The 115343-nt window shown below is 71.6% G+C and carries 96 protein-coding genes and 1 pseudogene (1 of these 97 running past the window's edge); 50 read left to right on the top strand and 47 right to left on the bottom strand.

The genetic code is table 11. The features are described from left to right. The 3 genes from ACZ63F_RS21955 to ACZ63F_RS21945 form a co-directional block, all read left to right on the top strand. Nucleotides 1-362, top strand: the 3' portion of a protein-coding gene (locus ACZ63F_RS21955) for a hypothetical protein (protein WP_469713061.1). Its footprint begins 361 nt before the window's first position; 362 of the gene's 723 nt are visible here — the last part of the coding sequence; its start codon lies beyond the left edge, outside the window; its stop codon occupies nt 360-362. 178 nt (nt 363-540) lie between these two features. Then, on the top strand, nt 541-1233 hold the full coding sequence (locus ACZ63F_RS21950; RefSeq protein ID WP_469713059.1) for a hypothetical protein: 693 nt from the start codon (nt 541-543) through the stop codon (nt 1231-1233). A gap of 111 nt (nt 1234-1344) precedes the next feature. Further along, nucleotides 1345-1920: a sigma-70 family RNA polymerase sigma factor gene (locus ACZ63F_RS21945; RefSeq protein WP_469713058.1), complete on the top strand. Its 576-nt coding sequence runs from the start codon at nt 1345-1347 to the stop codon at nt 1918-1920. Here the strand turns inward: ACZ63F_RS21945 and meaB are convergent. The 4 genes from meaB to ACZ63F_RS21925 all read right to left on the bottom strand — a co-directional run bounded on the left by meaB (nt 1908) and on the right by ACZ63F_RS21925 (nt 7478). Continuing rightward, nucleotides 1908-2906, bottom strand: coding sequence for a methylmalonyl Co-A mutase-associated GTPase MeaB (gene meaB, locus ACZ63F_RS21940; protein ID WP_469713056.1), 999 nt, complete (start codon nt 2904-2906; stop codon nt 1908-1910). The two genes, ACZ63F_RS21945 and meaB, sit on opposite strands and share 13 nt — an antisense overlap. Then, nucleotides 2903-5062 carry a methylmalonyl-CoA mutase gene (scpA, locus tag ACZ63F_RS21935; protein WP_469713054.1) on the bottom strand — a complete coding sequence of 720 codons (2160 nt, stop codon included), beginning with the start codon at nt 5060-5062 and terminating at the stop codon, nt 2903-2905. Before scpA ends, meaB begins: the two co-directional genes overlap by 4 nt. Next, nucleotides 5062-6867, bottom strand: coding sequence for a methylmalonyl-CoA mutase family protein (locus ACZ63F_RS21930; protein ID WP_469713052.1), 1806 nt, complete (start codon nt 6865-6867; stop codon nt 5062-5064). Before ACZ63F_RS21930 ends, scpA begins: the two co-directional genes overlap by 1 nt. 113 nt (nt 6868-6980) lie before the next feature. After that, on the bottom strand, nt 6981-7478 hold the full coding sequence (locus tag ACZ63F_RS21925) for a MarR family winged helix-turn-helix transcriptional regulator (protein WP_457701978.1): 498 nt from the start codon (nt 7476-7478) through the stop codon (nt 6981-6983). Between the two features lie 101 nt (nt 7479-7579). Between ACZ63F_RS21925 and ACZ63F_RS21920 the strand changes: the two genes are divergently transcribed. Further along, complete coding sequence (locus ACZ63F_RS21920; RefSeq protein ID WP_469713049.1) at nt 7580-8092, top strand: YceI family protein; 513 nt, start codon at nt 7580-7582, stop codon at nt 8090-8092. A 232-nt stretch (nt 8093-8324) separates the two neighbouring features. Here the strand turns inward: ACZ63F_RS21920 and ACZ63F_RS21915 are convergent, their stop codons facing one another. Then, nucleotides 8325-10022, bottom strand: coding sequence for a hypothetical protein (locus ACZ63F_RS21915; RefSeq protein ID WP_469713048.1), 1698 nt, complete (start codon nt 10020-10022; stop codon nt 8325-8327). Nucleotides 10023-10314: 292 nt separating this feature from the next. Here ACZ63F_RS21915 and ACZ63F_RS21910 point away from each other — a divergent pair, with 292 nt between their 5' ends. The 4 genes from ACZ63F_RS21910 to ACZ63F_RS21895 all read left to right on the top strand — a co-directional run bounded on the left by ACZ63F_RS21910 (nt 10315) and on the right by ACZ63F_RS21895 (nt 13222). Then, nucleotides 10315-10704: a cell division protein SepF gene (locus ACZ63F_RS21910; RefSeq protein WP_093498570.1), complete on the top strand. Its 390-nt coding sequence runs from the start codon at nt 10315-10317 to the stop codon at nt 10702-10704. A 117-nt stretch (nt 10705-10821) separates the two neighbouring features. Beyond that, the gene (locus tag ACZ63F_RS21905) at nt 10822-12243 is read left to right on the top strand and encodes an AAA family ATPase (protein ID WP_469713046.1); all 1422 of its coding nucleotides are present in this window, start codon (nt 10822-10824) and stop codon (nt 12241-12243) included. After that, the gene (locus ACZ63F_RS21900; protein ID WP_469713045.1) at nt 12240-12569 is read left to right on the top strand and encodes a nucleotide pyrophosphohydrolase; all 330 of its coding nucleotides are present in this window, start codon (nt 12240-12242) and stop codon (nt 12567-12569) included. The genes ACZ63F_RS21905 and ACZ63F_RS21900 overlap by 4 nt, the downstream gene beginning before the upstream one ends. A gap of 194 nt (nt 12570-12763) precedes the next feature. Further along, the gene (locus tag ACZ63F_RS21895; RefSeq protein WP_351501272.1) at nt 12764-13222 is read left to right on the top strand and encodes a DUF6099 family protein; all 459 of its coding nucleotides are present in this window, start codon (nt 12764-12766) and stop codon (nt 13220-13222) included. A 196-nt stretch (nt 13223-13418) separates the two neighbouring features. On the opposite strand, the gene ACZ63F_RS21890 is transcribed toward ACZ63F_RS21895, so the two are convergent. Then, nucleotides 13419-13601: a hypothetical protein gene (locus ACZ63F_RS21890; RefSeq protein ID WP_469713044.1), complete on the bottom strand. Its 183-nt coding sequence runs from the start codon at nt 13599-13601 to the stop codon at nt 13419-13421. 233 nt (nt 13602-13834) lie between these two features. On the opposite strand from ACZ63F_RS21890, the gene ACZ63F_RS21885 reads away from it, so the two are divergent. The 4 genes from ACZ63F_RS21885 to ACZ63F_RS21870 all read left to right on the top strand — a co-directional run bounded on the left by ACZ63F_RS21885 (nt 13835) and on the right by ACZ63F_RS21870 (nt 19980). After that, nucleotides 13835-14758, top strand: coding sequence for an LLM class F420-dependent oxidoreductase (locus ACZ63F_RS21885; protein ID WP_352367178.1), 924 nt, complete (start codon nt 13835-13837; stop codon nt 14756-14758). 97 nt (nt 14759-14855) lie between these two features. Beyond that, on the top strand, nt 14856-15773 hold the full coding sequence (locus ACZ63F_RS21880) for a DUF4232 domain-containing protein (RefSeq protein ID WP_469713042.1): 918 nt from the start codon (nt 14856-14858) through the stop codon (nt 15771-15773). A 203-nt stretch (nt 15774-15976) separates the two neighbouring features. Continuing rightward, on the top strand, nt 15977-17437 hold the full coding sequence (locus ACZ63F_RS21875) for a 3' terminal RNA ribose 2'-O-methyltransferase Hen1 (protein WP_469713041.1): 1461 nt from the start codon (nt 15977-15979) through the stop codon (nt 17435-17437). Next, nucleotides 17434-19980 (top strand): polynucleotide kinase-phosphatase, encoded by a 2547-nt coding sequence (locus ACZ63F_RS21870; RefSeq protein WP_469713039.1) that lies wholly within the window; start codon nt 17434-17436, stop codon nt 19978-19980. Before ACZ63F_RS21875 ends, ACZ63F_RS21870 begins: the two co-directional genes overlap by 4 nt. Before the next feature lie 37 nt (nt 19981-20017). Here the strand turns inward: ACZ63F_RS21870 and ACZ63F_RS21865 are convergent, their stop codons facing one another. Together ACZ63F_RS21865 and ACZ63F_RS21860 are read right to left on the bottom strand one after the other, a co-directional pair. After that, on the bottom strand, nt 20018-20917 hold the full coding sequence (locus tag ACZ63F_RS21865; RefSeq protein ID WP_469713038.1) for a hypothetical protein: 900 nt from the start codon (nt 20915-20917) through the stop codon (nt 20018-20020). Next, on the bottom strand, nt 20914-22047 hold the full coding sequence (locus ACZ63F_RS21860) for an SPFH domain-containing protein (protein ID WP_469713036.1): 1134 nt from the start codon (nt 22045-22047) through the stop codon (nt 20914-20916). The genes ACZ63F_RS21865 and ACZ63F_RS21860 overlap by 4 nt, the downstream gene beginning before the upstream one ends. 129 nt (nt 22048-22176) lie before the next feature. On the opposite strand from ACZ63F_RS21860, the gene ACZ63F_RS21855 reads away from it, so the two are divergent. The 3 genes from ACZ63F_RS21855 to ACZ63F_RS21845 all read left to right on the top strand — a co-directional run bounded on the left by ACZ63F_RS21855 (nt 22177) and on the right by ACZ63F_RS21845 (nt 26071). Then, a complete protein-coding gene (locus ACZ63F_RS21855) occupies nt 22177-23400 on the top strand; it encodes an arginine deiminase (protein WP_352367603.1) in 1224 nt (407 codons plus the stop codon). Nucleotides 23401-23511: 111 nt separating this feature from the next. Beyond that, nucleotides 23512-24519 (top strand): ornithine carbamoyltransferase, encoded by a 1008-nt coding sequence (gene argF, locus ACZ63F_RS21850; RefSeq protein WP_352367604.1) that lies wholly within the window; start codon nt 23512-23514, stop codon nt 24517-24519. A gap of 115 nt (nt 24520-24634) precedes the next feature. Next, nucleotides 24635-26071 (top strand): amino acid permease, encoded by a 1437-nt coding sequence (locus tag ACZ63F_RS21845; protein ID WP_469713035.1) that lies wholly within the window; start codon nt 24635-24637, stop codon nt 26069-26071. Here ACZ63F_RS21845 and ACZ63F_RS21840 read toward each other — a convergent pair. The 6 genes and pseudogenes from ACZ63F_RS21840 to ACZ63F_RS21815 all read right to left on the bottom strand — a co-directional run bounded on the left by ACZ63F_RS21840 (nt 26031) and on the right by ACZ63F_RS21815 (nt 30701). Continuing rightward, nucleotides 26031-26480, bottom strand: a complete 450-nt coding sequence (locus ACZ63F_RS21840; protein WP_352367606.1) for an ATP-binding protein — start codon at nt 26478-26480, stop codon at nt 26031-26033. The genes ACZ63F_RS21845 and ACZ63F_RS21840 overlap by 41 nt on opposite strands. A gap of 244 nt (nt 26481-26724) precedes the next feature. Then, nucleotides 26725-27933 (bottom strand): sulfate adenylyltransferase subunit 1, encoded by a 1209-nt coding sequence (locus ACZ63F_RS21835; RefSeq protein WP_469713033.1) that lies wholly within the window; start codon nt 27931-27933, stop codon nt 26725-26727. 2 nt (nt 27934-27935) lie between these two features. Then, nucleotides 27936-28836, bottom strand: a pseudogene (gene cysD / locus ACZ63F_RS21830) (sulfate adenylyltransferase subunit CysD). Next, a complete protein-coding gene (gene cysC, locus ACZ63F_RS21825) occupies nt 28833-29384 on the bottom strand; it encodes an adenylyl-sulfate kinase (protein WP_382732119.1) in 552 nt (183 codons plus the stop codon). Before cysC ends, cysD begins: the two are co-directional and overlap by 4 nt. Before the next feature lie 204 nt (nt 29385-29588). Beyond that, nucleotides 29589-30401, bottom strand: coding sequence for a PaaX family transcriptional regulator (locus ACZ63F_RS21820; RefSeq protein WP_469713031.1), 813 nt, complete (start codon nt 30399-30401; stop codon nt 29589-29591). Between the two features lie 105 nt (nt 30402-30506). After that, nucleotides 30507-30701 (bottom strand): DUF5999 family protein, encoded by a 195-nt coding sequence (locus ACZ63F_RS21815; protein ID WP_352359909.1) that lies wholly within the window; start codon nt 30699-30701, stop codon nt 30507-30509. A gap of 272 nt (nt 30702-30973) precedes the next feature. Between ACZ63F_RS21815 and ACZ63F_RS21810 the strand changes: the two genes are divergently transcribed. After that, nucleotides 30974-31411: a DUF6299 family protein gene (locus tag ACZ63F_RS21810; RefSeq protein WP_469713029.1), complete on the top strand. Its 438-nt coding sequence runs from the start codon at nt 30974-30976 to the stop codon at nt 31409-31411. Between the two features lie 88 nt (nt 31412-31499). Here the strand turns inward: ACZ63F_RS21810 and ACZ63F_RS21805 are convergent, their stop codons facing one another. Then, a complete protein-coding gene (locus ACZ63F_RS21805) occupies nt 31500-32372 on the bottom strand; it encodes an alpha/beta fold hydrolase (RefSeq protein WP_469713028.1) in 873 nt (290 codons plus the stop codon). A gap of 63 nt (nt 32373-32435) precedes the next feature. Between ACZ63F_RS21805 and ACZ63F_RS21800 the strand changes: the two genes are divergently transcribed. Continuing rightward, complete coding sequence (locus tag ACZ63F_RS21800; RefSeq protein WP_469713095.1) at nt 32436-34418, top strand: AfsR/SARP family transcriptional regulator; 1983 nt, start codon at nt 32436-32438, stop codon at nt 34416-34418. Nucleotides 34419-34629: 211 nt separating this feature from the next. On the opposite strand, the gene ACZ63F_RS21795 is transcribed toward ACZ63F_RS21800, so the two are convergent. Then, the gene (locus ACZ63F_RS21795) at nt 34630-36600 is read right to left on the bottom strand and encodes a carbohydrate-binding protein (protein WP_469713026.1); all 1971 of its coding nucleotides are present in this window, start codon (nt 36598-36600) and stop codon (nt 34630-34632) included. A gap of 282 nt (nt 36601-36882) precedes the next feature. Here ACZ63F_RS21795 and ACZ63F_RS21790 point away from each other — a divergent pair, with 282 nt between their 5' ends. The 4 genes from ACZ63F_RS21790 to ACZ63F_RS21775 all read left to right on the top strand — a co-directional run bounded on the left by ACZ63F_RS21790 (nt 36883) and on the right by ACZ63F_RS21775 (nt 41171). Beyond that, entirely contained in the window at nt 36883-37881 is a 999-nt protein-coding gene (locus ACZ63F_RS21790; protein ID WP_469713025.1) for a LacI family DNA-binding transcriptional regulator, read from the top strand. Nucleotides 37882-38045: 164 nt separating this feature from the next. Beyond that, entirely contained in the window at nt 38046-39581 is a 1536-nt protein-coding gene (locus tag ACZ63F_RS21785) for an SDR family oxidoreductase (RefSeq protein ID WP_469713094.1), read from the top strand. Nucleotides 39582-39869: 288 nt separating this feature from the next. Continuing rightward, on the top strand, nt 39870-40394 hold the full coding sequence (locus ACZ63F_RS21780; RefSeq protein WP_469713024.1) for a DUF302 domain-containing protein: 525 nt from the start codon (nt 39870-39872) through the stop codon (nt 40392-40394). Nucleotides 40395-40409: 15 nt separating this feature from the next. After that, nucleotides 40410-41171 (top strand): hypothetical protein, encoded by a 762-nt coding sequence (locus ACZ63F_RS21775; protein WP_469713022.1) that lies wholly within the window; start codon nt 40410-40412, stop codon nt 41169-41171. A 52-nt stretch (nt 41172-41223) separates the two neighbouring features. On the opposite strand, the gene ACZ63F_RS21770 is transcribed toward ACZ63F_RS21775, so the two are convergent. Further along, a complete protein-coding gene (locus ACZ63F_RS21770; RefSeq protein WP_469713092.1) occupies nt 41224-42096 on the bottom strand; it encodes an alpha/beta hydrolase in 873 nt (290 codons plus the stop codon). On the opposite strand from ACZ63F_RS21770, the gene ACZ63F_RS21765 reads away from it, so the two are divergent. After that, nucleotides 42095-42433 carry an ATP-binding protein gene (locus tag ACZ63F_RS21765; RefSeq protein ID WP_469713021.1) on the top strand — a complete coding sequence of 113 codons (339 nt, stop codon included), beginning with the start codon at nt 42095-42097 and terminating at the stop codon, nt 42431-42433. The two genes, ACZ63F_RS21770 and ACZ63F_RS21765, sit on opposite strands and share 2 nt — an antisense overlap. A gap of 361 nt (nt 42434-42794) precedes the next feature. Here the strand turns inward: ACZ63F_RS21765 and ACZ63F_RS21760 are convergent, their stop codons facing one another. From ACZ63F_RS21760 to ACZ63F_RS21745, 4 genes are all read right to left on the bottom strand, one after another. After that, complete coding sequence (locus ACZ63F_RS21760; protein WP_469713020.1) at nt 42795-43061, bottom strand: DUF4235 domain-containing protein; 267 nt, start codon at nt 43059-43061, stop codon at nt 42795-42797. Nucleotides 43062-43065: 4 nt separating this feature from the next. Then, nucleotides 43066-43545 (bottom strand): DUF3618 domain-containing protein, encoded by a 480-nt coding sequence (locus ACZ63F_RS21755; RefSeq protein WP_469713018.1) that lies wholly within the window; start codon nt 43543-43545, stop codon nt 43066-43068. Beyond that, the gene (locus ACZ63F_RS21750) at nt 43542-43973 is read right to left on the bottom strand and encodes a phage holin family protein (RefSeq protein WP_469713091.1); all 432 of its coding nucleotides are present in this window, start codon (nt 43971-43973) and stop codon (nt 43542-43544) included. The genes ACZ63F_RS21755 and ACZ63F_RS21750 overlap by 4 nt, the downstream gene beginning before the upstream one ends. Before the next feature lie 155 nt (nt 43974-44128). Further along, nucleotides 44129-45193 (bottom strand): YihY/virulence factor BrkB family protein, encoded by a 1065-nt coding sequence (locus tag ACZ63F_RS21745; RefSeq protein WP_469713016.1) that lies wholly within the window; start codon nt 45191-45193, stop codon nt 44129-44131. Between the two features lie 154 nt (nt 45194-45347). On the opposite strand from ACZ63F_RS21745, the gene ACZ63F_RS21740 reads away from it, so the two are divergent. Beyond that, nucleotides 45348-45548, top strand: coding sequence for a hypothetical protein (locus tag ACZ63F_RS21740; protein WP_469713015.1), 201 nt, complete (start codon nt 45348-45350; stop codon nt 45546-45548). 181 nt (nt 45549-45729) lie between these two features. Here the strand turns inward: ACZ63F_RS21740 and ACZ63F_RS21735 are convergent, their stop codons facing one another. Both ACZ63F_RS21735 and ACZ63F_RS21730 read right to left on the bottom strand, forming a co-directional pair. Next, entirely contained in the window at nt 45730-47259 is a 1530-nt protein-coding gene (locus tag ACZ63F_RS21735; RefSeq protein ID WP_352359881.1) for a helix-turn-helix domain-containing protein, read from the bottom strand. Between the two features lie 1209 nt (nt 47260-48468). Next, nucleotides 48469-48666 carry a DUF4236 domain-containing protein gene (locus tag ACZ63F_RS21730; RefSeq protein ID WP_352359877.1) on the bottom strand — a complete coding sequence of 66 codons (198 nt, stop codon included), beginning with the start codon at nt 48664-48666 and terminating at the stop codon, nt 48469-48471. 387 nt (nt 48667-49053) lie between these two features. On the opposite strand from ACZ63F_RS21730, the gene acnA reads away from it, so the two are divergent. The 3 genes from acnA (at nt 49054) to ACZ63F_RS21715 (ending at nt 53706) form a co-directional block, all read left to right on the top strand. After that, a complete protein-coding gene (gene acnA / locus ACZ63F_RS21725) occupies nt 49054-51768 on the top strand; it encodes an aconitate hydratase AcnA (RefSeq protein ID WP_469713014.1) in 2715 nt (904 codons plus the stop codon). A 259-nt stretch (nt 51769-52027) separates the two neighbouring features. Then, nucleotides 52028-52861: a helix-turn-helix transcriptional regulator gene (locus ACZ63F_RS21720; RefSeq protein ID WP_469713013.1), complete on the top strand. Its 834-nt coding sequence runs from the start codon at nt 52028-52030 to the stop codon at nt 52859-52861. A gap of 152 nt (nt 52862-53013) precedes the next feature. Then, nucleotides 53014-53706, top strand: a complete 693-nt coding sequence (locus tag ACZ63F_RS21715; RefSeq protein WP_469713012.1) for an SDR family NAD(P)-dependent oxidoreductase — start codon at nt 53014-53016, stop codon at nt 53704-53706. A 220-nt stretch (nt 53707-53926) separates the two neighbouring features. Here the strand turns inward: ACZ63F_RS21715 and ACZ63F_RS21710 are convergent, their stop codons facing one another. Both ACZ63F_RS21710 and ACZ63F_RS21705 read right to left on the bottom strand, forming a co-directional pair. Beyond that, complete coding sequence (locus ACZ63F_RS21710; protein WP_469713011.1) at nt 53927-55930, bottom strand: ATP-binding protein; 2004 nt, start codon at nt 55928-55930, stop codon at nt 53927-53929. Between the two features lie 293 nt (nt 55931-56223). Next, on the bottom strand, nt 56224-56724 hold the full coding sequence (locus tag ACZ63F_RS21705) for a cupin domain-containing protein (RefSeq protein ID WP_469713010.1): 501 nt from the start codon (nt 56722-56724) through the stop codon (nt 56224-56226). Nucleotides 56725-56923: 199 nt separating this feature from the next. Here ACZ63F_RS21705 and ACZ63F_RS21700 point away from each other — a divergent pair, with 199 nt between their 5' ends. Then, nucleotides 56924-57907 carry a helix-turn-helix domain-containing protein gene (locus ACZ63F_RS21700; RefSeq protein WP_469713008.1) on the top strand — a complete coding sequence of 328 codons (984 nt, stop codon included), beginning with the start codon at nt 56924-56926 and terminating at the stop codon, nt 57905-57907. A gap of 114 nt (nt 57908-58021) precedes the next feature. On the opposite strand, the gene ACZ63F_RS21695 is transcribed toward ACZ63F_RS21700, so the two are convergent. Beyond that, nucleotides 58022-58525 carry a MarR family winged helix-turn-helix transcriptional regulator gene (locus ACZ63F_RS21695; RefSeq protein WP_469713007.1) on the bottom strand — a complete coding sequence of 168 codons (504 nt, stop codon included), beginning with the start codon at nt 58523-58525 and terminating at the stop codon, nt 58022-58024. Nucleotides 58526-58807: 282 nt separating this feature from the next. Between ACZ63F_RS21695 and ACZ63F_RS21690 the strand changes: the two genes are divergently transcribed. The 5 genes from ACZ63F_RS21690 (at nt 58808) to ACZ63F_RS21670 (ending at nt 63389) form a co-directional block, all read left to right on the top strand. Next, on the top strand, nt 58808-59149 hold the full coding sequence (locus tag ACZ63F_RS21690) for a cupin domain-containing protein (protein WP_469713006.1): 342 nt from the start codon (nt 58808-58810) through the stop codon (nt 59147-59149). Between the two features lie 32 nt (nt 59150-59181). Then, complete coding sequence (locus ACZ63F_RS21685) at nt 59182-59484, top strand: NADPH-dependent FMN reductase family protein (protein ID WP_469713005.1); 303 nt, start codon at nt 59182-59184, stop codon at nt 59482-59484. Nucleotides 59485-59579: 95 nt separating this feature from the next. After that, on the top strand, nt 59580-60524 hold the full coding sequence (locus tag ACZ63F_RS21680) for an NADP-dependent oxidoreductase (protein ID WP_469713003.1): 945 nt from the start codon (nt 59580-59582) through the stop codon (nt 60522-60524). Nucleotides 60525-61152: 628 nt separating this feature from the next. After that, entirely contained in the window at nt 61153-61878 is a 726-nt protein-coding gene (locus ACZ63F_RS21675; RefSeq protein ID WP_469713001.1) for a response regulator transcription factor, read from the top strand. Further along, nucleotides 61875-63389 (top strand): HAMP domain-containing sensor histidine kinase, encoded by a 1515-nt coding sequence (locus ACZ63F_RS21670; protein WP_469712999.1) that lies wholly within the window; start codon nt 61875-61877, stop codon nt 63387-63389. Before ACZ63F_RS21675 ends, ACZ63F_RS21670 begins: the two co-directional genes overlap by 4 nt. Nucleotides 63390-63420: 31 nt before the next feature. Here ACZ63F_RS21670 and ACZ63F_RS21665 read toward each other — a convergent pair whose 3' ends face one another. Continuing rightward, nucleotides 63421-65688 carry an NEW3 domain-containing protein gene (locus ACZ63F_RS21665; protein ID WP_469712998.1) on the bottom strand — a complete coding sequence of 756 codons (2268 nt, stop codon included), beginning with the start codon at nt 65686-65688 and terminating at the stop codon, nt 63421-63423. A gap of 760 nt (nt 65689-66448) precedes the next feature. Here ACZ63F_RS21665 and ACZ63F_RS21660 point away from each other — a divergent pair. After that, entirely contained in the window at nt 66449-69721 is a 3273-nt protein-coding gene (locus ACZ63F_RS21660) for a GH92 family glycosyl hydrolase (protein ID WP_469712997.1), read from the top strand. A gap of 65 nt (nt 69722-69786) precedes the next feature. Here the strand turns inward: ACZ63F_RS21660 and ACZ63F_RS21655 are convergent, their stop codons facing one another. Next, nucleotides 69787-73527, bottom strand: a complete 3741-nt coding sequence (locus ACZ63F_RS21655; protein WP_469713089.1) for a GH92 family glycosyl hydrolase — start codon at nt 73525-73527, stop codon at nt 69787-69789. 424 nt (nt 73528-73951) lie between these two features. Here ACZ63F_RS21655 and ngcE point away from each other — a divergent pair, with 424 nt between their 5' ends. The 10 genes from ngcE to ACZ63F_RS21605 all read left to right on the top strand — a co-directional run bounded on the left by ngcE (nt 73952) and on the right by ACZ63F_RS21605 (nt 87881). Then, on the top strand, nt 73952-75427 hold the full coding sequence (ngcE, locus tag ACZ63F_RS21650) for an N-acetylglucosamine/diacetylchitobiose ABC transporter substrate-binding protein (RefSeq protein WP_469712995.1): 1476 nt from the start codon (nt 73952-73954) through the stop codon (nt 75425-75427). A 29-nt stretch (nt 75428-75456) separates the two neighbouring features. Then, nucleotides 75457-76383 carry a carbohydrate ABC transporter permease gene (locus ACZ63F_RS21645; RefSeq protein WP_469712994.1) on the top strand — a complete coding sequence of 309 codons (927 nt, stop codon included), beginning with the start codon at nt 75457-75459 and terminating at the stop codon, nt 76381-76383. 4 nt (nt 76384-76387) lie between these two features. Then, nucleotides 76388-77287, top strand: a complete 900-nt coding sequence (locus ACZ63F_RS21640) for a carbohydrate ABC transporter permease (protein ID WP_469712993.1) — start codon at nt 76388-76390, stop codon at nt 77285-77287. A 349-nt stretch (nt 77288-77636) separates the two neighbouring features. Then, nucleotides 77637-78836 carry an ROK family transcriptional regulator gene (locus ACZ63F_RS21635; protein ID WP_351962568.1) on the top strand — a complete coding sequence of 400 codons (1200 nt, stop codon included), beginning with the start codon at nt 77637-77639 and terminating at the stop codon, nt 78834-78836. Between the two features lie 134 nt (nt 78837-78970). Next, the gene (locus tag ACZ63F_RS21630) at nt 78971-80062 is read left to right on the top strand and encodes a sugar ABC transporter substrate-binding protein (RefSeq protein WP_469712991.1); all 1092 of its coding nucleotides are present in this window, start codon (nt 78971-78973) and stop codon (nt 80060-80062) included. A gap of 325 nt (nt 80063-80387) precedes the next feature. Beyond that, nucleotides 80388-81179 (top strand): ATP-binding cassette domain-containing protein, encoded by a 792-nt coding sequence (locus tag ACZ63F_RS21625; protein ID WP_352359861.1) that lies wholly within the window; start codon nt 80388-80390, stop codon nt 81177-81179. Further along, nucleotides 81176-82528, top strand: a complete 1353-nt coding sequence (locus ACZ63F_RS21620; RefSeq protein ID WP_469712989.1) for a sugar ABC transporter permease — start codon at nt 81176-81178, stop codon at nt 82526-82528. Before ACZ63F_RS21625 ends, ACZ63F_RS21620 begins: the two co-directional genes overlap by 4 nt. A gap of 204 nt (nt 82529-82732) precedes the next feature. Further along, nucleotides 82733-84649: a 1-deoxy-D-xylulose-5-phosphate synthase gene (gene dxs / locus ACZ63F_RS21615; RefSeq protein ID WP_469712987.1), complete on the top strand. Its 1917-nt coding sequence runs from the start codon at nt 82733-82735 to the stop codon at nt 84647-84649. Between the two features lie 214 nt (nt 84650-84863). Then, nucleotides 84864-86360 carry an amino acid permease gene (locus ACZ63F_RS21610; RefSeq protein WP_469712986.1) on the top strand — a complete coding sequence of 499 codons (1497 nt, stop codon included), beginning with the start codon at nt 84864-84866 and terminating at the stop codon, nt 86358-86360. 72 nt (nt 86361-86432) lie between these two features. After that, nucleotides 86433-87881 carry an ArnT family glycosyltransferase gene (locus tag ACZ63F_RS21605; RefSeq protein ID WP_469712984.1) on the top strand — a complete coding sequence of 483 codons (1449 nt, stop codon included), beginning with the start codon at nt 86433-86435 and terminating at the stop codon, nt 87879-87881. Between the two features lie 118 nt (nt 87882-87999). Here ACZ63F_RS21605 and ACZ63F_RS21600 read toward each other — a convergent pair whose 3' ends face one another. Next, nucleotides 88000-88371: a PIN domain-containing protein gene (locus ACZ63F_RS21600; RefSeq protein WP_352359853.1), complete on the bottom strand. Its 372-nt coding sequence runs from the start codon at nt 88369-88371 to the stop codon at nt 88000-88002. A 64-nt stretch (nt 88372-88435) separates the two neighbouring features. Here ACZ63F_RS21600 and ACZ63F_RS21595 point away from each other — a divergent pair, with 64 nt between their 5' ends. Both ACZ63F_RS21595 and ACZ63F_RS21590 read left to right on the top strand, forming a co-directional pair. Further along, a complete protein-coding gene (locus tag ACZ63F_RS21595) occupies nt 88436-89452 on the top strand; it encodes a DUF8189 domain-containing protein (protein ID WP_469712981.1) in 1017 nt (338 codons plus the stop codon). 74 nt (nt 89453-89526) lie between these two features. Next, nucleotides 89527-89916, top strand: coding sequence for a hypothetical protein (locus tag ACZ63F_RS21590; protein ID WP_469712980.1), 390 nt, complete (start codon nt 89527-89529; stop codon nt 89914-89916). Nucleotides 89917-90003: 87 nt separating this feature from the next. Here the strand turns inward: ACZ63F_RS21590 and ACZ63F_RS21585 are convergent, their stop codons facing one another. From ACZ63F_RS21585 to ACZ63F_RS21575, 3 genes are all read right to left on the bottom strand, one after another. Next, a complete protein-coding gene (locus ACZ63F_RS21585) occupies nt 90004-92133 on the bottom strand; it encodes a 3-hydroxyacyl-CoA dehydrogenase NAD-binding domain-containing protein (RefSeq protein WP_469712977.1) in 2130 nt (709 codons plus the stop codon). Then, nucleotides 92130-93347, bottom strand: coding sequence for a thiolase family protein (locus ACZ63F_RS21580; RefSeq protein ID WP_352359847.1), 1218 nt, complete (start codon nt 93345-93347; stop codon nt 92130-92132). The genes ACZ63F_RS21585 and ACZ63F_RS21580 overlap by 4 nt, the downstream gene beginning before the upstream one ends. 358 nt (nt 93348-93705) lie before the next feature. Then, a complete protein-coding gene (locus ACZ63F_RS21575) occupies nt 93706-94644 on the bottom strand; it encodes a hypothetical protein (protein ID WP_469712976.1) in 939 nt (312 codons plus the stop codon). Between the two features lie 593 nt (nt 94645-95237). On the opposite strand from ACZ63F_RS21575, the gene ACZ63F_RS21570 reads away from it, so the two are divergent. Next, on the top strand, nt 95238-95963 hold the full coding sequence (locus ACZ63F_RS21570) for a TetR family transcriptional regulator (RefSeq protein WP_469712975.1): 726 nt from the start codon (nt 95238-95240) through the stop codon (nt 95961-95963). A 42-nt stretch (nt 95964-96005) separates the two neighbouring features. On the opposite strand, the gene ACZ63F_RS21565 is transcribed toward ACZ63F_RS21570, so the two are convergent. From ACZ63F_RS21565 to ACZ63F_RS21555, 3 genes are all read right to left on the bottom strand, one after another. Continuing rightward, nucleotides 96006-97286, bottom strand: a complete 1281-nt coding sequence (locus tag ACZ63F_RS21565; RefSeq protein ID WP_469712973.1) for an HRDC domain-containing protein — start codon at nt 97284-97286, stop codon at nt 96006-96008. Between the two features lie 231 nt (nt 97287-97517). After that, nucleotides 97518-98177 carry a helix-turn-helix transcriptional regulator gene (locus ACZ63F_RS21560; protein ID WP_093498522.1) on the bottom strand — a complete coding sequence of 220 codons (660 nt, stop codon included), beginning with the start codon at nt 98175-98177 and terminating at the stop codon, nt 97518-97520. A 321-nt stretch (nt 98178-98498) separates the two neighbouring features. Beyond that, nucleotides 98499-99185 (bottom strand): DUF3000 domain-containing protein, encoded by a 687-nt coding sequence (locus ACZ63F_RS21555; protein WP_469712971.1) that lies wholly within the window; start codon nt 99183-99185, stop codon nt 98499-98501. 108 nt (nt 99186-99293) lie between these two features. On the opposite strand from ACZ63F_RS21555, the gene hemE reads away from it, so the two are divergent. After that, nucleotides 99294-100361 carry a uroporphyrinogen decarboxylase gene (gene hemE / locus ACZ63F_RS21550; protein WP_469712970.1) on the top strand — a complete coding sequence of 356 codons (1068 nt, stop codon included), beginning with the start codon at nt 99294-99296 and terminating at the stop codon, nt 100359-100361. 9 nt (nt 100362-100370) lie between these two features. Here hemE and ACZ63F_RS21545 read toward each other — a convergent pair whose 3' ends face one another. Then, nucleotides 100371-101195 (bottom strand): rhomboid family intramembrane serine protease, encoded by an 825-nt coding sequence (locus ACZ63F_RS21545; protein ID WP_352359835.1) that lies wholly within the window; start codon nt 101193-101195, stop codon nt 100371-100373. 121 nt (nt 101196-101316) lie between these two features. On the opposite strand from ACZ63F_RS21545, the gene ACZ63F_RS21540 reads away from it, so the two are divergent. Further along, on the top strand, nt 101317-101619 hold the full coding sequence (locus tag ACZ63F_RS21540; RefSeq protein ID WP_352359833.1) for a hypothetical protein: 303 nt from the start codon (nt 101317-101319) through the stop codon (nt 101617-101619). Nucleotides 101620-101700: 81 nt separating this feature from the next. Here the strand turns inward: ACZ63F_RS21540 and ACZ63F_RS21535 are convergent, their stop codons facing one another. Beyond that, nucleotides 101701-103086, bottom strand: a complete 1386-nt coding sequence (locus ACZ63F_RS21535; RefSeq protein ID WP_469712967.1) for an FAD-dependent oxidoreductase — start codon at nt 103084-103086, stop codon at nt 101701-101703. Between the two features lie 37 nt (nt 103087-103123). Then, complete coding sequence (locus tag ACZ63F_RS21530) at nt 103124-104014, bottom strand: DUF4349 domain-containing protein (RefSeq protein WP_469712966.1); 891 nt, start codon at nt 104012-104014, stop codon at nt 103124-103126. 155 nt (nt 104015-104169) lie between these two features. Here ACZ63F_RS21530 and hemG point away from each other — a divergent pair, with 155 nt between their 5' ends. Together hemG and hemQ are read left to right on the top strand one after the other, a co-directional pair. Then, nucleotides 104170-105621: a protoporphyrinogen oxidase gene (gene hemG, locus ACZ63F_RS21525; protein WP_469712964.1), complete on the top strand. Its 1452-nt coding sequence runs from the start codon at nt 104170-104172 to the stop codon at nt 105619-105621. Between the two features lie 5 nt (nt 105622-105626). Next, nucleotides 105627-106358 (top strand): hydrogen peroxide-dependent heme synthase, encoded by a 732-nt coding sequence (gene hemQ / locus ACZ63F_RS21520; RefSeq protein ID WP_093498516.1) that lies wholly within the window; start codon nt 105627-105629, stop codon nt 106356-106358. A gap of 6 nt (nt 106359-106364) precedes the next feature. On the opposite strand, the gene ACZ63F_RS21515 is transcribed toward hemQ, so the two are convergent. The 9 genes from ACZ63F_RS21515 to ACZ63F_RS21475 form a co-directional block, all read right to left on the bottom strand. Then, nucleotides 106365-108011 (bottom strand): alpha/beta hydrolase, encoded by a 1647-nt coding sequence (locus tag ACZ63F_RS21515; RefSeq protein ID WP_469712962.1) that lies wholly within the window; start codon nt 108009-108011, stop codon nt 106365-106367. Between the two features lie 153 nt (nt 108012-108164). Further along, nucleotides 108165-108944 carry a TIGR04222 domain-containing membrane protein gene (locus ACZ63F_RS21510; protein WP_469712961.1) on the bottom strand — a complete coding sequence of 260 codons (780 nt, stop codon included), beginning with the start codon at nt 108942-108944 and terminating at the stop codon, nt 108165-108167. A 96-nt stretch (nt 108945-109040) separates the two neighbouring features. Next, a complete protein-coding gene (locus tag ACZ63F_RS21505; protein ID WP_469712960.1) occupies nt 109041-109832 on the bottom strand; it encodes a DUF4142 domain-containing protein in 792 nt (263 codons plus the stop codon). A gap of 260 nt (nt 109833-110092) precedes the next feature. After that, nucleotides 110093-111361, bottom strand: a complete 1269-nt coding sequence (locus tag ACZ63F_RS21500; RefSeq protein WP_469713088.1) for an MbnB/TglH/ChrH family RiPP precursor modification enzyme — start codon at nt 111359-111361, stop codon at nt 110093-110095. A 142-nt stretch (nt 111362-111503) separates the two neighbouring features. Further along, nucleotides 111504-112295 (bottom strand): DUF4142 domain-containing protein, encoded by a 792-nt coding sequence (locus ACZ63F_RS21495; RefSeq protein ID WP_469712958.1) that lies wholly within the window; start codon nt 112293-112295, stop codon nt 111504-111506. A 106-nt stretch (nt 112296-112401) separates the two neighbouring features. Then, nucleotides 112402-113094 carry a peptidyl-tRNA hydrolase gene (locus ACZ63F_RS21490; protein WP_469712957.1) on the bottom strand — a complete coding sequence of 231 codons (693 nt, stop codon included), beginning with the start codon at nt 113092-113094 and terminating at the stop codon, nt 112402-112404. A 98-nt stretch (nt 113095-113192) separates the two neighbouring features. Beyond that, nucleotides 113193-113375, bottom strand: a complete 183-nt coding sequence (locus tag ACZ63F_RS21485) for a hypothetical protein (RefSeq protein WP_469712955.1) — start codon at nt 113373-113375, stop codon at nt 113193-113195. An 18-nt stretch (nt 113376-113393) separates the two neighbouring features. Then, nucleotides 113394-114248, bottom strand: coding sequence for a polysaccharide deacetylase family protein (locus ACZ63F_RS21480; RefSeq protein WP_469712953.1), 855 nt, complete (start codon nt 114246-114248; stop codon nt 113394-113396). Nucleotides 114249-114312: 64 nt separating this feature from the next. Continuing rightward, nucleotides 114313-115149, bottom strand: coding sequence for a slipin family protein (locus tag ACZ63F_RS21475; RefSeq protein ID WP_390644544.1), 837 nt, complete (start codon nt 115147-115149; stop codon nt 114313-114315). Nucleotides 115150-115343: the final 194 nt, after the last annotated feature.

Genomic DNA, 115343 nt, shown 5'->3' with positions numbered 1-115343 from the left:
CGACGGCGGAGGCGGTACGGGACGCCGCGCGGCTGCGGCCGACGGCGTGGATCCGCCGCGGCTACGGGCCGGCCTCACTGGACACGGCCCTGCGGCTGACGCTGTCGCTGGCCGCCGCCCGCCCGGACGACGCGCACCGGATCGCCCGCTCGGGCCGCCGCCACCTGGGTACGGACCGGATCGACGGCCACCGCTACGACGTCTTCTCCGCCGGCGACGCCCCGCTGAGGTACTGGATCGACAGGGCGGGACGACTGCGCCGGGTCAGGGAGGACCTGGACGACGACCGCACGATCGTGGTCGACGTGACGCGGGCGCGGGTACGGACGGCGGTGCCGGAGGGCCCGTGGGCGAAGAGCTGAGCTGGGCCGGGGCCGGAAGCGGGGACGCCGGGGGAGGCAGGACTGCCCGCGGCCGATGCCTTCAGGGGCGCGGGCGAATCTGTGAACCGGCGCACACCGCCTGTGAGTTGAGCGCGCCGGCTGTGGATCGCCGTACCACTCCCCGACAGGTCGGCGCCGGCTGCGAGGATGATGCGCCATGACGGCAGGATGGTGCGCACGCACGACACGGTCCGCGGTGTTCGCGGCCGTCTGCGTGCTGCTCGCCGCCCTGGGCCACGTCCTGATGTCCGGCAGCCGGGTGCCCGCCTGGGCGCTGGCCGCCGCCCTGGCGCTCACCGGGGCCCTCGGCTGGGCCCTGTCGGGACGTGAACGCGGGCTGCCGCTGGTCGTGTGCGCCGCCGTCGGCACCCAGACGGCCCTGCACTCCGGCTTCTCCGCGGCCCAGGTGTGGACCACCCACACCGCCCCCCTGGGCTCCATGCACATGGACACCCCCATGGACATGGCCGCCATGCACATGGGGTCGATGCACATGGGGTCGATGCACATGGGGTCGATGCACATGGGCGCCGCCCACACCGACCCCGTCGCATACCTGGGCTTCGGCACCGGCGGCACCGCCTCCACCGGCATGTTCGCCGCCCACCTGCTCGCCGCGCTGCTGTGCGGGCTCTGGCTCGGCCACGGCGAACGCGCAGCGTTCCGGATCGTCCGGGCCGTCGCCGGCCTCCTCGTCGCCCCGCTACGCCTGCTGCTCGCCCTGCCCGCCACCCCCGAGCGGCCGCGCCCCCGGCTGCGCCGCCACCGTTCGGACCGGGCGCCGCGGCTCCTGCTCCTCGTCCACGCGATCACTTCCCGGGGTCCGCCCGCGCGGACGGCTGTCGCCTGACGACAGCTGGTGTTCCGGGGCCGTCCGCACGCGCCCCGGACGAACACGGCGGCCGTACGCCCGCTCGAGGACTCGGCCGTCTCCACCTCACCTTTCTCGCGAGGACACCGAGTGATCACTTCCGTCCTGCCCGCACGCACCGAGGCGACCGAGAAACGCGACGCGTCGATCACGGCCTGGGCTCTTGCCGCCCGGTCCGGGGACGCGGCCGCCGTGGACGCGTTCGTACGGGCCCTGCACCGCGACGTCCTCAGGTACGTCGCCCATCTCTGCGCCGACCCGCAGGCCGTCGACGACCTCGCGCAGGACACGTTCCTGCGCGCGCTGGGCAGCCTGCACCGTTTCGAAGGCCACGGCTCGGCCCGTTCCTGGCTGCTGTCGATCGCCCGCCGGGCCGTCGTGGACAGCCACCGGTACGCCGCCGCCAGGCCCCGCCCGGCGGACGTCGCCGACTGGCAGCAGGCCGTCGAGCGGGCCCAGCCGTCCGGGCTGCCGGGGTTCGACGACGGCGTCGCGCTGCTCGACCTCCTGGCGGCGCTGCCCGACGAACGGCGCGAGGCGTTCGTCCTCACCCAGCTCGTCGGGCTGCCGTACGCGGAGGCCGCCGAGGTCAGCGACTGCCCCGTCGGCACGGTCCGCTCCCGGGTGGCCAGGGCCCGCGAAGCGCTCCAGGATCAGCTGGCCTGAGGGCCCTCGGCCGGTTCGCCGAACGCCTGCAGGATGCGCTCGGCGGCCAGGGTCGCCGTCAACGTGCCGTCCCTGACCTGCTGTTCGAGGCCGGGGGCGGCCGCCCGCACCGCCGGGTGGGCGGCGAGCCGGCCGAGCAGGTCGTCCCGGACCATCGACCAGGTCCAGCCCACCTGCTGGTCACGGCGCTTCTCGGCGAGCCGCCCGGTGGAGTCCAGCAGCGCCCGGTGCTGCTCGAGCCGCTCCCAGACCAGCTCCAGACCGGTCGACTCCCGGGCGCTGCAACTGAGCACCGGGGGAGTCCAGAAGGCGTCCTTGCCGTGCATCAGGCGCAGCGCGCCCGCCAGTTCCCGGGCCGCGGACCGGGCGTCGCGCTCGTGCGGGCCGTCCGCCTTGTTGACGGCGATCACGTCGGCCAGCTCCAGGACGCCCTTCTTGATGCCCTGGAGCTGGTCACCGGTACGGGCCAGGCTGAGCAGCAGAAAGGAGTCGACCATGTCGGCGACCGCGGTCTCGGACTGGCCGACGCCCACGGTCTCGACCAGGATCACGTCGTATCCGGCGGCCTCCATGACCACCATCGACTCGCGGGTCGCCTTCGCGACCCCGCCGAGGGTGCCCGCGCTGGGGGAGGGGCGGACGAAGGCGTTCGGGTCGACGGCGAGGCGCTCCATGCGCGTCTTGTCGCCGAGGATCGAGCCGCCGGTGCGCGTGGACGACGGGTCCACGGCCAGGACCGCGACCCGGTGGCCCAGCCCCGTCAGCAGCGTGCCGAACGCGTCGATGAACGTCGACTTGCCCACGCCGGGCACCCCGCTGACGCCGATCCGCCGGGCCCGGCCGCTGTGCGGCAGCAGCTCGGTGAGCAACTCCTGCGCCGACGCCCGGTGTTGTGGCCGGGTGGACTCGACGAGGGTGATGGCGCGGGCGATCACCGCGCGCCGACCGTCGAGCACACCCTTCACATAGGCGTCGACATCGATCACAGCTCGTGCCCGAGTTCCGCCGACAGCCGCTTCACCAGGTCGTAGGCCGCGTCCGGAATCACCGTCCCGGGCGGGAACACGGCCGTGGCGCCCATCTCCAGGAGGGTCGGGACGTCCTGCGGCGGGATCACCCCGCCGACCACGATCATGATGTCCGCCCGGCCCTCCTCGGCGAGCTGCTCACGCAGCGCCGGTACGAGGGTGAGGTGGCCGGCCGCCAGCGAGGAGACGCCGACCACGTGGACGTCCGCCTCCACCGCCTGGCGGGCGACCTCCTGAGGGGTCTGGAACAGCGGGCCGACGTCGACGTCGAAGCCGAGGTCGGCGAAGGCGGTCGCGATCACCTTCTGGCCGCGGTCGTGACCGTCCTGGCCCATCTTGGCGACCAGGATGCGCGGGCGGCGCCCCTCGGCCTCGTCGAACGCGTCGACCAGGGCCCGGGTGCGGTCCACGTTCGGGGACTCGCCTGCTTCGTTGCGGTACACACCGGAGATCGTACGGATCTGGCTCGCGTGCCGGCCGTACACCTTCTCCAGGGCGTCCGAGATCTCCCCGACGGTCGCCTTGGCGCGGGCCGCGTGCACCGCCAGCTCCAGCAGGTTCCCGTCGCCGTCCGCGGCCCGGGTCAGCGCGTCGAGCGCGTCCCGGCAGGCCGTCTCGTCCCGCTCCGCGCGCAGCCGCCGCAGCTTCTCGATCTGCTGGGCCCGCACCGAGGAGTTGTCGACCTTGAGGACCTCGATCTGCTCGTCGCTGTCCGCCCGGTACTTGTTGACGCCGATCACCGGCTGCCGCCCCGAGTCGATCCGCGCCTGGGTGCGGGCCGCCGCCTCCTCGATGCGCAGCTTGGGAATGCCGGCGTCGATCGCCCTGGCCATGCCGCCCGCCGCCTCGACCTCCTGGATGTGCGCCCAGGCCTTGCGGGCGAGATCGTAGGTCAGCCGCTCCACGTAGGCGCTGCCGCCCCACGGGTCGATGACCCGGGTGGTGCCCGACTCCTGCTGGATGAGCAGCTGGGTGTTGCGGGCGATGCGCGCGGAGAAGTCGGTGGGCAGCGCGAGGGCCTCGTCGAGGGCGTTGGTGTGCAGCGACTGGGTGTGGCCCTGGGTCGCCGCCATCGCCTCCACGGCCGTACGCGTGACGTTGTTGAAGACGTCCTGCGCGGTCAGCGACCAGCCCGAGGTCTGCGAATGGGTGCGCAGGGACAGGGACTTGGTGTTCTGCGGCTCGAACTGCGCGACCAGCTTGGCCCACAGCAGCCGGGCCGCGCGCAGCTTGGCGATCTCCATGAAGAAGTTCATGCCGATCGCCCAGAAGAAGGAGAGCCGGGGCGCGAACGCGTCCACGTCCAGGCCGGCTTCGCGGCCCGCCCGGATGTACTCGACGCCGTCCGCGAGCGTGTACGCCAGCTCCAGGTCGGCCGTGGCACCGGCCTCCTGGATGTGGTAGCCCGAGATGGAGATCGAGTTGTAGCGCGGCATCCGCTGCGAGGTGTACGCGAAGATGTCGGAGATGATCCGCATCGACGGCTTCGGCGGATAGATGTAGGTGTTGCGGACCATGAACTCCTTGAGGATGTCGTTCTGGATGGTCCCGGCCAGCTTCTCGGGCGGTACGCCCTGCTCCTCCGCCGCCACGATGTAGAGGGCGAGGACGGGGAGCACCGCGCCGTTCATCGTCATCGACACGGTCATCCGGTCGAGGGGGATGCCGTCGAACAGCTGGCGCATGTCGTAGATCGAGTCGATGGCCACGCCCGCCATGCCGACGTCGCCGGTCACCCGCGGGTGGTCGCTGTCGTAACCCCGGTGCGTGGGCAGGTCGAAGGCGACCGACAGGCCCTTCTGGCCGGCCGCCAGGTTGCGCCGGTAGAACGCGTTGGACTCCTCGGCGGTGGAGAAGCCCGCGTACTGGCGGATGGTCCAGGGCTGGTTGACGTACATCGTCGGGTACGGGCCGCGCAGGTACGGCGCGATGCCCGGGTAGGTCCCGAGGAAGTCCAGGCCCTCCAGGTCACGGCCGGTGTAGAGCGGCTTGACCCCGATGCCCTCCGGGGTCTCCCACAGCGGCAGGTCACCGCAGGCCGCCCGCCACTCCTCGGGGCTGCCGTCGGTGACGGGGGTCCCCAGCTCGATGCCGGAGAAGTCGGGGATTCCCATCAGGACACTCCCATGCGGTCGAGGGTCTCGGACAGCACGGCCACGGCGTCGCAGCCCGCGAAGACGTAGGAGTCGACGCCGGCGAACTCGCCCCGGCCCGCGAGGACCACGTGCCGGGCACCGGCCGCCTTCAGCGATGCGGCGGTCTGCTCGGCCTGTTCTGCGTAGAGGGCGTCGCTGGAGCAGAGCACCGCCTCGGTGGCGCCGCTCTCCTCGAAACCGCCCTCGGTGACGGGTTCGATGCCGCCGGCCTGGAACAGGTTGGCGGCGAAGCCGGCGCGCGCGGTGTACGCGGCGGCCGGGCCGAGCGTGGCCAGGTAGATCCGCGGGCGGCTGCCGGTCGCCGCGAGATGGGCGTCCGAGCGGGCGCGCAGCTCCTCGTAGGCCTCGTCGCGGCGGACCCGCGGCAGGCCGCCCGACGGGGGCTCGGGCGCCGGTTCGCGCACGACCGGCTTCTCGGCGAGGAACGGGAACTCGCTGACACCGGTGACGGGTTCACGGCGCCTGGCGAGCTTCTTGGAGCGCTCGGCCCAGGTGGTCGCGAGGTCGGTGCGCAGGCGGCCGGAGCGCAGCACCGCCGCCTGGCCGCCGTCCCGCTCGATGCTCCGGAAGAACTCCCAGGCTGCGCGGGCGAGTTCGTCGGTGAGCTTCTCGACGTACCAGGAGCCGCCCGCCGGGTCGATGACCCGGGCCAGGTGGGACTCCTCGATGAGGATCGTCGAGGTGTTGCGGGCGATCCGGCGGGCGAACGCGTCGGGCAGGCCGATCGCGTGGTCGAACGGCAGCACGGTGACGGAGTCGGCGCCGCCCACCCCGGCGGCCAGCGTCGCGACCGTCGTACGGAGCATGTTCACCCACGGGTCGCGGCGGCTCATCATCACCGGCGAGGTGACCGCGTGCTGCACCTGCGCGCCCGCGCCGGCGGCCCCGCTGACCTCGGCGACCCGCGCCCACAGCCGGCGGGCCGCGCGCAGCTTGGCGATGGTCAGGAACTGGTCGGCGGTCGCCGCGTACCGGAACTCCAGCTGCCCGAGGGCCTGTTCGATACCGAGGCCGGCCTCGGTCAGCTCGCGCAGGCAGGCCACGCCGGTGGCCAGCGAGGCGCCCAGCTCCTGCGCGGCCGAGCCGCCCGCCTCGTGGTACGGCAGCGCGTCCACGGTCAGCGCGCGCAGGCCAGGGAACTCCGCGGCGCAGCGCTTCGCCAGTTCGGCGACGGGAGCGAAGGGAAGGGCGGTGCCGGTGCGCGCCTCGTACCCCAGCGGGTCGGCGCCCAGGTTGCCGCGCACCGCCTTCGGGTCGACGCCCTTCTCGTCGTACAGCCGGAACAGCTCGGCCGCCGCCGCCTCGGTGTCCTGGCCGGCGTCCAGGACCACCGGCGCGAGGTCCAGGTAGACGCCGTCGAGGGCGCGGGCGAGGCCGGACACGGGGATGCCGCCCCGGCCCGCGAGCAGCCAGAGCGAGGTGACGCCGTTCTCCAGGTCGGCCAGGAGCGCGCCGTCGGGAGCCGCGGTGTGCCGCTGCCGTACGTCCCAGCCGCCCGCGACGCCGCCCTCCGGACGGCCACCGCGCACGTACGGCGCGAAGCCGGGCAGACCGGGGTCGGGTGCGGAGTCGCGCGCGGTGTACAGGGGACGGGTGCGCAGCCCGTCCTCCAGCGTCGTGGACAGGGCGTCCTCGGCGGCCTCGCCCGAGACTTCCCTGCCGGACTTGCGCAGCACACCCTCGACCAGGCGGTGCCACTGCTCTTGCGTCGCGTCAGGGAACTCGGCGGCCAGTGAGAGCCCGTCGTCAGGCAGGACCGTCATGCTCGGATGCTAGGGCAGAGCACCAAAAGTGCACGGGTGGCAGGGCTGTGACCTTGCCCTCTCCGTGGTTGTGACCTGCGCCTCCCGGGGGTGGAGTGGCCGGATTCGTACGGTCAGGGCGTGTCTCCGGCGAGCTCCGGGATCAGCGCGCACAGCGCCTCGCGCTGCTCCGGACCGATGACGTGGCCGACCGCCTGGCCGACCGTCTCGGCGAGGGCGGCGGAGGCGTCCCGGATCTGGCGGCGGGCCTTGTCGGTGAGGGCGACCTCGATGCCCCGCTTGTCTCCGCAGGCGGCCTTGCGGGTGACCAGGCCGGCGTGCTGGAGGCAGGCGATCTGGTAGGTGAGGCGGGTCTTGGGGCGGCCCAGGAGCTCGGCGATCCGGGTCATCCGCAGCCCCTCGCGCTCCACTTCGGCCAGCAGGCACAGGATCAGGAACTCGTCATGCGAGACGTCCAGGGTCTCCTTCACGACCGACCGCAGCCGCTGCTCGACGGCCCCGGTCGCGGCCAGCAGCAGCATCCAGGCGCGCAGTTCGGCCGGGAGCAGCCCGCCGCCCGCGTGGGACGGGCATTCGGGCAGCTCTGCGGGGTGTTCCTGGGCGGCGGCCATGGCATCGAGTCTACCTGTTGTCCAAATTTGGATATTGAGCTAGCGTGCAGCCATCCCCATAGTCATCCAAATTTGAACCATCAACGAATCGGAGTACGGCCATGACCGTCACCGTGGAAACCGGCCTCTGGCAGCTCGACCCGACCGCCTCCACCGTCGCCGTCCGGCACAAGACCTTCTGGGGCCTGGTCACCGTCAAGGGCACCTTCGCGGGCGTCACCGGCCGGGGCGAGGTGGCCGCGGACGGCACTGCCAGCGGCACCCTGTCGATCGACGCGGCCTCGCTGGACACCAAGAACAAGAAGCGCGACGACCACCTGCGCTCGGCCGACTTCTTCGACGCCGACAACCACCCGGAGATCACCTTCGCGGTGCGCAGCGCCCGGCACACCGGCGACGAGGTCCAGGTCGACGGTCAGCTCACCGTCCGCGGCATCAGCAGGCCGCAGCAGGCCACCGCGAAGCTGGTCTCGGCGGACGCCGGCGGACTCACGCTGGAGGCCGAGTTCCAGGTGGTGCGCGAGGAGTTCGGCATCACCTTCAACCAGATGCGCATGATGGGCGGCCCGACGACGGTGACCGCCACCCTGCGCTTCACCCGCACGGCGGCCTGAAGCGCCCTGTAAGGGGCGCTGGGGGTACCCCCGGCCGAAGGCTGGAGGAGGAACCGCGCGACCAGCCACGCCACCGCGGTCGGCAGACGGCAGATCGCGGTACTTGGGCCGGACCGAGCGGGTTCGCCGATGCCGGCCGCGGTTGGGCAGCGCCCCGAAGGGGGCGCGGGGAACTGCGCGACCAGCCACGACGGTGCCGCGGTCGGCAGTCACGGCGATTCCAGCGGAGCGTCTAGCGGACCGTCCGGCTGATCTTCACGTCCCGGCTGGACAGGGTCTGCGGGTCCGCGGTGAACGCACGCAGCCGGATCCGGGTGCTCGGCTTGGCGGGGATGCCGAACCGGCCGTTCGACGGCTTGAGCTCGACACTCGCCGTGCCGTGCGCGGGGATCGTCGCCGGACCCCGCACCAGCAGCCAGTACTTGCTCATCCCCTGGCCGGTGGTGAGCGTGTAGTGCGGGGTGAGCGGGACGCTCCCCGTGTTGACCACCTTGAGCGTCATCGCCCGGACCACCTCGGCCTGGTGCCCGGTGCGCCGCAGAGCGGTGATCTCCATCCGCAGCGGCGGCCGCCCGGTCACCGCGAGCGTCGCGCTCACCAGCGCCGGGGTGAGCAGCAGGACGACCGCCCCGATCAGGGCGGGGCGGCGGCGGGGCCCGGTCAGCAGGGCCGGACGCGGCTGCCAGGCGTGCGCGAACTCCGGGAGCGGGGCGGTGACGGCCGCCGCCAGCCACAGCGGGGTCATCAGCAGGTAGTAGCCGTCCTGGGAGCGGGTCGCCAGGAAGAAGGCGAGCCACGGCAGCACGGTCGCCGCCGGGCCGAGACGCCGTACGAAGAGCACGAACAGGGCCAGCAGGGCCGCCGCGAGGAGCATGCTCGCGTGCGAGTACCAGTCGATGCGGTCGCTGCCGTTCGTGTAGTAGAGCGTGATGTCCACCAGGCCCTGGCCGTGGACCACGGCACCCTGGGTGAGCGGCAGCGCGATCCCGCCCAGCCAGCGGCCGGGCTCGGACGCGATGAAGTACGTGTTGATCAGAAGCCACACGGTGACGGCCACGCCGGTGACCCGCAGGACCAGCAGGGTGGCGGCCCGGCCGCCCAGTTCCCCGCGCCGCACCGCGTAGACGCCGGCCAGCAGGAACGGCGTGACGAACCACGGCAGCTGCTGCGCCGCGCAGGCGGCCCCCAGGCACGCGGCCCGCGCGATCCCGGCCCACCCCAGCCGGCCCCCCTGCCCGATCCGCGGCCAGCGCACCACCACCGGGATCAGCAGCGCCAGGGCGATGACCGCCGGGTAGCCGACCCGGGAGTACGTGGAGAGGAAACCGAAGCCCAGGCAGCTCAGCGTCGCCGCCGACCGCCACGGCACCGGGAGCATCCGCCAGAGCGCGACCGTGCCGGCGATCAGGGCGCCCGTGCACACCGCCGTCGCGGGGGCGCCCTGGTGGCCGAGCCACAGGAACGGGACGGTCAGCAGCGGGGCCAGCGGGGGATAGCCGTAGGTGTAGTCGTAACTCCCGCCTATCGTCGGCGTGAGGGCGACCCCCTTGCCGCCGAACAGCCAGGGCCAGGGCTGTCCGTACACCGGGTGGCCGGCGACGAGTTCCCTGGCGGCCTGGGTGGTGAGGACGCCCTCGTCGCCGCCGTTGTGGTTCAGCACCCAGGCGCACAGCGCCAGCGTCACCGCCGTGACCAGGACCACCAGGTCGAGGCGCGCCAGCGACCGGGTGCTGCGGACGGTCAGCGTCAGCACCCCGGTCACCAGGATCGAGACGTAGCAGAGGGAGATCAGGGCGGCCAGGACCTCGTGGTGCGTCACCGCCTGCGTCCACACCGACCGGGTGCCGATGAACAGGCCGATGTCGGCGAGGAGGGTCAGGACGCGGTGCCAGGGGGCGGGGGCTCCGGCGTCGCCCGGAGCGGCGGACACCGCCGACTGTGTCCGCCGGCCGGGTGTCACCTGTTGTGTTTCTGCCAAGTGCACGGACCGGACGGTAATCGCGGGCGGTGAGCGGGGCGTGTCTGGAGGAGAAGAGTCCGGTGTGAGGGCGGTAAGAGGCCCCTAATGCGCGGCAATCGCCTGAATAGTGACAAGATCACTTCTTTCCCGTCCGGGTGCCCGGAAACGCTCGCGCCTCGTGTCGCTGTTGGGCCGAACGGGTGACTTGGCGTAAGAATTGGCTGGTGCAGGCATCGAGTGCGAGTCAGGTCAGGGGGAGCCGGTGAGCCGTTACGACGTCACCGATGAACAGTGGGAGGGGCTCGCCCAGGTGGTGCCGCTACGGGGCCGCGACGCCTGGCCGTCGGCGGTGGACCACCGGGCGCTGCCGGACGCGGAGACCGAGACGCGCCGCCGTTTCGTCGTCCTGCGCGTCAACGTCTTCGCCGACGCCCGTGACGTCGCCGAGACGCTGATGGCCGGGATACCGGTCCTGCTCGACCTCACCGGCGCCGAGACGGAGGTCGCCAAGCGCGTCCTCGACTTCAGTACGGGCGTGGTCTTCGGCCTGGCCAGCGGAATGCACCGGGTCGACCGCAACGTCTTCCTCCTCACCCCGCCCGGCACGGAGGTCGGCGGGCTGATGGAGGGGGCCGGGGTCTCCGGGGGCTGACCGCCGCTCCGGCGAGGCGGCTGGGCCCATCCGCGGGACGGCCTGGCATCCCCCGATCGAAGGAAGGGCCGACGGGCGGAACGGTTCGCCGGACGGCCGGAGGCCTACGGTCCGCATATGGCCGTGCCCTCCGCCTCGCCCGCGTCCCGCCCTTCCCGCCGTTCCACTTCGGACGACACACCGTCGCTGTCGCCGCCGCCGGCCCCGTCATGGTCGCCGTCGCTGCCGCCGTCGTCCGAGGGCGGGGGGCCGGCGCCGAACGCGTCCGCGGAGGCCGGCGGTCCGGCTTCCGGGCGGCCCCGACCGGCACGCTCCGGCCCGCCCGCCGGCTCGTCGGAGACCGTCCCGCGCGCCCGTTCGGTCCACAGGGAGGCGCCACCGGCCGCCGCACCCGCCCCCCGCCCGGCGCCCGCCATCACCCCTCGTCGTGACCCGCGCCCCCGCGTCACCGAGCTCCGGCTCTCCGCCTTCGCCCGGCACCGTGGAGCGACCTTTCCCGTCGGGCAGGTAACCCTGTTCGCCGGGCCCAGCGGGAGCGGGAAGAGCACGGCGCTCGCCGCCTATGAGGCGCTCGCCCGGCTCGGTGGCGGTGCCGCGCTCGCGGAGGTCTTCCCGGATCCCGCCGCGCTGGTGCCGGAGGGCGCCCGGCCGGACGCGCAGCGGCGCCGGGGCTTTCGCATCGGCTGTACGGCCGAGGGTGCCGAGGGGCCGGTGCGGCTCGACCTCGCCGTCCAGGCCGAGCCCGAACTGCGCATCGTCGGCGAACGGCTGACCGCGGCCGGCCTGGTGCTCCTGGAGACCGCGCTGCGCGACCCGAGCCGCCCGGCCGTGCAGGCCGCCTGGCACACCGCCGGCTCCGCACCGGTGACCCAGGCCCCGCTCCCCGACGACCGCCTCGGCACCGCCCTGCTGCCGCTGCGGGTCGCCGGGAAGACGGACGGGCAGCGGCGGGTCCTCGCCGCCGCCGAGCAGATGGTCGTCGCCCTGCGGTCGGTGTTCCCCTGCGACCCGCGGCCCGACGGCATGCGCGCCCCCGTCCGCACCGGCTCCGGCCGGCTGCTGCGCGGCTGCGACAACCTCGCCGACGTCCTGTGGCGCACCCGCGCCGAATGCGGCCGCCGGCACGGCCTGCTCGTCGACGCGGTGCGCACCGGCTGCGCCGGCCCCGTCGTCGACCTGCTCGCCGAACCGCTCGGCGACGGCACGGTACGGGCGCTCCTCGACCGCGGCGACGGCCGGCGCACCGACCTGGACCGGCTCGGCGACGGCGAACTGCGCTACCTCGCCCTCGCCCTGGTCCTCTTCACCGGGCCCGGCGTTCTGGCGGTCGACGCACCGGGCGAGGTTCCCGACGCCATGCGCGGCCTCACCGTCCTCGCCGACGGCTTCGACCGCGCCCTCGACCCGGGCCAGCGCGCCGAACTCCTGCGTACGGCCGTCCTGATGGGCGAGCGCGGCCACATCCGGCTCGTCGGCGCGGTGAGCGACGCGTCCTGGGCCGAGACGGCGGCGATCACAGTGGTACACCTGGACGCGTGACCGAAGAACCCCTCGACGTGGCGGGACTCCAGCGCCGGCTGGCCGAGTTCGCCGCCGCCCGCGACTGGCGCCAGTACCACACCCCCAAGAACCTGGCCTCCGCCCTCAGCGTGGAGGCGTCCGAACTGGTCGAGATCTTCCAGTGGCTGACCCCGGAGGAGTCGTCCCGGGTGATGGCCGACCCCGGCACCGCCCACCGGGTCATGGACGAGGTCGCCGACGTCCTCGCCTATCTCCTCCAGCTCTGCGACGTCCTGGACGTCGATCCGCTGGCCGCGCTCGCCGCGAAGATCGACCGCAACGAGCGGCGCTTCCCACCCGCCTGACGGCCCATCAGCCTCCCGTGGCGAGGAGTCCCACACTCCGGTTTAACACTCAGTAGCCGCAACCCCGCCCGAATCCGAATTGTTGTCCACAGATTTCCGTCTTCCTCTGGCTATGCGTCTCGGGAACCCTCACTCTGGGTAGTGAACTACTGAGTGCGGCAAGGCAGTTCGGACCGACGGGGACGGGGCGACGGATGGACGCGATGCGGCTCATCGTGGCGAGCAGACAGGCGCTGGCGCACGGCGCGGGCGTTCCGGAGATGATGACCGAGGTGTGGCAGGCCCAGGCCCTGGCCCAGGCGATCGGCAGCCGGCTGGCCGTCTCCGGCCCGCCCGAGCTGCGCGGCGAGGCCCTCGGCCTGACCGAGCTGGCGGGCCGCGGCTGCGGCGTGCTGGGCACCCCCGACCTGGACCCCGGCACCCTGCGCGCCGCCCAGCTCACCGAACTGGACGACGCCCGCCAGACCCTGCTGAGCCTCGGCGGCCTCCTCGCCGAGGCCGGCATCGCCCTGGTCGGCATGGCCAGCGCCGCGGCCGACGAGGCGACGTACTGGCAGTGCATGGAGGCCATCGACGCGGCCGACGAGTCCCGGGACCGGGTCCTGGAGATGCTCCGCAAACTGGCGGCCCGGGAGGAGGTGCGGGACGGCTGAGCGTTCCGCTCGAAGAGCCGCGAGGCGTCGTCGTTCGTCCGCGGCGCCGCCGTGGCTGGTCGCGCAGTTCCCGCCCCTGAAGGCACCGGGGTGACCGCCCCCTTCAGGGGCGCGGGGAACTGCGCGATCAACCCCCACCGGCCGGCGGACGAACGACGCACCGGCCCCCGGCCCCTGTCCACCTCGCCCGGCAGCCCTAGGACCTGGGACGCGCCTCCCGGCCGAGATCGGCCTTTTCCCGCAGGGGCCGTTGCAGGTCCGCGTCCAGCGCGGAGAGGTCCGCGTTCAACGCCGCCATGAGTTCCTCCATCTGCTGGAGCAGCCCCTTCGGCTGACCGGACGAGGGGCCACCCTGCGGTGGAACGGACTCTTCGGACAAGACGGCCTCCTCGGCCCCCCGGCCCGCCGTCGACGGCGGGCCACGAACGACGCGCGGCGACGGCGGCCGTCCGGCGCGGGTGCCGGACGGCCCGGCTCCCCCCACCCAACGATCACCGCGGAGGCCGGTCACCGCTCCGCGGGCCCGCCGTCGACGACGTTCACCCAGGGGTGGACGCCCTGACGGGCGGTGCCGATGCGGTTGACGGGGCGCGGGCCGTGCAGGATGGGTGTATGGACCTTCGTATCTTCACCGAGCCCCAGCAGGGCGCGAGCTACGACACCCTCCTCACCGTCGCCAAGGCCACCGAAGACCTCGGTTTCGACGCCTTCTTCCGCTCCGACCACTATCTGAAGATGGGCGACGTGGACGGCCTGCCCGGCCCCACCGACGCCTGGATCACCCTCGCCGGGCTCGCCCGCGAGACGAAGCGGATCCGCCTCGGCACCCTGATGACCGCAGGAACCTTCCGGCTGCCCGGCGTGCTCGCCATCCAGGTCGCCCAGGTCGACCAGATGTCCGGCGGCCGGGTCGAACTGGGCCTCGGCGCGGGCTGGTTCGAGGAGGAGCACAAGGCGTACGGCATCCCCTTCCCGAAGGAGAAGTTCGGCCGCCTCGAGGAGCAGCTGGCGATCGTCACCGGGCTCTGGGAGACCAAGCTCGGCGACACCTTCGACTTCCACGGCACCTACTACGACCTCACCGGCTCGCCCGCGCTGCCCAAGCCCGCCCAGGCGCGGATCCCGGTGCTGATCGGCGGCCACGGTGCCACCCGCACCCCGAAGCTGACCGCGCGGTACGCCGACGAGTTCAACATGCCGTTCGCCTCCGTCGAGGACAGCGAGCGGCAGTTCGGCCGGGTGCGGGCCGCCGTCGAGGCGGCAGGGCGCGCGGCGGACGAGCTGACGTACTCCAACGCCCTCGTCGTCTGCGTCGGCAAGGACGACCAGGAGGTCGCCCGCCGTGCCGCCGCGATCGGCCGCGAGGTGGCCGAACTGAAGGAGAACGGCCTGGCCGGTACCCCCGCCGAGGTCGTCGAGAAGATCGGCCGCTACGCCGAGATCGGCTCCGGCCGCTTCTACCTCCAGATCCTCGACCTCTCCGACCTGGACCACCTGGAGCTGATCTCCGCCCAGGTCCAGTCGCAGCTGTCGTAGCCGCCGCGGGGTCCGCGCATCCGGCTGTGACAGGGCTGTGACCGGAGCTATGGCTTCCGTCACAGTCGTCCGGTGTCCGCCCTGATGAGGTGGCCGGATGCGCAGACCCCGCCGCCGTCTCCTCGTCCCCGCCGCCGTCCTGCTCCTGGCCACGGCCTGTGGCACGGAGCACCCGGACACCGGCGGTGGGGCCGTCCCGGCGCCCCGTGCCACCGTGACCGACCCCCCGGTGGACGGCGTCCGGATCACCTCGGTCACCATCCCCTCCGCCTCCCCGACCCCGTCCGCCGCCCCGGGCCTGGTGCACGCGGACCGGCTGCCCGGTGACTCCGGCATCTCCGCCGCCTACCAGGTCAGCAACGACGGCGACGAGGCCATGACCTACACCGTGCGCTTCGACTTCACGACGGACACCGGTGCGGTCATGGGCAACAAGAAGGTGACCGTGCCGGGGGTCCGGCCGGGCCACAGCACCGCAGGCACCGTCGAGCTCGGCGTGCTCGCCCCCGGCGCCTCCCCGGTGACCCGGGTGAAGGTGGCCGAGGTCACCCAGGTCCCCGCCGACGAGGCCCCGTCCGAGACGGGCGCCTGCCCCGCCTCCGGTGTGCGGCTGTGGGCCGACGACGGCGACGCCGCAATGGGCCTGCGGGTCGTCGGGCTCCACCTGGAGAACTGCGGCAAGCGGGACTACACGCTCGACGGCTACCCGGAGCTGAGCCTGCTGGACGACGACCGCGAGCCCGTCGGCGGCATCCGCATCCTGCACGGCGGTGACGCCGTCGCCATGGGCACCGGCTTCGACGAGCCGCCGAGTCCGCTCGTCCTGAAGCCCGGCGAAGCCGCCCTCTCGGGCCTGGTCTGGCGCAACACGACCCTGGCGGGCACGGCGGTGAACGTGCCCTACGTCCGGGTCCTGGCGAAGCCGGGCGCCGCGCCCGTCATGGTCACCCCGGGCCTCGATCTCGGGACCACGGGCAAGCTGGGCGTCGGGGCCTGGAAGCGTGCCGACGGCTGACGTTCCGGTGGGAGGCCGCGGTGTGCCGCCCGCGGCGCCGTCGTGGCTGGCCGCGCAGTTCCCCCCGCCCCTACGGGGCGCTGCCCCAGCGCGGGAGAAATTCCGCGCACCCGGCCCGCGCCCCCGGCTACGTTGGAACCGCGAACAAGTGCACGACCAGCGCGTTCGCCCCCCTTTTCGGACCCTTTTCGAGGCGACCCACCGTGTTCCTGACGATCACCACCACCGGCACCCCCGAACGCCCCGCGACCGACCTCGGGTTCCTGCTGCACAAGCACCCCGACAACGCGCAGTCCTTCACCACCTCGCACGGCGTCGCGCACGTCTTCTACCCCGAGGCGGATGCGGAGCGCTGCACGGCCGCGCTGCTGCTGGAGGTGGATGCGGTGGCCCTGGTCCGGCGCGGCAAGGGCAGGGGCCGCGGCGGTGCACCCGACGCGGCGCTCGCGCAGTACGTCAACGACCGCCCGTACGCGGCCTCCTCACTGCTCGCCGTGGCGATCGGCAACGTGTTCTCCAGCGCGATGCGTGGCGTCTGCAAGGCCCGGCCCGAAGCCCCGGCGCGGACACGGCCGTTGCGGATCGAGGTGCCCGCGCTGCCCGCCCGCGGCGGCGCCGACCTGGTACGGCACCTCTTCGAGCCGCTCGGCTGGACGGTGACCGCCGAACCGGTCGCCCTGGACGCCGAGTTCCCGGAGTGGGGCGCCTCGCGCTACGTCGGCCTGGTCCTGGAGTCCGAGGCGCTGACCCTCTCCGAGGCGCTGCGCCACCTCTACGTCCTGCTCCCCGTCCTCGACGACACCAAGCACTACTGGGTCTCCGCCGAGGAGGTCGACAAGCTGCTGCGCGCGGGCGAGGGCTGGCTGCCCGGCCACCCCGAGCAGAAGCTCATCACCAGCCGCTACCTGTCCCGCCGCTGGTCGCTGACCCGGCAGGCGATGGAGCGGCTGGAACTGGTGCGGCTCGCCGAGTCCGACGACAGCGAGGTCGAGGAGATCGACAACGCGGTCGAGGAGGAGGCCGAGACCGAGGAGAAGCCGGCCCCGCTCGCCGTGCAGCGCCGGGAGGCGATCCTCGACGCGCTCCGGCGCTCCGGCGCCGCCCGGGTCCTCGACCTCGGCTGCGGCCAGGGCCAGTTGGTGCAGGCGCTGCTGAAGGACCCGTCCTTCACCGAGATCGTCGGCGTCGACGTGTCGATGCGGGCGCTCACCATCGCCTCCCGGCGGCTCAAGCTGGACCGCATGGGGGAGCGGCAGGCGTCCCGCGTCACGCTCTTCCAGGGCTCGCTCGCCTACACCGACAAGCGGCTCAAGGGATACGACGCCGCCGTGCTCAGCGAGGTGATCGAACACCTCGACCTGCCGCGGCTGCCCGCCCTGGAGTACGCCGTGTTCGGCGCCGCCCGCCCGCGCACGGTCCTCGTCACCACCCCGAACGTCGAGTACAACGTCCGCTGGGAGACCCTCCCTGCCGGTCACACCCGGCACGGCGACCACCGCTTCGAGTGGACCCGCGAGGAGTTCCGCGCCTGGGCCCGCCGGGTCGCCGGACTCCACGGGTACGACGTCGAGTTCACCCCCGTGGGCCCGGACGACCCCGAGGTCGGCCCACCCACCCAGATGGCCACGTTCACGTTCGCTGCGAAGGAGGCGAAGGCGGCATGACCGAGACACAGCGCACCGGGCGGGTTCTGCCCGTCACCGACCTCTCCCTGGTCGTCCTCGTCGGCGCCTCCGGCTCCGGCAAGTCCACCTTCGCCCGGCGCCACTTCAAGCCGACCGAGGTCATCTCCTCAGACTTCTGCCGGGGCCTGGTCTCCGACGACGAGAACGACCAGGGCGCCACCAAGGACGCCTTCGACGTCCTGCACTACATCGCGGGCAAGCGGCTGGCCGCCGGCCGCCGCACGGTCGTCGACGCGACGAGCGTGCAGCAGGAGTCCCGGCGCCAGCTGGTCGACCTGGCCAAGCGGCACGACGTGCTGCCCATCGCCGTCGTCCTCGACGTGCCCGAGGAGGTGTGCGCCGAACGCAACAAGGCCCGCACCGACCGGGCCGACATGCCGCGCCGGGTCATCCAGCGCCACATCCGCGAACTCCGCCGCTCCCTCCGTCACCTGGAGCGCGAGGGCTTCCGCAAGGTGCACGTCCTGCGCGGTGTCGAGGAGATCGAGTCGGCGACCGTCGTCACCGAGAAGCGGTTCAACGACCTGACCCACCTCACCGGCCCCTTCGACATCGTCGGCGACATCCACGGCTGCGCGAGCGAACTGGAGTCCCTGCTCGCCAAGCTGGGCTACCAGGACGGTGTGCACCCCGAGGGCCGTACCGCCGTCTTCGTCGGAGACCTCGTCGACCGCGGCCCGGACAGCCCCGGCGTACTGCGCCGTGTGATGTCGATGGTCGGGTCGGGCAACGCGCTGTGCGTGCCCGGCAACCACGAGAACAAGTACGGCCGGTACCTCAAGGGCCGCAAGGTCCAGCACACCCACGGACTCGCCGAGACCATCGAGCAGATGGACGGCGAGAGCGAGGAGTTCAGGGCACAGGTACGGGAGTTCATCGACGGCCTGGTCAGCCACTACGTGCTCGACGGCGGGAAGCTTGTCGTCTGCCACGCCGGGCTGCCCGAGAAGTACCACGGCCGCACCTCCGGACGGGTCCGCTCGCACGCCCTGTACGGCGACACCACCGGCGAGACCGACGAGTTCGGCCTGCCGGTGCGCTACCCGTGGGCCGAGGACTACCGGGGCCGCGCGGCCGTCGTCTACGGCCACACCCCGGTCCCGGAGGCGACCTGGCTCAACAACACCATCTGCCTGGACACCGGCGCCGTCTTCGGCGGCAAGCTGACCGCGCTGCGCTGGCCGGAGCGGGAACTGGTCGAGGTACCGGCCGAGCGGGTCTGGTACGAGCCGGCCCGCCCGCTGCTCACCGAGGCACCCGGCGGCCAGGACGGACGCCCGCTGGACCTGGCGGACGTCCACGGGCGCCGTGTCGTCGAGACCCGGTACCAGGGCCGGATCGCGGTCCGCGAGGAGAACGCGGCGGCCGCCCTGGAGGTGATGAGCCGCTTCGCGATCGACCCGCGCCTGCTGCCGTACCTGCCGCCGACCATGGCCCCGACGGCCACGTCGCACGTCGAGGGCTATCTGGAGCACCCGGCGGAGGCCTTCGCCCAGTACGCCGCGGACGGGGTCGCCCGGGTGGTGTGCGAGGAGAAGCACATGGGCTCGCGGGCGGTGGCGCTGGTGTGCCGGGACGCGGAGGTCGCGCACAAGCGCTTCGGCGTCGCCCCCGGCCCGACCGGCTCCCTCTACACCCGTACCGGACGCCCGTTCTTCACCGACGAGTCGGTGACCGAGGAGATCCTCGGCCGCATCCGCGCCTCGGTCGACGCGGCCGGCCTCTGGGACGAACTCGCCACGGACTGGCTGCTGCTGGACGCCGAGCTGCTGCCGTGGTCGCTCAAGGCCTCCGGCCTGCTGCGCACCCAGTACGCCGCCGTGGGCGCCGCCTCCGGCGCGGTCTTCCCGGGTGCGCTGGCGGCTTTGGAGCGGGCGGCGGGACGCGGTGTCGACATCGGCGTGCTGCGCGACCGGCAGCGTGAACGCGCCGCCGAAGCCGCCGCGTTCACCGACGCCTACCGCCGCTACTGCTGGACCACCGACGGCCTGGACGGGGTGCGCCTCGCCCCCTTCCAGATCCTCGCGGTCCAGGGCCGCAGCCTCGCCGCGCTCCCGCACGACGAGCAGCTCGCCCTCCTGGACCGGCTGGTGGAGCACGACCCCACCGGCCTGCTGCAGACCACCCGCCGCCTGCACGTCGACACCGGCGAGCCGGAGTCGGTACAGGCGGGCGTCGACTGGTGGCTGGAGATGACCGGCCGGGGCGGCGAGGGCATGGTCGTCAAGCCGGCCGGCGCGGTGGTCCGCGACCCGCAGGGCCGCCTCGTCCAGCCCGGCATCAAGTGCCGTGGCCGGGAGTACCTGCGGATCATCTACGGCCCCGAGTACACCCGCCCCGACAACCTCACCCGCCTGCGGGGCCGCTTCCTCAACCACAAGCGGTCCCTGGCGATCCGCGAGTACGCCCTCGGCCTGGAGGCCCTGGACCGCCTCGCGGACGGCGAGCCGCTGTGGCGTGTGCACGAGGCGGTCTTCGGGGTGCTGGCACTGGAGTCGGAGCCGGTCGACCCGCGGCTGTGAAGCGCGGGGGTGTCCCGCGGCGGCCGCGGCCGGCCGGTCAGCCGACCAGCCGGAGCCGCCGCGTGCACGCCCCCACCCGGACCGTCTGCCCCCAGGTCAGCTCCAGGGCGTCGGTCTCGATGCCGTCGCCGAAGGCGATCAGGCGGTCCGACTCGACCGTGAGGGTCAGGGCCGCCGAGGCCGTCAGCTCGCCGGCGACCAGGGAGGTCCCGGTCGCCGGCGAGGGCCAGGCCTCCCGGACGAACCAGAGGAGGCGGTCCTCCGAGGGGGCGGGCAACGGCAGCCGGGCACCGCGCTCCTGCCACACCGAGCGCAGCCAGCCGGTGGCCCCCGTGCCGGTGCCCACCAGCACCCCGGAGGAGGCCTGGGCCTCGACGACACCCCCGTCGCCCTCCAGGCCCAGGCGGTATCGGGCGGTCTGATGACCGGCGGTACCGAGGTAGATCTCGTTGAGCGCCACGAGCCGCTGCGTGTCGTCGGCGACCGCCTCGACCATCGTCAGCTCGTCGGCACCGGTGGCGGTGGCGCCCACCGAGGCCAGCAGGACGGGCGCCTGCTCCGGGCGGTGCCGTACCAGCACCCCCGGGTTGCGGCCGGGGTCGGTGTCGATGCCGATCACCGGCTGGCCGTCCAGGTACTTGGCCACGTTCGCCACCAGCCCGTCCTGCCCGACCACCACGACCACGTCCTCGGGGGCGAACAGGAAGCGGTCCAGGTCGGACCGCTCGACCCGGGCCTGGCGCCAGGCCAGCGGTACCGCCGAGGTCACCTCGGCGAGCGCCCGCCGGGTACGCCGGTGACGTTCGGCGACCTCGGCCATGTCCCGGCCCCGGGAGGCGAGGAAGAAGGCGGCCTGGCCGTGCGTGCCGTGCCGGGCCACCAGCTCCTCGTACTCCGTGGTCCGGTGGACGAGCACCGCCCGCGGCGCGAGGCTCATTCCCGCTCCCCGCCCAGCCTGGCGAGCAGCCCGGTCAGCACGTCCGGCGACACGGTCACGCTGTCGATGCGCGGCAGGTTCTCGGCGAGCCGGGCGCCGGTGAGGGCGTGCAGCGTGGCCACGTCCGCCTCGCCGTGCACCCGCAGCCAGGCCGCCTGTGCCGCGGCCCGCGCCTCGCCGACCTCCCGGGCCCCCGCGGCCTCGGCCCGCGCCAGCGTGACCGCCCGCGCCGCCTCCGCCTCGCCCAGCTTCACCGACCGGGAGGCCTCCGCCTCGGCCAGCCGTACCGTGCGTGCCGCCTCCGCGTCCGCCAGCTTCACGGATCTGGCGGCCTCCGCCTCCGCCAGCTTCACCGTCCGGGCCGCCTCCGCATCCGCGAGGACCGCGTCGGCCGCCGCGTTCTCCTCCGCCTCGCGCCGGGCGTTGGTGCCCCGCTGGTCGACCAGCTGTTCCTCGCGGCGGGCCAGTTCGATCCGGCTCGCCAGCTCGTTCTCGGCGATCGCCCGCTCCCGCTCGACGGCCACCGCGCGCCGCTCGTAGGTCGCCCGGTCGGCCTCCTGCTGGATCTGCTCGCGGGCCGGGGTGCGCAGCGCCCGCTCCACCTCGGGCTCGGGCCGCAGCGCCATCACGCGGACGGCCACCACCTCGATGCCGGTGGCGGGCAGCCGCGGTTCCGCCACCAGGCCGGCCGCGACCCGCTCCCGGACCACCGCCACCCCGTCGACCAGTGCCTCCGCCAGCGGGGTCCGGGCCAGCGCGTCCAGCGCGTGCTGCTGGGCCGTCTCCGTGAGGAGGGTGCCGAGCTGTTCGAGCGGGGTGCCGCGCCAGACCCCGGTGTCCGGGTCGATGGAGAAGTCGAGACGGGCGGCCGCGGCGGCCGGGTCGCCGACGCGGTAGGTGACGGTCGCCTGGACCGACACGTCCTGGAAGTCGGCCGTACGGGCGTGGAAGGTCATCGCGAGTTCCCGGTCGTCGACCGGCACCTCGGAGATCGCCGCGGTCAGCGCGCGGAACCAGAAGCTGAGCCCGGGCCCGTCGTGCAGCAGTTGCTCGCCCCGGTGGTGTCTGACGTGCGCCGTCGGCGCGCCGCGCAGATGGCGCCAGCCCAGGCGCCGGGTGATGTCGGCCATCGGTTCCGCCCCCTCGCTTTAAGAGTCATGTTGACCATAATCTCGGAGCCTGTTTGTCGTCAAGAGGACGAGAAACAAGAAACGGCCGAGCAGGGGGTGAACGCGGTCGTCGATGGTCAGGATGGAGGCATGGGATTCCACGTCGACTCCGAGGCCGGGCGGCTGCGCCGCGTCATACTGCACCGGCCGGATCTGGAGCTCAAAAGGCTCACCCCGAGCAACAAGGACGCCCTCCTCTTCGACGACGTCCTCTGGGTGCGCCGGGCCAGGGCCGAGCACGACGGTTTCGCCGACGTGCTGCGCGACCGCGGGGTCGCCGTCCATCTCTTCGGCGACCTGCTCGAAGAGGCGCTGGCGATCGAGGCCGCCCGCACCCTCGTCCTGGACCGGGTCTTCGACGAGAAGGAGTACGGCCCGCTCGCCACCGACCACCTGCGCGCCGCCTTCGAGAAGCTGCCGGCGGCCGAGCTGGCCGAGGCGCTGGTCGGCGGCATGACCAAGCGGGAGTTCCTGGCCGCCCACGAGGAGCCGACCTCGGTCCGCTTCCACGCCATGGACCTCGACGACTTCCTCCTCGAACCGCTCCCCAACCACCTCTTCACCCGCGACACCTCCGCCTGGGTCTACGACGGCGTCTCCATCAACGCCATGCGCTGGCCCGCCCGGCAGCGCGAGACCGTGCACTTCGAGGCGATCTACCGGCACCACCCGCTCTTCCGTGGCGAAACGTTCCACGTCTGGTCGGAGGGGCAGGCCGCCTACCCCTCCACCATCGAGGGCGGCGACGTCCTGGTGATCGGCAACGGCGCGGTCCTGATCGGCATGAGCGAGCGCACCACCCCGCAGGCCGTCGAGATGCTCGCGCACAAACTCTTCGCGGCCGGCTCGGCGCAGACCATCGTCGCCCTGGACATGCCGAAGCGGCGCGCCTTCATGCACCTCGACACCGTGATGACGATGGTCGACGGCGACACCTTCACCCAGTACGCCGGGCTCGGCATGCTCCGCTCGTACACCATCGAACCGGGCGCCGGCGAGAAGGAGCTCAAGGTCACCGACCACCCGCCGGAGCACATGCACCGGGCGATCGCCGCCGCCCTCGGCCTCAGCGAGATCCGGGTCCTGACCGCCACCCAGGACGTGCACGCCGCCGAACGCGAACAGTGGGACGACGGCTGCAACGTCCTCGCCGTCGAGCCCGGCGTCGTGGTCGCCTACGAACGCAACTCCACCACCAACACCCACCTGCGCAAGCAGGGCATCGAGGTGATCGAGATCCCCGGGAGCGAACTGGGGCGGGGGAGGGGCGGCCCGCGGTGCATGAGCTGCCCGGTGCAGCGGGATGCCGTGTGACGCGTGATATGTGACATACCACAGAGCTCCGCCAGTCCGCCTGTATAGAAATGTGGAACATCGTATAGACTTCCAAGGTCCCGATGCCGACCCGACCGCTGGAGCGCCCCCATGGCGACTGTCCCGACCGCCCTCGCCGGCCGCCACTTCCTCAAGGAGCTGGACTTCACCCAGGAGGAGTTCCGCGGGCTGGTCGAGCTGGCCGCCGAGCTGAAGGCGGCCAAGAAGGCCGGGACCGAGACGCAGTACCTGCGCGGGAAGAACATCGCGCTGGTCTTCGCGAAGACCTCCACCCGTACCCGCTGCGCCTTCGAGGTCGCCGCCGCCGACCAGGGCGCCGCCACCACCTACCTCGACCCGGCCGGGTCGCAGCTCGGGCACAAGGAGTCGGTGAAGGACACCGCCCGGGTCCTCGGCCGGATGTACGACGCGATCGAGTACCGCGGGCACGGCCAGGGCGTCGTCGAGGAGCTCGCCGCGTTCGCGGGGGTGCCCGTCTACAACGGCCTCACCGACGAGTGGCATCCCACCCAGATGCTCGCCGACGTGCTCACCATGACCGAGCACAGCGACAAGCCGCTCACCGAGATCGCCTTCGCCTACCTCGGCGACGCCCGCTACAACATGGGCAACTCCTACCTCGTCACTGGCGCCCTGCTCGGCATGGACGTCCGGATCGTCGCACCCCGCCTGCTGTGGCCGGACGACACCATCGTCGAGCTGGCCCAGCAGCTCGCCGGCGCGTCCGGCGCCCGGATCACGCTCACCGAGAACGTGAAGGACGGGGTGCGCGACGCCGACTTCGTCGCCACCGACGTCTGGGTGTCGATGGGCGAGCCCAAGGAGGTCTGGGACGAGCGCATCGCGCTGCTCGGGCCGTACGCCGTCACCATGGACGTGCTGCGCGCCACCGGCAACGCCGACGTCAAGTTCCTGCACTGCCTGCCGGCCTTCCACGACCTCGGCACGGTCGTCGGCCGGGAGATCCACGAGCGGCACGGGCTGACCGAACTGGAAGTCACCGACGAGGTGTTCGAGTCCGAGCACTCGGTGGTCTTCGACGAGGCCGAGAACCGGATGCACACCATCAAGGCCGTGCTGGTGGCCACACTCGCCTGACCAGCACTGTTCATTGCCCTTATGCTGTGCGGCGGCCCGGCACCACCCCACGCCGGAGCCGCCGCCGCGACCGACCCCGATCGCACCCGCACCACCAGAAACGAGCACCACCCGCATGCCCCGCATCAAGTCCCCGCACCTCCTGGTGGCCGAATCCGGCGCCGACCGGGAGGGCCACGGCCTCCGCCGCACGATGGGCCTGTTCCAGCTGATCTGCTTCGGCATCGGCGCGATCGTCGGCACCGGCATCTTCGTCGGCCTCTCCGACTCGGTCGCCCAGGCCGGCCCGGCCGTCGTCGTCTCCTTCGTGCTCGCCGCGGTCACCTGCGTCTTCACCGCCCTCTCCTTCGCCGAGCTGGGCGGCGCGATCCCGGTCTCCGGATCGTCGTACTCCTTCGCCTACGCCGGACTCGGCGAGTCCACCGCATTCCTGGTCGGCTGGTGCCTGCTCCTGGAGTACGGCGTCTCCATCTCGGCCGTCGCGGTCGGCTGGAGCCAGTACGTCAACGAGCTGCTGCACAGCCTCACCGGCCTCCAGCTCCCGCACGCCCTGTCCGCGGGCCCCGGTGACGGCGGGATCGTGAACCTCCCCGCCGTGATCGTGATCGCGATGGCCGCCGTCCTGCTGGTGCGCGGGGTGCGGGAGAGCGCCCGGGCCACCGCCGCCATGGCCGCAGTGAAGCTGGTGATCCTGCTCGCGTTCTGCGCGATCGGCTTCAGTGCCTTCAAGCACGGCAACCTCGTCCCGTTCTCCCCGGCGGGCCTCGGCGGCATCGGCGCGGGCACCACCGCCGCGTTCTTCTCGTACATCGGCTTCGACGCGATCACCACGGCCGGCGAGGAGGCGAAGAACCCGCGCCGGGACATCCCGGTCGCCATCCTCGTCTGCATGGGCGTGGTGACCCTGCTGTACTGCGCGGTCGCGCTGGCCGCCATCGGCGCCATCGGCGGCGGCCAGGTCGCCGGCCGTCCCGCCGCCCTCTCCTACGTCGTCAACCAGGTCACGGGGTCCACGGTCGGCGGCGGTGTGATCGCCTTCGGCGCGGTCGTCGCCATCGCCTCGGTCGTCCTCGCGGTGATGTACGGCCAGACCCGCATCCTGATGTCCATGTCCCGGGACGGCCTGATCCCGCGCGTCTTCGAGAAGGTCTCCCCGAAGACCGCCACCCCGGTGGCCGGCACCCTGATCGTCGCGGCCGTCTTCGCACTGCCGGCGGCCTTCGCCTCGCTGGACGCGGTGATGAACCTGTGCACCATCGGCACCCTCGCGATCATGGCCGTGGTGAACATCGCCGTCATCGCCCTGCGCCGCCGCGAACCGGCCCTCGCCCGTTCCTTCCGGGTGCCGCTCTACCCCGTCGCCCCGCTGCTCGGCGTCGGCTTCTGCCTCTATCTGATGTACGAGACCGGGTGGACGACCTGGATCCAGTTCGCCGTCTTCCTGGCCGTGGGCCTGCTGGTCTACGCCGGCTACGGGCGCCGGAACTCCACGCTGGCCACCGCCGGGGCGGCTACGCCGGACGCCACTGACGCGGTACTGCAGGAAGCCTGAACCACACCGCCTTGCCGGACTCGGTGGGGCGGTGCCCGCAGGACGAGCTCAGGGCGCGGATCAGGAGCAGGCCGCGTCCGCCCTCCTGCATGGGGTCGGGCTCCTCGATCACCGGACGGGTCAGATGGCCGGGCGGCGCCGGGTCCGGGTCGTGCACCTCGACCCTGCAGCCCCCCGCCACCAGCTCGACGACCAGCTCTATCGGCCCCTTGCCGGCGGTGTGCTCCACAGCGTTGGCGACCAGTTCCGCCGTGAGCAGCTCGGCCGTGTCGGCGTCGGGCGCGTGCTCCGCCTCCTCCATCGCCGAGCGCACCAGGGCACGGGCGACCGGCACGGCCGCGACGGTGTGCGGCAGCGCAATACGCCAGGAGGCGGCGGAAGGTGGTTCGTACACGGCGATTCCGTTCATGGCGCAGGCGATCACTGCTTGTCCTGCTTTCAACTGTAGGAATGGTACGGGCCCCGTCCCGGACGCTGTCGGCGCCCCCCTGACGGAACCTTCGTCCCGGTAACGGGTGGCTTACCCCGCCCGTAGGTCCCTCTCGCACATCGGGCTCCGCTGTTACCGCGTTATTGACGCGCCGTGACCTTGTGACGCCGTGCATACGAAAAAGAGCCCCCGGAAGCCGGGGGCTCTTTCGCGGCCGGGCGGATCAGCCGAAGTCGACCATCCCCGCGGTCAGCGTGGCGCCGTCTGCCGGGTCGATCAGGATGAACGCGCCGGTACGGCGGGAGACCGCGTAGGCGTCCAGCGGCAGCGGCTCGGCGCTGCGCAGCGTGATCCGGCCCAGGTCGTTGGCGGTCAGTTCGGCCGCGCCGCCCAGATCCCGGACGATCGCCTTGACGGTCCGGGTGGCGTGCTTGAGCAGCACCCGGTCGCCGACCCGGAGCGGCCGGTCGGCCAGATGGCACACGGCCGCCGTCACGTTCTGGGTGAGCACCGGCGCCCCCGAACCCGTGGTGATCATGTCACCGCGGGAGACGTCCCGCTGGTCGGCCAGGCGTATCCCGACGGACTGCGGGGCGTGGGCCGCCTCGGCCTCGGTGCCGAGCACGTCGATCCCCGCGATCTCGGAGGTCTCGCCGGACGGGTGCACGGTGACCTGGTCGCCGACCCGCAGCGAGCCCGAGACCAGCTGGCCCGCGTAATGACGGACGTCACCGTGTCGGATGACGTACTGGACCGGGAAGCGGGCCGGGGCGTCGGCGGCGTCCGCGGCCACCGGGACGTTCTCCAGGAACTCCAGGAGCGCGGGGCCCTCGTACCAGTCCATGTGCGCGGAACGGTCGACGACGTTGTCACCCACCAGCGCCGATACCGGGATCGCGGTGACCTCGGGGAGCCCCAGCTCGGCGGTCTGGGCGGTGAAGTCGGCCACGATCCGCTCGAACGCGGCCCGCTCGTAGCCGGCCAGGTCCATCTTGTTGACGGCGAGGACGACGTGCGGGACGCGCAGCAGGGCGGCGATCGCGGCGTGCCGGCGGGTCTGCTCCACGACCCCGTTGCGGGCGTCGACGAGGATGACGGTCAGCTCGGCGGTGGAGGCACCCGTGACCATGTTGCGGGTGTACTGCACGTGGCCGGGTGTGTCGGCGAGGATGAAGCGGCGCTTCGGGGTGGCGAAGTAGCGGTAGGCGACGTCGATGGTGATGCCCTGTTCGCGTTCGGCGCGCAGGCCGTCGGTGAGGAGGGCGAGGTCGGGGCTGTCCTGGCCGCGGTTGGCGGAGGCGCGTTCGACGGCTTCCAGCTGGTCGGTGAGGACCGACTTGGAGTCGTGCAGCAGCCGCCCGACGAGGGTGGACTTGCCGTCGTCGACGGAACCGGCGGTGGCGAACCGCAGGGTGTCGATGGTGGTGCTCATGGTTAGAAGTACCCCTCGCGTTTGCGGTCTTCCATCGCGGCCTCGGAGAGTTTGTCGTCGGCGCGGGTGGCGCCGCGTTCGGTGAGGCGGGAGGCGGCGATCTCGGCGATGACCTTGTCGATGTCGTCGGCGTGGGAGTCGACCGCGCCGGTGCAGGACATGTCTCCGACGGTCCGGTAGCGCACCTGCCGTTTCTCGACGGTCTCGCCGTCCTTGGGGCCGCCCCATGCGCCGGCGGTCAGCCACATGCCGCCGCGCATGAACACCTCGCGTTCGTGGGCGAAGTAGATCTGGGGGAGTTCGATGTCCTCGTGGGCGATGTACTGCCAGACGTCGAGTTCGGTCCAGTTGGAGAGGGGGAAGACGCGGACGTGTTCGCCGGGGGCGTGGCGGCCGTTGTAGAGGTTCCACAGTTCGGGGCGCTGGCGGCGTGGGTCCCACTGGGAGAATTCGTCGCGCAGGGAGAAGACGCGTTCCTTGGCGCGGGCCTTTTCCTCGTCGCGGCGGCCGCCGCCGAAGACTGCGTCGAACTTCTCGCTCTGGATCTTCTCGGTGAGGGGCACGGTCTGCAGCGGGTTGCGGGTGCCGTCGGGTCGTTCGCGCAGCACGCCGCGGTCGATGTAGTCCTGTACGGAGGCCACGTGGAGGCGCAGTCCGTGCTGTTCGACGGTGCGGTCGCGGTATGCGAGGACTTCGGGGAAGTTGTGGCCGGTGTCCACGTGGAGCAGGGAGAAGGGGATCGCGGCGGGGGCGAACGCCTTCAGGGCGAGGTGGAGCATGACGATGGAGTCCTTGCCGCCGGAAGAGGATCACCGGCCGTTCGAACTCGCCGGCCACCTCGCGGAAGATGTGGACCGCCTCGGACTCCAGAGCGTCCAGATGGGACAGCGTGAAGGTGCTCATGCCAGCCCCCGCTCCACCAGCAGCGCGTGCACCGCGTCCGCCGACTCCTGCGGGGTCTGGTCCTGGGTGCGCAGCACGAGCGCCGGGTCGACGGGCGGCTCGTACGGGTCGTCGACACCGGTCAGCCCGGTCAGCTGACCCGCGGCCTGCCTCGCGTACAGGCCCTTCACGTCCCGCTCGCTGCACACCTCGACGGGGGTCGCCACATGCACCTCCAGGTACGGCGTCCCGCTCTTCTCATGCCGGTTGCGGACCGCCTCGCGGCTGTCGGCGTAGGGGGCGATGACCGGGACGACGGAGAGCACGCCGTTGCGCGCGAGGACCTCGGAGACCAGGCCGATGCGCTGCACGTTGGTGTTGCGGTCCGCCCGGGAGAAGCCGAGGCCGGCCGAGAGGAAGCGGCGGATCTCGTCGCCGTCGAGGACCTCCACGCGATGTCCCTCGGCCTTGAGCCGGTCGCCGAGGAGCCGGGCGATCGTCGTCTTGCCCGCGCTCGGCAGTCCCGTCAGCCAGACCGTGGCTCCTTGAGCCCTTGGCGTGGTGGTCATGCGCAACAGACCTCTTCCTTACCTTCTCGGCGAACTCGCGAACGACCCGTCGAAGAGTAGGTAAGAAGTCTGAGAGGAGTGGTTAAGGAAGCTGAGGTTTAACTGAGTGACTCCTGGTACGCAAGAGGTCACCGCCTCCTGCAATGAACATTTCACAGAAGGCGGCCCGTTCACGGAGGCCGGCCACCGGTGTCGCGGGGGCGTTCACAGGCTCGCGAAGACGCCCCCGGCGTCCCGCAGCCGTTCGTGCAGGGCGCGGAAGACGGCCGCCGAGCGGGTGCCCGGCCAGTCGGCGGGCAGCAGGTTCGTCGGCAGCCCGGGGTCGGTGTACGGCAGGTGGCGCCAGGTGTCGAGGGCGCGGAGATAGTCGCGGTAGGCGTCCTCGGGCGGGGTGTCGGCGCGGTGCTCCCAGTCGCGCAGCACCGGCTCGTGCGCGTCGAGGAACTGCTCGTGGGCCTTGGCGATCGCCGTCAGGTCCCACCAGCGGGCGACGGCCTCGGTGGTGGGCTGGAAGCCGAGGTGGTCACCGCGGAAGAAGTCCACGTACGGATCGAGGCCGAGCCTGCGCAGGGTGTGCCTGGTCTCCTCGAACAGCCGGGCCGGGGCGATCCACACGCCTGGCGCGGCCGTGCCGAAGCCGAGTCCGGCCAGCCGGGAGCGGAGCACGTGCCGTTTCTGCCGCTCCGACTCGGGCACCGAGAACACCGCGAGCACCCAGCCCTCGTCCTGCGGCGGTGCGGCGGCGTACACCCGGCGGTCGCCGTCGTCGAGCAGCTGCCGTGCCTGCGCGGAGAGCTCGTACCCGGCGGCGCCCTGCGCGGTCCGGGCCGGTGCCAGCAGGCCGCGGCGTTTCAGCCGGGACACCGACGAACGTACGGAGGGCGCGTCCACGCCCACGGCGGCCAGCAGCCGGATCAGCTCGGCGACGGGCACCGGGCCGGGCATGAAGCGGCCGTACGCGCCGTAGAGCGTGACGATGAGGGACCTCGGGGCGTGTTGCTCGGGCACGTTGATCATTTTAGGTCCCCGGCATCGCTGCTGGTCACCTTCGGTGCACGGCTGAATGAGAGTCAGGATTCCGGGGCCCGTCCCGGATGCCCCGTGAGGCCGGCGGGGGCCGGGTCAGGCGGCGACGGCGAGGCGCTCGGCCGGGCCGCGGTGCGGCGGGACCACGCTGCCGTCGGCGTGCAGCTCGCCGGTGTCGTCGAAGACGATCGCCCCGTCGCACAGCAGGGTCCAGCCCTGCTCGGGGTGGGCGGCGACGATGTGCGCCGGGCCGTGGCCGGCCGTCGCGCTCGGGGACTGGTGGGAACACATGGCGCACCTCCACGGGTCTGCCTCCGGCACGGTCGCCGACCGGCATGACCAGACCATGCTCCCGTCGTGAACGCCGGGGAACCACCTGCCGCGACCTGTGACAACACGCGGACAACTCCCGGACGCTCCCACGACGGCCGCGGCGGCTCCGGGACACGCCCCGCGGTTTTCCCGGTACGGCGGGACGCGCCACCGAAGGGGTGACGGTCACGCCTCCGGGCCCGGCCGCCCGGTATCCAGGGCATGCCCCCTCATGATCCGGGAAGGAAACCATGCCCCTACGCCCCGCCCTCGCCGCGGCCCTCGGTTCCGCCGCCCTGGTGTGCGCCGCCGTCGCCCCCGCGACCGCCGCTCCGGCCGCGGCCCCCGCCGAGTCCGTCACCGTCGACCACACCGGCCGGCTCGCCGCCGACGGCACCGTCACCCTGTCCGGGACCTACACCTGCACCGATGCCACCGGCCCTGTGTTCATCAGCGCCTCGCTCAGCCAGGACTCCCCCACCTTCCGGCACGGCATCGGCGGCACCCAGGCCGTCTGCGACGGCGCCGAGCACCACTGGGAGAACACCGGCGAGGTCGCCTCGGAGAAGCTGAAGCCCGGCGCGGCCAACGTCGAGGCCACGGTCCTGGAACTGCGCAACACGGGCGGCCTGCCGCTGCCGTTCTTCCACGCCTCCGGCCGGCAGGACATCACCCTCACCAAGGCCTGAGCCGCGGCTCCGGGCGGTCCGGCGCCGCAGGGGTGCCGGGCCGCTGGATCGCCGGGTCGCCGGACCGCCGGACGCCGGGCCGCATCCGTCAGCGGCTCAGCAGCTTGCGCAGCGCCGCGCCCACCTCGTCCGGCGCCTCCTCCGCCATGAAGTGCCCGCAGTCCACCGTGCGGTGCTCCAGATCCGGCGCCCAGGCCCGCCAGAGCGCGGCCGCGTCGTAGCCGAGGGCGGCGCCCCAGTCCTGCTGGAGGACGGTGACCGGCATGCGCAGCACGTTCCCGGCGGCCCGGTCGGCCCGGTCGTGCTCGGTGTCGACGCCCGCCGAGGCCCGGTAGTCGGCCACGATCGAGGGCACCGCCGCCCGGCAGGCCGCGAGATAGGCGGCGCGGACGTCGGCCGGGACCGCCCCGGGCTCGCGTGTCCACAGGTCGAGGAAGTGGCCGAAGAACAGGTCCGGCGCCGCGCCGATCAACTCCTCCGGCAGACCGGGGGGTTGCGCCATCAGGTACAGGTGGAAGGCGACCGCGGCCGTGGCGCCGTGCAGCACCTCCCACATGTCCAGGGTCGGCAGCACGTCCAGCAGCGCCAGGTGCGTGACCGCGTCCGGATGGTCGAGACCCGCCCGGAAGGCGACCAGCGCGCCCCGGTCGTGCCCGGCCAGCGCGAACCGCTCGTGACCGAGAGCCCGTGCCAGCGCGACGATGTCGGCGGCCATGGTCCGCTTCGCGTACGACGTCCCGTCCGCGCCGGCCGGCTTGTCGCTGGCGCCGTAGCCGCGCAGGTCGGGACAGATCACGGTGTGTTCGGCCGCGAGGCCGGCGGCCACGTGCCGCCACATCAGGTGGGTCTGGGGGAAACCGTGCAGCAGGACGACCGGGCTGCCGGTGCCGCCGACGGCCGTGTGCAGGGCGACGCCGTCGGCGACCGGGACGCGGTGCTGCTGAAATCCGGGAATGTTCATGCGCCGAGGCTCCCGTGCCCGGATCAGCAGCCGATCAGCAGCACGTACGGTGGGCGGGTGAGGATCGACCAGGTCGCCTTCGGGGTGCTCGGACCCGTGACGGCCGAGCGTGCCGGCCTCCCGCTCGCCCTGAAGGGCCCCCGGCACCGCGCCGTGCTGGCCCGGCTGCTCGTCGCCCGCGGGCGCGTGGTGCCCGTCGCCCGGCTGGTCGCCGACCTCTGGGAGGAGCCGCCGCCCGCCGCCGTCGGCGCGATCCGCACCTTCGTGGGCGACCTGCGGCGGGCTCTCGAACCCGACCGGCCGCCCCGCACCCCGGCCCGGCTGCTGGTCACCGACGGACCCGGCTACGCCCTGCGCGCGGAGAAGGTCGACGCCTGGCTCTTCGAGCAGGCCGTGGCGGCCGCCGCGCAGGAGGAGCCCGCACGGGCCGCGCACCGGCTGCGGGAGGCGCTGGAGCTGTGGCGGGGGCCCGCCTACGCCGAGTTCGCGGACGAGCAGTGGTGCGGGGGCGAGCGGGCGCGGCTGACCGAGCTGCGGCTGCGGGCCGTGGAGCAGCGGGCCGGAGCGCTGCTGGCGGCAAACCGGGCGGCCGAGGCGGTGCCCGACCTGGACGCCCACCTCACCGGGCACCCGTGGCGCGAGGAGGCCTGGCGGCTGCTGGCGCTGGCCCTGTACCGCACCGGCCGCCAGGGCGACGCCCTCGCGGTGCTGCGCCGGGCCCGCGCGACCCTCGCCGGCCGGCTGGGCCTCGACCCGGGCCGGGCGCTGCGCCGCCTGGAGGCCGGCATCCTCGCCCAGGACCCCGGCCTGGACGCCGAACCGCAGACCGCTGCGGCCCGCGTCTGGTCCCAGGCGGCCGAGGCGTACGACCGCAACGTCGCCGCCGGTGCCCGGGCCCGGCTCGAATCGACCGTCGGCCTGCTGCGTACCCTCGCGGTGACCGGCTCCGGCGGGCTGGCCGCCGCCCGCGAACACCGGCTCGCGGCGATCACCGCGGCCGAGGAGACCGGCGACCCGGAACTCACCGCCCGGGTCATCGGCGCCTACGACGTCCCCGCGATCTGGCCCCGCTCCGACGACGAGCCGGGCGCCGCCCGCATCGTCCGGGCCGCGGAACGGGCGCTCGTCCGCCTCCCCGCCACCCCGGCCCAGGACGCGGACCGCTGCCGGCTGCTCGCCACCATCGCCCTGGAGACCCGCGGCACCAGGTCCGGCCGTGCCGTGGCGGCCGCCGCCGAGGCCGAGCGTCTCGCCCGCCGCCTGGACGACCCGGCGCTGCTCGCCTTCGCCCTCAACGGCGTCTTCATGCAGTCCTGCACCCGGGCCGGCCTCGCCCCGCGCCGCGACACCGTCGGCACCGAACTGGTCGCCCTCGCCGCCCGCCACGGCCTGGCCACCTACGAGGTACTCGGCCACCTGATCCGGACGCAGGCCCGCGCCGCCCTCGCCGACTTCGCCACGGCCGACGCGCACGCGACGGCGGCCGACCGGCTGGCGGACCGTCATGAACTGCCGCTGGTGGGGGTGTTCACGCAGGGATACCGCGCGCTGCGGCTTGCGGCGACGGGCGGGACCGCGCACGGCGGCGGAGGGACCGATGCCGCCGAGGCCGCCTACCGCGAGGTCGGCAGGCTCCTCGACGGCCCCGGCATGCCGGGGGTGCGCGACGGCCTGCTGCCCCTCGCGCTGCTCTGCCTCCGCCTGGCGGGGCGGCCGCACGGCATCCGGGAGGCCGTCGACCCGGGCGCCGACTGGGGGCCGTACCTCTGCTGGATCCGCCCCGCACTCGCCCTCGCCGCCGACGACGAAAGGGCAGCCCGCGATGGGCTGCGCGAGCTGCCCGAGCCTCCTGCCGACCTCGTGCAGGAGGCACTGTGGTGCGTCGTGGCGGCCGTCGCCCTGGAACTCGGCGACCGCCCGGCCCTGCGCCGCTGCCTGACCGCGCTCCGCCCGGCCGCCGGTCAACTGGCGGGCGCGGGCAGCGGCTTGCTGACGGCGGGACCGGTCGACGCCTGGCTGACGGCGATCGAGAACGCCCTCAGCTGAGCAGCGTCCCAAAGGAGCGCTGGGGGTACCCCGGCCGAAGCCTGGGGGAGGAACTGTGCGACCAGCCACGACGGCGCCGCAGGCGTCCCGGAAGCGGTCCACCCAGTCCGTGAGGACCTCCGTGCTGTGCCGCCCGGCGGTACGGACCCCGACCGCGGCCGGGTCGGGCAGACGGACCAGGCCCTCCTCGCCCACGGCCTCGCAGGGTCGTTCAGCCCGACACCTGCACCACCGCGGTCGCTCCGGCGGGTACCGTCGGCGTCGCGTACGTGTACGTCACGCCGTTCACCGTCTTGGTGCGCGCCCGCTGCGGGACGCCATCGACCGTGATCCTCTTGTGGGCGCCGGGGAAACGGGCCTCCCAACGGTAGGCGCCGTGACGGGCGTTGTTCGTGAGCGTGGTCTTCGCGGTGCCGTCGTGCCGGACGGTGACCGTGCCCGTGCCGACGGGTACGTCCGCCACCTGGAGCCACTTCATCCCGGACGGCAGCCGCGACTGCGTGGTCACCTGGTGCGCGGCCGCGTCGGGGGCGATGCCCATCAGGCCCTCGACGGTCTGGCTGACCAGGGTGAACGACACCTCGGGGTAGTCGCCGTCGGGGCCCTGGCTGGAGTTGACGTGCTGGACGTCCCGCTCGCCGTAGATCTTCCTCATCCACCACCAGGCGGTGTCGGCGCGGTCGTTCCGGAAGAACATGTCGGGCAGGTACGTCGTCGACTCGATGTTGGGCGAGCCCTCGGGGCCGAGTTCCTGCGCCTGGACGTAGTCGAGGTAGGCGTCGTTGCGCGGGCCGGGGTCGATGATCTGCTTCATCGGCATGAACACGCTGTTCTCCTTGCCCCAGCCGGTGACCGGGGTGCCGGAGACGGTGTAGGCCCGGACCATGTCGGCGCCGCTTCCGGTCCCGCTCCACTCGTCGTTGAAGTACGCCTTCAGGTCGGCGGCCCGCCGGTCGTACGTCTTCGCCAGCTTCGTGTCGCCCTTGCCGCGCGCGAGCACGGCCATCGCCAGGTACGCCTGGTACTCCGAGGCGATGGTGTCCCCGGCCTCGGCGAGGTCGTCGCCGTCCTGCTCGTTGTAGCTGGCGGCGCCGGCGAAGATGCCCTGGCCCGTGCCCTCGGCGACCTTGACCCGACCGTTGTCCTTGGCACTGTTGTGGAGGTCGATGAACTGCCCGGTGGCGTGCCGGTAGAAGTTCCAGAGCACGGGGTCGTCCACGTACCTGCGGTCGCCGGTCCAGAGGTAGGCCTGTGCCGCCTTCTCCACGAGCTCGAAGACGGCCGGGACCTCGCGCACGAAGTCGTCCGGGTTCTTGTAGTCGATGCTCAGGTACGTCCTGGCGTCGAAGTTGAGGGACCACACCGGGAAGTACTTGTGCTCGGCGGTCGCCGAGGCCGCGTAGGAGCGGAGCATCGTCTCGTTCTCGGTGTCCAGGCCGAGGAGATGGGCGCCGTCGAGCTGGTGGGCCATGTCGCGCGAGTAGTACGCGCTGCGGTTGGCGTATCCGGCCCAGTAGGTGGGCCCGTACGTCGCGGTCCCGGTGCCGCTGGTGTGGTACTCGTCCGCGTTGACCGGGCCGACGGTGCCGGGCAGCTGCACCCAGCTGTTGGCCTTCCGCTTCGCCCAGTCGAACATCTCGACGACCTCGGGGTCGGACGAGGTGACCCGGGGATCGGCCGGAGCGGCGGGCGAGATCATCAGGTCGTCGGCGTTGACCCAGCTGCTGCCGGAGCCGAAGGCGATCTCCAGCCGGTCACCGGCCTTCAGCTCGACACGGCTGACCGTGTACCGGGCGTAGGTGGCGCGCTGCGGCAGCTCCACCGTGCCGACGGTTTCGCCGTTGCGCCGGACCGTGTACGTGCCGCCGGTGCCGGCGCTCGCCACCCACGCGGAGAAGTCGTAGCTGCCGTCCCGCGGCGCGACCAGGTCCAGCCGCGCCGACCTGCCGGTGCCGGCGTCCAGGTAGAGGAAGCGGCTGCCGCTGTGCACGTTGCCGGCCCCGACCCCGGTACCTGGGCCGAAGGTCCAGCCCGTGCCGCCGTTCTCGAACCCGGGGTCGGGCAGCGCGAGTTGGGGACGGGGATCGGTGGTCGCGCGCGGCGCCGCCGTGGCGGACGTGGCGGGGAGGAGCGGCGCGAGCAGGGCAACGGCGGTGAGCAGCATGAGCCGTGAGGGCTTCATCGGGTCTCCGGTCTTCAGCTACGGCGGGCGGGGCGGCCGAGTCGTGGCGGAAAGCTAACAGGGCCGGAGGAAGCCGTTCAATGGTCATGCACAGCAAAATTGCAAGCTGCCTGTCTGTACCGCACTTCTACTTACCGGACAGGACAGAAAACTTTCAGTGGAATCCTGCAAGCGAGTAGTGGCCAGGAAGAGCGACACCCGCGGGCCCGCGTATCATCGACGCCTGCGAAGGACGCACGACGGCCGCACGGCGGGGCACGGCGGGGGCACGGAGGGAACCGTATGAAGGTCGGTATCACCGAGGTCGCGGGCCGGGCGCGGGTGAGTGAGGCGACGGTGAGCCGGGTGATCAACCGGCGTCAGGGGGTGTCCCGCAAGACGCGGGAGGCGGTCGAGCAGGCGATGGCCGACCTGGGGTACGAGCGGCAGACGCAGGGGCAGCTGGTGGCGGTCGTCACGGAGCTGGTGTCCAATCCGTTCTTCGCCGACGTGTGTGAGCGGATCGAGTCGACGCTGGCGCCGCACGGGCTGAAGACGGTCGTGTGTCCGTGTTTCGCGGGCGGGGTGCAGGAGCTGGACTATCTGACGTCGCTGGCGGAGCGGGGGGTGGCGGCGGTGGTGTTCCTGTCGGCGAGCAACACGATCGAGGGTGCGGATCCGCAGGCGTACGAGCTGTTGCGGTCGCGGCGGATCCCGTTCGTGGGGGTGAACGGCCAGTTCGAGGGCGGTGGGGAGGCTCCGGTGTTCTCCACGGACGACCTGCTGGCCGCGGAGCTGGCGGTGGATCATCTGTTCCGGCTGGGTCACCGGCGGATCGGGATGGCGTCGGGGCCGGTCGGCAACCGGCCGGCCGACCGGCGGGTCAGGGGGTTCGTCGACGCGCTGGGCCGGCGGGGGATCGAGGAGGCGGGGCAGTGGGTGGTTCGGCAGTCCTACACGGTCGAGGGCGGTCAGTCCGCCGCCGTCGCGTTGCTGGCGCGTGGTGCCACGGCGATCGTGGCGGCCAGTGACTACATGGCGCTGGGGGCGATCCGCGGGGCGCGCCGGCAGGGCTGTGAGGTGCCCGGTGACGTGTCGGTCGTCGGCTACGACGGCTCCATGATCATGGATTTCGTCGATCCGCCGCTCACCACGGTCCGCCAGCCCGCCGACCGTCTCGCCGGCGAGGCCGCCCGCAGCGTCCTCGCCCTCCTCGCCCACCGCGACGTACCCGTCGGCGAACTCCTCTTCGACCCCGAACTCGTCATCCGCGCCAGCACCGCACCGCCGAGAGCCCGGTGAATTCCGGCGCCACCCGCGAGAGCCCAGGGTCACCCGGACGGCGCAGTCGCCCGGTGCATCCGCACGGGCCGGCGGCACCGTAGAGGTGGAGAGGGGGCAAGGGCGCACGGACGACGACTGAGGCGGTTCGCGTGGCGGACGAGACGGCCGGGACGACGAAGAACGTGAACGGAACCGCTGCCACGGCTCCGCGGACCTGTCTGGTGACCGGGGCCAGCGGCTACATCGGCGGGCGGCTGGTGCCAGAACTGCTGGACGCCGGGTACCGGGTGCGCTGCCTGGCGCGCACGCCCCGGAAGCTGCGCGACCAGCCGTGGGCCGGGCGGGTGGAGGTCGTACAGGGCGACGTCACCGACGCGGACTCGGTGGCGGCGGCGCTGGCGGGCGTCGACGTCGCCTACTACCTGGTGCACGCGCTCGGCGCCGGCCGCGACTTCGAGCGCACCGACCGGGAGGCGGCCCGTGTCTTCGGCGAGCAGACCCGCCGGGCCGGTGTCGGCCGCCTGGTCTACCTGGGCGGCCTGACCCCGGCAGGCGTGCCCGAGCAGGAGCTGTCGCCGCACCTGCGCTCGCGCGCCGAAGTGGGCCGTATCCTCCTCGACTCGGGTGTGCCGACGGCCGTCCTGCGGGCCGCCGTCATCATCGGGTCCGGGTCGGCCAGCTTCGAGATGCTGCGCTACCTGACCGAGCGGCTGCCGGTGATGGTCACCCCGCGCTGGGTGCACACCCGCATCCAGCCCATCGCCGTACGGGACGTGCTGCGCATCCTGGTGGGGTGCGCCGGCCTGCCGCCCGACGTCAGCCGCACCTTCGACATCGGCGGCCCCGAGGTGCTCACCTACCTGGAGATGATGCACCGGTACGCCGCCGTCGCCGGACTGCCCCGGCGGCTCATCGTGCCCGTGCCGGTGCTCACACCCGGCCTGTCCAGTCAGTGGGTCGGCCTGGTGACCCCCGTACCGGCCGCCATCGCCCGCCCGCTGACGGAGTCGCTGCGATACGAGGTGGTGTGCCGGGAGGAGGACATCGGGCGGTACGTGCCGAACCCCCCGGGCCACCCGGTCGGTTTCGACCAGGCCGTCGCCCTCGCGCTGCAGCGCGTGCGGGACGCCCAGGTCGTCACCCGCTGGTCGTCCGCCGCCGTGCCGGGCGCTCCCAGCGACCCGCTGCCCACCGACCCGGAGTGGGCGGGCGGCAGCCTCTACACCGACGTGCGCGAACGCCACGCCGAGGTGGCCCCCGGCGCGCTGTGGGAGGTGGTCGAGGGCATCGGCGGCGAGAACGGCTGGTACTCCTTCCCCCTGGCCTGGGCGGTACGCGGCTGGCTCGACCGCCTCGCCGGCGGGGTGGGCCTGCGCCGCGGCCGACGGGACGCGCGGCGGCTGCGGGTCGGCGACTCGCTGGACTTCTGGCGGGTGGAGGAGATCGAACGTGGCCGGCTGCTGCGGCTGCGCGCCGAGATGCGGCTGCCCGGCCTGGCCTGGCTGGAGATGTACGTCGACGACGAGGGCGCCGGCGGCGCGCGCTACCGGCAGCGGGCCCTGTTCCACCCGCACGGACTACTCGGCCAGCTCTACTGGTGGAGCGTCTCGCCCTTCCACGCGGTCGTCTTCGGCGGCATGGCCCGCAACATCGTCCGGGCCGCCGAACGCGGGCAGCAGCAGGGCGCCGGCCGCCGGCCGCCCCGCGCGGAACGCTGAGACCGGCGCACGCCGCGGCCCGCAGGCCGGCCGGCAGCCCGAGTCCGCGCGCAACGCCCGAACAGACCGCTCGGGCGACGTCAGGGGACGACGACAGTCCGCTGCCAAGGAGTGCCCATCCGGTTGCAGCGTCCCTCCCAACGTCCTTTACTGATGGGTACGAATCCACCCAGAACGTGCGGCCCGTGCGGTGTGACGGCGGAGGATTCCGCCGGCGGCCGGGACGTTGCGGCTCCCTGGCGACGCGCCGGCTCACGACGGTGTGCGTCCCGCGAGGAGGATCCGCCGATGACGCAGCAGACGCGGACGGTGCGCTACGGCACCACCCGGTTCACCATCGCATCAGGTGAGGACCCGAGAGCGCTGCGGGCCCGCTACGAGCAGGCCGTCCCGCCCGTCCCGACGGACCGGGTGGACGAACTCGTCCGGCGCCGGGCTCCCTGGTCCGACATGCTCGAACTGATCAGCGCCAGCGCGCCCTTCGACTTCCTGGTCTACTTCCGGAACCAGGCCGACCAGCTCTTCCCGCTCGCCGGCGACGGCGCGATGTGCACCAGCTACCTGATGGGCAACCACACGATCGCCGAGCGGATGTACCGGTACGAGCCCTCGATCATGCTCTACGCCCCGCTGCACACGGTCATCTGGGCCGAGCCGGACGGGCCCGCCCACTTCTCCGTCGACCGGCCGAGCGACCAGTTCGGCAGTTTCGGAGTCGACGAGATCACGCAGGTGGGCCGCGAACTGGACCGCAAGCTCGCCACCCTCCTCGACCACCTCGGCCTGCCGGTCCCGGCGGAACTCACCGACTGACGGGGGAGCGGGGCTGTGAACCGACCGATGCCCAGCCTGCTCGAGGACGTCCTCGAAGCGCACGGCGGCCTCGACCGGTGGAACCGGTTCACGAAGCTGACGGCGACGGTCGTCAGCGGCGGGGACCTGTTCGTGATCAAAGGCACTCCGCAGGACCCCGCGCCGAGGCAGCAGACGGTGTGGCTGCACGAGGAGCGCACCTCGCTCTTCCCGTTCGGCGCCGCGGACCGCAGGTCCGAGTTCACGCCGGACCACCTGAGGATCGTGACGGCCGACGGGAAGACGGTGGCCGAGCGCGACAACCCGCGCGAGTCGTTCGCCGGCCACGTCCTCGAAACTCCGTGGGACGCGCTGGACCGTGCCTACTTCAACGGGTACGCGATGTGGACGTACTTCACCACCCCGTTCCTGTTCACCCTGCCGGGGTTCGAGGTGGCGGAGATCGCGCCGTGGCACGAGGGCGACCAGGTCTGGCGCGGACTCGACGTGACCTTTCCGCCGTCCAACCCGAGCCACAGTGAGCACCAGCAGTTCTACTTCGGCCCCGACAACCTGCTGCGCAGGCACGACTACCACGTCGATGTCGCCGGCGGATTCGCTGCCGCGCAGTACGTCTACGACATCGTCGAAGCCGACGGGATCCGACTGCCCTCGGTACGAAGGGCGTTCCGCCGCGACAACTCCGGCCGCGCCTGGCCGGGCCTCCTGATGGTCGCCATCGACGTGAAGGACGTCCACTTCGGCGAGACGCCGCCGCATCCCTGCCCGCCCCGCTGAGCGGCGGTCGGGCAGGGGTGCGGGGGCACCCTGGCGGAGGCCGGAGATCCGGTCAACGGGCACCGGAGTGCCGTCCAGGATCACGAACCTCGTGGGGGCGCCACAGCCAGCGCAGCGCGTCCGGCAGCAGGACGCCGCCGTGGTTGGGGCTGTGTCCGCCGTCGCCCAGGACGAGGCGGAAGTCGTAGCCCGCTTCAGCGAGAGCGGCTGCCACGCGGAGGTTTTCGGCGAGCCAGTTCCGCTGTGGCTCATTCCAGTGCAGGTCGCGATGGCCGCCTTGCATGAAGATGCGCAGCGGCTTGCGGGGGACGCGGGAGACGAGGTCCGGGTAGGGGTTCCCGTCCGGCATCTGCGCGAAGCTGGACAGGTATCCGATGACGCGGCGGAACTTGTCCGGACGCAGCCACGCGGCGGTGAAGGCACAGTTGCCGCCGCTGCTTCCGCCGCAGATGCCCCAACTCCCGGGCGACCGGGCGATGGTGTAACGCTCCGCGACCTGCGGGATGATCTCGGTGAGGAGGAAGGTGGCGTACCGGTCGTCGAAGGCGTCGTACTCGTTGTTGCGGTTCTTCGGGTTCTCCGCACCGGGGAAGACCCCAGGATCGACGAACACGCCGATGGTGACCGGGATGTCGCCGCGGTGAACGAGGTTGTCCAGGACGATTGCGCCGCGTACCTCCCCAGCGGGGTCCAGGTACCACCATCCGTCCTGGAACACCATCAAGGAGGCCGGATCCGCCGGGTCGTACCGCGCGGGCACGTGTATCCAGAACTTCCGGACGGTTCCCGGGTAGACGCCGCTGTCCCGCCACTCGATCTCGACCGTCTCGCCGGCGGGCACGCCCGGCTGTGGAGCGGAATCGGGTCCGTGGAGGTAGCGCACGTCGGACTGGTCGATCGGAAGCGGCCGGTAGGGCATCTCCATGGTCACGGGGAGCAACGGTAGGGCGATCATCACCCCTGACCGCAAAGGATTTTCGTCCGAACCGGCCGGCGGCCCGGCGCCGCGACGCCCGTCGCGGCAAGTCGACCGCGATGCGGGCAGCGTGCGCGGGGAGATCAGCGACGACGGCCCCGGCATCCCGGCCGAGGAGTGCGAGCGCGTGTTCGACCGCTTCGTCAGGCTCGACGCCGGCCGGGGCCGCACCAGCGGGTCCACCGGACTCGGCCCGGCGATCGCCGAGGAGATCGCCACGGCACACGGAGCGACGATCGTGCTCACCGAGGCCGACACCGGCGGAGTACGCGCCGTCGTGACGTGACCCTGCCGCGCTGACGAAGTGCGTGACACGACGTCGGCCGACGGCCACGCCGTGATGTGCTCGGCCTGCCGGCGGGTGCGTGGCTGGAACGGCGGCGCAGTGGACCAGCAGCCGAAGACCACCACTGTCAGCGGGCCCCGGGACGTGTATCCGGGGCCCGCTGGTGTCTCGTGCCCTGTGGGAGGGGAGCAGCTCAGTTGGCTGTGCCACCGGCTTCCGTGGATGTGCAAGGGCGGGTAGTGGCCGCGGTTGCTCCACTCGTGTCCCCGGAACCGGTGTCACGGGTGGCTGGGTGGCCGGTGGCACAGCGGGTGCGGGCGTTCGGGCGCCGGGTCGGACCGGCCCCGCCTCCTAGAGCGGATCAGCCGGGCCAGGTACCGGTCAGGCTGCGTACGGCGGCTGCGCCGGCGCGGTCCACGATCGCCTTCGTGCCGGCGAAGATGGCGCCCTGCAGGGCCGCGGCCGTCACCACCTCTCCCCACCCGCGCTCCTCATCGGTGGCATCGGGGGCGTCGCGATCGTGCCCGATCATTTTCCACGCCTGTTTGAAGAGGACACCGGCGAACATGCCGCTGAGAGCGCCGAGGGCGAGACCGACCGGTTTGTAGGCGAGCTTGGACGCTGTCATGGGCTCAACCCTTCCGGCGGCGGCACACCAGCCAGGTGGCGACGGCCGCACCGGTGGCCGCCAGCATCAGACGGTTGTCCCGGGCCGCCTTGGCCGCTTGGGAGGTCTTCGCTCGCACCGGCTCGGGCGCCTTGTCCTGCCACATCCGACCGGCGCGAGCCGCTGCGGCGCGAGCCTGCCCGGCAGCCTGGGCTGCCCTGTCCTTGACCGGGTCCGGCAGCCTGTCCTCCAGCAGAGCCGCGGCCTCGGCCGCCTTGGCCCTCAACTGACCGGCCTGGAGGGCAGCCTGGTCCTTCAGCTCTCCGGCCTTGGCGGCGGCCTGGGTCTTGACCTCGGCGGCCTTCTCCTGGGCGTGGGCCTTGACGTCGGTCTTGGCCGCGAGCGCCTGTACCGTCTGGCCGAGCTCTTCGCGGGTCTGTTCCACCTGCTCGCGAAGCTGCTCGGTGTTCTCGGCTGTCGGCTCGTCGTGAGGCGGCTGGGTCATCGGTGCGCACTCTCCTTGATCTGGGCCACGTCGGCCTTCACGTTCTCGACCGTCTGCTCGGGTGTGACCGGGGCAGCCTGGTCGACCTGCTTCTTTCCGCGTATGGCCATCACCGCGGCGATCACACCCAGCACCGCCGTGACGATCAGCGCCGCCGCCCACACCGGCAACGGCACCGCCAGCGCTGCGATCACGGTGACGACCAGTGCCTGCAGCATCAGGAAGCCGACGACGCCGGCGCCGCCGAACAGTCCGCCGCCCTTGCCGTAGCGCTTGCCCTTCTGCTTCATCTCCGCCCGCGCCAGGCGCAGTTCGTCGCGCACGAGCTCGGTCGGCTGCTGCGAGGCGCGCTGTACCAGTTCTCCCACCGGCTCGGCCGCCGACGTCTGCTGGCCTGGGCCGTGGTGCGGCTGCGTACCGGACGACATGACGATCAGCTCCCTGTACTGGTTTTCCTCCGCCAAGGCGGACGCTGCAGCGCCCCTGGTCAACGCGCGAGTACCCCGAAAGGGCCGGTCCAGGACACCGATGTGGGGCGTGCTGGTGCGTCCGATGACCGCCTGGCTCACCGTGGCCCGGCTGGTCAGACGTCGTCCAGGCGGCGCACGTCCTCCTCCTCCCACTTCCGGGTGTCGCGTGGCTGGGTATAGGGCTCGGCCTCGGGCGGATGCCCGCCGGCCACGGCCCGCTGGCGCACGGTCTCAGCGTCGAACTCCAGGCCCAGCAGGACGGCGAGGTTCGTGATCCACAGCCAGACGAGGAAGACGATGACACCGGCCATCGCGCCGTAGGTCTTGTTGTAGGAGGCGAAGTTGGCGACGTAGAACGCAAAGCCCGCGGAGGCGGTCATCCAGATCACCAGCGCCAGGAAACTGCCCGGTGTCACCCAACGGAACCCCTTGACCTTCGCGTTCGGGCTCGCCCAGTACAGGATCGCAATCATGACGGTGACCAGCAGGACCAGTACCGGCCACTTCGCGATCGACCACACCGTCAGCACCGTCTGTCCGATCCCGAGCGTCTGCCCCGCTCTGCTCGCCAGGGAGCCGGTGAAGACCACGATCAGCGCGCTGGCCACGGCGAGCACCATCAGTACGACCGTGACGCCGAGGCGTACCGGCAGGATCTTCCACATCGGGCGGCCTTCGGGCATGTCGTAGACGGCGTTGGCGGCCCGGATGAAGGCGGCCACGTACCCGGACGCCGACCACACCGCCAGCAGAATGCCCACCAGCGCCATCACCGATCCGGCGCCGGCGCTGCCCTGCAGCTGTTCCACCGCCCGGGTGATGATGTCCCGGGCCGAGCCGGGAGCCAGCTGTCTGAGGTTGGCCAGCACCTTGTCGGTGGTCGATTTTCCGGTGATCCCCAGCAGGGAGACCAGCACCAGCAGGGCGGGGAACAGCGACAGCACCCCGTAGTAGGTCAGCGCCGCCGCCCGGTCGGTCAGCTCGTCGTCCTTGAACTCCTTCAGGCTCCCCCTCAGGACCGCGCCCCAGGCCCGTTTCGGTAGCTTCGTCGGCGCGTTCGGCGCCGCTTGCTCAACCTGCGGGTCCGGCCCTGCCTCCTCGGGTGTGGGCACCCGGGAAGCTGGAGGGCGGTCATCGCCGTGATCGTCTTGTCGTCCTGGAAGATGCGACTTCGCCATACCCGGGCGGGTAGCCGCCTGCCGCGTCCTCAAAGCCACGGTGCACGCCGTCTTCTCGCACGAACCTTCACCCCACCCTCACATCGCCTCGTTGAGGCGTTCTGGAAGGAGGGCACCCGGGGCCGTACCGTCATCGAGGAAGGGACGCCACGCTGTGGTCGTCGTAGCGGTACTGCTGCTCCCGGCGCTGGGGCTGTTGTTGCTGGTCATGGACCGTTTCGAGGATTGGCTGCCCGCCGATGCCGCCAGCCCGCGGAACGCGCGTGAGCGCCGCCGTCTGAAGCTGATCCCGGGCGAGGGAAGCGGCTTGCCCTCTCCGCCCGTGGCCGGGGCGTCCGAGCGCCCCGCCGCGTGACGTCAACGGCGCACAGCCGTGAACGACGCTGAGGCGGGTCGCCTCCTTTCGGTGCCCGACCCTGGGTTCACGCTGCGGAGGTGCTCCCACTTCACGCCCCGCACCGGCGCACGGGGCAGCGCCGCACCCCTCCCTGCCCCGCTGAACAGCAGGTCGGGTGGGATGCGGCGGCCACCGCACCTCAGATGTCGCGGAAGGTCTCGATCTGCGCCCCGATCGAGTTGAGGCGTTCGGCGAGATCCTCGTAGCCGCGGTTGATGACGTAGACGTTGCGCAGGACGGACGTGCCCTCGGCCGCCATCATGGCCAGCAGGACGACCACGGCGGGGCGCAGGGCCGGCGGGCACATCATCTCGGCGGCGCGCCAGCGGGTCGGGCCCTCCACCAGGACCCGGTGCGGGTCGAGGAGCTGGAGGCGGCCGCCGAGGCGGTTGAGGTCGGTCAAGTAGATCGCGCGGTTGTCGTAGACCCAGTCGTGGATGAGCGTCTTGCCCTGCGCGACCGCCGCGATGGCGGCGAAGAACGGCACGTTGTCGATGTTCAGGCCGGGGAACGGCATGGGGTGGATCTTGTCGATCGGCGCCTCCAGCTTGGAGGGGCGGACCGTGAGGTCGATCAGGCGGGTACGGCCGTTGTCCGCGCTGTACTCGGGGCTGCGGTCGTGGTCGAGGCCCATCTCCTCCAGGACGGCCAGCTCGATCTCCAGGAACTCGATGGGGACGCGCCGGACCGTCAGCTCCGACTCGGTGACGACGGCCGCCGCCAGCAGGCTCATCGCCTCCACCGGGTCCTCGGAGGGCGAGTAGTCCACGTCCACGTCGATGTTCGGGACGCCGTGCACGGTCAGCGTCGTGGTGCCGATGCCCTCGACCTTGACACCCAGCGCCTCCAGGAAGAAGCAGAGGTCCTGGACCATGTAGTTGGAGGACGCGTTGCGGATGACGGTGACGCCGTCGTGCCGGGCGGCGGCCAGCAGCGCGTTCTCGGTCACCGTGTCGCCGCGCTCGGTCAGGACGATCGGGCGGCCGGGGCGGACCGCGCGGTCGACCTGCGCGTGGTACTGCCCCTCGGTCGCCGCGATGTCCAGGCCGAACCGGCGCAGCGCGATCATGTGCGGCTCGATGGTCCGCGTGCCCAGGTCGCAGCCGCCGGCGTAGGGCAGCTTGAAGTGGTCCATGCGGTGCAGCAGCGGGCCGAAGAACATGATGATCGAGCGGGTGCGTACGGCGGCCTCCGCGTCGATGGACGCCATGTCGAGGTCGGCCGGGGGCACCAGCTCCAGGTCGACGCCGTCGTTGATCCAGCGGGTGCGCACGCCGATGGAGTTGAGCACCTCCAGCAGGCGGTACACCTCCTCGATCCGGGCGACCCGGCGCAGCACCGTGCGCCCCTTGTTGAGCAGCGAGGCGCACAGCAGGGCCACACACGCGTTCTTGCTGGTCTTCACGTCGATGGCGCCGGACAGCCGGCGGCCGCCCACCACCCGCAGATGCATCGGGCCCGCGTAGCCCAGTGAGACGATCTCGCTGTCCAGGGCCTCACCGATTCGAGCGATCATCTCAAGGCTGATGTTTTGGTTGCCGCGCTCGATGCGGTTGACAGCGCTCTGACTGGTGCCGAGCGCCTCCGCGAGCTGTGTCTGTGTCCAGCCGCGGTGTTGCCGGGCGTCACGGATGAGCTTGCCGATGCGTACGAGGTAGTCGTCTGCCATGAGGCCGAGGTTATCTCAGATATGAGATGGTGCCCGTTGGGGGGTCCGTTCGGGTGATGCCCTGTCAACGGGCCCGTCCGTTCGGCCCGTCGACCGTCGTTCAGAGTTGCGCCAGGGTGAGGCGGGAGCGAGTCAATGCGGCTCCCCACGCCTGGGCAGGAAATCCTGCCATCAGGCGCAATCGGGAGGTACGAGAAATTCCCCAATACCAAGCCGTCCCTCGCGATCATCCATAAAGGAATCTGATGCACAGTCAGTTGTGCCCGATGCGGCTGCCGGTGCCCTGTTCCGGCGGTTCCCGCGCAGCCTCCGGGAATTCCCGCAGGCATGGCAGGCGGCGGCATATGCGGCCGCCCCTGAAGATTCGCGTGACGGCACACGGGGTGCAGGCATCGACGCTCGAGGCCGTGCTGAGCGGCGGTCCGCCAGCGCCGCCGCGAGCGGTCGCGCCACCGTCGGACTACGGTCGACTGCCGTCCCGGCGGGCCCTGCACGACCTCTTTTCCAGGTCCGGTGTGCCGTGGATTCCACTGGACTCCCTCTCCGCTGATCCGCGGGTCGTCCGACATGGACTCGAAAGATTCTCGGAGACCGATATTCCGGACTGTATTGCGGCGAACCTGCGGATCGTTTTCCCAACTTCTCCTGGCCTGCGAAGAGGTGTGGACGGCCGGCCCCGGAACGGATCGCATCATTCGCCTCCCGACAAATCCGCAGCCCTCCGTCCGTACCCGTCCCGGACTTCTCCTGTTCAGGGCCGCCGCCGAAACAGCGGACGAGATGCGGAAATCCTGTCCGCCGCAGGCGAGGACCCCGCGCGACGGGTTCGCCGACGGCATCCACGCGACCAGCGGCCCGGAGTGCCGGGGCGCGGTCGCCGAGGACGCCACCGGCACCGGTGTGCTCTCCGCCGGCCGGGTGGGCTGGAGCCTGAACTGCCTGCTCAACGAGGGTGCCGTGGGCGTCCGTCCGGGCGTGGGCAACGGGCTGGTCGGCATGCGCTCCGACCAGCCCTCTCCCGCGAGGCCCGACGTGACACGCTCTGACCCGTTTTCCGACACGCCCGACGATCCGCCGTCCGGGTTCCCCGCACCGCCGCGCGGAGCCGGACGGCGGCGCCCAGGTGAGCGACGACACCACCTTCACTGCCCGGCCGACCTCAGCGCCTACCGCTGGCTCGAGAGCTCCTGGGCCCGAACCCCGCGGGCGTCACCCGCGCCGGGCCCTGCTGGTGCGCCGCCACCCGAACGGGCCCGGCAGGTCCATCGACGTCGTACGCCGTCCCGTACTGCTGTGCGTGTGGCGCGGCCCGTGCCGGCCGCCGGTGGTGATGGACCAGGAGTGCCGGTTGATGTTCAGGCGCACACCCGGCAGGATCCGGAAACTCTTGCGGAACGTGAGGGGCACGGTGTCTCCTTCCACCTCGCTGTGAGGCTTGCCGATGGCTTGCGGCTACCCCGGCGCGGCGCCCTCAGCCCAGCCCGCCGGCGTCTTTCCCGTCGCCACGGCCCCTCGCCCGCTGGGCGAGGGCACCTTTTTCGTGGGCTCGCCCGAGCTCCGCTACACGACGGAACGGGCCCGTCCCGGGCTCGCCGGGATCCCGCGCAGCGGGTCCGGGCATGACCAACCCGCGACCGTGTACTAGAGTTATCTCGACATCGAGATATCTGCCCAGGCGCACCGTGATCGCCACCTGGTAAGGCATGCCTAACTTAGCCTGACCTTACTGGATCGGCCAAGTCGGCGTGGCGGCACGATGACGGTGGTACGCGCACATCAATGAAGGAGACTGTCGTGTCGGCGAACAGCTTCGACGCCCGTAGCACGCTGCAGGTGGGCGACGAGTCGTACGAGATCTTCCGGCTGGACAAGGTGGAAGGCTCGGCTCGCCTTCCGTACAGCCTGAAGGTGCTGCTGGAGAACCTGCTCCGCACGGAGGACGGCGCGAACATCACCGCCGACCACATCCGCGCCCTCGGCGGGTGGGACTCGCAGGCCCAGCCCAGCCAGGAGATCCAGTTCACGCCGGCCCGCGTGATCATGCAGGACTTCACCGGTGTGCCGTGTGTCGTGGACCTCGCGACCATGCGTGAGGCCGTGAAGGAGCTGGGCGGCGACCCGGCGAAGATCAACCCGCTGGCCCCGGCCGAGCTGGTCATCGACCACTCCGTCATCGCCGACAAGTTCGGCACCAACGACGCCTTCAAGCAGAACGTCGAGCTGGAGTACGGCCGCAACAAGGAGCGCTACCAGTTCCTGCGCTGGGGCCAGACCGCCTTCGACGAGTTCAAGGTCGTCCCCCCGGGCACCGGCATCGTCCACCAGGTGAACATCGAGCACCTGGCCCGCACGGTCATGGTCCGTAACGGTCAGGCCTACCCCGACACCCTGGTCGGCACCGACTCGCACACCACCATGGTCAACGGCCTCGGCGTCCTCGGCTGGGGCGTCGGCGGCATCGAGGCCGAGGCCGCCATGCTCGGCCAGCCGGTCTCCATGCTCATCCCGCGCGTCGTCGGCTTCAAGCTGACCGGTGAGCTCAAGCCCGGCACCACCGCCACGGACCTCGTCCTCACCATCACCGAGATGCTGCGCAAGCACGGTGTGGTCGGCAAGTTCGTCGAGTTCTACGGCGAGGGCGTGGCCGCCACCTCCCTCGCCAACCGCGCCACCATCGGCAACATGTCACCGGAGTTCGGCTCCACCGCCGCGATCTTCCCGATCGACGGCGAGACCCTGAACTACCTCAAGCTCACCGGCCGCTCCGAGCAGCAGGTCGCGCTCGTCGAGGCGTACGCCAAGGAGCAGGGCCTCTGGCTGGACCCGAAGGCCGAGCCCGACTTCTCCGAGAAGCTGGAGCTGGACCTCGCCACGGTCGTCCCCTCCATCGCCGGCCCGAAGCGCCCGCAGGACCGCATCGTCCTCGCCAACGCCGCCGAGCAGTTCAAGACCGACGTCCGCAACTACGTCGACACCGCCGACGAGGCGGGCAAGGAGTCCTTCCCGGCCTCCGACGCCCCGGCCACCACCAACGGCGTCCCGTCCAACCCGGTCACCGTGACCGCCCCCGACGGCACCTCGTACGAGATCGACCACGGCGCGGTCACCGTCGCGGCCATCACCTCCTGCACCAACACCTCGAACCCGTACGTCATGGTCGCCGCCGCCCTGGTGGCCAAGAAGGCGGTCGAGAAGGGCCTGACCCGCAAGCCCTGGGTCAAGACCACCCTCGCCCCGGGCTCCAAGGTCGTCACCGACTACTTCGAGAAGGCGGGCCTGACCCCGTACCTCGACAAGGTCGGCTTCAACCTGGTCGGTTACGGCTGCACCACCTGCATCGGCAACTCCGGCCCGCTGCCGGAGGAGGTCTCCAAGGCCGTCAACGACCACGACCTCGCCGTCACCTCGGTCCTCTCCGGCAACCGCAACTTCGAGGGCCGTATCAACCCCGACGTCAAGATGAACTACCTGGCCTCCCCGCCGCTGGTGGTCGCCTACGCGCTCGCGGGCTCCATGAAGGTGGACATCACCAAGGACGCCCTCGGCACCGACCAGGACGGCAAGCCGGTCTACCTGTCCGACATCTGGCCGACCGAGGCCGAGGTCAACGACGTCGTCGCCAACGCGATCGGCGAGGACATGTTCAACAAGTCCTACGCCGACGTCTTCGCCGGTGACGCCCAGTGGCAGTCGCTGCCGATCCCGACCGGCAACACCTTCGAATGGGACCCGGAGTCCACCTACGTCCGCAAGCCCCCGTACTTCGAGGGCATGCAGCACGAGCCGGCCCCGGTCACCGACATCGTCGGCGCCCGCGTCCTCGCCAAGCTCGGCGACTCGGTGACCACCGACCACATCTCGCCCGCCGGTGCCATCAAGGCCGACACCCCGGCCGGCAAGTACCTCACCGAGCACGGTGTGGAGCGCCGCGACTTCAACTCCTACGGCTCCCGCCGAGGCAACCACGAGGTCATGATCCGCGGTACGTTCGCCAACATCCGCCTGCGCAACCAGATCGCGCCGGGCACCGAGGGCGGCTACACCCGCGACTTCACCCAGCCCGACGCGCCGGTGTCGTTCATCTACGACGCCTCCCGCAACTACATCGAGCAGGGCATCCCGCTGGTCGTCCTGGCCGGCAAGGAGTACGGCTCCGGCTCGTCCCGCGACTGGGCCGCCAAGGGCACCGCGCTGCTCGGCGTCAAGGCCGTCATCGCCGAGTCGTACGAGCGCATCCACCGCTCGAACCTCATCGGCATGGGTGTCCTCCCGCTCCAGTTCCCGGAGGGCGCCTCCGCCGAGTCGCTCGGCCTGACCGGCGAGGAGACCTTCTCCTTCACCGGCGTCGAGGAGCTCAACAACGGCACCACCCCGCGCACGGTCAAGGTCACCACCGACACGGGCGTCGAGTTCGACGCGGTCGTCCGGATCGACACCCCCGGTGAGGCCGACTACTACCGCAACGGCGGCATCATGCAGTACGTGCTTCGCCAACTTGTCGGTTCCTGAGCTGATCGGCTCGGATACCAGAGGATCTGGTCGGTGACTCGCTGTTGGCGGCGATGACGCCAGAATCCCGCACGAGCGCCCCGTCAGGCTTCGGCCTGGCGGGGCGCTCGCTGTTCCCTGCTGAGTCGGGGTCACGGCTCGTCGTCGCGCGCGGTCATGACTCGGCGCCGCGTCCGGGGGAGGGTTGGCGGGAGCTACGGGGCTCCGTGGTACAGCAAGTACCAGTCAGCGGGGCGGGGGGTGCGGGAGGATGGTGGGCATGAATCAGCTCGGTGCCGCGCTACGGGCGTGGCGGGACCGGCTGGATCCCACGACGGTGGGTTTCACGCACGGCGCACCCCGTCGGGTCCCCGGCCTGCGACGCGCGGAGCTGGCGACACTGGCCGGCATCTCGGTCGAGTACGTGGTCCGGCTGGAGCAGGGACGGGTGGCGACACCCTCGGCCCAGGTCTGCTCGGCCCTGGCTCGCGCCCTGCAGCTGTCCGGCGACGAGCATGCTCACCTTTTGCGCATGGCCGGTCATGCGGCGGATCCGAGCCGGGTGCCACGCATGATCCCAGGAAGCCTGTACCGCATCGTGGACCAGCTCGCCGGCAACCCGCTGGCGGTCTACGACGCCACCTGGCAGTTGCTGCACTGGAATCCGCTGTTCGCGGCCACGTTCGGCGATCCCACGGTCCACGGTGTGGGAGACCGCAACGTCCTGGTCTGGCAGTTCCTGGGTGAGCTTCCCCGGGTCCGGCAGACGGCGGTTGAACGGGCGGCGTTCGAGGAGTCCCTGGTCGCCGACCTACGCGCGACGACGAGCCGGTACCCCGACGATCCCGACCTCGCGGCGCTGGTGTCGAGGCTGAACCTCAGCCCACGGTTCTGCGAGTTGTGGAGCCGCCGGGCGGTGGGCGGTCACACGAGTGCGCACAAAACCGTCCAGCACCCGGATGTCGGCGAGATCACCATGAACTCCGACATCCTCAACACCCAGGACACGAACCTCCGCCTGGTGGTGTACACGCCGCAGCCAGGCACCGACGCCCGCAGCAAACTCGAACTCCTTGCCGCCATCGGGGTCCAGAGGATGTCTCCTCAGGGATGAAGGGCCGTGTTCCGCCTCGTCCGGTGGACCAGGCTGCTGGGTGGTACGCGCTGTACCAGGAAGTGCCGTAGCTCCCGCCAACCCTCCCGGAGATCCAGCATGGAGTGCGTGAACGGCGCATCACCGCGCTGTTCGGGCCAGGAGGAACCAGCATGACCACCACATTCATCACCGGCGCCAACAAGTCCCTCGGCTTCGAAACCGCTCGTCGTCTCGTCGAGGCGGGGCACACCGTCCTCCTCGGTGCCCGCGACCGTGAGCGCGGCCGGGCCGCGGCCCAGTCGCTCGGCGCCCGGTTCGTCCAGATCGACGTGACCGACGACGCCTCGGTCCAGGCCGCGGCCGCGGATGTCGCCGCTCATGAGGGAACGATCGACGTCCTGGTCAACAACGCCGGCGTCCTCGGCAAGGTCGGCCCCGTCGAGGAGTACACCGCGGCCGACATGAGCGCCGTGCTCGACGTGAACGTCGTCGGGCTCGTGCGCGTCACCCACGCCTTCCTTCCGCTGCTGCGCAAGTCGCCGAACCCCGTCATCGTCAACGTGTCCAGCGGGATGGGTTCCTTCGGCATGACCCAGGACCCGGCGCGGATCGAGTCGCAGTATGCCCTGCCCCTCTACTCCGCCTCGAAGGCCGCGGTCACCATGCTCACGACCCAGTACGCCAAGGAACTGAAGGACGTGAAGGTCAACGCCGCGGACCCCGGGCAGACCGCGACCGACTTCACCGGCGGCCTCGGACACAGCGTGGCCGACGGCGCCCAGGCCATCGTGACCCTCGCGACGATCGGCCCTGACGGGCCGACGGGGCAGCTCATCGACCGATCCGGCAACATCCCCTGGTGAACCCGCCCTGATCCCGAGGCCGGTCGACCCGGCGCTCTGCGCGCACCTCCCGCTCCTCGTCCCCTGCTCAGTGATCACGAAGGCCGGCAAGTGCCGCCGGCAGGATGTTCGGTGCGCCCCTGCGGGGGACGGCAGACAGACGGCGCATGCCGGGTTCGGGTCCGCGAGGTCACCGCGGCTGCCGCGCAAGCTCCGCTACAGCACGACCCGCATCACCAACTCACTCCTCCGGTGACGTGTGTGACGGGGGCGGCGTAGATGTCGTGGCCGGTTGGCGTAGCAGCTGTTCGGTGAGGCGTTCTTTGGCCAGGGCGAGGTGGCGTCGGTAGGTGCCGTAAGGCACCCCGAGTCGTCGGGCGGCGGCCCTGTGGGTGCGGGAGGCCGTGACGTAGGTGGCGGTGAGAGCCTCGTGGGCTTTGACGCCCGCGGGGTCGGTCTGGATCGCGTCGAGGGCGGTGATGATGGCGCCGCGCAGGTCCGCGGCCGGGTCCGGTGAGCCGTGCGGTACGAGGTGGGAGCGCAGCAGGCCGCTCGTGGCGAATGCGCGGGGGGTGTGCCAGGTGCGCAGCGCCTCGAGCACACCTTCCGCGAACGCCGCGCGCGCCGGCCGGTCGCCTGGACAACGCGTGGCGGGAGCAGCGGGCCATGTCGTCACGGGCGTGACCGCGGTGCGAGCCCGGTGTCGCACCCACTGTTCCATTGTCTGCCGTCGCCAGTCCCGGCCGAAGACGTGCTGTTGCCGGCCGCCGACGTCCACGGCCGCGACCTCGGGCATTCCGGCCTCGGCCAGGTAGCGCCCCCACCGGTCGGCGTCCTCGAAGACGGTGAAGGTCACCGCGCGTCCGTGGGTCCGCATCTCCTCGCCGATGGCGCGCCGGCTGATGAGCTCCATCAGGGGTGAGGGCCGCTGCTGCCCGCCGGGTTGCACCGCGAAGCGGCGGATGCCCAGGTGCTCGCCGGGCCTCAGGGGAGCGGCCGCCTCCACGAGGTCCCAGACTGCCGCGATCACCGGATCCGCGGCGCGGTCCTCGGACCATGGTGCGTCCAGCCGCAGGACGGCCATGAACGAAGCGGGGGCGGGGGAGCCCGCGCGGCGGTGGACGCGGAAGGCCTCCGGCTGGCGGCGCACCCAGTGTGCGACCGCGGCCGCCGACGCCGGGCCCTCCGCCTCCTCGGCCATGCGCAGCACCACGGGCACGTCTTCGGGCCGCAGCGGAGTGTCTTCGATGTGCGGGTGCGTCCGGTAGTTGTACAGGTTGTCCGGTCCGTCTTGGTGGCGGAAGAGGAACATCCACTCGGCGACCCGCAGCAGCGCGTCGTCTTCGGCGGCCGAGCGTACGGCCTGCAGGCCGGCGAGGGAGATACGGACGCGTACGTCGTCGTAGCGCTCGGGGTCCCGCCAGCGCAGGTCGGCCGCGAGGGTCGCCCGCACCGCGTCGTGCGGGTGCAGTCCCTCGGAAGTGGCCTCGATGCAGGGCAGTTGGCGCAGCCAGGAGAACACCCTGTCGGTGTCCTCGTCGCCCAGCACCGCGCGCAGCAGGGGCTCGCGGGTGACGTAGGCCTGGGCGACGACCTCGAGGGCCCGCCGGTGGACGGTGCTGGGCAGGTCACCCACGAGCCGTTCGACCAGGGTCGTCAGGACGTCGCCGGTCGGCTCCCACGGCGCGCCGGGTGCGGCCGGGGGCACGGATGCGGCGAGCGAGAGGGCGAGCGGGCTTCCTCCGGCGAAGGCGACGTAGGCGCCGCGCTGTTCGGCGGGGACACCCCGCGCGGCGAGCAGGGCGTGGGACTGGGCGCTGTCGAGTGGCCGCACGGCCAGTGCGGTGAAAAGCTGCGCCCACCCGGGATCCAGTGACCATTCGGGGTCGGGGGCGACCCGGCCGGCGACGACCACGACCGTGTGGTCGGCGAGCCGTGGCAGGAAGGTCTCGCGCAGCCATGCCTCGAGTGGCCGGCACTGCTCGAAGGTGTCGATGAGCAGCACCGTGCCGGGTGCGGCGCAGGCCGGGGCCGCGGCCTCCTCGAGCCGGCGCGGATCGGCGTCGAGGAACCGTCCGTCCACGTGCACCACGCGACGGCCGGTGAGCTCGGCCTGCCTGGCGGCGTAGCGCAGCAAAGAGGTCTTGCCGATGCCGCCGGGACCGTGGAGGTAGGCCACGAGCGGAGCGTCCGCCGCGCCCGACAGCATCCGGTCGAGCACCGCCCGCTCCGGTTTCCTGCCCACCAGTGCACCGGTTCGTGCCGCGGCCAACCGGCCCGCCAGTCCTGCCGCTTCCAATCCGCGCTCCTTTCTGGCTCTGTCCTGCCTCCATGCCCGGCAGGAAACGGATGGCTGGGGAGCACCATTCGTGCGGAGATGGCCAGTCCCGTTCCAGGAGAGGCGATCGCCTCTCCTGGAACGGTCAAGGGCAGGACGGCCACAGGACTCGCCGCGCCCCTGCGTCACTGATCCGGGTCACGTCGGCCTCTCAGGTGCGGTGAGCGTCGGCCGACGGCCGGGCTCGCCGGCCCTGCGGGCTACAGGAACTCGCTGCGGTAGGCCGAGGCGAGCTCGACCGCGCGGCGACGGCGTTCCGCGAGCTCGTCCTGCGACAGCTGCGGCGGTGGCGCGTCCTTGCCCGCCACGATGTCGCCGATGCGCAGGAAGTACTCGTCCTGGCCGGCGGGGGTGCACATGCACAGCATGCGGGCCGGCGCCCCCGAGACGTTGCGGAAGTTGTGCGGCGCGTTGGCCGGGATGTTGATCGTGGACCCGGCCCCCACGGTGTACTTCTCGCCGCGGAAGGTGAACTCGATCTCGCCCTCGAGGATCGTGAACATCTCCTCGAAGTCGTGCCGGTGCGGCGGCGGCCCGCCGCCGTCGGGCACCCGCATGTCGATCAGGCAGTACCGGCCGTCGGTCTGCTCGCCGGTGACCAGCATGGCGTACGTGTTGCCCACCAGCGACACGTACGTCGTGCCGGGGTCGTCCGGGTTCGCCACGGTCAGCGACCGGGACGGATCGTCGTCGGGGATCATGGCGGTCGTCTCCTCGGCGCTGGTCAGGTGGAGGCGGCGTCGGCATGCTGGGCCAGCAGCTCGGCGAGCGGCACCTGCAGGTGGTAGGCAGTTGACGGTTGAAGCGGAGTCAAGAGTAGGAACAGCCGCATGGGGAAAGCGTGTACGTTTGCGCCACCAGATGGGATTCCGGCGACGTCTTGATCGGCGCGGAGGAGACATGAGCAGCAGGCCGGGTTTCCATGGTCCGGGCGACAGGATGGGCACGTTCACCGTCGACGCCGACTCCACCGGCACGGGCCGGGGAGCGTGGGAGCCGTTCATCGACACCTGGAACGACCGCATGGGAGACCTGTACCCGCTGCCGGAGTTCAGTACTTCCACGATCGAGGGCTTCAAGGGAACGATGCGCTCGGTGACCCTGCAGGACACCGCCGTCAACGAGCTCTGGGGCTCCTCCCCCGTGAGCACCCGCGCAGTCGGGCGACACGAGCACGACGAGATCAGGTTGTACGTCGGACTGCGCGGCGCGGTGGCCCTGCAGGACCCGCACGATCAGGGCGGTGACGCGTACGTCTCGGCCGGCACCTACTTCATGCACCACGTCGTGACGGAGAATCACTTCCACACCACGCCCGAGATCGGCACCCGCATCTTCATCTTCCCCGGCGACGCCCTGCGGCATCTCGTCGCCGGGAATCCACGCGTCGGCCGGGCCACTTCGCCCGCGGCGCAGATCCTCATGGCACACACCAGCACGGTGCAGCGGGTGGTGAGCGGACTCAGCCCGGCGGGCGCGCATGCGTCCCGCAACGCCCTGCTCGAACTGGCCAAGGGGCTGGTCCTCGATCACTTCGACGATCGTGAGCCCATCTTCATTCCGGCACTGGCCCAGGCGGCCAAGGACCTGGCCGATGCCCGGCTCACCGAAGCGGATCTGTCGCCGGCCGCGATCGCCGCGCATCTGCACGTCTCGGTCCGCACCCTGCAGCGGGCCTTCGCGAGTCTGGACGAGTCGTTCAGCGCCTATATCCGCCGCCGGCGCCTGGAGGAGGCGGCCGCGGCGCTGACCGCTCCCGGATCACACCTCACCGTCTCCGAGGCCGCCGCGCGCTGGCACTTCACCGACAGCAGCCACTTCATCCGTGCCTTCAAGAAGCACCACCGGGCAACACCGGCGCAATTCGCCCGCCGACCGGCCTGACGCCTCGGCCCCCCTCTGCCCCTGCCGGCTCACCGTCGACTGCCGGGGCCGCCCCGGCAGCTCGCCGCGTCCCGTTGCGCTGCGGTCTTCAGGGCTCCCAGGACTGTCGAGTCCCTATGCTCCGCCTTTGCGGCGGCGGGACGCGGCCGAGCGAGGTGGCGTCGAGCGCATGTGGTCGCGTACCGGCGCCAGCAGGTCGGCGAGAGCCTTGACGTCGGTGCGCGAAAGCGGCTCGAACAGCAGGCCGCTGACCACCTCGACGTGACCCGGCAGCACCCTCGCGAGCAGCTCACTCCCGGCGTCGGTGAGGGTGACGGTGATGCTCCGCTCGTCGTCCGGTGACGGAGCGCGCACGACCAGGCCCCTTTTTTCGAGCAGATCCACCTGGTACGTCAGGCCGCTGCGGCTGTAGACGACGCCGTCGGCCAAGTCGGTCATGCGGTGGCTGCCGGTTGGCGAGTCTCCGAGGCGGGCCAGCAGCTGGAACTGCACGTAGCTGAGATCACCGGTCTCGCGCAGCTGCTGCTCGACCGCATGCCGGAGCAGGCTGGTCACCTCGATGAGGTCGAAGTAGGCGCCGAGCTGTACGGGGTCGAGGGATGGCGGTGAGTCAGGCACGACCCGAGTCTACTGCTTCGAATTCGAAGAGTGCGGCTTGCCGCCGTTCCGGCCACCACAGGCGGAGCTGGAACGGAGCCCTCCGCCGGTGCCGTGCCTTACCGGGCGGACGGCCGGGCGGACACGAGGCTCTCCGGCCCGATGTCGTGACCTCGAGAGCCCCCGCTGTGGGCAGTGTTGGGCCCGACTGAGCGCCGCAGGACATGGAAGCCGGGCAGCAGGGCGGCGCAGGGTTGCGGAGAGAAAGACGGCGCCGCCGCCCACGGACCCCGAGGAACGGCCATGAGCATCCCTTGTCCCGCGCAACGCGAGGACCAGCAGCAGCTCGAATGGATCGACGGGAGTGTCGTCAGCGTCCTGCTCGACAGCGAGGCGCCCCCGTACCACGTCCACGACAATGAGGACGAGGTCCTCCCGGGCCGGCGCATCCCCCACGGTTACCGCGTCGCCTCCGGGAAGGCGGACCACTTGCCCCTCTCGGCCCCCGGCGGCCTGGAGAAGATGTTCCGCCACGCGGGCCGTGACCTCGGCGAACCTCGCCCGGACGGCTTCGGGATCCCGCCGCAGCTGCTCACCGAAGCCGCGGAACTGTCCGGCGCCATCGTCCTCGGTCCTCCCCGGTGAGGGCAGCACGGCCCGGCAGCGGGGCAGAAGCCATGAGCGCGTTGCCTGGTGCATCCCTGAGCGGGGTGTTCGACTCCTTCTTCGCCGTCCTGGGTGACGGAGTCCTCTCCGGCATGCCGGTGCTGAACATCCACTCCCGCCGGCAGCCGCCCGGCCTCGCGCAGGTCACGTGCGGGCGCCTGGCCGGCATACGCGTCGATTCCGTGCCCACGGTCGTCGTCGCCGGCCCCGCCGACTGGCAGACCACGGCCCAGAGCGACGCGGGACGGCTGCACGCCCGCATCGACCGGGCGGCCACCGAACCGGCCGCGGCGATGCGCTCCCGCCGGAGGTGACCCACACCACTTGCTTCGAATTCGAAGCAGATGTATCGTCGCAACAGTGCTTCGAATTCGAAGCACATTTGATCGCAGTGAGGGTGAGAACCGAAATGAAGGCAGTGCGTTTCCATGAGTACGGCGACTCCGGCGTCCTGCGCCACGAGGACGTGGAGCTTCCCGTCCCCGGGGCCGGTCAGGTCCGGATCCGCGTCGCCGCGACGTCGTTCAACCCCGTCGACGGCAACATCCGCGGCGGCTTCATGCGCGGCCCCATCCCGGTGGAGCTGCCGCACACGCCCGGCATCGACGTCGCCGGCACGGTCGACGCGCTCGGTGATGGCGTGAACGGCCTCGCGGCCGGTGACCAGGTTGTCGGCTTCCTGCCGATGGACAAGCCCGGCGCCGCCGCGCAGTACGTCCTCGCGCCGGCCGAGATCCTCGCGGCAGCGCCGAAGAGCGTCCCCCTGGCCGACGCAGCCGCGCTTCCCCTCGTGGGACTGACCGCGTACCAGGCGCTGTTCGACCACGCCAAGCTGACCGCCGGGCAACGCGTGCTGATCAACGGCGCCGGCGGAGCGGTCGGCGGCTACGCCGTGCAGCTGGCCAAGAACGCCGGCGCCCACGTGATCGCCACGGCCAGCCCGCGCAGTGCGGAGGCGGTCGCGTCCGCCGGTGCCGACGAGGTCGTCGACCACACGGCCAAGAGCGTGCCCGACGGGGTGGCCGAGCCGGTCGACGTGGTGCTCAACCTCGCCCCGGTCGACCCGGCCGAGCTGGCAGCGCTGGTCACGGTGATCCGTCCGGGCGGGGTCCTGGTCAACACGACGGTGTGGATGCCCGCCCCTTCCGACGAGGAGCGCGGCGTGCGGGGCATCGACCTGTTCGTCCGCAGCGACGCCGACCAGCTGGCGCAGCTGGTTGCGCTGATCGACCGCGGGGAACTGCGCGTCGACGTCGCCGAGCGGGTGCCGCTGGCCGAACTGCCGACCCTGCACGCTCGCGCCGCCGAAGGCGCGGTGCACGGCAAGGCCATCGTCGTCCCGCCCACCGCCTGACTCCGGAAGACAGGAGCCGTGTCACTCAGCCCGGATCCCGAGGTCGCCGCGGCGCCGGCCCCGATGGCCGGAGCAGTCGTCACGGTCGGCACCACGGCGCGGGCCGGCCCCGACCTACCGGCCCGCATCCGCTCGGGCGCACCGCTCCAACGAGGCCGGCCCGGCCACCTGCCAGGGCGGCGGCCACCGCGGCCACACCGACCACCCCACCCTCACCGCGGCGTCCGCCGGCGGTGCCCACCACCATGAGAGCTGAATGTCTCGATGGCCGAGGAGAACGAGGCGTACGCCTGCCACCAACCCCGCCCAGTAGGACCACACCAAGTCCCAGAACGACCTGAAGCATCACCGAGACCTCGCACCGACAGCTTTCTTCCAGGACCGACGTGAAGCCGGTGCCAAGCGCGGGAGTTCGGCTCGCACCCCGGGGCGAGCGCGACGTCGGAATTCAGGGGGCCGATCTCAAGCACCGCAGCCGGAGCATGTGATCCGCACGTAGTCCCGCAGCAGTGGTTCGCAGCGGTCCGGACGGGCCCTTCGCCTTCCCCGTGCGCGTTTCCTTACGTGACATCGTCAAAGCTCAGTCGGAACACAGGGTTCCCCCGGCCAACCGGCACAGACTTGCTACATGTCTGCCACCGCAGGGGCCCGAACCGGCCGAGTCCGCGTCCTGATCGTCGACGACGAGCCCGGTCTCACCGAGCTGCTCTCCGCCGCCGTCGCCGATGCCGGCTGGCGCCCGTACCCCGCGCTCGACGGACAGAGCGCCCTGCGGCTGGCCCGCGGCTGCGCCCCGCACGCGGTGGTGCTCGACGGGATGCTGCCCGACCTCGACGGCCTCCAGGTGCTGCGCAGACTCCGCTACGAGATGCCGAGGCTGCCCGTCCTGATGCTCACGGCCCGCGACGCCGTCGAGCACCGCATCGACGGCCTGGAGGCCGGGGCCGACGACTACGTCACCAAGCCCTTCTCCCTGGAGGAGGTCGTGCTGCGGCTGCGCGGGCTGCTCCGCCGGGCCGGCGGCGAACAGCCCCCCGCCGACGACTCGGTACGCGTCCTCGGCGACCTGGTGCTGAGCGGCCAGTCCCGCGAGGTGCAGCGGGCCGGCACCCCGATCAGGCTCACCGCCAAGGAGTTCGACCTGCTCAGCCTGCTCCTGGACCATCCGCGCCAGGTGCTCAGCAAGGCCCAGATCCTCGACCACGTCTGGAGCACTTCCTTCGACGGCGGCGGCAACCTCGTCGAGGTCTACGTCTCCAGCCTGCGCCGCAAGATCGACCGGGGCCGGGCGCCGATGATCCACACCGTGCGCGGCATGGGCTACGTCGTACGGCCCGTGGAGGACGGCAGATGACCGCCCGGCTGCGGAGCCGGTCGCTGCGCACGCGCCTGCTCGTCTTCATCACCGCCGTCCTGGTCTGTGTGTGTGCCGTGATGGCCCTGACCACGGTGTTCGCCCAACGCGCCTATCTGATGGGCAATCTGGACAACCAGGTGAGCGACGCGGCCGAGCGCGGCGTCGGCGGAGCCGCGCTGCACCCGGAACTCACCCGCGACCTGACCTTCCTCGACGAGAGCGGCCATCCGGCCGGCATGCTCGCCGCCCGCCTGGACGCCAAGGGCGACATCATCAACGCGGCCGTCGTCAGCCAGGACGCGCCCCCGCGCTCCCTCGACACCGCCCAGACCAACGCCCTCAGGGGCCTCGCACAGGACGGTTCCACCCACACCCGGCAGGTCCCCGGCCTCGGCACCTACCGGGTCACCGCCCTGAACGCGGGCGGCGTGCGCGTCCTGGCCGGCCTCCCCATGGACGACGTACTGGACACCATCAGCGGCCTGGTCGAGGTCGAGATCGCCGCCGCCGCGGTCGGCCTCACGGCGGCCGGGTGCGTGTGCGCGGTGGTGATACGACGGCAGCTGCGGCCCCTCGGCCGGGTCGCCGCCACCGCCGTCGAGGTCTCCCACGCGCCGCTCGGCCGGGGCCAGGTGACCGGCCTGACCCGGGTGCCCGAACAGGACACCGACCCCGGCAGCGAGGCCGGCCAGGTCGGCGCCGCCCTCAACCGCATGATCGACCACGTCGAGGCGTCCCTCGCGGAACGCCAGCGCAGCGAGGAACAGGTGCGCCGGAGCGAGGAGCGGATGCGCCGCTTCCTGGCCGACGCCAGCCACGAACTACGCACCCCGCTCGCCTTGATCGCCGGGTACGCCGAGCTGATGAACCGCGGTACGGACCGCATCGAACCCGGCCTGGCCTGGCGCCGGGTCAACGCCGAGTCGGCCCGGATGCGCAGCCTGGTGGAGGACCTGCTGCTCCTGGCCCGCCTAGACGAGGGCCGCCCGCTGCAGTCCGCCGAGGTGGACATGGCCGCGCTGGTCGCGGAGGCGGTGTGGGACGCGCGGGCGGCCGGCGCCGGGCACGTCTGGCGGCTGGAACTCGATCTCGACGACGGCCCGGCACCGGTGCTGGGCGACGAGGCCCGCCTGCACCAGGTGGTGGCCAACCTGATGGCCAACGCACGGGTGCACACCCCCGTGGGTACGACCGTGACCGTGACCGTCGAGTCCACCCGCACCACCTGCGTGATCCGGGTCCGGGACGACGGCCCCGGCATCCCGCCCGCCCTCCTGCCGACCGTCTTCGAACGCTTCACCCGGGCCGACACCTCCCGCACCCGCGCCGGGGTCCTGGAGGGCGGCTCGGGCCTGGGCCTCGCCATCGCCTCGGCCATCACCGCGGCCCACGGCGGCCGCATCGACGTACAGAGCACTCCGGGCCACACGGAGTTCACCCTCGAACTCCCGGCCACCGAACTCCCGCCGGCCGGAACGACGGCCGTCGCCCGCACGGCACCCGTCTAGCCGAGCACCGTGCGGGCGGACCACGGGACCGCTAGGGAGTGGTCGTGAACGCGTCGAAGTCGGCCTCGCCGGTGGTGCCCGAGGCGTGCGAGGTCTGGGTGAGGCCGACGTCCTGGGTGGCCGCGGCGGTCGGGACGGTGACGGTGCCGACCAGGTTCCAGGTGGCGTCGTCAGTGGAGTAGTAGCCGCTGTAGGTGGTGCCGTGGCGGACCAGCTTCAGCCACGACGGGTAGGTGGCGGTACCGGTGGAGTCCTGGGAGTCCAGCGTTCCGTTGCCGTCGCTGTCCCAGTCGAGGAGGTAGCCGTTGGCCGGGGTGGCGACCAGGGCCAGGTAGCCGGGTGAGGTGTTGGGCTGGGTGATGTCGTTGCGGACCATGATCCCGGCCTTCGCCCAGACGTCGGTGTCCGACTGGGAGTCGAGCTTCACGGTGGTCACGGAACCGTCGTGCTCGGCTCCGGGCAGATAGATCGTGCCGTACTCGTTGGTGCCGTTGTAGAGGTCGGCGCCCTGGGCCCGGATCCCGAGCGCGGTGCCGGACTCGCTGAAGCTCGCCGTGGTGGAGGCGAACGTCCGGTACGGGGCGGTCACCTGATGGTTCACGGTGATCGTGTCACCGGCGGTGAGGTGCGTCCTCCCGGCCGACCGGAAGCGGTAGGCCGCCGTCCCCCGGAAGTCGCTGGAGGCGAAGAGCTTCGCCGAGGGCGGGATGGAGACGGAGTAGGTGGCCTTCAGCGCACGGCCGCCGCGGATGGTCCGGGCCCGCGTCGCCTGATGCGTGGTGATCCTCGTGCCGGACGGCCCGGTGAGGGTCAGGGCGGCGTCGGTGACCGGCTGCGAGCCGTTGTCGGACAGGACCGCGGTCACGGTACGCGTGGTGCTGTCGCTCGGCGCGGGGGCCCAGTTCAGCGCCAGCGAGACGTCCGGCGCCGCGCCGGTCACCGGGTGGCGGGTGCCGTGCACCCGGTACAGGACCACCCCGTGCGGCGGGACGTTCGCGGCGATCCGGCCCGCGGACTCGGTCAGTCCGTGGTTCCAAAGGTCCCGCAGGGCGTAGTCGCGCGCCTCGGGCAGGCCCAGCGCCGCCGCGGTGGTGGCGACCTCCCGGGGAGCCGAACCGGTGTTGAACAGACCGACCACGGCGTCCCCGTCGGGCTCGGTCTTGGCGAACACCTGGGAGTCGGTGTCCGAGGAGATCCGGTGGGCGTCGATGCCGTCCTGGTCGACCGCGAGCACGTCGGTGTTCTTCAGCAGGGCGAGGTCGGCGGGGTCCAGGTGGGTGAGGTCGGTGCCGAGGATCAGCGGAGAGGCGGCCAGCGACCACAGGCTCATCTGCGTCCGGCGTTCGTCGGGCGTCAGGCCGTTGTCGTCGCCGTTGCCGATCTCCAGGGAGTCGTAGTCGTTGTACCCGCCGGGACCGCCGTACGGCGCCCACGCGGCGACCTGGTCGAACCGCGAGGCGACCGAGCCCCAGGTGGTGAGCGGGTAACTGCTGCCGTCCGGCCCGCAGTAGCACTCGACGTCGCCGCCTGTGCGCCAGCCGTTGGAGAGCTTCGCCCAGGTGGCCGCTTTGTTGATGTCCAGGTTGTTGGAGAGCTCCAGATGGATCGGCCGCCCGGTGTGCCGCAGCGCGTCCGACCAGGCCTGCACGTCCTGCTGGTCGGGGGTGCCGACGCCGTCGATCTTGAGGTAGTCGATGCCCCAGCCGGCGAACTGCCCGGCCCAGGAGTCGATGAACGCCTGCGCGCCGGGCCTGGCGTAGTCGATGCCCACCATGCCGCCGCAGTTGTAGTTGTTCTCCGTCGTCGTGGTGGCGATGTCCCGGGCGTGGTACGGGGTTCCCTGGATCCCGGTGTTCTCGGCGACCGCCTGCCGGGAGATGCCCGGGGTCACGTACAGGCCGAACTTCAGCCCGAGGGAGTGGACGTAGTCGGCCACCACCTGGATGCCGTTCTCGGCGCCACGGGGCGGGAACTTGGCGGGGTCGGTGACCCAGCGGCCGTACTGGTCGACGTCCGGGCCCTGGCTGCCCGGGCACTGGTACCAGAAGTCGTCGACGTTGGCGTAGACGAACCCGTTTCCCGCCAGTCCGCTGTCCTTGAGCGCCTTCGCCTCCGCCTCGATGGTCGCCGCGGTCGGGTTGCGCCGGACGAAGCTCCAACTGCTCCACCCGAGCACGGGCTTGAGTCCGACACCGTTGTCATCGGCTCGCGCGGACTGTCCGCCGCCCGCGGTGACCCCCATCGTGAGCAGCACCGCTCCGGTGAACGCGGCCAGCACGCCGCGTATCCGTCTCCTCATGAGTTCTACCTCCATCGCAGCGCCCTGACAGCGCGACGGTCGGTGCGGGAAGGCCGATGACTCAGAAACCGTCAAGAACCAACCTCACGGCCGCGTCAAGTGAACATGACCGCACGCTAGTCACCACATAGCGCGCTCGGCCAAGAATGGGTCAAGTCTGCGCGACAGCTGTGGCGGGCTCGTCGTCCGGCGGTCTCGCCTGCCGCTCGATGCCGCTCGGGGAGGTCAGGTCGTGCCGCGCCGTTTACACCTGCCCCCGTAACGCGCTAGCTTCACGGGGCAGTGGGGTGGGAGCGCTCCCATGTCGACCGGCGGACCGGAACCCTTCGGGCGGTGGGACCGCTTCCGCCCTACGTTCGCTTCCCACATGGCCCGCGCCCGGCCGTCCACCCCGCACGGACGTGTGCGCTCTGCTCTGGGCGGACCCGGTGCCGGTGCGCACCGGGTCCGCGAGCCGGGCAGGCGAGGGGGGTGGGTGGGCCTGCCCGGGGGGAGTTGTTCGTGATGCCTCGTGCGCGTCTGCTGTGCGGCTTGTGTCGGTCCCATGACGGGCGACAACGTTGTCTCATGGTCTGTACATGACTCTACCGCCTCAACCGACAACGATGTCAACCCACTTCGGGTCGCCCGACCGGGTGAACCGGTGCCGTGCCGTCCGCGGCATGCGCGGTCCTCCGTGGTACCGGTGGCGCACGTTACTGTCCCTGCGGCTTGTGCGACCCGTGGTGCGCGACCCGTCCGGAGGAGGAAGGGCCGCGTCATGCGTTTCCGACCCATGTCCCTGCTGCTGGCCGCGGTACTCGCGGCCGGCGGCGCCATCCCCGCCCGCGCGGCGACCGCCGGCGCACCACCCGAACTGGTCAAGGACCCCACGGCGTACGTCGATCCGCTGATCGGCAGCAGGAACGGCGGCAACACCTTCCCGGGCGCCGTCGTGCCGTTCGGCATGCTCTCCTGGAGCCCGGAGAACACCAGAGGCGACGCGACCAGAACGGCCGCCCCGGGCGGCTACCAGTACGACGCCACCCGCATCCGCGGCTTCAGCCTCACCCACATGTCCGGCACCGGCTGCGCGGGCGGCAGCGGCGACATCCCGTTCCTCCCGTACGCCGGCGAGGTCACCTCCTCCCCGGCGAGTGACACCAAGGACGCCGTCTACGCCTCGGACTTCAGCCACGCCGACGAGACCGCCGAGCCGGGTCACTACAAGGTGGGCCTCGCCTCCGGCGTCACCGCCGACCTCACCGCGACCGCCCGCACCGGCTCGGCCCAGTTCACCTACCCGGCCGGAAAGCCCGCCTCCCTGCTGATCCGCACCGCCAACTCCGAGGTGGGATCGGCCGATTCGACGGTCACCATCGACCCGGAGGCCCGCACCGTCTCCGGCTCGGTCACCTCCGGCGACTTCTGCGGCTACCTCGACCCCGAGGGCCAACGCTCCTACTACACCCTGTACTTCACCGCCCACTTCGACCGCGCCTTCACCGCCACCGGCACCTGGCAGGACGGCACCCTCAGCCCCGGCTCGACGACCACGTCCGGCGGCACCGGCGGTTTCTCCGCGAACGGCGGGCGACCGGTCGCCGGCAAGGGGGCCGGCGGATACGTCCAGTTCGCGCCAGGCCCGGGTCCGGTGAACGTCAAGGTCGGCATCTCGTACGTCAGTCCTGCCGCCGCCGCGGCGAACCTGCGGGCCGAGAACCCGCCGGGACGCTCCTTCGACGCCGTCCGCGACGCGGCCCACCGCGCCTGGCGGGACCGCCTCGACGCCATCCGCGTCGGCGGCGGCACGGACGCCGACCGCACCACCTTCTACACCGCCCTCTACCACTCCCTCTTCCACCCGAACGTCATCAGCGACGCCGACGGCCGCTACCGGGGCGGCGACGGCAAGGTGCACCGGGTCGCCCGCGGCCACCGGGCGCAGTACGGCACCTTCTCCGGCTGGGACGTCTACCGCGACCAGGTCCAGCTGCTGACCCTCCTGGACCCGCGCACCGGCTCGGACATCGCCCAGTCGCTCTACGAGCTCGCACGGCAGAACGGCGGGGTCTGGGACCGCTGGCTGCACGGCGCGAGCGGCACCCACGTCATGAACGGCGACCCGGCACCGACCGCCCTCGCCGGCATCCGGGCCTTCGGCGGCACCGACTTCGACCTGAAGGGCGCGCTGGCCTCGCTGGTGAAGGCGGCGACGGTCCCGACCGCCCAGGACCTGTCCCCGGCCGGCAAACCGGTGCTGTCGACAGGCCAACGGCCGTCCTTGGACAAGTACGTGGACCGCCACTACATGCCGTCCGTGTCGAACGCCTGGGGCGGCGCCGCCGAGACCCTGGAGATGTCCACGGCCGACTTCTCCCTCTCCCAGCTCGCCACGGCCGCGGGGGAGAAGGGGACGGCGGCGGCCTTCGCCGACCGTTCCCAGTGGTGGCAGAACACCTTCGACATCGCCGCCGACACCACCGGCGGCTACATCGCCAACCGCAAGGCGGACGGCAGCCGGGTCACCGGCTTCACCCCGGGCACCGGCAACGGGTTCGTCGAGGGCACCGCCGCCCAGTACACCTGGATGGTCCAGCACAACCCGGCCGGGCTCTTCGCCGCGATGGGCGGCACCGACAAGGCGCTCGCCCGTCTCGACGCCTTCTTCCACAACAGCGACGGCAGCTGGGCCCTCACCGGCAGCGGCGGCGACAAGTCCGAGCTGGACAACGAGCCCTCGCTCAACGTGCCCTACCTGTACGACTACGCCGGAGCGCCCTGGCGGACCCAGGAGACCGTCCGCGCGGCGATGACACAGCTCTGGTCGACACAGCCCGGCGGCATCCCCGGCAACGACGATCTCGGCGCGATGTCCTCCTGGTACGTCTTCTCGGCGCTGGGCATGTACCCGCAGGTCCCGTCCCGCGCCGAACTCGTCCTCGCCTCCCCCCTGTTCGAGCGCGTGGAGATCGACCGCGCGGGCGGCAACGACATCTCGGTCCACGCGGCCGGAGCGGCGAGCGACGCCCCGTACGTCCAGTCCCTGAAGGTCAACGGCCGTACCAGTGACCGGCCTTGGCTCGACGGCTCCTTCGTCCGCAACGGCGGCCGCCTCGACTACACCCTCGCCACGACCCCGAACCGCACCTGGGGCGCCGGCAACCCGCCCCCGTCCTTCCGCCAGGGCGAGCAGCCGTACCAGATCGGGGTCGGTCCGACGACGGCCACGATCGCGCCCGGCGACAGCACGGCGCTCACCGTCCGCGCCCTGTCCCTGTCCGGCGGCACCGGTCCCGAGGTGCGCTTCCGCGTCGAGACACCGGACGGCGTCACGGCCACCCCCGCGGAGGGAACGGTCACCGGCGGTTCCCGGCAGATCGCTCTCGCCACCACCGCGGGCACCCCGCAGGGCTACTACGACGCGAAGGTCACCGTCACCTCGGCCGGCTCCTCCTACGTCCAGCCGGTCGCCCTCACCGTCGCCGCGCCCGGCACCCTCCTCGCCGCCTGCTCCAACACCGGCATCTCGGACGACTTCGGCGACCACGACGAGGCCGACTTCGACGGCGGCGGCTGGAGCTACTCCCGCCAGGCCCTCGCGGCGGCCGGCCTCACGCCGGGCACCCAGGGCACGGTCGACGGCCTCGCCTACACCTGGCCGAACGCACCGGCAGGCCGCCCCGACAACGCGACCGCCACCGGGCAGACCATCCAACTCCCCACCCCTGCCGCCACGCTGTCCTTCCTCGGCAGCGCCACCAACGGCAACCAGTCCGCCCAGGCGACCGTCACCTACACCGACGGCACCACGGGCACCGTCGACCTCGCCTTCACCGACTGGACCGTCGGCGGCGGAGGCGGCACCGTCCAGTACGGCAACGAGATCGTCGCGAGAACCGCCTATCGCAACGTCTCCGGCGCCGACAAGGACCCGGTGGCCACCTACGTCTTCGCGACCAGGCCCTTCACGGCCCCGGCCGGCAAGGCCGTCAAGACCGTCCGCCTGCCCGGGAACAGCGACCTGCACGTGTTCACCCTCGCCACCGGCTGACCGGCCTGCGACAGAGGGGGCGGGCCCGGACGGGCCCGCCCCCTCTTCGTGCCGTCGTCGTCGGCTCAGGCCAGCAACTCCACCTCCGCCAGCGTGGACTCACCGGTCAGGACGAGGCGGTAGTGGCTGTACGCGCCGGGCTTCTGGATGGTGAACGCCCGGGTCTGCAGGTTCCAGTCGAAGGATTCCCCGGAACGCTTGTCCAGGGTCTGCCAGTTGCTGCCGTCCGTCGAGGCCTGGAGGGTCCAGCCGGTCGGAGCCTTCGTGTGGTCCGACGGTGAGGTGAGGGTGTACTGGACGCCCTTGGCCGACCCGGTCACCGGGAGGTCCACCGAGGTCACCGTCTCCTCGGTCGCCGAGGTGTTGTCGAACAGGGAGCCGTCGGCCTTCAGGACGTCCGCGCGCGGGGTCGGGACCTTGTCGTCCTTGGTGATGGAGACCGGGGCGGCGTCCTTGCCGGTGCCCCAGTTCGACGGCTTCGGGCCCATCGTGAAGTCGATGACCCCGCCCTGGGAGAGGAGGGAGTGGGGGAGTGAAGTCGACGTCCAGGTACTGCCGTTGACGCGGACATTCTGCACGTAGACGTTCTTCGCGCTGTTCTGCGGGGCCTTGATCACCAGGTCGTGGCCGTTCTCGAGGTGGACCGTCGCCTTCTTGAACAGCGGGGAGCCGATCGTGTAGTCGCCGCTGCCCATCACCAGCGGATAGAAGCCGAGGGCCGAGAAGAGGTACCAGGCCGACTGCTCGCCGTTGTCCTCGTCGCCGTGGTAGCCCTGGCCGATCTCGCTGCCGAGGTAGAGCCGGGAGAGCGCCTGCCGGACGTAGGCCTGCGCCTTCCAGGGCTGCCCGGCCGCGTCGTACATGTAGATGACGTGGTGGGCGACCTGGTTGGAGTGGCCGTACATGCCCATCCGGACGTCCCGGGCCTCGGTCATCTCGTGGATGACCCCGCCGTAGGAGCCGACGAAGTCGGGGGAGGCCGTCTCGGGCGTCGCGAAGAACTCGTCGAGCTTGTCGGCGAGGCCGGACCGGCCGCCGTACAGGTTGGCGAGACCCCGGCTGTCCTGCGGGGCGGTGAAGGCGTAGCCCCAGCCGTTGGTCTCGGTGTAGTCGTAGCCCCACACGCGCGGGTCGTACGACGCCGAGTCCACCCGCCAGTCCCCCTGGGCGTCCCTGCCCTGGAAGAAGCCGGCCTTCGAGTCGAAGAGGTCCACGTAGTCCTGGGCGCGGTTGAGGAAGTAGTCCGACTCCTCCTTGTAGCGCTTCTCGCCCGTCTTCCTGTACAGCGCCTTGCCCATCTCGGCGATGCCGTAGTCGTTGACGTACCCCTCCATGGCCCAGGACAGTCCCTCGCGGGTGTCGTCGCTGGTGTAGCCGAGGAACGGGGAGGTGGACATGCCCTTGCGGCCGACGCCGGAGGAGGGCGGTACGACCGTCGCGTTCTTCAGGGCCGCCTCGTACGCCGCCTTCGCGTCGAACTTCACGCCCTTGACGTAGGCGTCCGCGAACGCCACGTCCGAGGAAGTGCCGGTCATCAGGTCGGCGTAGCCGGGGGAGGACCAGCGGGAGGTCCAGCCGCCGTCCTTGTACTGCTGCACGAATCCGTCGACCATCTCACCGGCCTGACGGGGTGTCAGGAGGGAGTAGGCCGGCCACGTCGTGCGGTACGTGTCCCAGAAGCCGTTGTTGACGTACACCTTGCCGTCCACGATCTTCGCGCCGGTGTGCGTCGGGGTGTCCTGGCTGGTCATGGGCGAGAAGGGGGAGGCGTACTGGTACGTGGAACCGACCTTCTCGAAGCCGGAGTTCGGGTACAGGTACAGCCGGTACATGCTGGAGTAGAGCGTGGTCAGCTGGTCGGCCGTGGCGCCCTCCACCTCCACCTTGCCGAGCAGCCTGTCCCAGACCTTCTGGGCCTGTGCCTTCACCGTGTCGAAGGAGGTGCCGTCCGGGATCTCCTGGCGCAGGTTGTCCCTGGCCTGGTCGATGCTGATCAGGGACGTGGCCAGCCGGAGCGTGACGGTGTGGTCGGCGCCCGCGTCGAAGCGCAGGTAGCCCTTGACCCCGCTCGAGTCGCCGCCCGTGACGGGCCTGTCGAAGACGCCGTAGACGAAGAGCCGGGTCGCGCCGGTCGACAGGCCCGACTTGACGTCGGAATAGCCGGTGACGATCCCGTGCTCCTTGTCGAGGGTCAGGCCCGCCTGCTCGGTCACGTTGTCGAAGATCACGCTCGCGTCGTCGCCCGGGTACGTGAAGCGCAGCGCGGCCGCGTGGTCGGTGGGCGTTATCTCGGCCTTCAGCCCGTTCTCGAACCTGACGCCGTAGTAGTAGGGCCGCGCGGTCTCGTTCTCGTGCCGGAAGGCGAGTGCGCGGGCCTCCCGGCCGGTGTCCGGGGTGCCGGCGGCGGACGGCATCATCTGGAAGGTCTGCCGGTCGCCCATCCAGGGGCTCGGCTCATGGCTCGCGCTGAACGCCTGGATCGTCGGCAGGTTGGCGTCGTTGTTCGCGTGCGCGTACTCGTACAGCCAGCTCTCCGAGGACGCGTTGGTCACCGGCGTCCAGAAGTTGAAGCCGTGCGGCAGGGCCGTCGCCGGGAAGTTGTTGCCGCGCGAGAAGCTGCCGCTGGAGTTGGTGCCGCGGGTGGTCAGCGCGTAGTCGGACAGGTGCGCCTTCGGCTTCTCGGGGGCCACCGGCTTCAGGGACACGTCGTCGATCCAGCCGCGGAACTTCGCCGGGCCGGCGGGGGAGTCGTAGCCCACCAGGATCCGGTCGACCGTCTTGCCGGCCGCCACCGAACCGATCACCGACGAGATGTCGTTCCACTGGTTGACGTACAGCGCCTTCGACGCGCCCTGCCCGCGCGGCGAGAGCGCGAACCCGTGCTGGTCGACGGCCCCGAGGTCGCTCAGGTAGGTGCCGTCCGTGAAGGCCAGGTCCACCGCCACGTTGGTGGCGTCGTAGTCGAGGTCGCCGTCGGCCATCGAGGGGAAGATCCGGTACCCGAGCCGCGTGTCCCGGCCGACCTTCACGTTCACGTCGAAGACCTTGTTGTACGAGTACGCCCGGCCGGCCGACGTGTGCCGTCCCGCGTAGCGCAGGGCGTGCGTTCCGGTGAACCCGGCCCGCGCCTTCGCCGTCGGCGACCCGGTCGGGCCCTTGTCGACCAGCGAGAGCATGTCCTGGGGCACTGGACCGCCGCTGCCGCCCGTGGAGAACTGGACGTCGGCGAGCTGGAGGATGTCCGGGGCGCCGTTGTTCTTCGTGACGTCGAGCCGGAAGTGCTGGTACTCGGCCGGTGCGGAGAGGTCGTACGACCTGGTCTGGAACCGTTCCGTGAAGGCCTCGCCGGTCCGGGTGTCGACGGTCTTCCAGTCCTTGCCGTCCGTCGAGCCCTGGAGGGTCCAGTCAGCGGGGTCGCGCTCGGCGTAGTCGTTCGCCGAGGTGAGGGCGTAGGTCACCAGCTTGACCGGCTTGTCGAAGTCGAACTCGGCCCAGCCGGTGGGCTGGAAGGTGAGCCACTTGGTGCCGGACTCGCCGTCGACGAGGTTCTCCTTGACCTCGCCCGCCCCGGTGTTCTCGCCGCTCGCCCGCACGTCGGTCACGTGGTCGGTGACGTTGCCGGGGATGCCGGTGCTGTAGCCGCCGTCCACCCCGGAGGCGCGCGGGGCGCCGCTCGGGTCGGTGTCCACGGTGTCGGACCAGTCCGGTGACGGATCGCCAGACTCGAACGAGGATGCGAACTGCGTAGCGGCGGCCGGTGTCTTCGCCGGCAGCGCCACCGCTGCTCCCTGGGAGCCCAGGGTCATGACTACGGCGGCCGCGATCACGACCGCCGTACCAGATTCGTGCCCTGTTCTTCGCTGCGTTCTCCGCTGCATCACAACGGGTACCCTCCCTGCCACATGAGACAACGTTGTCAGCTGCGTGGCGCAGGAACCAGTAGGTGGTCAAGTGACCCGTGATGTCAAGGGCGTTGGGTGCGGCATTCAGGGGTGTATGTCGGCTCTTTTTCCGTCAAGGCGTACAGAGATCGCTCATATTTCCGACAGGTCTCAACTAGGAAAAGACCCATCGGCAACCCTGCATTCGATCTTGCCTCGCTGACGGGAAGTGGACTATACCTGTCGGCGTTTCCCGCATGACTTCCTGCACGACCCAGCACTACCCGACCGCGGTGCCGGGGAGGATCCGGTTCACCGCCTGAGTCCTGGAGAAGGCGAGGACTTGAGCATGGGATCCACGTCCGCAGCGCACCCCGGTTCCGATTCCGCGGCGACCCCCGGTTCCGAGGGTGTCGGCCGCCGCGATCTGATCAAGCGGTCCGCCGCACTCGGCCTGATTTCGGTCCCCACCGTCGGATTCCTCTCCGCCTGCGCCAGCAGTGGCGGCGGCGGCCAGTCCAAGGACAAGGCCGGCAAGAAGACGTCCAAGAACCCGCTGGGCGTCAACGACACCGCGCAGATGGAATTCGTCCTCTTCGACGGCGGTTTCGGCAAGGAGTACGCCGAGGACGCGGTGAAGATCTACGAGAAGGACTTCCCGAAGGCCAAGGTCAAGTTCTCCGCCACCCAGAAGATCCAGTCCACGCTCCAGCCGCGCTTCAACCAGGGCACCCCGCCCGACCTCATCGACAACTCCGGCGCCGAGCAGATGGACATGGGCGTGCTGGTCGGCAAGAAGCAGCTGGCCGACCTCACCCCGCTGCTCGACGCCCCGTCGTACGACGACCCGAACAAGAAGGTCCGCGACACCCTGCGCCCCGGCATCGTCGAGATGGGCCAGTTCGACGGCGACCCGGTCTGGATCATGTACTACGCCTACACGGTCTACGGCGTCTGGTACTCGCAGAAGGCCCTGGACTCGCTCGACGCGGAGTACCCGCAGACCTGGGACCAGATGATCGCCGTCTGCGAGAAGGCCAAGAAGAAGGGCATGGCCGGCTGGACCTACGCCGGCAAGTACCCGTACTACATCCCCTTCTCGCTCTACCCGATGATCGGCAAGGTCGGCGGCGTCGAGGTCCTGAACGCGATCGACAACCTGGAGCCGAACGCCTGGAAACACCCGGCCGTCAAGGCGTGTTTCGAGGCCTACTACGAGCTCTACAAGAAGGGCTACATCCTCAAGGGCACGCCCGGCCTCGACCACATCCAGTCGCAGACCGCCTGGGCGCAGGGCAAGGCCCTGTTCATCCCGAACGGCTCCTGGGTGGAGAACGAGTCGGCGAACGTCATCCCCTCCGACTTCAACCTCGCCGTCTCCGCGCCCACCGGCATCGACAAGAACGACAAGATGCCGTTCGGCACCATCTGGGCCTCCGGCGGCGAGCCCTTCATCGTCCCGGCCAAGGCCGCCAACGCCCAAGGCGGCATGGAGCAGCTGCGCATCATGCTCAGCGAGGCGTCCTCCAAGAACTTCACGACGAAGGTGAAGTCGCTGACCGCGTACAACGGCGGCACCGACGGCATCAGCCTCACGCCGGGCCTCACCTCCGGGGTGGCGGCGCTCAAGCTGGCCGGTTCGAACGTGGTCAACCCGCGGCTCCAGGACTGGTACGTGCAGCTCCAGAAGGAGAAGATCGGGGTCGCCGGTCTCGGCGAGATGATGGCCGGCCGGCTCACTCCGGCGGAGGCCGTCAAGAAGATCCAGGGCTTCGCCGACGAGGCCGCCAAGGACACCTCGATCAAGCACTACAAGCACCAGTAACCAGAAACCGTCTCGGCACCGGAGTGGCGATGCAGCACGGCAAGTACCGGTTCATCGTGGGGTTTCTCGCGTTGCCCCTCGGACTGTACGCGCTCTTCGTGGTGTGGCCGTTCATCCAGTCCATCTACTACTCGTTCACGGACTGGACCGGCCTGAGCCCCGAGTTCAAGATGGTCGGCCTGGACAATTACCGGAGGATGCTGCACGACGACGTCTTCTGGAAGTCCTTGCGGCACAGCTTGATGTTCGCGGTCGTGCTGCCGCTGGTGACGATCAGCCTGGCGCTGTTCTTCGCCTTCATGATCAATGTGGGCGGCCGGAGAAGGAGGGGCGGCCCGGTCATCTCCGGGGTGCGGGGCTCCTCCTTCTACAAGATCGTCTACTTCTTTCCGCAGGTGCTGTCGATCGCGATCGTCTCGCTGCTCTTCGCCTTCGCCTACAACCCCGACAGCGGCGCGATCAATTCACTGCTCAGGGGAATTGGTCTGGACAATATCCAGCCGCTCTGGCTGGGCGACCCGAGCCTCGCCCTGTGGTGCGTGATGGCCGTACTGGTCTGGTCCACGGTCGGCTTCTTCGTGGTCCTCTTCTCGGCCGGCATGGCGTCCATCCCCATGGACCTCTACGAGGCCGCCCTGCTCGACGGCGCCGGCCGCGCCACCACCTTCTTCCGCATCACGCTGCCGCTGCTGTGGGACACCGTGCAGTCCGGCTGGGTCTACATGGGCATCCTCGCGCTCGGCGCCGAGTCGTTCGCAGTCGTACAGATCATGACGACAGGGCCGGGCGGCCCCGACTACTCGACGACCGTGATGGTCCTGTACGTGTACCAGAAGGCGTTCCGGGACGGTCAGGCCGCCTACGCCACCACCATCGGCGTCGCCCTGCTGGTCGTCACGCTCGCCTTCGCGGCGGTCGTGATGCGGCTGGGCCGTCGCGAGCGGCTGGAGTACTGAAGCGATGACGACGACCGAGACCGACGTCACTGTCACCGGGACCGAGCCCGCCGCGGCCAAGCCGCCCCGGCCCAGGCGCGAGGGCGGGGTCCTCAACGTCTTCTCCCACGGCATCCTGGTCATCTGGGCGGTCATGGTGGTCACGCCGCTGCTGTGGGCGGTGATGACCTCCTTCAAGGACGACCGGTCCATCTTCACCTCGCCCTGGGCGCTCCCGGACCGGCTGCACTTCGAGAACTGGGCGCGGGCCTGGACCGACGCCAACATGAGCGACTACTTCCTGAACACCGTCCTGGTGGTCGGCGGCTCGCTCATCGGCACCCTGGTCCTCGGCTCGATGGCCGCCTACGTCCTGGCCCGCTTCGACTTCCCGGGCAACCGCTTCATCTACTACCTCTTCATCGGCGGCATGAGCTTCCCGATCATGCTCGCGCTGGTCCCGCTGTTCTACGTCGTGAACAACCTGGGCCTGCTGAACACGATCCACGGCCTGATCCTGGTCTACATCGCGTACTCGCTGCCGTTCACGGTCTTCTTCCTCACGGCGTTCTTCCGCACGCTGCCCACCTCCGTGGCCGAGGCGGCCTTCGTCGACGGTGCCTCGCACACCCGTACGTTCTTCCAGATCATGCTGCCGATGGCCAAGCCCGGCCTGATCAGCGTCGGGATCTTCAACTTCCTCGGCCAGTGGAACCAGTACATGCTCCCGACGGTCCTCAACACGGACCCGGACAAACACGTCCTCACCCAGGGCCTGGTCCAGCTGGCCGTCAGCCAGGGCTACAAGGGCGACTGGTCCGGCCTCTTCGCCGGCCTGGTGATGGCGATGCTCCCGGTCCTCGCGGCCTACATCGTCTTCCAGCGCCAGGTGGTGGCGGGTCTGACGGCGGGTGCTCTGAAGTAACCCGAACGTTCGCAACCCGAAAGAAACGCGCCTTAGGAAGGTCCGGTCCCGGCCGCGCCCCGAAGGGGCGCGGGCAACTGCGCGACCAGCCACGACGGCGCCGCACCCGCTCCGCCTCGGTCACCCGCCACCCCCTCTCCCACCTGCTGACCAGTGGCCTAGACATGTCGAAAGCATGACCGTCAGGCAACCCCCGAACCGCCAACGATTTCTGTCAAGGACTTGACGTCGGTAACCCGTTCAGCAGAGCTTGGAGTTCATAACTTGTAAGTGACCCGGTCTCAGTGAGGTGATCTGGGTCACGTTGGCGGCACCGTGGCCGCCTCCGATGGCGGGAGTGGATGGGTCGATGGAGACTCCGGGGTCGCAGTCGTCGCTGCACCGAGCCAACCTGGAACGTGTCGTACGGGCCGTACGTCTGGCCGGATCGCTCACGCAGGCGGAGATCGCGCGCACGACCGGCCTGTCGGCCGCAACGGTCTCCAACATCGTGCGCGAGCTCAAGGACGGCGGAACCGTCGAGGTCACGCCCACGTCGGCGGGCGGCCGCAGGGCCCGCAGCGTGAGCCTGAGCGGTGACGCCGGCATCGTCATAGGCGTCGATTTCGGCCACACCCACCTGCGCGTCGCGATCGGGAACCTCGCCCACCAGGTGCTGGCCGAGGAGTCCGAGCCGCTCGACGTGGACGCGTCGTCCAGCCAGGGCTTCGACAGGGCGGAAGAGCTGGTCAACCGCCTGATCGCGGCGACCGGCGTGGACCGCTCGAAGATCGCCGGCGTGGGTGTCGGCGTCCCCGGCCCGATCGACGTCGAGTCCGGCACCCTCGGCTCCAGCGCCATCCTGCCCGGCTGGATCGGCGCGAGACCCGCGGAGGAGCTCCGGCTCCGCCTCGGCGTCCCCGTGCACGTCGACAACGACGCCAACCTCGGCGCCCTCGGCGAGCTGGTCTGGGGCAGCGGCAAGGGCGTCCGCGACCTCGCGTACATCAAGGTCGCGAGCGGTGTCGGCGCCGGTCTCGTGATCAACGGGAAGATCTACCGGGGCCCCGGCGGCACGGCCGGTGAAATAGGGCACATCACACTCGACGAGTCCGGCCCGGTCTGCCGCTGCGGCAACCGCGGCTGCCTGGAGACCTTCGCGGCGGCCCGGTACGTGCTGCCGCTGCTGCAGCCCGGTCACGGCCCCGACCTGACCATGGAGGGCGTCGTACGGCTGGCCCGCGACGGCGACCCGGGCTGCCGTCGCGTGATCGGCGACGTCGGCCGCCACATCGGCAGCGGGGTGGCCAATCTCTGCAACCTGCTGAACCCGAGCCGGGTGGTCCTCGGCGGCGACCTCGCCGAGGCCGGAGAGCTGGTCCTGGGGCCCATCAGGGAGTCCGTGGGGCGCTACGCGATCCCCAGCGCCGCCCGCCAGCTCTCGGTGCTCCCGGGGGCCCTCGGCGGCCGCGCCGAGGTGCTCGGGGCGCTCGCTCTCGCGCTCAGCGAGATGGGCGATTCGACCCTTCTGGACGGATCCGTACCTGCCGTTGCACCTGCCTTCACTTAGAGAACGCATGGCGCCGTTGCCATCTCGTTAAGTATTTACTTCTTGACGTCGAACTTGCGGCCGAGTTGACTTCGAGCCACCTCGGCCGCAGCGTTGCGGCCCTGTCAGGGAGGCACCCCCAAATGAACGCAACGATGCGTAGAGTCGTGATCGGCACCGCCGCGGTTTCCATGGCGCTGTCCGTCGCCGCCTGTGGCAAGGCCGGCGACAGCAAGAAGAGCGACTCGAGCAGCAGCAGCTCCTCCGGTGGCAAGACCATCGGCCTGCTGCTCCCCGACAGCGTGACCGCGCGCTACGAGAAGTTCGACCACCCGTACTTCGAGGCGCAGGTCAAGTCGCTGTGTGCCGACTGCACGGTCGACTACGCGAACGCCGCCGGTGACGCCGCCAAGCAGGCCCAGCAGGTCAGCACCATGGTGACCAAGGGCGTCAAGGTCATCGTGATCTCGGCCCAGGACTCTGCGGCCATCAAGTCCTCCATCGACGCGGCCGTGGCCAAGGGCGTCAAGGTCGTCGCGTACGACCGCCTCGCGCAGGGCAAGGTCTCGGCGTACGTCTCCTTCGACAACGTCAAGGTCGGCGAGCTCCAGGGCCAGGCCCTGCTCGACGCCCTCGGCTCGAAGGCGACCACCAAGTCGAAGGTCGTCATGATCAACGGTGACGACGCCGACCCGAACGCCGGCCAGTTCAAGCAGGGTGCCCACAAGGCCCTCGACGGCAAGGTCGACATCGCCTACGAGCAGTCCGGCCTGTGGAAGGACACCGTCGCCGCGCAGAAGATGAAGGCGGCCATCACCCAGCTCGGTGCCAAGAACATCGCGGGTGTCTACTCCGCCAACGACGGCATGGCCGGTGGTATCGCCACCACCCTCAAGGGCGCCGGCATCAGCGGCATCCCGCTGACCGGTCAGGACGCGGAGCTCGCGGGCATCCAGCGCATCGTCGCCGGCACCCAGTCCTCCACCGTCTACAAGGCGTTCAAGCCGGAGGCCGACGCCGCCGCCACGATCGCGGTGGACCTGCTGCAGGGCAAGAGCATCTCCTCGCTCGCCACCAGCACGCAGACCAGCGGTTCCGGCGACAAGGTGCCCTCGCAGCTGCTGACCCCGGTGTCGGTCACCAAGGCCAACATCAAGGACACGGTGATCAAGGACGGTCTGTACACCGTCTCGGACATCTGCACCAGCGAGTTCGCCAAGGCCTGCAAGGCCGCCGGCCTGCAGTAGTCCCGCCCTGGAGCCCTGAGGCTCCGGCCGCCAGCGCCCGGGTGGTCGCAGTACGACACCCGGGCCCCGGCCGCCCGACACGCCGGCCCTTCCGCAAGGTGCCCCGGCCGTCCGGCGGTCTCGCGAAACCCCTCCGACGCCCGCTCCGGCCTTCATACCCCGCTGCCGGAGCGGGCGTCGGACGGACCCGTTGCCAAGCGCAGCGGATTCGCGCATGTTCATCTTGTAAACCGCGTGCGATCCCCGACGACAGTCCGGGGTACCGCACGACCCTCCGCGCCTGATCACCAAGCGCGGCATCCCCGCCGGTCAGGCGGCGAAGGAGATGGTTCACGTGTCCGCTACGCCCGTGCTGGCGTTGCGCGGAGTCTCCAAGCGATTCGGTGCGGTCCAGGCCCTCACCGAAGTCGACCTGGAGGTCCACGCCGGAGAAGTGGTCGCCCTGGTGGGCGACAACGGCGCAGGAAAGTCGACCCTGGTCAAGACGATCGCGGGTGTGCACCCCATCGATGAGGGCGTCATCGAGTGGGAGGGCAACTCCGTCAGCATCAACAAGCCGCACGACGCCCAGGGACTGGGTGTCGCGACGGTCTACCAGGACCTCGCGCTCTGCGACAACCTCGACGTGGTGGGGAACCTCTTCCTCGGCCGTGAGCTGCTGCACCGCGGCGTCATCGACGAGGTCACGATGGAGAAGCAGGCCCGCGAGCTGCTGAGCACGCTCTCCATCCGCATCCCCAGCGTGCGCATCCCGATCGCCAGCCTCTCCGGCGGTCAGCGTCAGGTCGTGGCCATCGCCCGCGCCCTGATCGGCGACCCCAAGGTCGTCATCCTCGACGAGCCCACCGCCGCCCTCGGTGTCGAGCAGACCGCGCAGGTCCTCGACCTGGTCGAGCGGCTGCGCGAGCGCAACCTCGCGGTCATCCTCATCAGCCACAACATGGCCGACGTCAAGGCGGTCGCGGACACCGTCGCCGTGCTGCGTCTGGGCAAGAACAACGGTTTCTTCCCCGTGAAGAGCACCAGCCAGGAAGAGATCATCGCCGCGATCACGGGTGCCACGGACAACGCCGTGACCCGTCGTTCCGAGCGACGCACCACGGAGGCGGCAAAGTGAGCGAGACGTCGAACAAGACCGTGAAGGGCGACGAGTCGCCCGAGCTCGGCAAGACCGAGGCGGCGGCCCCGGCCCCCACCACGGTCGCCCCCGCCGACGACCCGACGGCCGCGCCCGTCACGGTCGTCGACCCGCGGCTGCTGGTCCGTGAAGAGGGCTTCAAGGGCTACCTCACGGAGTTCACCCGCCGGGTGAAGGGCGGCGAGCTGGGCTCGCTGCCGGTGGTCGTCGGTCTGATCATCATCTGGACCATCTTCCAGGTGAAGAACAGCCTGTTCCTCAGCGCGGACAACCTCTCCAACATCAGCTACTTCCTCTCGGCCACCGGCATGCTCGCCATCGGCCTGGTGTTCGTGCTGCTGCTCGGCGAGATCGACCTGTCCGTCGGCTCGGTGAGCGGTCTGGCCTCCACCGTGTTCGCCGTCTTCGTGGTCAACCACGGAATGAACCAATGGCTGGCCCTGATCCTCACGATCATCACGGGCATCGGCATCGGTGCGCTGCACGGCTGGTTCTTCGCCAAGATCGGCGTACCCGCGTTCGTGGTCACCCTGGCCGGCTTCCTCGGCTGGAACGGTCTGATGCTGTGGCTGCTGGGCTCCAGCGGCACGATCAACATCCCGGCCGACAGCGGCCCGGTGAACCTCCTCGGCCAGAGCTCCTTCTTCATGGACCAGGCCATCATCGGCGCCTACCTGCTGGCCGGCCTCGGCGTCGTGCTCTCGGCCCTCGGCCAGTTCAACGAGCAGCGCCGGCGCCGTGCGGCGGGTGTGCCGTTCCGGCCCACCAGCGAGATCCTGATCCGCGTCATCCTGCTCGCGGTCGCGTCCTTCGCGGCGGCGGCGGTGCTGAACAACGCGGCCGGTGTCTCCAACGCGCTGGTGATCTTCCTGGCGTCGCTGGTCATCGTCGACTTCGTGCTGCGCCGTACCACGTACGGCCGCAAGGTCTTCGCGGTCGGCGGCGGCATCGAGGCCGCCCGCCGTGCCGGTATCAGCGTGCCGATGGTCCGCATCACCGTGTTCGCGATCTCCGGCGGCTTCGCGGCGATCGGCGGCATGTTCTTCGCCGGCCAGACGGCGAGCGCGACGCTCAACGCCGGTGGCGGCAACACGCTGATGCTCGCCATCGCGGCGGCCGTCATCGGTGGTACGTCGCTGTTCGGTGGCCGCGGTACCGTCTGGTCCGCGCTCCTGGGCATGCTGGTCATCCAGTCCATCCAGACCGGCCTCGACCTGCTGAACATGAACACCTCGATCCAGTACATGATCACCGGTGGTGTTCTGCTGGGTGCGGTCGTCATCGACTCCGTCTCCCGCAAGAGCCAGAAGGCGGCGGGGCGCGGCTGACGCCGAACGCCAGCGCTCCTAGGTAGGACGTGTGCCCGGTGCCTGGAAGGCACCGGGCACAGTCGTGTCATAGGTGGGGGTCATGATGGGTACAGCCGATCGCGTGACCCATGACCCAAGGGCCGGAGTCGTTCCGCCTGGGCGGAACATTAGACTCGACGAGCCCGGCAACAGCTCGATCAGCTCTACTGCAAGGAGGCACGGGTGCCGCTGCTGACCCGTATCAGGGGACCGCGCGATCTGGACCGGCTCAGCCCCGAGGAGCTGGTCCAGCTGGCAGAGGAGATCCGGAGCTTCCTCGTGGACGCGGTCTCCAAGACCGGCGGACACCTCGGTCCCAACCTGGGCGTGGTCGAGCTCACCATCGCCCTGCACCGCGTCTTCGACTCCCCGAAGGACAAGGTGCTCTGGGACACCGGCCACCAGTCCTACGTGCACAAGCTGCTGACCGGACGCCAGGACTTCTCGAAGCTGAAGCAGAAGGGCGGCCTGTCCGGCTACCCCTCGCAGGCCGAGTCCGAGCACGACGTCATCGAGAACAGCCACGCCTCCACCGTGCTCGGCTGGGCCGACGGCATCGCCAAGGGCAACCAGCTGCTCGAACGCGACAGCCACGTCGTCGCCGTGATCGGTGACGGTGCCCTGACCGGCGGCATGGCCTGGGAGGCGCTGAACAACATCGCCGACGCCAAGGACCGCCCGCTCGTCATCGTCGTCAACGACAACGAGCGTTCCTACGCCCCGACCATCGGCGGCCTCGCCAACCACCTGGCGACCCTGCGCACGACGGACGGCTACGAGCGGTTCCTGGCCCGCGGCAAGGACCTGCTGGAGCGCACCCCGGTCGTCGGCAGGCCGCTCTACGACACCCTGCACGGCGCCAAGAAGGGGCTCAAGGACTTCATCGCCCCGCAGGGCATGTTCGAGGACCTCGGCCTGAAGTACGTCGGCCCGATCGACGGCCACGACATGGAGGCCCTGGAGTCGGCCCTGGCGCGGGCCAAACGGTTCGGCGGCCCGGTCATCGTGCACTGCCTCACCGAGAAGGGCCGCGGCTACCAGCCCGCCCTCCAGGACGAAGCCGACCGCTTCCACGGCATCGGCCCCATCCACCCCGACACCGGTCTGCCGGTCAAGGCCTCCGGCGCCGACTGGACCTCGGTCTTCGGCGACGAGATGGTCGAGCTCGGCAAGGAGCGCGGGGACATCGTCGCCATCACGGCGGCCATGCTCCAGCCGGTCGGCCTGAAGAAGTTCGCGGACACCTTCCCGGACCGCATCTACGACGTCGGCATCGCCGAGCAGCACGGCGCCGTCTCCGCGGCGGGCCTCGCCACGGCCGGCCTGCACCCGGTCTTCGCCGTGTACGCCACCTTCCTCAACCGTGCCTTCGACCAGGTACTGATGGACGTGGCCCTGCACAAGTGCGGGGTGACCTTCGTCCTGGACCGGGCCGGTGTCACCGGCACCGACGGCGCCTCCCACAACGGCATGTGGGACATGTCGATCCTCCAGGTCGTCCCCGGCCTCAGGCTCGCCGCCCCGCGCGACGCCGACCAGGTCCGCGCCCAGCTCCGCGAGGCCGTCCAGGTCGACGACGCCCCGACGGTCGTCCGCTTCTCCAAGGGCGCGGTCGGCCCCGCCGTCGCCGCCGTCGGCAGGGTCGGCGGCATGGACGTGCTGCGCGAGCCCGGCACCGACACCCCGGACGTGCTCCTGGTCTCCGTGGGCGCCCTCGCCCCCATGTGCCTGGAGATCGCCGGCCTCCTGGACAAGCAGGGCATCTCGACGACCGTGGTCGACCCGCGCTGGGTCAAGCCGGTCGACGAGGCCATGGCCCCGCTGGCCGAGCGCCACCGGGTCGTCGTCACGGTCGAGGACAACAGCCGCGTCGGCGGCGTCGGCTCCACCATCGCCCAGGCCCTGCGCGACGCGGGCGTCGACGTCCCGCTCCGCGACTTCGGCATCCCGCCCCGCTTCCTCGACCACGCGTCGAGGGCCGAGGTGATGACGGAGATCGGCCTGACCGCCCCGGACATCGCCCGCCAGGTCACCGGATTGGTCGCGAAGCTGGACGGCACGACGACGGAGGTCGACTCCGTGGAGCCCGCGAGGGACTGAGCTGCAACGCGCCCTGAAGGGGCGCGGGGAACTGCGCGACCAGCCCCCACCGGCCGGCAGACCCCGACGAGACACGAACCACCCCGACGGGTCGGTCCCGCTCACCTCTCCGGTGGCGAGACCGACCCGTCTGCGTGAACCTGCCCTTGCCGGGGCATACGCACCCCCGGCCCTCTCGATCATGTCGAGGACGACAAACGTGGGAGGTAGGCACGTGGGCAGTACCCTCTTCAGGACCAAGAACGTCGAACAGTCCCTCAAGGACACCGAGGAACCGGAGCACGCGCTAAAGAAGTCGCTCTCGGCCCTGGACCTCACGGTCTTCGGCGTGGGTGTCATCATCGGCACCGGCATCTTCGTCCTGACCGGCACAGCCGCCAGGAACACCGCAGGCCCCGCGGTGGCCCTGTCCTTCGTCGTGGCCGGCGTCGTCTGCGGCCTCGCCGCACTCTGCTACGCCGAGTTCGCCTCGACCGTCCCGGTGGCCGGCTCCGCGTACACCTTCTCGTACGCCTCCCTCGGCGAGTTCCCCGCGTGGATCATCGGCTGGGACCTGGTCCTCGAACTCGCGCTGGGCACGGCGGTGGTCGCCGTCGGCTGGTCGGGGTACATCCACTCGCTGCTCGACAACGCCGGCTGGCACCTGCCGGAGTACCTCAGCGGCCGCGACGGCGCCCACGGCTTCGGCTTCGACATCCTGGCGGCCGCCCTGGTCCTCGCCCTCACCGGGATCCTCGTCGTCGGCATGAAGCTCTCCGCCCGGGTCACCTCGGTCGTCGTCGCCATCAAGGTGGCCGTCGTCCTGGTCGTCATCATCGCGGGCGCCTTCTTCATCCACAGCGGCAACTACAGCCCCTTCATCCCGCCGAAGGAGGCCGTGCCGGCCGGCGGCAACCTCAAGGCCCCGCTGATCCAGCTCATGATCGGCTGGGCGCCCTCCAACTTCGGTGTGATGGGCATCTTCACCGCCGCCTCCGTCGTCTTCTTCGCCTTCATCGGCTTCGACGTCGTCGCCACCGCCGCCGAGGAGACCCGCAACCCCCAGCGCGACGTACCGCGCGGCATCATCGGCTCCCTCATCATCTGCACCGCCCTCTACGTCGCCGTGGCCGTCGTGGTGACCGGCATGCAGAAGTACAGCCGGCTGTCCGTGGACGCCCCGCTCGCCGACGCCTTCAAGGCCACCGGGCACCCCTGGTTCGCCGGCCTGATCAGCTTCGGCGCCGCCGTCGGCCTGACCACCGTCTGCATGATCCTGCTGCTCGGCCAGTCCCGGGTGTTCTTCGCGATGAGCCGGGACGGCCTGCTGCCCCGTTTCTTCTCGCACACCCACCCGAGGTTCCGCACCCCGTACCGGCCGACCATCCTGCTCGGTGTCGTCATCGCGATCGTCGCGGGGTTCACCAGTCTCAGCGAACTCGCCGAACTCGTGAACATCGGCACGCTCTTCGCCTTCATCGTCGTCGCGATCAGCGTGATCATCCTGCGCAACACCCGGCCGGACCTGGAGCGGTCCTTCCGCACCCCCTGGGTGCCGGTGCTGCCGGTCCTGTCCGTGCTGGCCTCGCTGTGGCTGATGCTCAACCTGCCCGCCGAGACCTGGCTGCGGTTCGCCGTCTGGATGGTCATCGGCTTCGCCGTCTACTTCCTCTACGGCCGTACGCACAGCCGCCTCGCCCAGGCCGGACAGGCCCCCGCCGACGCTCCGTGACCGGCAGTCTCGCCACCCCGGCCCCGTATGTCCCGTCCTGATGGGACTGCGGGGCCGGATAGCGTGCTCCCCATGCTTCTCGCGCCCCACGCCCCGCCACGGTCCGTAGTCGCAGGGAAGGGGTACTGGACGCGGCTGCTGCCCCTGCTCGCCGTGCTGGCCTGCGTGACCCGGGTGCCGTCCTTCCTCCGGCCGCTCTGGAACCCGGACGAGGGCTATCTGGCCGTCCAGGCACGCATGCTGGCGGGCGGCGGGCAGCTCTACGCGACGGTGGTGGACCGCAAGCCGCCGCTGCTGCCATGGCTGTACGAGGGGACGTTCGCGGTCTTCGGGTCCGGGTCGCTCACCCCGGTCCGGATCCTCGCCGTACTGGCCCAGCTGGCCACCGCGGCCCTGCTCGCGTCCCTCGCCCGGCGGCGCTGGGGCGACCGCGCGGGCCGCACCGCCGGGGCGCTGTACCTGCTGGTCTCGGTCGGGCTCAACCCCGAGGACGCGCAGGCGGCCACCTTCGAGGTGTTCATGCTGCCCTGCACGGCCGCCGCGATGTGGTGCGCCGACCGGCGCCGCTTTGCGGCGGCCGGGGCGGCCGTCGCCTGTGCCTTCCTCACCAAGCAGACCGGCGGGGCCGTCCTGCTGCCGGTGCTCTATCTCCTCAACCGGTACGGCGGCCCGCGGGCCGGCCTGCTCCGGCTGGCGGCCGGCGCCGCCGTGCCCGTGCTGGGCGCGGCCCTGGCCACCGACCCGGCAGGCTTCGCCTTCTGGACGGTCACCGGATCCGGCGCCTACGCCTCCTTCACCGGCTCCGAACTCCACGTGCTGGCACGAGCGCTGACGAACACCGCGATCCTCGGCGCGGCCTCGGCCGGCCTGCTCCCGCCGATCGCCCGGACCCTGCGCATCGCTCGCACCGGCGCCGCCGACCTGTGGCTGTGGCTGGCCGCGTCGGCCGTCGCGGTCACCCTCGGCTTCCACTTCTTCGGCCACTACTTCCTGCAACTCACCCCGCCCCTCGCCCTGTTGGCCACGTCCGCGCTGCAGGTGCTGCCGCGGGAGCGGACCTCGGCCGCCGTCCTCGCCTCGGCCTGCGCCTGCACCCTCTTCCTGACCTGGGGCGTCCTCGCCCCCCGCCCCGAACTCGCGCACGCGCAGCGGCTGGCGCTCACCCTCGACCGCCGTACCGCGCCCGGCGACCGGGTCCTGGTCTGGGGCATGCACCCGGAGACGTACTGGCTCGCCGACCGCACCCCCGCCACCCGCTACCTCACCGCCGGCCTCCTCACCAACTTCAGCGGCGGCCGGGACGGCCCGCAGGTCGGTGAGAAGTACGCCGTCGCCGGCACCTGGCCCGTCTTCCGCGCGGAACTGGCCGACCGGGCACCGGCCCTGGTGATCGACGACTCCCGCGGCAAGCCCTACGGCCCCGACCGCGTCCCGAGCCTGCGCAGGCTGCTCGCGGCCGGCTACGAGCACGCGGGCGAGGTGGACGGGGCGGTGCTGTACGTGAGAGCGCCGGGGGGATGAGCGCCCTGAAGGGGCGCTGGGGGCACCCCCGGGCGAAGGCTGGGGGAGGAGCTGCGCGACCAGCCACGACGGCGCCGCAGTCGACAGCCGACCTGCCACGGCGCTTCCAGCGGAGCGCCTAGTGCAGCAGCGCGCTCGGCCCGATCACCTCGGCGCCCAACTCGGTCACCCGACTGCGCAGTTCACGGTCGGCGGTGACGACGAGCCGGGGCCGGCCGGGGTCCTCGGCGGCCAGCTCCACGATCCGGTCGTCGCCGCTGCCGGGTGCCGATTCCACCCGTACGCCGGGCACCGACGCCACCCCGCGGGCCGCGCCCTCGACGACGAGCACCAGCTCCACCGGCGTCGGCCGGCCGGGCAGCCCCCGCTCGGCGAGCCGGTCGCGGAGCCGTTCGGCGGCCCCCTTGCGGTCCCGCCACCAGCCGTCCGGCCGCGACCCGACGACGTTGGCGCCGTCGACGATCACCAGCAGGGAAGCTCTGTCTTCCATACCCCAAGCCTCGCACGCCCGGGGCCGCCCCACTGCTCCGAACGGCCCCGCTTAGAGTGAAGCCGTGAACGGCGACTGGCTCCTCCGCGGCCGTGACGGCCGGCTCAGTGTCTATCTGCCGTCCGGCGACGCCGTGCTGTGCCGGGCGGAACGCGGCCCCGGCGCCCCCTGGGGCACGCCCCGGAAAGTGGGCGGCGAGCAACGGCTGCATCCCGGCTTCGCCGTGGGTCAGGGCGTCGACGCGTACGCCCATCTGGTCGCCTGGCGCCCCACCGTCAAGGGCGAGTCGGGGCTCGTCCACTCCACCCACTTCCGGCCGCATCTGGCCGCCCTGGACTGGCAGGCGATCGGCCACCCGAACAGGAAGGGTGGGGTGACCGGGGCCCCGGCCGTCGCCGTGGACGCGGCGGGCCGCGCTCATGTCTTCGTCCGCAACCAGGGGCGCGGGCTGAGCATGGTCGCCCAGAAGGAGAAGGGCGGCTGGGAGCCCTGGCGGGACCTGAAGGGACGGCTGCTCGAGGACGGGCTCGCCGCGGTGACCGGCGAGTCCGGGCGCGTCGAGGTGTACGCGGCCGTGCCCGGCGGGATCGTGTACTGGCGTCAGGAGGCGGCCGGTAAGCCGCCCGTGCAGCTGGAGGCGCTGGAGGCCCCGGTCCGGCCCGGCACCCTCACGGCCCTCGCCACGTCGGCCGAGAGCACCACGCTCTACTACACCGACGAGTCCGGCGATTTGTGCGCCTGGCGCCCGGGCGGCAAGCCGTACGCCCTGCTGCCCTCCGCCGGGCCCGGCCCGGTCGCCGCGGTCCGCTGCGAACTCGACGGATACGACTGCACCCTGCTCGCCCAGCGCTCGGCGAGCGGCCGGGTGGCCTTCGCCGCCTATCCGACCCAGGACGAGCGGGCCGGCGCCTGGTGGACCGAGTCGGGACCGCAGCTCCCGGCCGACGCCCGGGTCGCCCTGACCACCGACGAGGCGGGCCGGGTGACCGCCGCGAGCCTGTCCCCGTCCACCGGCCAGCTCCTCCTCACCGGCCGCAAGGACGAACCGGGGCTGGCGCTCGAGGCCTGGCGGCAGTTCTGAGCCGGGCTCCGGGCCGTTCGCAGCCGGGCCTGCGGGCCCGGAGCCCGAGGCACGGCGGGGGGTGCGCGTGCGCCATGATGACCACCGTGGACAACCAGACACTCATCGACGCCTGGCGGCGTCTGCTCACCGGCTCAGGAAAGTCATGGGTGCTGTTCGCGCACGGCACCTGCGTGGTGCTCGAACACCCCACCGGCGACGTCGCCGAGCTTGCCGTCGGCATTCTTCGCGAGTTCGGCCCCCTGCATGTCGCCACAGCGGCGGGGGACTTCCGTGTGCTCGAACTCAACCAGGGCGAGGGCTGGCTGGTGACGAGCCACCATCCGGACGTCATCACCTTCGTGCCGCGCGACGACCCCGAGGACCCGTCCCACCTGGCCGTCGGCCTCCTGGGCCGCTCCCGCCGCGACCTCGACGGCACGGAACTGAGCGTCGTCCACGTCGAGGCGGCTCCGCCCTCCTGAAGCGGGTGCGACCGGTGCGTCCCCGGCACGCCGATGCCCGGCACACCAGTCGGTGCGCCGGGCATCGGGTCCGTACGGACGCGGTGGCTACGCCGGGACGCTCGCCACGCCCGGGGCCAGGAACTTCCTGCCGTTCACACGCTCCGAGACACCCTCGCGGTCCAGGTACGGCGTGATGCCGCCCAGGTGGAAGGGCCAGCCGGCGCCCGTGATCAGGCAGAGGTCGATGTCCTGCGCCTCGGCGACGACACCCTCGTCGAGCATGAGCCCGATCTCCTGGGCGACGGCGTCGAGGACGCGGTCGCGGACCTGCTCCTCGGTGAGGACGGAGTCACCCTGCTTGAGCAGCGCGGCGACCTCGGGGTCCAGCTCCGGCTTCCCGCTGTCGTAGACGTAGAAGCCGCGCTTGCCCGCCTTGACGACGGCCGCGAGGTTCGGGGAGACCGTGAAGCGGTCAGGGAAGGCCCGGTTGAGGGTCTCCGAGACGTGCAGGCCGATGGCGGGACCGACCAGCTCCAGGAGGACCAGCGGGGACATCGGCAGGCCCAGCGGCTCGACCGCCTTCTCCGCGACCTCGACCGGGGTGCCCTCGTCGATGACGTTCTGGATCTCGCCCATGAAGCGGGTCAGGATGCGGTTGACGACGAACGCCGGGGCGTCCTTCACCAGCACCGCGGTCTTCTTCAGCTTCTTGGCGACGGCGAACGCCGTGGCCAGCGAGGCGTCGTCGGTCTGCTCGCCGCGCACGATCTCCAGGAGCGGCAGGACCGCGACCGGGTTGAAGAAGTGGAAGCCCACGACCCGCTCGGGGTTCTTGAGCTTCGACGCCATTTCGGACACCGAGAGGGACGAGGTGTTGGTGGCGAGGATCGCGTGCGCCGGGGCGACCGCCTCGACCTCCGCGAACACCTGCTGCTTGACGCCGATCTCCTCGAACACGGCCTCGATGACGAAGTCCGCGTCGGAGAAGCCCTCGGCCTTGTCCAGCACACCGGTCACCAGCGCCTTGAGGCGGTTGGCCTTGTCCTGGTTGATGCGGCCCTTGCCGAGCAGCTTGTCGATCTCGGCGTGGACGTAGCCCACACCCTTGTCGACCCGCTCCTGGTCGATGTCGGTCAGCACGACCGGCACCTCCAGGCGGCGCAGGAAGAGGAGCGCGAGCTGCGAGGCCATCAGGCCCGCGCCCACGACGCCGACCTTGGTGACCGGACGCGCCAGGTTCTTGTCCGGCGCGCCCGCCGGGCGCTTGCCGCGCTTCTGCACCAGGTTGAACGCGTAGATGCCGGCGCGCAGTTCGCCGCCCATGATCAGGTCGGCGAGCGCCTTGTCCTCGGCGTCGTAGCCCTGCTGCAGGTCGCCGTTCTTGGCGGCGGCGATGATGTCCAGCGCGCGGTAGGCGGCCGGGGCGGCGCCGTGCACCTTGGAGTCGGCGATGAAGCGGCCACGGGCGACGGCCTGGTCCCAGGCCTCGCCGCGGTCGATCACGGGACGCTCGACCTCGATGTCGCCCTTCAGGACCTGGGCGGTCCAGATCAGCGACTGCTCCAGGAAGTCGGCACCCTCGAAGAGGGCGTCGGCGATGCCGAGGTCGAAGACCTGCTGACCCTTGAGCTGCTTGTTCTGGTTGAGGCTGTTCTCGATGATGACCGAGACGGCCTTGTCGGCACCGATCAGGTTCGGCAGCAGCGCGCAGCCGCCCCAGCCCGGGACCAGACCGAGGAAGACCTCGGGGAGGGAGAACGCCGGGATGGCCTTGGAGACGGTCCGGTACGTGCAGTGCAGACCGACCTCGACGCCACCGCCCATGGCGGCACCGTTGTAGTACGCGAAGGTCGGCACGGCCAGGCCCGCGAGGCGCTTGAAGACCTCGTGGCCGCCCTTGCCGATGGCCAGCGCGTGCTCGTGCTCCTTGAGGAGCTCGACGCCCTTGAGGTCGGCGCCGACCGCGAAGATGAACGGCTTGCCGGTGATGCCGACACCGACGATCGCGCCCTCGGCGGCCTCCTTCTCCACCTGGTCGATCGCGGTGTTGAGGTTCGCAAGGGAGGCCGGTCCGAAGGTGGTCGGCTTGGTGTGGTCCAGGCCGTTGTCCAGGGTGATCAGCGCGAAGCGGCCGGCCCCGGCCGGCAGGTCGAAGTGGCGTACGTGCGCCGACGTGACGACCTCGTCGGGGAACAGGTCCGAGGCCTGCTTCAGAAGCTCGGCGGTGGTGCTCACTTGTCCCCCTCGAAGTGCGGGTTCTCCCAGATGACCGTCGCGCCCATGCCGAAGCCGACGCACATCGTGGTCAGGCCGTAGCGGACGTTCGGCTGCTCCTCGAACTGGCGGGCCAGCTGCGTCATCAGACGCACGCCGGAGGAGGCCAGCGGGTGACCGAAGGCGATGGCGCCGCCGTACTGGTTGACGCGCTCGTCGTCGTCCGCGATGCCGTAGTGGTCGAGGAAGGCCAGCACCTGCACGGCGAAGGCCTCGTTGATCTCGAACAGACCGATGTCGGAGATCGACAGACCCGCCTGGGCGAGGGCCTTCTCGGTGGCCGGGATCGGGCCGTAACCCATGACCTCCGGCTCGACGCCCGCGAAGGCGTACGACACGAGGCGCATCTTCACCGGCAGGTTGTTCTCGCGGGCGAAGTCCTCGGAGGCGATGATCGAGGCGGTCGCACCGTCGTTCAGACCGGCCGCATTACCGGCGGTGACCCGCCCGTGCACACGGAACGGGGTCTTGAGACCGGAGAGGTTCTCCAGCGTCGTGCCCGGGCGCATCGGCTCGTCGGCCGTCACGAGGCCCCAGCCGGTCTCGCCGCCCTCCGGGTTGGTCCGGCGCACCGAGATCGGCACCAGGTCGGCCTGGATCTTGCCGTTGGCGTACGCCTTGGCGGCCTTCTCCTGCGAACGCACCGCGTACTCGTCCGCGCGCAGCTTGGTGATCTGCGGGTAGCGGTCGTGCAGGTTCTCCGCGGTCATGCCCATGAACAGCGCGGACTCGTCGACCAGCTTCTCGCTGACGAACCGCGGGTTCGGGTCGACGCCCTCGCCCATCGGGTGGCGGCCCATGTGCTCGACACCGCCGGCGATGGCGACGTCGTACGCGCCGAAGGCGACGGAACCGGCGACCGTGGTGACGGCGGTCAGGGCGCCGGCGCACATGCGGTCGATGGAGTAGCCGGGCACGGAGGTCGGCAGGCCCGCGAGGATGCCCGCGGTACGGCCGATGGTCAGACCCTGGTCACCGATCTGCGTGGTCGCGGCGACGGCGACCTCGTCGATCTTCTTGGTGTCCAGACCGGGGTTGCGGCGCAGCAGCTCCCGGATCGCCTTCACGACGAGGTCGTCGGCACGGGTCTCGTGGTAGATGCCCTTCGGGCCCGCCTTGCCGAACGGGGTACGGACGCCGTCGACGAAGACGACATCCCTGACGGTACGAGGCACGATTGGCTCTCCTCCAGGGTGCGGGATGGCACTGCTGCGATGCGCTGAGCGCGCGCTCAGGTCCCATGCTACTTATGAGTAACGTGACTGCCCAGTCCTGGAGGGGGGAGCGGCGAAGGTCACATGGCAAGGGGACCGCGCCGCAGCGCCCCGGCAGGGGCGCGAGGAACCGCGCGACCAGCCGCATCGGACCCGCGGACCGGTACGGCGCGCGTCACGGGGCCGGTGGACGGCCGGCGCGTGGACGGCTCGGTGTGCGGCGTGCCCAGTTCGAAGATGCGGGCATTGCCGGTCAGCGACCGCCGGGTACGGGCGGGCCGGGACCGGTGCGCGGGTGACGTGGGCACAGGGGCTCCTCTCAGAGGGTGGTGCAGGCATCCGGACGGTCGTCGGTCCGTGTCATGAGGGGTGCCGCGAGCGCGCAGACCAGCAGCGGCCCGCGGCCGGCCGTGTCGTCGTACGCGAGGTGGACGGTGGCCGGACCGCGGACCACGCCGAGCGCGTCGAGCACCCGGACCGTGTAGCCCGCGAGGGCCTGCGCGGACGGGCCGCCCGGCGTGCGCGGCCCGGCGGGCGGGTCCGACCGCAGCCGGGTGACGACGTGCTCGGGCCGTCCGTCCGGGCCGGGGCGGGTGACGGTGCCGGCCGTGTACCGGCGGCGACCGGGCAGCTCGGTCAGGACCAGGTGCGGGCTGCCGGAGTGCCGGGCGGCCGCGTGCCACAGCGCGGGCCAGGCCGTGTCGAGGCGGCCCACGTCGGCGCATTCCACCTCGTCGACCGGGGTTCCGGCGGCTGCCGGGGCGAGCAGGTAGCCGGCCGCGGGGTGCGACCGTGCCCAGGCCGCGGCCTCGGCCGGGCACGCGGTACGGATGCCCCGCGGCGCCGGGATCCCCAGCCGGGCCAGCCGGGCCGCCTGGGCGCCGCGGTCGTACCTCAGCGAGGAGGACGCCGGATCGGGTCCGGGGAGGCCGAGCTGCCAGGCGATCCGCTCGGCCAGCTCGATGCCCCCGGTCCCGCCCGCGACGACGGCCGACACCTCCAGCGCCCGCAGCGCCTTGACCGTCTGCCGCAGCCCCCGGTGCACGACCGTGCCGCCGTACCCGGCGGGCGGCGCCGCGTTCCGGTACGCCGGCGGGCGCAGCCGGTGCTCCGGAAGGACGGCGACGGTCCGCCAGCCGTGCCGGGCGAAGGCCCGCGGACACGGTCCGCCGCCCTCGTACGGTGCGACCACCGCCGCGGCGCCGACGGCTGGATCGGCCCCTGACACGGTCGCGGCGGCGGAAAGGGCGGTGGTCATGACGGCGGTCTCCCGAGCGGATGTCGGCGCGGGCGGGGCCGGGGTGCGGCCTGCCGCCCGGCCGGTGAAAGTGTCTGAAAGGGCACTGCCGTACCGGGCCGGGCCGACCGCCCCGGCTCCGCGATGCCGAACCCGTTTGGACCGAGTGGTCTCTTCTGCTCTGCTTCTCCCTTGTGGTGGCCTGCTCCTGTTGGACAGGCCCTCGCTTCCTTGCAATACCGGGCAATCCGACGGACGTGGAAGGTGGTTGTCCGGACCGGTCGGCCAGCCGAAGAGGCGTGATGTCTGTTCTGTCGAGCCGGTCTCCCGGCTAGAAGGGACCGGTTGGTCTGTTCTGATGCCGCCAGTCTGGAACCCTGGCACGGTCACGTCAAGCGAGCGCTGGTCGCGGCCGGTGCCCACCGCTACGGGCGACGGGGGTCGGAGCGGTTTTCCACCATCCCGAGAACCTCTCGTCCGATCCGGCCTCCGCGGTAGTATCGGGACGCTGATCAGCGCGTACGCGAAGGCGAGTTCCGAATGGCGTGCGCAGCTTTCCCGGACAATGCCCGTTCGGTCATGAACCCGTCGATGGGCCTCGAAGGCGAGATCGAATGAGCAACCCGCGCAGGCCGCGACGTCAGCAACAACGCGCCATCGACACCAGGAAGCGAATCCTCGACACCGCCGGCGCGCTTTTCGTGAAGGACAGCTACGAAGGCATGTCGGTCGGCGACCTCATCACCGCCGCACGGACCAGCAAAGGGGCCTTCTACCGGCATTTCCCGGGCGGAAAGATCGAAGTGGCGACGGCCATCATGCACGACACGCTGACCATGGACGGCCTGCGGGAACAGCGGATCATGCTCCAGGAAGTGGTCGACATCGGAATGATCCTGGCCTACCGGATCTCACGGGAGAACGCCCTTCGGGCCGCTTTGCAGCTGTCGTTCCACAGCAGTGCGCCGGAGACCTACGGAACTCCGTGGCCGGACTGGGTCGCATTCAATACGGAACAGCTCACGGAAGCGCGGCGACGCGGTGAGCTGAAAGCCTTCGTCGACGTCGAGGAGCAGGCCTGTCAGATCGCGGGGAACTGGGCCGGAGTGGTGCTCGTCTCGAACACCCTCGACCGGCACATGCGGAATGTCGAAGCGCGGATCTCCCGCATGTACCGCAACCTGCTGACCGCGATCGCGGTTCCGGACCTCCTGCCCGAGATCGACTTCTCCGCGCACCGGGGCAGGCACCTCTACACCGAGTTCCTCGAAGGCCCGGCCGACGAGGCGGAGCCGGAACCGCCGCAGGGCGAACCGTCGGAACAGCCCGGGGGCGAGTGAGCGGGGCGGAACGGCCGCCGGCGCCGGACGCCGCCCGCCCGCCTAGGCGGACAGCGCCGCCACCAGCACCGGTGTCACCTGCTCCACCTGCCAGGGGCGGGCGCCGTATCCCACCAGTGCGGCCCCCACGGTCTCCGCGTCGACCACCTGCGGCGGCTCCCAGCAGAGCCTGCGCACGGTGTCCGGCGCGATGAGGTTCTCCTGCGGCATGGTGAGCTGCTCGGCCAGCGCCGAGACCGCGGCCCGGGCCGCCGACAGGCGTGCCGCCGCGGCGGGGTCCTTGTCCGCCCACGCCCGGGGCGGCGGCGGCCCCGTGACGGGCTGTCCCGGCTGCGGCAGCGCGGCGTCCGGCAGCGCCCTGGCGCGGTCCACCGCCGCCTGCCACTGCTCCAGCTGCCGCCGCCCCATCCGGTGGCCGTAGCCGTTCAGCCCCGCGAGGGCGTGCACGTTGGCCGGCAGCGCCAGCGCGGCCTCCACGATCGCCACGTCACTGAGCACCTTGCCCGGTGACACGTCCCGCTTCTGCGCGATCCGGTCCCGGGTCTGCCAGAGCTCACGTACCACCGCCAGCTGCCGGCGCCGGCGCACCTTGTGCATTCCCGACGTGCGGCGCCAGGGGTCCTTGCGCGGCTCGGCCGGTGGCGCGGCCGCGATCGCGTCGAACTCCTGCCGCGCCCACTCCAGCTTCCCCTGCCGGTCCAGCTCCTTCTCCAGGGCGTCCCGCAGGTCGACGAGCAGTTCGACGTCCAGCGCCGCGTACCGCAGCCAGGGCTCGGGCAGCGGCCGGGTCGACCAGTCCACGGCGGAGTGGCCCTTTTCGAGCACGAAGCCGAGGACGCCCTCGACCATCGCGCCCAGCCCGACCCGGGGGAACCCGGCGAGCCGGCCGGCCAGCTCGGTGTCGAAGAGGCTGCTGGGCGTCATGCCTATCTCGCGCAGGCAGGGCAGGTCCTGGGTGGCCGCGTGCAGCACCCACTCGACGCCGGCCAGCGCTTCGCCGAGGCCGGACAGGTCGGGGCAGGCGACGGGATCGATCAGCGCGGTTCCGGCGCCCTCGCGGCGCAGCTGGACGAGGTAGGCGCGCTGGCCGTAGCGGTAGCCGGAGGCGCGCTCGGCGTCGACCGCGACGGGTCCGGAGCCGGCGGCGAACGCGGCGATCACGCCGGCCAGCGCGGCCTCGTCCACGACCACCGGCGGAATGCCCTCACGGGGCTCCAGCAAAGGGACCGGCGCCCCCGTCACAGAAGATCCGGCGTCGTCCGGAGGAGTGCCCCCGGTGGTGCGCAGTGAACTGTCTGCTGCGGTGTCTTGGGCGTCCGTCACATGTCAAGGGTATCTGTGTGTGGACGGCGCCCGTCGACGGAACGTTCCGTCGACGGGCGCCGGAGGGTCGTAAACCAGTCAGGCCGGTGAAAGATCAGGTCCACGAACGGGGGACAACAGGTTACGGGGTGACGCCGGGCCGGCGGCGGGTCCGGCCGTGGACGGTCGGCCGCCGCTGGTGGGCCATCGGTGGTGGGCGCAGCCAGTGGCAGGCCGGCGGAGACGGATCGGTCAGTGGATGATGCCGGTGCGCAGGGCCACGGCGACCATCCCGGCGCGGTCGCCCGTGCCGAGCTTGCGGGCGATGCGGGCGAGGTGGCTCTTGACGGTCAGGGCGGACAGCCCCATCGAGACACCGATCGCCTTGTTCGACTGGCCTTCGGCGACCAGCCGGAGCACCTCGACCTCACGGCCGGAGAGCTCGCGGTAGCCGCCCGGGTGGCTCGGGGCACCCGGGGGGCGGCGGTGCATACGGGCGGCGGAGCCCATCGGGGCGGCACCGGGTCGGGTGGGGAGCCCGATGTTGGTGCGGGTGCCGGTGACGACGTAGCCCTTGACGCCGCCGGCCAGGGCGTTGCGCACGGCGCCGATGTCGTCGGCGGCGGACAGGGCGAGGCCGTTGGGCCAGCCCGCCGCGCGGGTCTCGGACAGCAGGGTCAGGCCGGAGCCGTCGGGGAGGTGGACGTCGGCGACGCAGATGTCGCGGGGGTTGCCGATGCGGGGACGAGCCTCCGCGATGGACGAGGCCTCGATGACGTCGCGCACACCGAGCGCCCACAGGTGGCGGGTGACGGTGGAGCGGACGCGCGGATCGGCCACGACCACCATGGCGGTGGGCTTGTTCGGGCGGTAGGCGACCAGGCTTGCGGGCTGCTCTAGGAGAACGGACACCAGGCCTCCTGGGGTGGGGGACGGGGCCGGCTTGTGGGGAAAAAGCCGGGACGAACCGTGCTTTCAAGGTCACAGTCGTCTTCGGCACCAAACCCGTCCGCCTTTAGAGAATGATCACGATCTGGTGAGTAACAATACGTGCAATTCGGACACGCGATCGATCATCCGAAGATCGAATCGGTTCGGGCCGTTGCCGTACGGGACAGAAAGTGGCCGTATCGACAAAGGGATGGTCAATGAAGGGTGAGTCGACGGGACTCGGGTGGACAGGGTGATTCGGCGGGACCCGGGTGGACGGGTCCCCGGCCGTGACGGTGCGGCTCAGCGCGCCTGCGGGTCGCGGCGCTGCGGCAGCGTGACCACCGAGGCGTCGCCGGGGGCGGCCGGCGGCAGACCCGCCACCTGTGCCAGCAGATCGCACCAGGAGGCGAGGTGGGCGGCGGTGTCCGGGACGCCGGCGCGGCCCTCCCGGGGCGTCCATGACGCCCGGATCTCGATCTGCGAGGCGGCGGGGCGCGCGGACAGCCCGCCGAAGTAGTGCGAACTGGCGCGCGTCACGGTCCCGCTCGGCTCGCCGTACGACAGGCCGCGCGCCTGGAGCGCGCCGGTCAGCCACGCCCAGCAGACGTCCGGCAGCAGCGGATCGGCCGCCATCTCCGGCTCCAGCTCCGCGCGGATCAGTGTGACCAGCCGGAACGTGCCGTGCCAGGCCTCGTGCCCGGCCGGGTCGTGCAGCAGTACGAGCCGCCCGTCGGCGAGATCCTGCTCGCCGTCGACCACCGCGGCCTCCACGGCGTACGCGAACGGGGCGAGACGCTGCGGGGCGGGCGTCGGCTCCACCTCGACCTGCGGGCGCAGCCGGGCACCGCGCAGCGCGTCGACCGCGGCCCGGAAGGCCGGCGGAACCGCTGGCGCCGTACTCCCGGTATGCCCTTCGTCCTCCCCGTTGTCCTTCCCCTCGCCCATCCCGCCAGCGCCGTCCGACAGTCGTCCCTGAGCCGCAGCCATGCGGGGAAGAGTAAGGGGAACGACGCCTTCGCGCAGGGAGAGACACCACCTAAGGACCATGTAAGGGCGGCGCGGACCCGGGTTCCGGGGCGTGCGAGACTTGCCGTCGTGAGTGCGAACGGAAGCCCCGCGGGCCATCAGCCGACAGCGACGTACGACAGTGCCTTCCTGAAGGCGTGCAGGCGTGAACCCGTGCCGCACACCCCCGTGTGGTTCATGCGCCAGGCCGGCCGCTCGCTGCCGGAGTACCACAAGGTGCGCGAGGGCATCCCGATGCTGGAGTCGTGCACGCGGCCCGAGCTGGTCGCCGAGATCACCCTCCAGCCGGTCCGCCGGCACCACGTGGACGCGGCGATCTACTTCAGCGACATCGTCGTCCCGCTCAAGGCCATCGGCGTCGACCTCGACATCAAGCCCGGCGTCGGCCCGGTCGTCGCGCACCCGATCCGCACCCGCGCCGACCTCGCCCAGCTCCGCGACCTCACCCCCGAGGACGTCTGGTACGTCACCGAGGCCGTCGGCCTGCTCACCGCCGAGCTCGGCCCGACCCCGCTGATCGGCTTCGCCGGCGCCCCCTTCACCCTCGCGAGCTACCTCGTCGAGGGCGGCCCCTCGCGGACGTACGAGAACGCCAAGGCGATGATGTACGGCGACCCGGAGCTCTGGGCCGACCTGCTCGACCGCCTCGCCGACATCACGGGCGCGTTCCTCAAGGTGCAGATCGAGGCCGGCGCCTCCGCCGTCCAGCTCTTCGACTCCTGGGCCGGTGCGCTGGCCCCCGCCGACTACCGGCGCTCGGTGCTGCCCGCCTCCGCGAAGGTCTTCGACGCCGTCGCCGGGTACGGCGTCCCGCGCATCCACTTCGGCGTCGGCACCGGCGAGCTGCTGCGGCTCATGGGCGAGGCCGGTGCGGACGTGGTCGGCGTCGACTACCGGGTCCCGCTCGACGAGGCCGCCCGCCGCGTCGGCCCCGGCAAGGCGCTCCAGGGCAACCTCGACCCGACCGTCCTGTTCGCCGGCAAGGACGCGGTGGAGACCAAGGCGCGCGAGGTCCTCGACGCGGCCGCCGGTCTCGAGGGCCACGTCTTCAACCTGGGCCACGGCGTGATGCCGTCCACCGACCCCGACGCGCTGACCCGCCTCGTCGAGTTCGTCCACACCGAGAGCGAGCGCTGACCCCGTCCGCTACCAGCCGTGCCGGGGCCGGGCCCGCCTGCCGAACAGCAGGCCGCGCGGCTCCGGCGGCGGGGGTGTGCCCGGCTTGAGCGGCCAGGCGAGCACCATGCCGACCAGGAAGCCGACGATGTGCGCCGCGTACGCCACGGTCCCGGCGTCCGAGACGCCCTCGCCGGACGAGTAGACGGCCTGGAGCACGAACCAGAAGCCCAGCACCAGCCAGGCCGGCAGCCGCAGCGGCAGGAAGACCAGGAACGGGACCAGCACCCAGACCCTGGCCCTCGGGTAGAGGACCAGATACGCGCCGAGGACACCGGCGATCGCGCCGGACGCGCCGATCAGCGGGTCGCCCGACGAGGCGTTGAGGAGTGCGAAGCCGTAGCCGGCCGCGTAGCCGCAGAAGACGTAGAAGAGGAAGAAGCGGATGTGGCCCATCCGGTCCTCGACGTTGTTGCCGAAGATCAGCAGGAACAGCATGTTGCCCAGCAGGTGCAGCCAGCTGCCGTGCAGGAACATCGCCGTGAAGACCGACAGCGCGGGCGACTTGTCGTAGCCGGGCGGCCCGACGACACAGCCGGGGCCGCTGCGGCCGACGCCCACCTGGCCGGTCGGGACCACCTGCGGCATCTGATGGTGGATCAGCTCCCGCGGGACCGCCGCGTAGTGGTCCATGAAAGCCTGCAGATGGCACAGCTGCGCCAGATCGCTGCCGCCGGCCACGGAGCCTGCTATGCCGGGCGTGAACAGGAAGACGATCACGTTCGCCGCGATCAGCGCGTACGTCACGTACGGCGTGCGACGCACCGGGTTCACGTCATGAACGGGGATGACCACAGCTGACTAGTGCCCAGGGCGGGGGCGCTCGATGCGCGGGGAGCCCCGGTGAACGTCGTCACGCGCGCGTCCGTATGTCCTTGCGACCGACGTGAGGTTCAGGCGACGTGAGGAACAGGCGATGAACGAGCGGGTTACTCCCCAGGCATTCCCTCCCATGCAGGCCCTGCCCGACGGTGAGGCCGAGATCTCCCTTGTCGTACGGCTGCCCTGGGAGGACGTGGCACGGCTCGGCCAGGAGGCGGGGCGGCTCGCCGCGCAGATGCAGCGGCCGGTGACGCTGGACGAGGCGGTGAGCAACCGGCTGCGGTCGACGCGGCCCGCGGCAGCGCATGCGCGGCCGGGGGCCGAGCAGCCTGCTGCCGTGGCTGCGCCGGGTGGGGCGGGGGTCACTTCGCTGCCCCGGATCAGCGGGACGGCCTAGGACGCGTTGCGGAGTGCGGGTGCGTGGGGGCTGGTCGCGCAGTTCCCCGCGCCCCTTCAGGCGGGTGTCCTTGGCGCCCCTTCAGACGGCTCGCACCTTTGCCGTGGCCTTGCGTGCTGCTACCAGCACGGGGTCCCACACCGGTGAGAACGGTGGTGCGTAGCCGAGGTCCAGGGCCGTCATCTGTTCCACCGTCATGTTGGCCGTGAGGGCGACCGCCGCGATGTCGACCCGTTTGCCCGCGCCCTCCCGGCCGACGATCTGGACGCCGAGCAGGCGGCCCGTGCGGCGTTCGGCGAGCATCTTGACCGTCATGGGGCTGGCGCCGGGGTAGTACCCGGCGCGGCTCGTGGACTCGATGGTGACCGCCTCGAACTGCAGGCCCACCCGGAGGGCGTCCTTCTCGCGCAGGCCGGTGCGGGCGATCTCCAGGTCGCAGACCTTGCTCACCGCCGTGCCGACGACACCCGGGAACGTGGCGTAGCCGCCGCCCACGTTGGTGCCGATGACCTGGCCGTGCTTGTTGGCGTGGGTGCCCAGCGGGATGTACTGCTCCTGGCCCGAGACCAGGTTCAGGACCTCCACGCAGTCGCCGCCCGCCCAGATGTCCTCGTGCCCGCGCACCCGCATCGCGAGGTCGGTGAGCAGGCCGCCGTGCTGCCCGACGGGCAGGCCCGCGGCCCGGGCGAGGCCGGTCTCCGGGCGGACGCCGATGCCCAGGATCACCACGTCCGCCGGGTACTCGGCGTGCTCCGTGGCCACCGCGCGCACCCGGCCGTCCTGGCCGGTGAGCAGTTTGGTGACCTCGGTGTCGTTGACCATGGTGATGCCGAGGCCCTCCATGGCCTGGTGGACCAGGCGGCCCATGTCGGGGTCGAGCGTGGACATCGGCTCGCTGCCGCGGTTGACGACGGTCACCTCGTAGCCCCGGTTGATCAGCGCCTCGGCCATCTCGACGCCGATGTAGCCGGCGCCGACCACCACGGCCCGGCGGCCACGCGTGCGTGCCAGCGTGTCGAGGAGGGCCTGGCCGTCGTCCAGGGTCTGCACGCCGTGCACCCCCGGCGCGTCCGCGCCCGGCATGTCGGGGCGGATCGGGCGGGCGCCGGTCCCGATGACGAGCTTGTCGTACGGCGTCCATGACTCGGCGCCGGAGTCGACGTCACGCGCGCGTACCCGCTTCCCGGCCACGTCGATCTCGGTGACCTCGGTGCGCATCCGGAGGTCGATCGCGCGGGCCCGGTGCTCCTCCGGCGAGCGGGCGATCAGCTCGTCCCGCTCCCCGACGTCGCCGCCGACCCAGTACGGGATCCCGCACGCCGAGTAGGAGGTGAAGTGGCCGCGCTCGAAGGCCACGATCTCCAGCTCGTCCGGTCCCCGCAGCCGACGCGCCTGGGACGCCGCGGACATGCCCGCGGCGTCACCGCCGATCACGACCAGTCGTTCCCGCCCACCGTTCATGCTCATGCGAACACGCTACGGGGCGGGGGCATTTCGGGCTCGCTCAGGTCTCGCTGCCGGGCTGCGCGGGGGTACGGCGCCTGTGCACGAGCTTCCACCACAGCAGGGCCGCCACGGCCGCCAGCGCCGCGAACGGCAGGGCCGCGCCCAGGGCCAGGACGATCCAGCGCAGCATGGTGACGAAGACGTGCCAGCCGCCGGACACGGCGTCCACGAACCCCGGCGAGTCGTCCTTCGCGGCCTGGTGAACCGGCGTCGGGGTCAGGGACAGCGTGATCGTGGCCATGCTCGTGCGGTCCCTCAGGGACGCCTGCTGGGCGAGCAGCGACTCCAGGTCGGCCTCCCGGCTGCTCAGCTCCCCTTCCAGGGTGACCACGTCACTGAGCTTGGCCGCCCGGTCCATCAGCTCCCGGATCCGGGCCACGCTGGCCCGCTGCGACCTGACCCGGCTGTCCACGTCGACCACCTGGTCGGTGACGTCCTGCGCCTTCGCGGTGCGGTCGATCAGCTTGCCCGCGCCCTGGAGGTCGCCGAGCACCTCGTCGTACTTCCCGGTGGGCACCCGGAGGACCACGCGCGTGCGTTCGCGGCCCCCGGAATCCCGGGTGGTCGTCTCGTTGCCGACGTAGCCGCCGGCGTCCTCGGCCGTGGTGCGGGCCGCGTCGAGGGCCTTCGGCACGTCCTTGACCTGCACGGTCAGGGAGGCGGTGCGGATGATCCGGTTCGCCGTGAGGTCGGGCGTGGTCCTGCCGGTCCCGCTGCCGCTGTCCTTGGCACCTGCCGAGCCCGCCGCCTCCTGGGCAGCGGGGTTCGCGCCGGCCTTGGCATCGCTCGCGGAGCCGCCGTCGGCGGTGTCGTTCGCACCGCACCCGGTGAGGACGAGCGCGGCGGCGAGCAGGAGGCCGGCGAGGGCGGGTCGTACGGGATGGCGCATGGTTCCCCCCGGGGGTGGTGACGACTGACGCGACTTCGACGCCGGGGCGGGGCGGGACGTTCGGGGGCCGACGGTCCCGGTGCGGTCACGGTCCGGACGCGTACGGGTCACCGGGCCGGGGCCGGGGTGTCGGTGCGGTCTGAGAGAGTGAGGCCATGAGCGCAACGGGTACGGGCACGGGCCAGGTCGTCGTCATCGGAGCCGGGATCGCGGGGCTGGCCGCGGCGCACCGGCTGCTGGAGCGGGGCGCACGCGTGACCGTCCTCGAGGCCTCGGAGAGAGTCGGCGGCAAGCTGCTGCCCGGCGAGATCGCCGGCGTGCGGGTCGACCTGGGCGCCGAGTCGATGCTGGCCCGCAGGCCCGAGGCGGTCGCCCTGGCCGGCGCGGCGGGGCTCGGCGAGCGGCTGCAGGCCCCCGCCACCGCCACGGCCGCCATCTGGACCCGGAGCGCCCTGCGCCCCATGCCCAAGGGCCACGTCATGGGCGTTCCCGGCACCGCCGCCGCGCTGTCCGGCGTCCTCTCCGACGAGGGCCTCGCCCGCATCGAGCGCGACGCCGACCTGCCCCGCACCGAGGTCGGCGACGACGTGGCGGTGGGGGAGTACGTGGCCGCGCGCCTCGGCCGTGAGGTCGTCGACCGGCTGGTCGAGCCCCTGCTCGGCGGGGTCTACGCGGGCGACGCGTACCGCATCTCGATGCGCTCCGCGGTCCCCCAGCTCTACCAGGCCGCGCGGACCCACCACTCGCTGACGGAGGCCGTCCGCGAGATCCAGGCAAGGGCGGCGGCCAACCAGCAGGGCGGACCGGTCTTCATGGGCATCGAGGGCGGCGTCGGCACCCTGCCGCTCGCGGTCGCCGAGTCGGTCCGGGCCCGCGGCGGCGAGATCCGCACCGGCACGCCCGTGACCGGACTGCGCAGGGAACCCCGGGGCTGGCGGATCACCACGGCCGACCGCGAGCTGCACGCCGACGCCGTGGTCGTCGCCGTACCGGCGCCGGTGGCCGCCGGCCTGCTGCGGGCCGAGGCACCCGCCGCCGCGGCCGAGCTGGGCGCCGTCGAGTACGCCTCGATGGCCCTGATCACCCTCGCCTACCGCCGCGCGGAGCTGGACCTCCCCGCCGGCAGCGGCTTCCTCGTCCCGCCCGTGGACGGCCGCACCATCAAGGCGTCCACCTTCGCCTCCCAGAAGTGGGGCTGGATCGCCGACGAGGACCCGGACACCGTCGTCCTGCGCACCTCGGTCGGCCGGTACGGCGAGACCGCGGTCCTCGGCCGTGAGGACCGCGAGCTCGTCGACCTCTCCCGGCACGACCTGCGCGCGGCCACCGGCGCCGACGCCACCCCCGTCGCCACCCGCGTCACCCGCTGGACCGACGGCCTGCCCCAGTACCCGGTCGGCCACCACGCGCGCGTGGCCCGCATCCGCGAGCACGTCGCCAAGCTCCCGGGTCTCGCGGTGTGCGGCGCGCAGTACGACGGTGTCGGCATCCCCGCCTGCATCGCGAGCGCGTACGCGGCGGTGGACCAGCTGGCGGGCGACCTCAGGGGCGTCGAGGAGCTGACGGCCAACCCGGTGCAGAGCCTGCACGGGGGAGCGGGAGAATAGGGACCATGAGTGACGACGCCTCCACCACCGAGTCCGGCAGGATCCCGAACAAGGGCAAGCTGGCCAAGGACCTCAACGAGGTCATCCGCTACACCCTGTGGTCGGTCTTCAAGCTGAAGGACGTGCTGCCCGAGGACCGCGCGGGCTACGCCGACGAGGTCCAGGAGCTGTTCGACCAGCTCGCCGCCAAGGACGTGACCGTCCGCGGCACCTACGACGTCTCCGGGCTGCGCGCCGACGCCGACCTGATGATCTGGTGGCACGCCGAGACCAGCGACCAGCTCCAGGAGGCGTACAACCTGTTCCGCCGCACGAAGCTGGGCCGCGCGCTCACGCCGGTGTGGTCGAACATGGCGCTGCACCGCCCCGCCGAGTTCAACCGCTCGCACATCCCGGCGTTCCTCGCCGACGAGACCCCCCGCAACTACGTCAGCGTGTACCCGTTCGTGCGCTCGTACGACTGGTACCTGCTGCCCGACGAGGACCGCCGCCGGATGCTCGCCGACCACGGCAAGATGGCCCGCGGCTACCCGGACGTGCGCGCCAACACGGTCGCATCCTTCTCGCTCGGCGACTACGAGTGGGTGCTGGCCTTCGAGGCCGACGAGCTGTACCGCATCGTCGACCTCATGCGTCACCTGCGCGGTTCCGAGGCCCGCCGGCACGTCCGCGAGGAGGTCCCGTTCTACACCGGGCGCCGCAAGTCGGTGGCCGACCTGGTCGCGGGCCTCGCCTGACGCTCGTCAGTGCCGGCCGGTCTTGCCCTTCAGGGAGTCCCGCAGGTTCTTCCGCCGGGCATGGTCGGCCGGCGCGCTCGCCTTCGGCTCCGCGTGCCCCGCGCACGAGGCGTGCCGCTGCGGGAGCCGGCCCTCCAGCAGGTAGGCCTCCAGGTAGCCGTTCACGCACTTGTTGGGGCCGCCGCCGATGCCGTGCGTGCCCGCGTCCCGCTCGGTCACCAGCACCGAGTCGGACAGCCGCCGGTTCATCTCCAGCGCGCCCGCGTACGGCGTGGCCGCGTCCCGTTCGGCCTGCAGGATGAGCGTCGGCGGCAGCTCACCGGGGCCCGTGCGCACGTCCAGCGGCTGCTGCCGGGGCACCGGCCAGTAGGCGCACGGCAGGTTCATGAAGGCGTTGTCCCAGGTCTCGAAGGGTGCCACGCGCGCGAGCCGGGTGTTGTCCCGGTTCCAGGTCGCCCACTTCGCCGGCCAGGACGCGTCGTTGCACTCGACGGCCGTGTAGACCGCGTTGCCGTTCTCCGCCTCGGCGGCCGTCTCCGCCGCCGGTGCCGCCAGCCGGACCAGGGGTTTGGCGTCCCCGTGCAGGAACTTCGACAGCGCCTGCGCCCGGCTCGGCCAGAAGTCGTCGTAGTACCCGGCCGACAGGAACGCGCCCTGCAGCTGGCCGGGCCCGACCTTCCCGCCGGCCGCCTTCTTGGCCAGCCGCCTGCTCGCCCTGTCGTAACTCGCCTGCACCTTCGCCGCCGTGTTCCCGAGCTTGTAGACGGCGTCGTTCCTGGCGATCCACTCGCGGAAGTCCGCCCAGCGGCTCTCGAACGCGGCCGACTGCTCCAGGTTGTCCCGGTACCAGACCTGCGACGGGTCCGGGTTCACCGCCGAGTCCAGCACCATCCGCCGCACGTGCGAGGGGAAGAGGGTCGCGTACAGCGCGCCGAAGTAGGTGCCGTACGAGGCGCCCATGAAGGTCAGCCGGTTCTCGCCGAGCGCCGCGCGCAGCACGTCCAGGTCGCGGGCGTTGTTGAGCGAGGTGTAGTGGCGCAGCCTGCTCCCGGAGCGCTTCAGGCAGCCTTGGGCGTACGCCTTCGCCTCCTTGATCCGGGCCTTCTTGTACGCCTCCGAGGGGTGGGCCGGCGACTGCGAGGGCGCCCTGTAGAAGTGCTTGGGGTCGACGCAGGACAGCGGGGCGGAACGGTCGACGCCGCGCGGGGCGTAGCCGACCAGGTCGTAGGCGGCGGCGATGCGCTTCCACTCGGGCTGCGCGCCGACCATCGGGAACAGCATGCCGGAGGCGCCGGGTCCGCCCGGGTTGTAGACCAGGACACCCTGCCGGGGGACCCGGCGCTTGCTGTTGTGCGGGTCCTTGTGGGTGGCCACCACCCGGCTGACGGTGAGTCTGATCTGCTTGCCGTCCGGGTGCGCGTAGTCCAGCGGGACGCTCACCGTGCCGCACCGGACGCTGTCCGGCGCCTCCAGGTCGGCGGCGCACCTGCCGAAGGCGATGCCCGCGGCGTGCGCCCGCGCGGCGGCCACGGCGGTGCCGTGCAGTTCGGCCGCCGCCGTGTGCGGGACGCGGGGGGCGCTCCCGGCCGGGGCGGCGGCCAGGGCGGTCAGGATCAGGGACCCGGCGGCCGAGTACAGGGCGGGGGCTCTCATGCGTATCCCTTCGGTGCAACGGCTGCGGTGGCGTGGCGGCAAGGGCACCGCAGCGACTGCACGGCAGCAATAAAAGGGATATTTCGACCGGTTGTCGGCGAAGGCAAGCACCATCGGGCCGGTGTCGGCGCAATGCCCCCTATGCGCCCCCGCTCACTCCCGCGGCAGCTGGTCCCGGTGTGCGAAGGCCGCACGCAGCTCCGGTTCGCCGATCGCGCGGATGCCCCGGACGGCGACGGAGGCCAGCCGCGAGTGGTCGTCGGCCGCGCGGTTCGCCCGCCGGTGCAGCGTACCGAGCAGCCGCTGGCCGGCCGGCGAGGCCCAGCGTGAGTACGGGTGCGCCTCGACCCGGGCGATGGCCAGGCAGCTCAGCGTCAGGGTGAGGGGCAGCGCGAACCAGACGGCGACCAGGTCGCGCGGCATCTCGGTCGGAGCGGGCAGCGTGAGCGCGACGACGGCGAGCCCGAGGATCGCCAGCGCGGCGGCCCGGACCTGCCGGACACCGGAGGCGACCGTCGTCCGCGCGGCCGCGTCGGGCACCGCGAGCCCCGCCCGCACCAGCTCCTCGCCGAGACTGCGCACGGCGTCCGTGTCGGCCGCCGCCGAGCGCACCGGCGCTATCCGGGACTGTCCCTCGGGCCCGATGGCCCCTATCACCGACCGTTCCATCTCGTCCCGCCCCCACGGGTCCACGACGGTCGCCCAGCCGGTGTGGGCGAGCAGCAGCCGCCGTTGCCTGGCCATGGACACCAGCGTCACATCGGCGACCCGCGCGGGCCCGCCGGACAGGAACGCGGCCTCGTACAGCGTCAGATCGTGTCCGTGGCCCGCGTCCGCGTCGACGGCCGCCGTCCGTACGGCGGCCAGGCACAGCCGGGTGCAGGCGGTGCCGGCGACGGCCCAGGCCAGGAGCAGGAGAAGGACCCAGAACATGACACGTTTCTATGCCAGGGTCCTGGCCTCCGCCATGCCCTGTTCACATTCCGGACCGAGTGTTGTAGGTATGTGACGTTCCGTTTTCCGTGCAGGTCAGGGGTTCCGGACAGCCGTCTGCGGGCTGGCGGTGGCGGGCGGCAGCGTGTACGTCGGGGACGGCGCCGATGTCGGCCCGGGTGCGATCGGGGTCGCGTCCGCCGGGGCGACGACGGGCGGCGAGGCCACGGGGGAGGGCGTGGCGGCCAACTGCTGGGCCAGCGTGCCGAAGTCGACGTAGCCGGTCGCCTCCAGGACCTTGATGTGGTCCAGGACGGTGCTGTTGGCGTCGTCGGCGAGATCGCGCACCAGGCTGTTCTGGGTGGCGGCGCGGACCTGGGCGACCACGGAGAAGACCCGGCCGTGCGCCAGCCGCACGATGTTCGCGAACTCCCGGTCGAAGTCCTGCCCCTGCGAGGCGTTCAGGGTGGCGAGCCACTGCTGCTGCTGGACGTTCGGCGCGTTCGGGATCGGCACGCCGAGCCGGCCGGCGACGGTGCGGACGTGGGCGTCGAGGGAGGTGTGCCCGTCGACGAGGTGCTGCCCGGCCGTCCGTACGGCGGCCGTGGTGCCCTTCTGCTCCGCCATCTCCCCGGCCGGCAGCTCCCAGAGCCCGGCGAGGCGGACCTTCACGATGAAGTCCCGGTCCTGCGCGGACAGCGGGCCGTAGGCCGTCGACACGGTCTGGGCGCTGAGCACGTTCACCGAGCCGGTCGGGTCGGAACGGTCGGCGTACGACCAGATCGGGAACACCAGGGCGGCGAGGGTCGCCGCGAGACAGATGATGATCAGCCCGGTACCGCTGAATATGCCTCGTCCCTGGACGGGGGGTCGGGGTCGCGCGCGCATGATGCCTCCTGCACCGCACGGTGGGGCTTCGCCGTGCGGGGTTGGCATATTACCGAGGGGTCGCCGCGGGGGTGCCGTCGGTCGGTCGGCCGCAGGTGCTTCGTGGCTGGTCGCGCAGTTCCCCGTGCCCCTTACGGGCCGCTGTCCAGCCGCCCCTGTCTCAGTTACCCAGCTGCGGGCAATCGTGCCGCTGGGGCGGCACGGGTGGGCGCAGCGGCACCCGGCAAGCGCCGGTGAGCGTCCCCACCCCCCCCGGGGCACTAGCCGCGCCTTAGCAGCACCCTCCGCGTCAGCGACCGCCGAGGTGCCGCTCCCGCCCGCTCCAGCCACCACTGCTCCAGCCGCCGATGAGAGGAACCGCCCCCGGCCCGCAGCAGCGCGCCCGCGAACTCCAGGGCGTCCCGCCGGTAGCCGCCCGTCATCGGCCGCTCCTGCGCGTACGCGAGGAACGCCGCCCGGTACCCGGCGCCCAGAATCTCCGGCAGTTCCGGTGCGATCTTCGCCACCACGTCCGCCCGCTTCGCCGCCAGCGCCCGCGCCTGCACCCCCATCCGCGCCCGGTCGAACCCCTCCGGCACCGGCGTCCCGGCGACCAGCGACGACAGCATCGCGGTCTGCGCGAGCCCGACCCGCTCCCGGACGGCGTCGGGGATGTCGGAGGCGGGAGCCGCCGGCGAGGGCTCCCACGGGCCGCCGGCCACCGCACCCCCGGCCGCGACCGCCGTCCGGATCGCCGCCAGCTCCCGCTCCAGCTCGGCCGGTTCCGGGAAGTTCTCGTCCCGCTCCAGCAGCACACCGGGCGGCGTGACCCGGGACGCGAGGCCGGTCAGGATGTCCAGGACCGCCGGGGGCACCGGGTGGGCGTGGCTGTCGTGCCAGACGCCGTCCCGCTCGAAGCCGCCCGCGACGTGGACGTAGGCGATCGCCTCGACGGGAAGTCCGGCGAGCGCCTTGGCCGGGTCCTCGCCCCGGTTGACGTGGTTGGTGTGCAGGTTCGCCACGTCGATCAGCAGCCGTACCCCGGTGCGGTCCGCGAGGTCGTACAGGAACTGCCCCTCGGTCATCTCCTCGCCCGGCCACGAGACGATCGCGGCGATGTTCTCGACCGCGAGCGGCACAGGCAGCGCGGCCTGGGCGATGCGGACGTTCTCGCAGAGCACGTCGAGGGCGTCCCGGGTGCGGGGGACGGGGAGCAGGTGGCCCGCCTCCAGGACCGGCGAGGCCGTGCGCGGGCCGCCCGCGCGGACGAACGCGATGTGCTCGGTGACCAGCGGCGAACCCAGCGCCGCCACCCGCTCGGCGAGCGCGGTGAGCCGGTCCTCGTCCGGGCGGTCCGCGCCGCCCAGCCCCAGCGAGACACCGTGCGGCACGACCGTCACCCCGCGCTCGCGCAGCCGCCGCAGCGACTCGGGGAGGTGGCCGGGACAGGTGTTCTCGGCCACGACCTCGACCCAGTCGATGCCCGGCATGCGTTCCACCGCGTCCGCGATCTCCGGCCGCCAGCCGATGCCCGTGCCCAGCCGCTCCAGGGTCATGGCCGTCCCCCTCCTGCTCCGACCTGTTCCCGATGACGGGGGTATGGCCCCGGAGCGCGGCCGCGAACCGTGTCCTCTGCCGCTTCAGAGCAACATTTGAGGTTCGCGGCCGCGCTCCGGGGAGCTGACCGGGCGGCTACCCGCCGAGCACGCCCAGGCTGTCCACCGGGTCGGGGCGGGCGGTGTTCACCGTGCCCGGTTCGCCGGGGGAGGGCCGGGAGGTGGTGCGCAGGTCGCCGCTCGCCTGCGCGGCCGGCGCGGAGGGCACCACCACCCCGGGCGCCGGCACCGGCGGACCGGTCGGGCTGGCGGTGCTGGTGCCCGCGATCTCGTTGGCGATCGCCTCGAAGTCGACCTTCCCGGTCTTCTCCAGGATCGTGATGTGGTCCAGCACGGTCTGGTTGGCGTCCGAGGCCAGCTGCCGTACCAGGCTGTTGCGGGTGGTGTTCCGCACCGTCCCGATCGCCGGGAAGATCTTGCCGTGCGCGGCCCGCAGCAGGTTCACGAACTTGTACTCGTACTCCGCGCCGGTCGCCGCCGACATCTCCTGGAGCCAGCCCTGCTGCTGCTCGTTCGGCACGTTGGGCAGCTCGACGCCCAGCTGGCCCGCGACGATCCGGACCCGCCGGTCCAGGTCGGTGTGGCCGACGATCAGATGGTCGCCGGCCTCCTTGATCTCCGCGCTCGGCGCCCGCTGGACGGCCTGCTGCCCGGCCGGCAGCTCCCACAGCCCGGCGAGCCGGACCCGCACGATCAGATCGCGGTCGGCGGCGGACAGCGGACCCCACTGGGTGGCCACGGTCCCCGCCGCCAGGTTCGCCTGACCGGTGCCGGAACGGTCGGCGTACGACCACACGGGGTAGGCGAGCGCGCCGAGCGTGGTGGCCAGGGCCGCCAGGATCATGGCCGTACCGTTGAAACGCCGCAAGGGATGCCTCCCCGTGTCGCTGGTTCAGTGCCAGGACGTACGGGCGGGGCGGCGACGATGTTCAAACAAACGGCAAAGTTTGCCAGGGAAGTCAAAAAACGCCAGGTCAGTGAAGTGCCGGATGATCCGCGACCACCGTGCAGCTGCCCGGCGCGATCTCGGTGAAACCGGCGTCCCGTACCAACGGCAGCCCGCTGCCCGTCAGTTCACGCCACTCGGCCGGATCGGCGGTCCGCACGGCGAGCGGGAACCCGGCGTCGCGCCACGCCTCCCGCTCCTCCTGCGACAGCGCCCACCAGGCCAGCTGGGCCCCGTGCCCGGCCTGTGCCATCGCCTTCCCTGCCGACATCTCCAGCTCCGGGTTCAGCCACAGCACGGGCGCGGACCGGTCGGCGGCCACCGGCGGCTCGGGGTCGTCCAGCTCGGTGCCGGACACCTGGAGTTTCGCCAGGTCCCGGGGCCACCCGTCCAGGGGAACCGGCGGAAACACCCGTACCTCGGCCGACTTCCCCGTGAGGGTGATCCCGGGCAACTCCCCGGCCCGCCGCCACTCGGCCCCCCGAGCCCGCCGCACGACCTTCCGGATCCGCGCGTCCTCCCAGTCCCGAACGGCCTGCGCCCACTCCCCGTCGCCGAGCGCCCGCGCGTCACTGAGCATGCTCAGCACGGCCCGGGCGGCGGTTTCGAGGGCGTCGGTGCGGGCCGGGGGAGCCGACTTCTCTATCCGCACGACGAGAGGCAGCACGAACTGGGGTGCTTCGTCCCGGCTGTTCGCCGTGACCTGGAAAGGAGCGCTCACACGAACACCCTAAGGGGCGCTGGGAGCACCCCCGGCCGAAGGCTGGGGGAGGAACCGCGCGGGCCTTCACCCTGGCCTGCGCCCTCAACGGCCGCCGCTCATCCTGAACAGGCGGTCCGCTGGGCCTCCTGCCACTCGCACCGCGGGCACAACGTGATGCCCTTGTACGACTCCGGGTACTCCGTCGGCTCCCGGCACAGGACGCACTCCGCGTACGGCGGTCCCTCCGCCGCCGGCGGCTTCGCGGCCCCGTCGGTCGTGCAGTAGCCCTCATCGCTCATGCCTCCAGCGTAGGACGGTCACCGGTGGCCCGGCGTCTGCCCGATCAGCTCGGAGACCTTCACGAACCGGAAGCCCCGCTTGCGCAGTTCCGGTACGACGGTCCGTACCACCTGCTCGGTGGTCGGGGCGGCGCTGCGGGTGCAGTGCATGACGACCACCGAGCCCGGCTTCACCCCGTCCAGCACCTGCTTGGTCACCGCGTCGGCGTCCGTCGCGAAGGCGTCCCCGCTCACCACGTCCCACTGCACCGCGGTGACCCCGAGCGTGCCGACCGCCCGCAGCGCCTGGCGGTCGTAGCAGCCGCCGGGGAAGCGGAAGTACGGCATCGGGTGCGGCACCCCGGCGCGGAGCAGGGCGGCGTAGGCGCGCTCCACGTCCGACTTCATGTTCGCGGCGGCGACCGTCGGCAGGCCATAGCAGTCGCCGGTGAACGCGTAGTGGCTGTAGGAGTGGTTGGCCACCTCGAACTGCGGGTCGCGGCCGAGCGAACGGGCCTGGGCCGGGTACTCGTCGGCCCAACGGCCGGTCATGAAGATCGTGGCCGGCACCTTCAGTCTGCGCAGGGTCGCGATCAGCGCCGGGTTGTCGAAGTGCTCGCCCTTGGCCGCGCGCGGTCCCTGGTCGGCGGTCATGTCGGCGTCGAAGGTGAGGGCGACGGTCTTGCCCAGGGTGCGCGGGCCGTTCGTGAAGACGGGGGCCGTACCGCCGGGCCCGAGGGCGAGCGTGGGCGGCGGGGTGGCGGAGGAGGAGGCCCTGGCGGGGGCCGGGGGGCCGGGGTGCGGGGCCTCGGTGGTGCCACAGGCGGCGAGCGCGGCGCCCAGGGCGACACATACGGTGCTCGTACCGGTAAGACGGCGTGCTAGTCGGATCACCGTACGAACGTAGGTCGGTATGTCGGATTTTCGGGTGTGGCGCGACGAGCGGCACGGCGCCGGGTCACCCGGGCGGCGGCCCCGTCCGCACGGTGTTCTCGTCGATCTCGGCCGGGGCGTCGCCGTTCGGACCCGGCTGCTGCCCGCCGGCCCGCTCCAGGAACCGCAGCAGCTCCACCGGGAACGGCAGGACCAGGGTGGAGTTCTTCTCGGCGGCCACCGCGACGATCGTCTGCAGCAGCCGCAGCTGCAGGGCCGACGGCGTGTCCGCCATCTGCTGGGCCGCCTCGGCCAGCTTCTTCGAGGCCTGGAGTTCGGCGTCGGCGTTGATGATCCGGGCCCGGCGCTCCCGGTCGGCCTCGGCCTGGCGGGCCATCGAGCGCTTCATCGTGTCCGGCAGGGACACATCCTTGATCTCGACCCGGTCCACCTGCACGCCCCAGCCCACGGCCGGGCTGTCGATCATCAGCTCCAGGCCCTGGTTGAGCTTCTCGCGGTTGGACAGCAGGTCGTCCAGGTCGCTCTTGCCGATGATGGACCGCAGTGAGGTCTGGGCCATCTGCGAGACCGCGAACTTGTAGTCCTCGACCTTGATCAGCGCGCTCACCGCGTCGACCACCCGGAAGTAGACGACCGCGTCCACGCGCACGGTGACGTTGTCGCGGGTGATGCCCTCCTGGGCCGGGATCGGCAGCGTCACGATCTGCAGGTTGACCTTGTGCAGCCGGTCCACGAACGGGATCACCAGGTTGAAGCCGGGCGTCCGCACGTCACCGGAGACGCGGCCGAGCCGGAACAGCACGCCCTGCTCGTACTGCTTGACGACCCGGGCGCCGGCGGCCAGGTACAGCGCGCCGACGCACAGCGCCGTCACCACCGCGACCAGCAGCTCCTGAACCATCACGACCCCCAGTCAAAGAGGTCCGATATGTCTGTTGCTGCAACGATATGCCCGACGGGACGATCGGGGCCACGGCCCAGGGCAGCTGGTCCGGGGGGGGGGGGGGGGGGGGGGGGGGGGGGGGGGAGGGGGAGGGGGGGGGGGGGGGGGGGGGGGGGGGGGACTCCCGTGTGTTGTCTCTTGGTCGTGTGTGT

It is taken from the genome of Streptomyces sp. NPDC104761 (assembly GCF_055583445.1).
Note: the sequence above shows the minus strand (reverse complement) of the source record. Positions and strands in the feature narration are given on the sequence as shown.

Excerpts from the sequence above, each read along its gene's own strand:
- ACZ63F_RS21895 (WP_351501272.1), top strand. The coding sequence starts at position 12,764 with ATGGACGCGATGCGGCTCATCGTGGCGAGCAGACAGGCGCTGGCGCAC.
- ACZ63F_RS21870 (WP_469713039.1), top strand. The coding sequence starts at position 17,434 with ATGACCGAGACACAGCGCACCGGGCGGGTTCTGCCCGTCACCGACCTC.
- ACZ63F_RS21770 (WP_469713092.1), bottom strand. The coding sequence starts at position 42,096 with ATGGAGATGCCCTACCGGCCGCTTCCGATCGACCAGTCCGACGTGCGC.
- ACZ63F_RS21750 (WP_469713091.1), bottom strand. The coding sequence starts at position 43,973 with ATGTCGTCCGGTACGCAGCCGCACCACGGCCCAGGCCAGCAGACGTCG.
- ACZ63F_RS21720 (WP_469713013.1), top strand. The coding sequence starts at position 52,028 with ATGAATCAGCTCGGTGCCGCGCTACGGGCGTGGCGGGACCGGCTGGAT.
- ACZ63F_RS21555 (WP_469712971.1), bottom strand. The coding sequence starts at position 99,185 with ATGGCTGCGGCTCAGGGACGACTGTCGGACGGCGCTGGCGGGATGGGC.
- cysC (WP_382732119.1), bottom strand. The coding sequence starts at position 29,384 with ATGACCACCACGCCAAGGGCTCAAGGAGCCACGGTCTGGCTGACGGGA.
- ACZ63F_RS21880 (WP_469713042.1), top strand. The coding sequence starts at position 14,856 with ATGCGCAGACCCCGCCGCCGTCTCCTCGTCCCCGCCGCCGTCCTGCTC.
- ACZ63F_RS21765 (WP_469713021.1), top strand. The coding sequence starts at position 42,095 with ATGGTCACGGGGAGCAACGGTAGGGCGATCATCACCCCTGACCGCAAA.
- ngcE (WP_469712995.1), top strand. The coding sequence starts at position 73,952 with ATGGGATCCACGTCCGCAGCGCACCCCGGTTCCGATTCCGCGGCGACC.
- ACZ63F_RS21865 (WP_469713038.1), bottom strand. The coding sequence starts at position 20,917 with ATGAGCCTCGCGCCGCGGGCGGTGCTCGTCCACCGGACCACGGAGTAC.
- ACZ63F_RS21925 (WP_457701978.1), bottom strand. The coding sequence starts at position 7,478 with ATGGCCGCCGCCCAGGAACACCCCGCAGAGCTGCCCGAATGCCCGTCC.
- ACZ63F_RS21505 (WP_469712960.1), bottom strand. The coding sequence starts at position 109,832 with ATGCGCGCGCGACCCCGACCCCCCGTCCAGGGACGAGGCATATTCAGC.
- ACZ63F_RS21885 (WP_352367178.1), top strand. The coding sequence starts at position 13,835 with ATGGACCTTCGTATCTTCACCGAGCCCCAGCAGGGCGCGAGCTACGAC.
- ACZ63F_RS21675 (WP_469713001.1), top strand. The coding sequence starts at position 61,153 with ATGTCTGCCACCGCAGGGGCCCGAACCGGCCGAGTCCGCGTCCTGATC.
- ACZ63F_RS21815 (WP_352359909.1), bottom strand. The coding sequence starts at position 30,701 with ATGTGTTCCCACCAGTCCCCGAGCGCGACGGCCGGCCACGGCCCGGCG.
- ACZ63F_RS21760 (WP_469713020.1), bottom strand. The coding sequence starts at position 43,061 with ATGACAGCGTCCAAGCTCGCCTACAAACCGGTCGGTCTCGCCCTCGGC.
- ACZ63F_RS21665 (WP_469712998.1), bottom strand. The coding sequence starts at position 65,688 with ATGAGGAGACGGATACGCGGCGTGCTGGCCGCGTTCACCGGAGCGGTG.
- ACZ63F_RS21920 (WP_469713049.1), top strand. The coding sequence starts at position 7,580 with ATGACCGTCACCGTGGAAACCGGCCTCTGGCAGCTCGACCCGACCGCC.
- ACZ63F_RS21950 (WP_469713059.1), top strand. The coding sequence starts at position 541 with ATGACGGCAGGATGGTGCGCACGCACGACACGGTCCGCGGTGTTCGCG.
- ACZ63F_RS21625 (WP_352359861.1), top strand. The coding sequence starts at position 80,388 with ATGGTTCACGTGTCCGCTACGCCCGTGCTGGCGTTGCGCGGAGTCTCC.
- ACZ63F_RS21655 (WP_469713089.1), bottom strand. The coding sequence starts at position 73,527 with ATGACCCTGGGCTCCCAGGGAGCAGCGGTGGCGCTGCCGGCGAAGACA.
- ACZ63F_RS21755 (WP_469713018.1), bottom strand. The coding sequence starts at position 43,545 with ATGACCCAGCCGCCTCACGACGAGCCGACAGCCGAGAACACCGAGCAG.
- ACZ63F_RS21645 (WP_469712994.1), top strand. The coding sequence starts at position 75,457 with ATGCAGCACGGCAAGTACCGGTTCATCGTGGGGTTTCTCGCGTTGCCC.
- ACZ63F_RS21600 (WP_352359853.1), bottom strand. The coding sequence starts at position 88,371 with ATGGAAGACAGAGCTTCCCTGCTGGTGATCGTCGACGGCGCCAACGTC.
- ACZ63F_RS21570 (WP_469712975.1), top strand. The coding sequence starts at position 95,238 with ATGAGCAACCCGCGCAGGCCGCGACGTCAGCAACAACGCGCCATCGAC.
- ACZ63F_RS21630 (WP_469712991.1), top strand. The coding sequence starts at position 78,971 with ATGCGTAGAGTCGTGATCGGCACCGCCGCGGTTTCCATGGCGCTGTCC.
- ACZ63F_RS21835 (WP_469713033.1), bottom strand. The coding sequence starts at position 27,933 with ATGAGCACCACCATCGACACCCTGCGGTTCGCCACCGCCGGTTCCGTC.
- ACZ63F_RS21790 (WP_469713025.1), top strand. The coding sequence starts at position 36,883 with ATGAAGGTCGGTATCACCGAGGTCGCGGGCCGGGCGCGGGTGAGTGAG.
- ACZ63F_RS21535 (WP_469712967.1), bottom strand. The coding sequence starts at position 103,086 with ATGAGCATGAACGGTGGGCGGGAACGACTGGTCGTGATCGGCGGTGAC.
- scpA (WP_469713054.1), bottom strand. The coding sequence starts at position 5,062 with ATGGGAATCCCCGACTTCTCCGGCATCGAGCTGGGGACCCCCGTCACC.
- ACZ63F_RS21745 (WP_469713016.1), bottom strand. The coding sequence starts at position 45,193 with ATGGCGAAGTCGCATCTTCCAGGACGACAAGACGATCACGGCGATGAC.
- ACZ63F_RS21735 (WP_352359881.1), bottom strand. The coding sequence starts at position 47,259 with ATGGCAGACGACTACCTCGTACGCATCGGCAAGCTCATCCGTGACGCC.
- ACZ63F_RS21705 (WP_469713010.1), bottom strand. The coding sequence starts at position 56,724 with ATGATCCCCGACGACGATCCGTCCCGGTCGCTGACCGTGGCGAACCCG.
- ACZ63F_RS21690 (WP_469713006.1), top strand. The coding sequence starts at position 58,808 with ATGAGCATCCCTTGTCCCGCGCAACGCGAGGACCAGCAGCAGCTCGAA.
- ACZ63F_RS21680 (WP_469713003.1), top strand. The coding sequence starts at position 59,580 with ATGAAGGCAGTGCGTTTCCATGAGTACGGCGACTCCGGCGTCCTGCGC.
- hemG (WP_469712964.1), top strand. The coding sequence starts at position 104,170 with ATGAGCGCAACGGGTACGGGCACGGGCCAGGTCGTCGTCATCGGAGCC.
- ACZ63F_RS21715 (WP_469713012.1), top strand. The coding sequence starts at position 53,014 with ATGACCACCACATTCATCACCGGCGCCAACAAGTCCCTCGGCTTCGAA.
- ACZ63F_RS21860 (WP_469713036.1), bottom strand. The coding sequence starts at position 22,047 with ATGGCCGACATCACCCGGCGCCTGGGCTGGCGCCATCTGCGCGGCGCG.
- ACZ63F_RS21475 (WP_390644544.1), bottom strand. The coding sequence starts at position 115,149 with ATGGTTCAGGAGCTGCTGGTCGCGGTGGTGACGGCGCTGTGCGTCGGC.
- ACZ63F_RS21820 (WP_469713031.1), bottom strand. The coding sequence starts at position 30,401 with ATGATCAACGTGCCCGAGCAACACGCCCCGAGGTCCCTCATCGTCACG.
- ACZ63F_RS21905 (WP_469713046.1), top strand. The coding sequence starts at position 10,822 with ATGGCCGTGCCCTCCGCCTCGCCCGCGTCCCGCCCTTCCCGCCGTTCC.
- ACZ63F_RS21805 (WP_469713028.1), bottom strand. The coding sequence starts at position 32,372 with ATGAACATTCCCGGATTTCAGCAGCACCGCGTCCCGGTCGCCGACGGC.
- ACZ63F_RS21810 (WP_469713029.1), top strand. The coding sequence starts at position 30,974 with ATGCCCCTACGCCCCGCCCTCGCCGCGGCCCTCGGTTCCGCCGCCCTG.
- ACZ63F_RS21635 (WP_351962568.1), top strand. The coding sequence starts at position 77,637 with ATGGAGACTCCGGGGTCGCAGTCGTCGCTGCACCGAGCCAACCTGGAA.
- ACZ63F_RS21510 (WP_469712961.1), bottom strand. The coding sequence starts at position 108,944 with ATGTTCTGGGTCCTTCTCCTGCTCCTGGCCTGGGCCGTCGCCGGCACC.
- ACZ63F_RS21540 (WP_352359833.1), top strand. The coding sequence starts at position 101,317 with ATGAACGAGCGGGTTACTCCCCAGGCATTCCCTCCCATGCAGGCCCTG.
- ACZ63F_RS21845 (WP_469713035.1), top strand. The coding sequence starts at position 24,635 with ATGCCCCGCATCAAGTCCCCGCACCTCCTGGTGGCCGAATCCGGCGCC.
- ACZ63F_RS21685 (WP_469713005.1), top strand. The coding sequence starts at position 59,182 with ATGAGCGCGTTGCCTGGTGCATCCCTGAGCGGGGTGTTCGACTCCTTC.
- ACZ63F_RS21515 (WP_469712962.1), bottom strand. The coding sequence starts at position 108,011 with ATGAGAGCCCCCGCCCTGTACTCGGCCGCCGGGTCCCTGATCCTGACC.
- ACZ63F_RS21485 (WP_469712955.1), bottom strand. The coding sequence starts at position 113,375 with ATGAGCGATGAGGGCTACTGCACGACCGACGGGGCCGCGAAGCCGCCG.
- ACZ63F_RS21530 (WP_469712966.1), bottom strand. The coding sequence starts at position 104,014 with ATGCGCCATCCCGTACGACCCGCCCTCGCCGGCCTCCTGCTCGCCGCC.
- ACZ63F_RS21590 (WP_469712980.1), top strand. The coding sequence starts at position 89,527 with ATGATGACCACCGTGGACAACCAGACACTCATCGACGCCTGGCGGCGT.
- hemQ (WP_093498516.1), top strand. The coding sequence starts at position 105,627 with ATGAGTGACGACGCCTCCACCACCGAGTCCGGCAGGATCCCGAACAAG.
- ACZ63F_RS21670 (WP_469712999.1), top strand. The coding sequence starts at position 61,875 with ATGACCGCCCGGCTGCGGAGCCGGTCGCTGCGCACGCGCCTGCTCGTC.
- ACZ63F_RS21855 (WP_352367603.1), top strand. The coding sequence starts at position 22,177 with ATGGGATTCCACGTCGACTCCGAGGCCGGGCGGCTGCGCCGCGTCATA.
- ACZ63F_RS21640 (WP_469712993.1), top strand. The coding sequence starts at position 76,388 with ATGACGACGACCGAGACCGACGTCACTGTCACCGGGACCGAGCCCGCC.
- ACZ63F_RS21605 (WP_469712984.1), top strand. The coding sequence starts at position 86,433 with ATGCTTCTCGCGCCCCACGCCCCGCCACGGTCCGTAGTCGCAGGGAAG.
- ACZ63F_RS21840 (WP_352367606.1), bottom strand. The coding sequence starts at position 26,480 with ATGAACGGAATCGCCGTGTACGAACCACCTTCCGCCGCCTCCTGGCGT.
- ACZ63F_RS21780 (WP_469713024.1), top strand. The coding sequence starts at position 39,870 with ATGACGCAGCAGACGCGGACGGTGCGCTACGGCACCACCCGGTTCACC.
- ACZ63F_RS21930 (WP_469713052.1), bottom strand. The coding sequence starts at position 6,867 with ATGACGGTCCTGCCTGACGACGGGCTCTCACTGGCCGCCGAGTTCCCT.
- ACZ63F_RS21575 (WP_469712976.1), bottom strand. The coding sequence starts at position 94,644 with ATGACCACCGCCCTTTCCGCCGCCGCGACCGTGTCAGGGGCCGATCCA.
- argF (WP_352367604.1), top strand. The coding sequence starts at position 23,512 with ATGGCGACTGTCCCGACCGCCCTCGCCGGCCGCCACTTCCTCAAGGAG.
- ACZ63F_RS21795 (WP_469713026.1), bottom strand. The coding sequence starts at position 36,600 with ATGAAGCCCTCACGGCTCATGCTGCTCACCGCCGTTGCCCTGCTCGCG.
- ACZ63F_RS21700 (WP_469713008.1), top strand. The coding sequence starts at position 56,924 with ATGAGCAGCAGGCCGGGTTTCCATGGTCCGGGCGACAGGATGGGCACG.
- ACZ63F_RS21660 (WP_469712997.1), top strand. The coding sequence starts at position 66,449 with ATGCGTTTCCGACCCATGTCCCTGCTGCTGGCCGCGGTACTCGCGGCC.